The organism is Escherichia sp. E4742 (genome assembly GCF_005843885.1).
Classification (GTDB): Bacteria; Pseudomonadota; Gammaproteobacteria; order Enterobacterales; family Enterobacteriaceae; genus Escherichia.
In genome coordinates, this window is sequence record NZ_CP040443.1 from 1151969 (window position 1) to 1267311 (window position 115343).

Sequence of the window (115343 nt, forward strand, 5' to 3'; positions counted from 1 at the left end):
CAGGTGACACCCTCGCTGTCAATCAGCCCGGTGCCCAGGTGTTTTTCATCTGAAGCCCGCAGAGCAGCATCTTTCTGCACACGGAATTCACCGCTGAAATTACTGTTATCCCCGGAAAGCGTCAGATCAGTCGTGTTCAGTATGTCCACTGAACCTTCTCCGGAAAGCGATTTACTCAGGTTACTGCTGACTCCGCTACCGTCGGCGATATCAATCGCCAGGCGATCACTAAGGCTTTCAAAGCTGATGGAGCCCTGGCTTCCCAGCCCCTGTGCGCCGTTCATTTCAACCAGCGCCCCCTGGGTAAGGCTGGCATTACCGGTAAACCCGATATTGGTGCCATGTACCGTCAGGTCGCTGCCCGTGACAGCCAGCGTTCCCTCACCGGACAGCACGTTGTTTTCAATGACACCACCATTATCATCGCCCGGCTGACGCTGCGTGCCGCTGACCGTTAGCACACTACCGCTATCAAGCTGAATGTGCGATCCCGTTTCTGTCTGCAGTGCACCGACAGTCTGGCTGTATCCGTTTGTTCTGAAGACGGCATTGCTGGCGACGTTCAGATTACCTGTTGCGCCAAGAACATTGTCATTTGCCATCTGTAATGTGCCGCTGCGCACCAGCGTATCCCCGGTATAGTTATTACCGCCGTTAGACAGTGTGACAACCTGCCCCGCAGCTTCGATGGCCAGATCCCCTGCCCCCGTTAACTGTGCGCCAAGATCTGTCTGCAGTCCCTGGGCATTCGCTCTCGGTGTCAGCACCAGCGCTTTATCACCGGTTCCCTGTAAATCCAGCGACTTCAGCCCATAGCCTATGTACAGTCCGTCACCTTTAATACCGTCGGAGCTTCCCAGCAGCTTATAGTCATAATTTCCCTGAGCTACAACTTCACCGCCCTGAGTGACATCAAACGTCTGACTGTGAGAAATAGCCTGCCCGTTTTCATCCACCAGTTGCAGTTGCCCGCCAGTACCGGTGACGGTACCCGCTGCATTCACCAGTGTGACCAGGGTCTGCGCATCATCCTGCTCCAGCAAATTCTTACGGGTATCAACAGCCGGAATATCATTAATCACTTCATCTGGCATGGTGACCTGAATTGTGCCTTTCCCCCGGATATCCAGCGTACCTGCAGCAGAGGTTTCAATACTGTTGCTGGCAATGGTATCGCCCGGCATAACGGAACCAAAAATCAGCGTTCCGCCATTGAACCCAAGACCGCCAATCTGCTGAACACCGGAGCCAACCGTTGTGATATTCCCGGTTTCAGACATCAGCATTGCATGGGTTAACCCGCTCGTATTCAGCCCTTCCAGAGCAAAGCTACTGGTACCCAGCTTCAGAGTTCCGGCAAATTGATCCCCGACGTTATGGCTGAATTCAAAAGCAGATGTGTCGGCATCAAGACGGGCAGACAGTGTTCCTTTGCCTGTTAACAGTGGATCAAAGGTAAAGTTGCCTGCAACTGCGGGAATAATGGCCAGTTCGCTGCCCGATTCAATATCGACGGAACCCGGACCGGTCCCCCCATCGGTCAGCACAAGAGCTTCCTTCAGAGTGACAAGTGAACTGTTCTTCAGCCCGACATGTTCAAAATTCTGTAGTTTTACAGCAGAATCCAGCGTATGAATGGCGTTATCAAAAATCAGGGAATCAGAATCTCCCTGCCCGCCATCCAGCAGGTTCCAGGTTGCCCCTTCGCCTTTAATGGTGAAGGTGTTCTTCCCGGTACCAGCAGTAACCTTATCAACATGAGCCTTACCATTGAGCATTACATTGTTATTGCCATTTCCTGCAGTCACTTCTCCTGTCAGTATGCTGCCGTCATCAAATAAAAATGTATTGTTACCCTCTTTTGCACTGACGATTCCGGTAATACTGCCTTTATTGGTGAATGTGTTATCACCGCCGTTCAGAGCCACCCCCCCCTGAATTTCAGCACCGCTGTCATTCAGTACGGTGGTATTCACGGCGTCATCAAACGCCATTGCAGTCCCGGTGGCGGACGCAGCTTTAATCTGACCTTTATTGGTAAAGGACTGTGCTTTTGAAGCATCCACTACGGCATGACTCAGAGAAGCAGAGATGAGATTACCGCTCTGAACCACTTCACTGGCTGCATTGTTAACCACCAGAGCTGAGCCGCCATCGGCCTGTGTAACATTGACACTTGCACCGCTTTTCACGACAGCACCATCTTTAGTGTTGACGAAAATACCCGTGCCGTCCGTACCCTTCAGGTTAATGACCAATCCAGCGGAGTCAGACATATCCAGGTTATTATCGGTTTCACTTCCGTCAGCTTTCTGGAACGCCAGTGCAATTCCACTGCCGTCTACATTAATAGTGCCGCTGTTGGTCTTGGCCAGGGAGGCGGAAGTACGTACACCAATGCCATCAGCCACATTAATTTCAGTCGTATTGGTTAACTGAATGCCTTCAATTTCTGCGCGGTTCTCAATCCCGTGACCAACCGCACCTGCAGCATTAACATTGATTTTCGCACCATCAATAACCAGCCCCACAGCCCCTGTATCCAGCAGGATGCCATGCGCATTTTTCTGACCTTCGATCGTACCCAGGCCACTCCCTGCCAGGTTCAGTGACGCGCCCGCCCCCAGTTTAATGGCAGCCTCACCATCCACAGCGACGATATCCCCTCCTGTGCTGGTAATCTGAGACTGTGCGCCTTCAACAAATAATGCAACGCCATTGACCGCAATACGGCTTCCTGTATTTTCAAAGCGGCCGTTATCAACCCAGACGCCGATATTATCGGTACCGGCAGTGAAATCAATGTTGCCGCTGTTAATCAACAGTCCCTGATTACGCGTAATAAAGCCCTTGGCATTATTCAGCGGCGAAGAGATATCTGCCTCATTGGTAATAACCGAGCCAGTATTCGTTTGCGTAATACTGCCATCCAGAGCGTATTCATTTCCGTCAACTTCCGCGACAACAGCGCCATCCCCTACAAGGTTAACTGATACCCCCTGTTTCAGCGTCGCTGTCGCCCCGCCAGTTACATATAATCCCTGAGCCTGAGCCCCCAGGATCTGGAAATCACTGCCAGCCTCAGCCAGGACATTGCTCCCTTTCCCTGTGGCCCAGATACCACGACTGCCTGTACCGGAGGTTTTCATCAGCAGAGAGCCGGCCTGTTTTGCCCCATCTTCAATACGGAAAAGTACAGAACGTTCCCCACTGGCATCCAGCAGGGTTCCTGGTGCAATATTCGTTTTAATGGTTGCACCATCTCCGATAATACGAAAAGCAATCTGATCGGTAATACCGGAACCGTCAGCTGCAAATTGCGGTATTGCAGATCCAACAAGATTCACCGTTCCCTGCTCGCTGGCCTGAACACCAATCGCTCCCTGTCCCTCCAGGGATATCGTCCCCGCAGTCATATTGACGGTTGTTTTAGCACCAGAAGCTTTAATCCCCGTCGTACGGTTAGCATTATCTCCGCTCTTAAGAACAAGATTGCCCGTGTTATTAATTGTCGTGGTTTCCTGCACCGCACTGGCAATTAATCCCACACCGCCATCCTGTACGGTAATATTTCCGCTGTTGGTCCCAACAGCGCCCTCCTCAACCCGGACGCCCACTGTATTCTTCCCGGTAAAGATGATATTACCGGTATTATCAAGTGTGGCACCATTACGGGCGATATACCCGGTCACTTTATCCTGGGTGGAACTTAACTGAGCCCCCGCCGTTAATAGTGTGGTCTTGTCCTTCGGATTAATGAGGTTGCCGGAAATATCATAGCCATTGCCATCCGCAATACCGGCTATCGCACTGGCATTATCCATATTGATAGTGGCATTACTTTCAATTGTGCCCTGCGCTCCCCCTTCAATTAAAGTCGCTGTAGCCCCCTCCCCCGTCAGGTTGATGGTCATTCCTCCTGACGTTACTGTCGAGGCCACACCGCCATCAGATTTCCCCGTGGCAATAAGTGCATAAGAGTTCTTACCAGACGCCGTAAGTGCAGAAGAAGCTCCCGCAGTTCCCTGGAATGTCGCACCGCTGGCAATACGGAATAATGTTGAGTTTTCAGTGGACACATCCATAACACCGCTTCCGGTATTATGAATGGCAGAGCCCTTTCCATAGACATAAAACCCTACCTGATCGCTGCTGCCAAATAGCACTGCACCATTGCCTGACAGGGTCAGACTGCCGCCATCTTTAGCAAAAACCCCCACAGCCCCCGTACCGGCAAGACTGATTTTTCCGGATACATCAACATTGCTTCCGGCACCTTCCACCCAGGCACCATAGTTACGGAAACCACTGCTGATATCCACGCCGCCAACATTTATCGTACCGTCAGAATTTAGTTGTCCTGCATTGATTGCCTGCAGTCCGGTACTGTTCAGACCGTTAACATTAATAACCCCGGAGTTTTTCATCCCGGAGCTATTATTTGCCAGCATGCCAACATTCAGTGCCGGCGCATCACTGTCATGTCCCTCAATAGTGATAGTACCGCTATTTGTAACATCAACCACGCCGGCGTCCGTAGCTGCAATACCATAGTTACCCTGAGCACCTTGTCCCAGAAGGATCGTTCCCTCATTGACAGCGCGGGTAGCCCCTTTTGCAACTTCAATCGCAACAGAACCAACAGCCGAATGAGCTGCTGTTCCATTTTCCGCAACGCCAACTGTAATTTTACCACCCGCTGCGTTAGTAAAAATCCCTCCGGTACCAACACTTATCCCCCGGGTCTTTCCCTTGCTGTCAATAGTTGAGGGATCTGCGGTAATATTAATTGTACCGTTGTTAACCCCTTCACCACCGCTAGCAACGAGCATAGCCGTGTTTATACTGTATGGATTGACGCCTGCGACTTTAAATGGACGAACATTAATAACACCATTATTTACTGCACGAGAGCCAGCATTAATGGCCATCATACCTTCACCATGCAGCGAATACTTATTATTGTTATCCCAGGCATAGATAGTGCCATTATTCACAATGGAACTGTTATCATAAGCACGCATGGCTGTACCAATTGCATCAATAATACCATCATTGATACCAGTACCACCTGTGCGAGCAACAATGCCAGCCCCATAACCATATGCAGGCAATACGCCAGTCAGTTTACCTGTCGAACTTAACCGCGCTGTACCACTATCCGTTGCAGCCAGGACTGCGAGTAATCCGGTACTGGCCTGATATATATCCGGATTAATCTTCCCCCCTGCGGTACGATCAACATCGTACTGATGCGTTGTGGTAATAATAGCTTTATTAAATTCTGTCTCATATTGAGATGGTGTCAGCTTACCGTCAACTATCGCCTGAGTCAGATAATCATTATATTGTTGTAATTCAGCGAGTGAATTAACCTGATATTGTTGTCCCTGCCAGTCGGTAAAAGTACCGGCATATTTCATTGAATCAATTGTAGTGGTATACGTAAGACCATTTGCCGCTGTTGCAGCTGCCTGAAAATAAAATTCATTTGCAGAGTTCCAGTTGACCGTAGACCCTGCCCCATCAGCAACAGCAAGCTGACTATTCTTAAAATAAGACCCTATGAAACCAGCGCCAACATCAATATTGGCCGTTCCCCCCTTACTTGCAGTCACAAAGCGGGTTTTATAAAAAAAATCAGCAGTTGGTGAAAAGCCTGAAATACGCTCATCAGCAGAAGCCCCTGCTGCACGCTGAGAAAATGCACTATTGTCGTATACCTGAACCGTTCTGAATGCGCCAGTTGCAGCATCCCAGTATTGCAGAGCTTTAGTTCTTCCTCCGATATCAATATAAGATAATCCCGTCAGGTCATCTCCGGACGTAATGTAGCCTTCTGCCTTTGCCTGTGCTACTGACATATAAACGGTTCCTGAACCGTTGGCAGAAACTGAGGTCGGGCCAGTAATATTTTCTGTTATTCCATTAACTGTCACATTCCCGACAAAATTATTGTTCTGTGCTGGTCGCCATGCAGGATCCAGTGAAGCATCAGCAAGTGCGCTGCTGCTGTTAAGCGTCATCGCACCACCAAGAATAATAGCGGATAATGTCAGATTCAGACGTGCAGACTTACATTTTTTCTTACTGCCCGTAAGTTCTGAAACCACGTCCCACTTCTGTGTGCTGTGATTCCATATCACTTTATATATTTTATTCATATATATCTTCCTTCAAAATCACTATATCGGTCACAACTGCGTTTTTACTGAAATAAGAGACAGGGGGATATTCATCAACTGATGTAGCCGCCTGACACCAAGTTTATCCATGACTCTGCGACGATGCGTCCAGACGGTCTTACTGGATATACCTAAAGTATGAGAAATCCATTCCAGGTCTTTCCCTTCTCTGGTATACAGGAATACGGTTTGTTCTCTGGGAGAGAGTTGCAAATCAATAAACGAAACTTTCCTGACAACGCGATAATTAACTCCCGAATTCCAGTTAGTTATATAGTTTGCCAGGCTTGTGCATAACTTCTCATACGTCAATTTCCAGGGAATGCAAGGCACCCCGCTATGAATCAGTCCACCTCCATTTCCCCAAATCACACAGGGAATATTATATTTATAGTTCCGGAGCCGTTTATCCAGCCACTGATTTACAAAACGCAAAGACAACAGACTTGTCGTAAGATCATCATCCGGAAACACAGGTAAAAGTACAACTCGCCTGTTACGCAATAAGTGTGTACCAGCCTCACTCTCCAGAAAAGAAAAGTCATCAACAGAGATAACGCAAACATCGGAAAAAGTAGCAAAGGACACGTTTTCTAATGCTTTGATCAGATAAGTATTTTTTGTCGTTGTTATAAAAATCATATCTTCTGTCATTCAGCTAACATCTGGCAAAAACCACGCAACTAATAACGGTCACTATCTTTATGGGTACAACTTATTGATGCCTGACTTAAATCAGTTTGATAAAAATATTTAACTTCAGATTGCCTCCTCCCAAAAGAAGTAAATGAACGCCTTATATCAAAAGAGAATCGATAGTTAACTAACTATTACCAAAAGCATGCAGTTATCAATTTGGAAGCAGAATACCAAAAAAAAAACATTTGATCGACAAAAACGATCAATAAAGAACTTTCAATAGGCACAGATAATCAATATCCACAAATCGATCGTTTACACCGATCGTTATTCGTTAACAAGAAATCAAAATTACCCACATAAAACCACAAAAAACACAAATCGCTCTCAATAAAAAACATAAAAGAAACAACAAAAAAAACAAAACAACAACATACTTTCGCAATGAGTTATATGGAAAAAAATAATTGCGATGGTTATTAGTGGCATGTAATATTAAATTCCTTAATGCTTTACAGATTTAATAATGACATTTCGCTCAAGACTTACCTGATATATCGTCCCCTATACATATTTTCATAGAAGGAGATCACCCCATCTCCGCTGTATCAGCATAGTTTTTTTAAGAGGATTGTAATGGCAGGGCAACCGATACTAAGTGAGTTCAAAGAGAAAGGACTGATATGACATACTGTTGATCACATCGTCAGATAGCCTGTAAGCTCAAGATAAGCGCCTCAGTTGTATCAAAATGGAGATGTGTAGTGATTTACTGAATTTGGCCACCTGAACAGAGGTGATATGCTCACCTCAGAACAATACAGGTGCACAAATGAAAAGAAGAAATTTTAGTCCTGAATTCAAACTCGAATCCGCTCAACTGGTTGTTGACCAGAACTACACAGTGGCAGATGCCGCCAAAGCTATGGATGTCGGCCTTTCCACGATGACAAGATGGGTCAAACAACTGCGTGATTAGCGTCAGGGAAAAACGCCAAAAGCCCCCCGATAACTCCGGAATAAATCGATACGCAGTCAGGTATTTGAGCTACATGGTATCAGCCACGGTTCTGCAGGAGCAAGAGGCATCGCCACAATGGCAACCCAGAGAGGCTATCAGATGGGGCGCTGGCTTGCTGACAGACTTATGAAAGAGTTGGGGCTGGTCAGTTGCCAGCAGCCGACTCACCAGTACAGGCATGGCGGTCATGAACATATTGCTATCCCTAACTATCTTGAACGGCAGTTCGCCGTGACAGAACCAAATCAAGTGTGGTGTGGAAACGTGAAGTATATCTGGACAGATAAACGATGAGGATACCTCGCAGTCGTATTTGACCTGTTCGCAAGAAAGCCCGTGGGATGGGCAATGTCGTTCTCACCGGACAGCAGACTATGCCGGAGCGGGGCTTCTGGCCCATGTTGTCACTGGGAAGTATGCAGACCATATGCCGTTATACCGCCAGTCAGAGATATACCGTCGTCAGGGTGTGGAACTGAGCCGCACCACACTGGGGCGCTGGACAGGTGCCATTGCTGAACTACTGGAGCCGCTGTATGACGTCCTGCGCCAGTATGTGCGCCCGGTAAAGTCAATGCCGATGATATCCCCGTCCCGGCCCAGGAACCAGGCAGTGGTAAAACCCGAACCGCCCGGCTGTGGGTCTACGTTCGTGATGACCGTAACGTCGGTTCACAGATGCCGCCAGTGGTCCGGTTCGCGTACAGTCCGGACCGGAAAGATATCCATCCACAGAATCATCTGGCCGGTTATAGCGGTGTGCTTCAGGCCGATGCTTACGGTGGTTACCGGATGTTATACGAATCCGGCAGAATAACGGAAGCCGTGTGTATGGCCCATGCCCGGAGGAAAATCCACGATGTGCATGCAAGAGCGCCCACCGATATCACCACGGAATCCCTGCAGCGTATCGGTGAACTGTATGCCATTGAGGCAGAAGTCAGGGGATGTTCAGCAGAACAGCGTCTGGCAGCAAGAAAAGCCAGAGCAGCGCCACTGATGCAGTCAGTGTATGACTGGATACAGCAACAGATGAAAATACTGTCGCGTCACTCGGACACGGCAAAAACGTTCGCATACCTGCTGAAACAGTGGGATGGCCTGAACGTGTACTGCAGTAATGGCTGGGTGGGAATCGACAACAACATCGCAGAGAACGCCTTACGGGGTGTGGCCGTAGGCCGGAAAACTGGCCGTTCGCGGGTTCCGACAGCGGTGGCGAACATGCGGCGGTGTTGTACTCGCTGATCGGCACATGCCGTCTGAACAATGTGGAGCCAGAAAAATGGCTGCGTTACGTCATTGAGCATATCCAGGACTAGTCAGCAAACCGGGTACGCAAACTGTTGCCCTGAAAAGTTGATCTGACTTCTCAGTAAATATCAATACGGTTCTGACGAGCCGCTTACGAAAATATAATAATAAGCAAAACATCAATCATAGCATTCTGACGCACGTCCACTCCCCTCTGCGACACCTTCACCTGTATTATTCACTTGTGGTGGAATTTCTTTTATCTTTCTGTAAACCTCACTAAAGTCATCTTCCACCACCACATGACTTCAATTCCCCTGATATGAATTTCACAAAAAACACCATTCTGAATGAGCGAAACTGATGTCTTTTATATTCACCAGAAGATTTCGCCCCTGTCTGCTGACAAAGTAAACAAATACGTCTGTCTCTCAATGCAAATATGAATAAAAGAATAAAAACAAATAGAAGTTGAAGTAAGAAGAAAAACTGCCGGATTCTGAAAAATGCGATACCAGCACTTCGCTTATCAGAAATAAAATTACTTAAATATGTTTATTTTTATTTTTTAAGAGTAACTTACTGATTACACCTCCGGAGTTGTTCATATTCACAACAAAATGTATCCACATTTTCCGGCCTGCCGAAATCCCCCCCCCTGCAGATAATCCACTCCCAGAGAGCACAAACAGTTCAACTGCACCTGTGTTTCCACACCTTCTGCAACCGAATCAATATCCATTTTTTCTGTCAGCCCGATAATACTTTCTACAATATACTTGGATGTTTTTTCACTCAGGATGTTTTGTGTGAAACTTTTATCTGTTTTTATATAACTAATCGGCAAATTTCACGCCTCCATTACTCAGTCTGAAAAATATCTGTTCAATCAGCCTGTTCATATAAAATGGCTACTGCTCTGCCAATTCCAGAATCAGATGTATATCGTTTTCTTCTGTCAACACCAGGCACATTCGAGTAAATTCGCGTTCAGTGAGCAGTCCCGGTGTCACGTTCACTGCAAACCTGAAACTACGCGGCAGCATGGTTTTAATTTCTGAAAACCTGTCTGCGGATATAAATTCATATTTCACTCTTATCGCCCTCCGGCTCATGAGTTTCTCTGTCTGTTCTTATTATTAGAAAATAAATATCTTACATTTAAAAATTGACGTAAACATCATTTATTTTGCATGATCGCTTCTCTTGTGAAAAAAAGCACGGCCGTACAGGGACCGTGGGATAATGTCCAGGTCTATACCAGTAAGAAATATTTATCTGACTTTATCACGGGAGCACCCTTACTCCTGTTAAGTATTTTTACATGAAATGTTATGCGCGATATTTGATACATTATTCAGACATGATAGTGGTGACTCTTTAACTGTTCCATCTTTATAGGTAAATTTCATTTTTACACGGGAAGATAATGAAAGATCTAGCCAGAATGTGATGTCATTACTGATCCCCAGCTTCTTATAAATCTGATGTTTCTGTAATGAAACTGTTTTAACGCTGCGAAACCTGCTCTCTGATATCCGGGTAACCGAATAGCCTTTCACTAATAATTCAAGCACCTCACATTCAACCTCTGTCAGTGACGGATATACCCATATATGAGCAGTGATATTATGCCCTTCTATATTACTTCTTACATAACAAGGAATATTACTGTTATTCATTTTTAGTCAAAACATTATCAGTAAACTGTAAACCATGGGCCGTGTATCAGGCAGGCGCTGCCGTCCGTGGCCGCGACTGCCTGTCAGATATTTACCGTACTCAGAAAGTGTACTTCACACCCAGCATGGCTGAGGTGTCGCTGTACCCCTTGTCACCAGCCTGAACACCCACATTACCCCACAGATTCAGACGGTCATTTATCTGCCCTTCAACACCAGCTTTCACTTCCCCGATATTGCGGGCACCGTCCTGATGTACCGTCACGCCGTTCATGCGGGTACCAAATTCACGAGTGTTGTGCAGCCAGTTCACCTCTACGAACGGACGGAACTCACGGGATTTACCGTCGTCCATTCTGTTGTGTCCCTTAATCCAGGTTTTCACACCCAGACGGGTACGGACGTTACCATCACCGGTGTTCTCAACACGGGTACCGTTGCTTTCACGGTGTTCATCTGCTTTTACACCCATCCAGACAACCTGTGCCTGAGGCTGAACATACCATTCATTCAGGCTGCCATGGCTGCCGCTGAACTCACCCGCTTTCCAGGTATAACCGGCCTCCAGTGAAGCCGTCAGACCTTTTGATTTCCAAGACTCGCCCAGCAATCCATCGCCTTTCACACGGTTGTCAAACCAGCCGTACTGTGCCCACGTATCCAGATAAGCCCCATTATGTGTTTCATCATTGGCAAACCAGGTGGCATACAGACCTGTGCTGTATCCGTTCACACTGCCTTTTGAGCGGTATCCGGTGCGCACAGAGTCCGTATTGTTATGCTCGTTACCGTAACCGGCCATAACACCAAGGTGCCAGCGGTCAGTTTCTCCCCAGCCCCATTGTGCAATGTCCCCTCCCAGTTGAACAACATAACGGTTACCCTGTGTTTTCAGCTGGCCTGTACCATCACGCCAGCGGTTATGTCCCCCTTCGTGGCGCATCCACATGCTGGTATTTTTCGTCTCACCGGTCATGACATCGGTGTACTGCATCGGCCCCAGACGTTCATGAAGACGGGTCAAGAACATGGTGTTCGCTGCAGCCATATTTGCCGTGTAGGAGCCAGCTTCCGGACGCAGGTCATTATCATAACCACCCGGCGCAGGTTCAGGTTTGGAGTCCGGGTCAGGCGTCGGTGTTGGTTCCGACGTATTTTTACCGCTGGTCAGATACCAGTTACCACTGTTGCTTCCCTGACCACGCCCCAGCGTGTAGTCATAAGCACCGGCAGCTATACGACCAGCCTGAACGAATTCAGCACTGTCGGCGTTACCGTCGACATGAATCAGTTCAATACCATTGAGTGTCTGTGCTCCTGTACCGCCAGCATTAGTAACTGCCACACGGGTCTGACCGGATGCATCACCTTTAATCACCAGTTTATCCGTTGCGGAGGTGTCATCTCCCAGAACTGTGTTCATGAGCAGCGTGCCGTTATTACCGGTGTAGTTGCCGCCAACAGTCAGCACATTGCCCGGAGCATCAGCTCTCAGGTCAAGAGTGCCGCTGTTGGTCATATTCCCGGTGACACCACCAAAGCCAGTAAGAATACCATCCTTTTCAATATTGACCTGGCTGCTGGCGAGCATGACGGGGTCATCCGCCTTACCCAGAATCAGTGTGCCTGCATCAATATCAGTCTGCCCGCTCCAGGCAGCATTATTGCCAACGGTCAGTGAACCAGAGCCGGTTTTACGGACATTACCGATTCCACCGACATCATTTGTAAGTTGCCAGTCTGTTGCGGTATCAATGGTTAAAAGTCCATTATCAGTAATTACTGAGGTACCTAGGTTTTTCTGTTCTGAGACAACAATAACGGCATTATCATCTATTTTGATGGAGCCATTATAATTTATGTTATTCCCAGATAGTCTGGTTGTTCCCGAGATAGCTTGAATAGTTCCAAAATCTCCTGAAGTATTTAGTTTTCCATTACTGGATAAATCAGATACCAGATTGAAATCATTATTAGTGTGATTGAGTGTTAATACCCCCTTATTACGGAATTTTATTTCATTTGCATTAATGATACCTGCTTCGGAGGCAGGTTCTGACACGCCAGAACCAATGATGAGTTCTCCTGAATGATTAGTCGCATCATTACCTAAAACAAAGTATGGTGTTGTAACGGTAGCATTATCATTAACAGTTAATCTACCATTGGCACCGTAAAAACCAAGACGAATCGGATCTGAATCAGAACTTACTGTCAGAGTAGACCCTTTCCCTGATACCAGAACAACTCCCTCTGCCTGATATCCCACTTTCAACGTATTCAGGGTAACGGCAGCACCATCACTGATGGACATATTACCTTTAGCCGTGTTACCTACAACTGTATATGGTACAGTCAAATAGCTTCCTGTTCCTGAAACTATAACGCTGCCCTCAGAACCTACGCCTACCAGCATTCTCGGGTCAGTACCAAATGCATTAAAACCGCCCCCATTGGTAATATTTAGTTTACCAGCAATAAGCATATCTCCCTGTCCTTTGACACCACTATTGTCAAAGGTTAACAGGCTGTTTTTCCCATCAATATTCAGGATTCCACTGCCACTTATAGATAGTTTTGCTGTGCTCACATTTGGTTGAGCTGTGAATTTGATGGTATCACCATCAGTAAGATTATACTCGCTATTAAATGTATACTGTGTTGTATTCATTCCTCCTGCCGCAATGGAACAAAACGGAAAAGACATTCCGGATAGAATCATTACTGAGTATAAAGCTGAAAACTTCATTATTTGTCTATTGTGGTGTTTCATCGAAGCGTCCCATTAATATACATTTACTCTCTGAATATACAGACGAAAAAATACACTAATCATGACATATAAAACTCATTGTTTTATATGGTGGTATTGTAGCAGAAAAATGCCATTGATCGACACTGCCGATCAATTGTTGATGAATGATAGATAAAAACAATCGCAACCGTTGTTATTGATCGCTCCGACCGATCAATTGATGCTATTCTGAAATTATTGAGGAGCACAAAGAAAACTAAAAACATCCCACGTAACAACCGTTTTTTATACAGCAACGGGAGTTTGTTGAGTAAATCGAACTTTTGCTGAGTTGAAGGGGCAAAACACACATCATCCTGCAACATAGGTCGTCCTGTAAGTTCAGAATCCCCAACTGGAACACCCACAACAAAGCGCTCGTCAACTATGATCTCATCATTTTCTGGTTAGACGAGAAAACCACTCAGGCCTGGTATGAATCAGCAACGCCCAACTCTCGGGACAACCTACGCGCTATTCTGGCCTTGCCATCACCACTATTCTGATATTTAAACGTTTATTTCAGCAGGCCTTGCAGACAGCGCTGGGGGTTATTGATTCCACTTTTGATCTGATGAATGCCCCACTGTGCTGTCTGGATTACACAAGTGTCAGCAAGCGGGCAAAGTTGGTTAACGTCAGTTTTAAAACACCAACCCGGCATGAGATCGCGTATCCGATGATTGATTCCACCTAGCTGAAAGTTTTCGGTGAAGGTGAGTGGAAAGTCAAAAACACGGCAAAGAACGGCGTCGTACCTGGCGGAAACTCCATCTGGCAGTTGACAGCAACACACATAAAATCATATTCGCTGAACAACGTGACGTACTCAGAGGCATTCCCCGGGTTAAGCAGGCAAACTCACCGAAAAATCAGGTCAGCCGCTGCGGACGGCGCTTACCCCCCCGGTTATATCATGATGAATTACGTCGTAAGAAAATCAGTGCCCTTATCCCTCCGCGAAAGGGAGCAGGTTACTGGCCCGCTGAATACGCAGACCGCAATCGTGCTGTTGCGAACCAGTGACTGAGCGGGAGCAATGCCCGGTGGAAATGAACAGCTGATTACAACCAGCGCTCAATAGCGGAAACGGCCATGTACAGGATAAAACAGCTGTTCGGTGGTTCACTGACATTGCGTACCTACGATGGTCAGGTTGCAGAGGTACTGGCTATGACGCGCGCCCTGCACAAAATGACGAAGGCTGGCATGTCAGAAAGCGTGCGAATTGCCTGAAAACCCAACCGGCTACAGAAAGGCTCACCCGAAATCTGATTTATTCAACAAAGCCCTAAGCAGTTACCACTTACATCGCTTGCATAGACACTGTCGAGAAAAGTATTGGATAACCCCGTCACTAAAAGTAACGCTTCTGTTATTTGCGCAGAATGTGTCAACGCCAAGATTGTTAGCCGTTACGGCTTATATCACTGGCGCTGACAAATACTCCTTTTCTAATTTTACTGAACCGGTGCAGACACGCAGGCAAACAGGCCAACACCGGTGCAATGCTAGTTACAGACAATAAAAATGGAATGACGAATCGGTCAGGAAATGACGATAGTCCGCTGGCTGACCAGAGGGTGTCAGCAGAAAGATGAGCGGGAGTGTCGCCAGCACCAGGGACAGGGCTGATTTCCACAATACCAGCGCCGGCATTTCGCACATTGCCAGCGTACTGGTATTACAACACGTTTCATGCTGCTGCTCCTCGTGATTCCTCAATTCGCTGCTGCATCCACTGCTCCACTTCGCTTTTGTACCAGCGGCTGCTGCGCCCCAGTTTGATGGGTTTAGGGAAATGACCCTCACTGATCAACTTATAAAACCATTTATCGGTCATGCCGGTGAAACTGGTGATGTAGTTCATGTCGATCAGGGGATCGTCGGCACGCAGCAATACGCTGTCGTGGCTTGTTGTGGTCAACATGGTCAGAATGTCCTTTATGAGATTTATGAAGGTTGTGCAAATGCGGATTAATCTGCTGAACTGTGCTTTCAGAACTGGCCTGCTACGGGATACCAGGGATTACCGACCAAGTAACGGGCTTCCGGTTCGCGCACACCACGACGATCGCGGGCGAAATCACTGAACGCCCATATCAACTCTTTGAGGATGTATTCGCAGTCCGATGAACGACTGTCCAGCACCACATCCCGTGTTATCTGCTTCTGGTACGGTGCCGCTTCACCCGGTGACGCGAAGCCTAGTACGTTGCTCCAGGCATCCAGAATCAACCGATCCAGTTCAGGGCCATCGAAATACTCCTGTCTGACGCACAGCACCACGTGGTATTCCGGTTTTTCAGGATGACGGGTCAGGAGCCAGCAGAGGTCACGTCCGGGTGTTGCATTCATCAGCGCACTGACGGTTTCGATAAAATCCATACCGAACCAGATTTTTCTGTCACTGAAGGCGTTGTCATGTTCCCACGGCAGACGAAGCAGGATCCGCCGTACCCGGGAGCAAGACTGTTCACGCAGCGCACGGTTGAGAACACCGATGATTTTGTTCTGATAAGACGGCCAGAAGGGCGCCAGGCTATAGTCGAAATGAGGGATACCATTCATAAGATATGCTCCATATGGAAACGCACGACGCATCCCCGCCAGCGAAAGACGAGCGTATGGTGAAACTGAAGGCGTCGTGTACTGAGATTGTTGATGTGATAACCGTGGAACCGGGGATGGCAGATGTCGTATGCCAGGACAGTCAGGAGACCAGACAGGTGTAAAATTCCTGAGGTGGGTTTAAGGTGAATGATCTCCGTTGACTTCGGTTCACATCATTAATCAAGGCGGTAAGTTTTTACCGACGGAGTGTTTCCAGGAGCGGAAGCAGATAAAAATACCGTTGCATGACTTCAGAATGAGTGATCAGAATACGAGGTAAGGGCGTTGGCTGACGCCCTTACCGTGGCATAAGCTCAGGCACCAGATGTTGTTTTACAGGGTTCACCTGCCATCCAGTAGACGCCCCGCTCCACGACTGCAACCATAATTACGTTGACCAGAACCGTCATGCTGCTTCGTCTCATACTTCACGAGATAAAGGGCTCTCTCCATGGCTTTCTGCATCGCTTCCACATCACCACGCTTGACCCAGAGCACAGCGGATCCACCAGACTTTTTGTCAGAATCCTTCCGGGTATCAGAACATCCACCAGGCACAGGCGTATCATCGGAAGAAGGGCGAGCATCAGATGATGTCGGTTTACGGAAAGGCGTCCGCCTGGAAAAATGAACCAGTCCATTACCCTGCCAGGGCTCAAGATGCAGAGCGCTACACCATGCCAGCTTGATCAGCGTCGCCAGCGAAGAAGGAACGGTGAAATCCCCTGGCGAGCACCAGGTATCTTTGTTGAGCAGTAATATCACGTGATAATGTTTCCTGCCTTTTTCCTTGCCAAACTCCCGACACCAGAAATAACGCAGAGTGGTTGCACGCACACGCTTGTTGGCACGTCGTTTTTTCCGCTGGTAAGCCTGAATTTTTGCTTTCAGGGATTCGAAAAAACGAGAAATCACCGCTGAATCTAAATCGGTATCCATGATGGTGGCAGGCATATACTCAGGGAAACGTAAATCCACCCGGATTAACGAGACGGCACGGTGTTGCGCCAGGGCACTGTTGAGAATACTTTCAAAACGGGATAACCAGTAAGCATTGTGTATTGGTTGATTCATGATGAGAGATCTCCGTTGATTTGGATTGACTTCACATCATTAATCACCGCGGTAAAACTTTACGGCATCCCGCCATTGAGCAACGCTACAACTCTCTGATTAAGAGTGATTGAAACGGAACAAACCATCCCGTAACGAAAAGAGAATCCAGCTGACACACAGGGTAAAAACACCTCTGCAAAACACGCAACAACAGCATGAATGGATTTAAAAAACGACATGGACGACGAGAAAAGTCAAAAGGGAAACGGATCCACAGAACGTGCAAACAAAACATCAAAACGCAATCACAGAGCCGAATAGCGCGTTTAAAACCTGTTTACAGACAACCCTGCCCCGAGAACAAAAACCACCAACATCAGAATCGATTTTCTTATCCTGAAAACGTTACTTTTCAATACACCATAAAAACGATTAACCATCGATAACATAAATCTCATCTGAATCAAAACACCAAAACCAATCATCACGCTTTTTCTAAAAAGAGCCTTATGATGAAGATAATCACCTTGCACTGAGAAAAAACACCAGGACCAGTTAATCACCTTATCAATCTCATCGTTACAAAATAATCCATAAAACCATTTAACAAAATCGTCGTAAGCACACCGTAAATCACGCCAGGTTATCTCAGTCGGATTTGCGTTTTTACGTAAAGACACTTTTCTCAGGTTAACGACTAAAAACACAAAAACTCAGAAAAGGTTAAACGCAACATCAGTAAAATCGAATAGCAGATTGATTGCTTAAACAGAAAGGTTTTACAGCAGCTTTAAACTGATTTTAGCTAACGTAAAGATTTACTAAACTGGATGTGTTTCAGACAAAGCAATGTGTACAGCAATGCTTAATGAAAACACTTATAGGGCTGTTTATGAAAACACGTGTATGTCTGGTAAAACACTTAGTAGAAAATACGTGTATAACACTTACTGAAATGCTTAGTAAAAATACTTAGTAAAATATGTGTAGAATTATCTATTTAAAAAGATATGTATATAACACTTAATAAAAACATGTGTATATAGTATCATACCGACATTCTCAACATCTTCAGACTTCCATACATACTGGGTGTTGATTTCTCACTTTTACAGCCAGCATGGAGTTTTCTGTTCTAAAAACAGAGCATATTTACTCTGGAATTATTTTCCCTGTCGGGATGTTTTTCACCTGAAAAATTTCTACAACACAACGGCGGTATAACATCATTCTGACATATTCATTCAGGTGAGTCGGACAAGGGATAATCCTGTTCTTTACCGAACGAACAGGCAGCGATAAAAAACTGATTCAGACGGCATTTCTGTCTGACAAACATTCTCATGCAGAAGACCGGGACATTTATTTTTCCCGAAAGGAAGTGATACCTGTTCTTATCATGGTAGCTGCATTACCTGATATCTTTCAGGCGAATCTCCTCCCTGTAAATCTGACCGTCGGATAAAAGAGATGAACATCAGGCAGATTTCCGTCAATAACGATAAGAGATGACCATCGTAAACATATCTTCCAGTAACGAACTGGCGCCTGCATATTACCGTTTATTCTCATACGTCATTGAAATATTGTCAGTTATAAAGGACATACACCTGAAAATTATCACCATGTGACAACGTCACAGATGGTACTGACATATAAAAATAAACAAAATCGCGCCAAAAAACCGCGCCGATATTGCACATCTGTAATCCATCATTTCCTTTTTGAATAACCTTCCGTGGTTACCCGATATCCTGATAATGACGCCCATCGTACACGCTTTTCTTTGCTCAGACATCGCATACTTTTATCCTGCTCAATACCACCTTCCTGCTAATCTTACCACTCGCTGACACACACAGAACAGCAACGTCCTCCGGACATACAGGCAGGGCAGAACATAATCCACCATGTTAAGTATATGTAACAATAATACACCATCAAGACCATTTCCATGGCCTTATATGTTACAACCTTAGAGCATGTATTTAGTCTCCAATAATACAGACTCGTCATTGTTCTTCTGAGACGACATGGGCATGTCACAAAACTAATTGACTGACATATCATGAAAATGTCAGTATTTAATAATTTAATGGAGGTACAAACATGAGCGCAGATGGCATTTCCAATTTAATAAAACCAGAAATATTTCTTGTCATTTTCCCTGGTACAACAACCACAGCAAAACGGGGTGGCGCCGGGTGGTTGAATAATAAAAGAGTCGTGTTCTGGGTATGGCTTTATATCAGTAAAGCCAGTTATAAGAAGATGGGGATTTTTCAGCGCGGTTCTGCGCCCGAATCAATACCCTATCGTGAATACCATTTTCCCTCATACCCTGACACCCATGAAAAAAGGAAAAAGGTATTACGTGACTGGATATCCTTCATGCGCTCCCGTTTTAATATAAATCAGATAGCTCAGTTCTGTTATCGTATGGAAAATGAATGGGCATTCACCTTTGATAATATCCACGTTCCACGACACTTTAAGGAGGGAACTGATGACACAGAATGGTCATGGAATTACATTAAGAAAAAACGATTATTTTCCCTGAGCGGCCTGCAACACATTCAGCCTCAGAATAATGCTGAACGAAAGCTTCTCATTAATGCTTTTTTTGATACCTGTCTTATTGAAAACAACCCTGCCGACGATATTGACATAAAGAACATGTTACTCAGAAAGATGAATGCAGCGTTTTATAAAAGAAAGAGCCGGGCGCGTGCGCGAATTCACTCCCGGAATAACCAACAGATGTCAGTCAGTTCAGGAGCGGATAAACAGGTAAATATTCGTCTTAAGGATTTTCAGTATCAGCAACTTCTTTTTATCGCGCAGAAAGAAAACAAAAGTAAGTCAGAAATCATAAAGGAGCTCATTACCAGGGCATACCGGGCGATACAATAACCACCACGTTCACCATTTCATCCCGGCCATACATCATATGCACGGGATGATACTGACTATTCCCCCCCCCTCAGATTAACCATGTCTGGTATACATAACGCATATTCTTTCGTTACGTCGTTCACATATTCACGTATAATTTCCCTTTTCTTATTATTATCGGACTTACTTTCCATTTCGGAGAAAAAACGGCTAAAAGTGAACGGATACTTTATACCTGAATGCAATAATGTAAAAAATAACACATGGGCCAGTTCTTCACTTAACGACATATCATTTTCTACAGGCTTAAATATAACGTCTCTTACATATTCTTTAGTGTGGAGAAATCTAAACGGCAAAGAAAACTGCCTTATAAAAAGTTCAGATACTCTTGTTTTTACACCGAGAATCCCCTTCAGATACTCGCTGCCTGTTTCACTCCTCCTGAAGTTTTCATCTTCCGTTGAAGGCAAATCCTCCATCAGTTTTTTAACTTCTGACAATGGATGTTTCTCAAGAAGATAAGAATATAAACTACCGGGAAATGAATACACATAACGAAGTTCTGAATCCCCCATCAGAGATGAGACTTTTTTCCTTATATAGGTTGGAACTAGAGTATATGAATGATTTATTCTTATACTTTCAGAAAATTTTATGGTGTTGGGCTCAGAATCAGCAAAAAAAGGAGAGACATTCTGAGAAGAAGGGCAACCAGTACAATTGGCTCTCGCTTCAGGCGGGTTCATTATTTTTGAGGGAATCTTAAAAACATCCACATAAACTCCTTTACGCCTCAATATTGCTGCCGTATGGTGAAGCATATAGACTTCTGCCACTTTTGAAATAAACATCTTTTCACATTGTTCTCCACACCACAAACTAAGTGTATGAATATCCATACCTACAGTTCTTTTTATCGTTTTTTCTGTATTTTTCCAGTATCGGGTGTTAAGAACAGCCTGTATCTTCGGCGGTTTTCTCCGCCCCATCATCATATGAAGTTCTTTTGCCTGCTCAGATAATCCTGTCATTTATTACCTCTGAATATATTCCATTAAAAATGGAAATAATTATACGCCCATATTACCTGAATGATAAACCGGATTAGTGTGATCCGGTTCAGTGAAATCAACAGGACACCGGTATGTCATTCAGCCATTATTCCCTCTCTGCACAAGTGAAATCATATCTGACGTTTCTTCCTGAAGAAATTCGCCAGAAAATCCTTGAACATCTCCACGGTGTTATTCATTACGAGCCAGTGATTGGCATTATGGGTAAATCCGGCACCGGCAAAAGCAGTCTGTGTAATGCCATTTTTCAGTCCCGTATCTGTGCCACGCATCCCCTGAACGGCTGCACCCGTCAGGCTCATCACCTTACCCTTCAGTTCGGTGAGCGCAGAATGACGCTGGTCGATCTGCCCGGCATCGGTGAAACACCGCAGCATGATCAGGAATACCGGACACTTTATCGTCAGCTGCTACCGGAACTGGATCTGATTATCTGGATCCTGCGGGCTGATGAGCGTGCGTATGCTGCTGATATTGCCATGCATCAGTTTTTACTGAATGAAGGTGCAGATCCCTCGCGTTTTCTGTTTGTTCTCAGCCATGCCGATCGCGTGTTTCCTGCTGAAGAATGGAACGACACAGAAAAATGCCCGTCCCGTCAGCAGGAACTCTCACTGGCAACAGTAACAGCCCGGGTGGCAACCCTGTTCCCTTCATCATTTCCGGTACTCTCCGTTGCCGCACCTGTCGGCTGGAACCTTCCGGCGTTTGTGTCGCTGATGATCCACGCACTGCCACCACAGGCAACCAGCACGGTGTATTCACATATCCGGGGGGAAAACCGCTCTGAACAGGCCCAGAAACACGCACAACAGACTTTTGGTGAAACCATCGGGAAAAGTTTTGACGACGCCGTTGCCCGTTTCAGTTTTCCGGCCTGGATGTTACAGCTTCTGCGCAAAACCCGGGACCGCATTATCCACCTGCTGGTCACGCTGTGGGATCACCTGTTCTGAGCGCCCCGGAGTCCCCCGTGGCAACCGTATACCTTTGCACGACAACGGATTACGGTAACCACTGCCGTATACCGTCTGTCATTATCAATAACACGCTCTTTAATTTCAGAGGTCAGTCATGAATACCAGAATTCTTTTTCCCCTGCTGTTCACTGTGGCATCATTCTCCGCCTCCGCCGGCAACTGGGCTGTCAAAAACGGCTGGTGTCAGACCATGACGGAAGATGGTCAGGCGCTGGTAATGCTGAAAAATGGCACGATTGGTATTACCGGCCTGATGCAGGGATGCCCGAATGGCGTACAGACGCTCCTGGGCAACCGTATCAGTATTAACGGTAACCTGATCCCCACATCACAAATGTGTAATCAGCAGACAGGATTCAGGGCTGTTGAGGTGGAAGTCGGACAGGCGCCGGAAATGGTCAAAAAAGCCGTTCACTCCATAGCAGAGCGTGATGTGTCCGTTTTACAGGCATTTGGTGTACGAATGGAATTCACCCGCGGTGATATGCTGAAGGTCTGTCCGAAATTTGTCACATCACTTGCCGGTTTTTCCCCGAAACAGACACCCGCCATTAATAAAGATTCCGTCCTGCAGGCTGCCCGGCAGGCATACGCCTGGGAATATGACGAGGAAACAACAGAAACCGCTGATTTTGGCTCTTACGAAGTAAAAGGCAATAAGGTTGAGTTTGAAGTGTTCAATCCTGAAGACCGTGCGTACGACAAAGTGACCGTCACGGTTGGTGCTGACGGTAATGCCACCGGTGCCAGCGTTGAATTTATCGGAAAATAGCCGGTATGTCGGACTGTCACCCTGTTTTATTGCCCGAAGGCCCTTTCTCACGCGAACAGGCGATGGCTGTCACAACAGCTTACCGCAATGTGCTTATTGAGGATGATCAAGGAACGCATTTCCGGCTGGTTATCCGCAATGCTGAAGGGCAGCTACGCTGGCGGTGCTGGAATTTTGAACCTGATGCCGGAAAACAGCTAAATCCGTATCTCGCCAGTGAGGGAATTCTCAGGCAATAAACGTCTTCATTTCATCCATCAGGCCGCGTCTTCTCCGGGAGACGCGGCCTTTTCATTTATACCGCTAACTCATTCATAAGGAGCAAAGTATGCAATTAGCCAGTCGTTTTGGTCATGTAAACCAGATACGCCGTGACCGTCCGCTGACACATGAAGAACTGATGCACTATGTACCCAGTATTTTTGGGGAAGACCGGCATACCTCCCGCAGTGAACGCTATGCGTACATTCCCACCATCACCGTACTGGAAAGCCTGCAGCGGGAAGGTTTTCAGCCATTCTTCGCCTGCCAGACCCGCGTGCGCGACCTAGGCCGCTGGGGATACACCAGACACATGCAGCGTCTGCGCCGTGACGGGGAGATAAACGGACAACATGTCCCTGAAATCATTCTGCTCAACTCTCATGACGGTACCTCCAGCTACCAGATGCTGCCGGGTTACTTCAGGTTCGTCTGCCAGAACGGCTGCGTCTGTGGTCAGTCTCTGGGGGAAGTGCGTGTTCCACACCGGGGAAATGTGGTGGACAGAGTCATTGAAGGGGCTTACGAGGTGGTGGGCGTGTTTGACCGGATTGAGGAAAAGCGTGATGCCATGCAGTCTCTGGTTCTGCCGCCACCGGCACGTCAGGCGCAGGCACAGGCGGCACTGACTTACCGTTATGGTGATGAACATCAGCCCGTCACCACCGCCGACATCCTGACACCACGACGCCGGGAGGATTACGGTAAGGACCTGTGGAGTGCTTATCAGACCATCCAGGAGAATATGCTGAAAGGCGGGATTTCCGGTCGCAGTGCCAGAGGAAAACGTATCCACACCCGTGCCATTCACAGCATCGACACGGACATTAAGCTCAATCGCGCATTGTGGGTGATGGCAGAAACGCTGCTGGAGAGCATGCGCTGATGCTGTTTCCCTGAAAGTGCAGCCCTGACTCACGTCTGTACCAGTCCCCAGGCATTCTTCCATTCATTTGCTTTTTATAAGGAATAATCTCATGACAACCTCTTCGCATAATTCCACCACACCTTCTGTTTCCGTGACCGCTGCATCAGGGAATAACCCGCCTCAGCTGGTTGCCACCCCTGTCCCTGATAAACAACGTATCAGCTTCTGGCCGCAGCATTTTGGCCTCATTCCACAGTGGGTGACCCTGGAGCCCCGTGTCTTCGGCTGGATGGACCGTCTGTGCGAAGACTACTGCGGTGGTATCTGGAATCTGTACACCCTGAACAACGGCGGGGCATTTATGGCACCCGAACCGGATGACGATGATGACGAAACATGGGTACTGTTCAATGCCATGAACGGTAACCGCGCTGAAATGAGCCCGGAAGCCGCCGGCATTGCTGCCTGTCTGATGACGTACAGTCATCATGCCTGTCGTACGGAGTGTTATGCCATGACGGTCCATTATTACCGGCTGCGGGATTACGCCCTGCAGCATCCGGAATGCAGCGCCATTATGCGCATCATCGACTGAATGGAGAGAGGCACAATGCAGCAGCTTTCCTTTCTGCCCGGAGAGATGACGCCCGGCGAGCGCAGCCTCATTCAGCGGGCCCTGAAAACCCTGGACCGCCATCTTCATGAACCCGGCGTGGCCTTCACCTCCACGCATGCGGCACGGGAGTGGCTGATTCTGAACATGGCGGGACTGGAGCGGGAAGAGTTCCGGGTGCTGTATCTGAACAACCAGAATCAGTTGATTGCCGGTGAAACCCTCTTCACCGGCACCATCAACCGCACGGAAGTTCATCCCCGGGAGGTAATTAAACGTGCCCTGTACCACAATGCCGCTGCCGTGGTGCTGGCACACAATCACCCGTCAGGTGAAGTCACACCCAGTAAGGCTGACCGCCTTATTACGGAACGTCTGGTACAGGCACTGGCCCTGGTGGATATCCGGGTGCCGGACCATCTGATAATCGGTGGCAGCCAAGTTTTCTCCTTTGCTGAACACGGTCTGCTTTAACCCGTCACCATCACAACCACATCACACTTGTTTTCACTTTTATCTTCTGTCTTCAGAGGTATCCCATCATGAAAATTATCACCCGTGGTGAAGCCATGCGTATTCACCAACAGCATCCTGCATCCCGTCTTTTTCCGTTCTGTACCGGTAAGTACCGCTGGCACGGCAGTGCTGAAACGTATACCGGTCGTGAAGTGCAGGATATTCCCGGTGTGCTGGCCGTGTTTGCTGAACGCCGTAAGGACAGTTTTGGCCCGTATGTCCGGTTGATGAGCGTCACTCTGAACTGAGTCAGAAAGGGGATTCTGATGAGCAGCATTATCACCACCCCAGTGTATACGCTGGATGAACTTTCCTGCCCTTCTGCACGGGAAAAAGCCCGCGACTGGTACCGTGTGCACCATTCTGACAGCAACTGGTATGAAAACGTGTACGAGGACTTCAGGGCGGTCTGTGGCATTTTCGGAATTGACCTCCGCCAGCGCGTTTTCCGGCTCAGCAACGGCAGGTTTATGGAAGAACCGTGCATCTGGTTCAGCGGATTCTGCAGCCAGGGGGACGGAGCCTGTTTTGAAGGACGCTGGCACTGGCAGTCAGCAACAGCCAGGAGGCTCCGGGAGTATGCCACACAGGACCATGAACTCCATCGTATCGCGGATGCCCTGCAGGCGGTGCAGAAACGTAACTTCTGGCAACTGCAGGCTGAAATCCACCACCGGGGACGTTACTGCCATCCGTACAGCATGGATATCACTGTTACCCGGAACAGTCCGACTGGTCAGGCTATGACAGCCGATGCGGAAGCCGCTGTCAGCGAAGCCCTGCGCGACCTGGCCTTCTGGTTGTACCGTCAGCTGGAAAACGAGTACGACAGGCTGACCTCTGATGCCGCTGTTGATGAGGCCCTTCTCATCAACGAATACACCTTCACCGAAGCCGGTCTGCGCGCCGGCTGACCTGAGGACTTTATCGTGTCAGACAAACTCCATGAGACAAATTATCCCGACGACCATAACGACCGCCTCTGGTGGGGACTCCCCTGCTCCGTGACGCCCTGTTTCGGGGCACGTCTGGTGCAGGAGGGTAACCGGTTGCATTACCTTGCAGACCGCGCCGGTATCAGAGGGCGGTTCAGCGATGCGGATTCGTACCACCTGGACCAGGCCTTTCCGCTGCTGATGAAACAACTGGAGCTCATGCTCACCAGCGGTGAACTGAATCCCCACCATCAGCATACCGTGACACTGTATGCGAAGGGGCTGACCTGTGAAGCCGACACCCTCGGCTCCTGTGGTTACGTTTATCTGGCTGTTTATCCGACGCCCGAAATGAGAAATTAACTCTCCAGAATAGCCTTCTGCTACGGCCTGGTGTTTTCACCACGCCACTTTCCCATTTTTCATCTCTGCATATCAGGAAAATCTTCAGTATGAACACATTACCCGACACACACGTACGGGAGGCATCGCGCTGCCCGTCTCCCGTCACCATCTGGCAGACACTGCTCACCCGACTGCTGGACCAGCACTACGGCCTCACGCTAAATGACACACCGTTCGCCGATGAACGTGTGATTGAGCAGCATATTGAAGCTGGCATTTCACTGTGTGATGCGGTGAACTTTCTCGTTGAAAAATACGCGCTGGTGCGTACCGACCAGCCGGGATTCAGCGCCTGTACCCGCTCTCAGTTAATAAACAGCATCGATATCCTCCGGGCCCGCCGGGCGACAGGCCTGATGACCCGCGACAATTACAGAACGGTAAATGACATTACCCAGGGGAAGCATCCGGAGGCGAAACAATGAAACTGGCCCTGACGCTGGAGGCAGACAGCGTTAACGTGCAGGCGCTGAACATGGGGCGCATTGTCGTTGACGTCGATGGTATTAAGCTCGCTGAACTGATTAACAAAGTCGCTGAAAACGGTTATTCACTCCGCGTGGTGGATGAACGTGACGCTACCGAAACACCGGCAACTTCTGCCAGCCCTCATCAGTTGCCGGAAGACAATACAGTGATACAGAGCGTGATGCCATTAACCACTGAAACAGCGCTGGATATCCTCATTGCGTGGCTGCAGGACAATATTGACTGCGAATCGGAAATTATCTTTGACAACGATGAGGATAAAACGGATTCGGCAGCACTGTTGCCCTGTATTGAACAGGCCAGGGAGGATATCCGTACCCTGCGCCAACTGCAGCTTCTGCAACAGAACCGGTGAGTCTTACTCACCAGACTTCATTCCACTGACGCCAGCCTGAACAGGGCTGGCGTTTTCATTTATCTGCAAAAAGGAATATCGATTATGTCTGAAATCACAGCCCCCCGTCCGGAAGTGGTCAACGGGCATACGGACGTTATCTGCTCAACCAGTATCCGCCACATTCTGGCTGTACGAAAGAGTACGCTGCTGCAAATCGACACACTTACCCGGCAACTGGCAGAAATCTCAGCAATGACAGAAAGTATTGGCGGTAAAACCGCACTGGACTGGGCGATGAAACAGGATTTTCGCTGCGGTTGCTGGCTGATGGAAAAACCTGAAACGGCAATGAAAGCCATCACCCGCAATCTCGATCGCGAAATCTGGCGTAACCTGATGCAACGTTCCGGGATGCTGTCATTAATGGATGCGCAGGCCCGTGAGACATGGTACCGGTCACTGGAATACGATAATTTTCCGGAAATCAGCGAAGCGAACATTCTGAGCACATTTAAACAACTGCACCAGAACAAAGATGAAGTGTTTGAGCGAGGGGTGATCAACGTCTTCAGGGGACTGAGCTGGAATTACAAAACTAATTGCCCCTGTAAATTTGGCAATAAAATTATCATTAACAACCTGGTAAGGTGGGACCGGTGGGGATTTCATCTTATCACCGGGCAACAGGCTGACCGACTCGCCGATCTGGAAAGAATGTTGCACCTGTTCAGCGGTAAACCGATCCCCGACAACCGGGAAAACATCACCATTCATCTGGATGATCACATCCGGTCTGTTCAGGGTAAAGAGTGCTATGAAGATGAGATGTTCAGCATCAGATACTTTAAGAAAGGCTCCGCGCACATCACGTTCAGGAAACCAGAACTGGTTGACAGGCTGAATGATATTATTGCGAAATACTATCCGGAAACCTTATCGTCCGTTTAACCCAAAGCACAGACTCAGTACATACACAAAAACATTCTGATAAATCTGGCGTCATTCAGAGCAAAAAACCATGTTTTCCAGATTATTTGTAAAAAAACATACTCCAGCTATGGTGGCAGGTGGCCTGGTATTTCTGTTCATTGTTCTGCTGACATTTTTCTGGAAAAAAGCAGAGCTGGTGAATGACAGCCAGACCAGAGTTAATTTCGCACTTGGCTATATAGAAAACATTCTCAATCAGAACAACAGCATCAGCCCGGAAGCAGAACATTTGCTTCTGAATAACTGTAACGCAGATACTCAGCGTGAATTAAGCAATCTGCTGCTGAAGCGCCCCCAACTTCGTGCACTAAGCCTGGCAAGACAAGAGGCTGTATTTTGCAGCACCCACCCCGGTTTGCCTGTCGGTCCAGTTGCTGAAAAGGAACGGTGGCGGCACGATATGCTGATTCGTTTTCCTGAAGATACAGGTACTCTGCCCTGGATCCTGTTAAAAACACCTTACAAAAACGGTACGGTCATTACCGCCACGGATTATTATTTTATTCAGGACATCATCTCTGTGGTTCATGCGGTTCCTGCAATACAATTCCGTTTGGGAAACACGGTCCTGTCAGCCAGCGGAAAAAATGTCACTCTGCTCCCGGACGACAGCGGCATACAAAAAGAAAGTCATTCAAAAAAATATCCGTTCTCCCTGATTTATACCATCCCGGTGAAAATGCAACTTATCTACGCCTGGAGACAGGCCTGGTATATGTTCCCTGTTGCCATCTTCGGTGGAATACTCACAGCCTTTCTGCTGTCCCGCCGTCGTCCATCCACCCCGCTCGATATGCTGAAAAATGCACTTGCTCACGGAGAGTTCAGACCTTATTTTCAACCCATCATTTCAGCTAAAAATCACCAGCTGACCGGCTGCGAAGTACTGATTCGCTGGCATCACCCCGTTAGCGGGATTATCCCACCAGATCAGTTTATCCCGCTGGCAGAGTCCACCGGATTAATTGCCCCGATAACGCAACAGTTGATGTCTCAGGTCGAACATAGCCTTAATCCTGTTGCACATTTTTTACCAGATCAATTTCATATTGGGATCAATATTTCACCAGCGCATTTTCTGTCCCCGGGGCTGGAAGATAGCTGTATAAAGTTTCTATCCACCTTCCCGAAAGGGAAAGTGAAACTGGTTCTGGAACTGACAGAACGAAACCAGCTATCCGTCACAGCAGAATCAAAAGCGTTATTTGCGAAATTACATCAACAGGGAGTATTGTTTGCTCTGGATGATTTTGGTACTGGCTATGCAACCCACAGCTACCTGCAGTCGTTTCCTGTCGATTACATCAAACTCGACAAAGGGTTTGTACAAATGGTCGGCGTGGATGAAATCTCCGGGCATATAGTAGAAAATGTTATTGAGCTGGCTCGTCGGTTAGGTATTGATATCATTGCCGAAGGCATTGAAACCGAATCACAGGAGTTGTTCATGACAGAGAAAGGAAGCAGCTATCTGCAGGGATACCGCTATGCACCTCCACTACCCGCGGAACAGTTTATTGCTGAGTGGGTATACAACAGCAGAAACGGCAAAAACCAGAGATAACACATACTGAAATGGACCAGGATATGCGTCCCCCTTTTCACCTCATCTCCCAATTCCCGGGTTTGATTCCTTTTTCGCAGCAAAAGGGACTGAGGGTACAAAAGAGGGTACATTTTTCACCAAACCAAACAAATCAGATTTATATCAACATGATAGAAGCAATCTTCGATTCCGAGTCCGGCACCAAATTCATAAGGCCTCGCTGCAAAGCGGGGCTTTTTCTTTTTCTGGCTACGGTAAATTTCAGATCGTTGCTACAGGTCATTCGTAATCGTTAACGCCTTTTAATTTCAAAGCATTCTGTCTAATGTCGGCATATCTGGCGATGAGCTGTTTCAGATGCATCTCTGCCTCAGCCCCTGCGGCAGGTGGAAGTGGTTGTCCTGCCGACGACTGTTCCAGTATCCGCAGTTGCTCTTCAGCCGGTATGGATTGATTAAAAGACTGTATCGTTGAAAACACCACTGACTTCAGCTCACTGACCGTCATGTATTTCCCCTTATGCTCATCCAGTCCGTTCAGTCGTTCACTCAGTTTCTGTAGCGTAACCATTCCCTGATGCCAGCCATTCAAATTTTCTGTCGGCAACGCAGCGACATTAAATTGTTGCTGCCACTGCTGTATCAGGGGCTTTGCGCGCTCCGGCCATATCACCTGGGCCTGTTCGACAAGCTGCCTTTCCCGGGTTATGAGCCAGTCCGGCGGTAGCTTGTCCAGAAGCGTAAGCTGCTGTTGTGTTTGCGTAATTAAAGTTTGTGGCAACGGAGATTGCTGACGCAATAAATTCAATTGTTCAGGCGTGAGTACTGCGGGTAACGGTGCCAGAGAGGCAGTAAACTGGGTTTGTAACGGGTCCGTCCGATGCAAAAACTGCCACGTCCATAGCGTTGCTGCACCTATCACCAGCATGGTACACATCCCACCGACAAAAGATTTCCATTTTTTTACTGGCTCAGGTATTGCCGGCAGTACCTCCACGTTTGGCTGTGTAACGTACACCCATTGCACTGCACTGTCTGGCGCCCGGATATCTTCAAACGAACGACCAGTATGGGAACCTGTTGTTATACCCACGTCATTCATGACCGGATCATGCGAAACGATACCCGACTGAATTGTCGCCCCTGTACAGATTGTGTCATCGCTGTTCTCCAGCCTGACAGCGTTGTTATGCATCAGGGTACGCAATGTATCCAGCTGACTCAGATGTCTGAGCTCCAGGCGCTGTAAAACCGTCCCCAAACGGGTAAGCAGCTGCTCTGCCCGATACAGTTGGCTAAGGTCGCTGTATTTCAGCGGGAGTGAGCGCATCCGTTGTTGCAAACGCAGGCTCAGATTACTGAGGATCTCAATCCGAACATGGACAGGCTGTGGCCAAAGCACGCCCCACTGATGGCTTATCAGAGCCTCCAGTATTGCCAACCCTTCATTCAGACCAAACAACCCGGCCAGCTGCGTACGGGCCAGCGTATACCAGGCCGCGGTCTGCAGCTCAACACCATTTTGCTCAAACAGTGAGAGACAAAGTTTTTCGGCATAACGCCAGTTCACATCAGGACGTGCCGGATGCGTTAGCTTATTTAGTTCATCACACAAAGCGGCATAATCCGGTAGCCTTCGCGGGTCACCGCCGGTTTTGATTCTACGTGGGGTAATGTCATTCATGACCAGTTATCCATCTGACGTACTTGCGGTTATAGAAGATGATTGTTTATGCAGCTTCGGGTTCTGCATATTCAGGGCGTAGCAGATACTGACGGGGTTAGGGAGAAACGCTAAAACCAGGCCTTAAATACGAGCTGCCGTGTCGAGATACTGCTGTTTCAGGTGTCTCAACAGGACTCGCCCTTCAGGCATAAATTCAGTGCCATAACGCACCAGACCAACATCTTTGAGTTCAGCGTCAATGGCATAGCACAGCTCGCCAGGAACGACCTGTTCCAGCAGAACAACGGTTATTTTTTTCAGGCGCGGCTCATATTTGAGCAGTACGGTTGATAACGTCCCCATCATTTCATGCGCCGTCCCCGGCATTCCCTGGAGAATTTTGGTCATATCCGGTAGACCATAGTCCGGCAGATGCGCCAGCGTGCCGGCACGACTGTTAAGAATGCGCTGCATATTGTCCAGTACTGAGAGGATTATCTGGTTCTGCTCGCTAACCTGATTCAGATCCAGACCTCCGGTAAAATTCCCAAACAGGGTTTCATATAGCGACGGACGCGGAGTGTCATTCATCTTTCAACGCCTTCAGAGTCAACCGTTCACTCCCAGCTTCAATGATTCTGGCTGAATCCGGGGCAAGGTCGTCACGACTCAACACGATCCGCCAGGTGTTATTCACCTGATCCGGAGTACCGGCCTTATCCAGGTCTAACATCGCTGCCCGGTCCGGATGACTTTGTACAAACTCTTTCGCGGCTTCACGCAGGTAGCGCATTTCTGCGTCGTAATAACACAGGGTTAAATCTTCCATAAAATAGTTACTCAAAATATAGGAAACAATGTTTTCTTCCCCAAAAGTGGAAGTTATCTCACCACTTCGCGAATAGTCAGAGACATAGGTTTTATCTCCTCTTTTAAAATCTCAAATTCAGTAGTTATTTTTCTTAATGACTGACCAGATGAAAAAATGTGAGAAAGTACCTTGCTATAAATTATGAGCCACACTTATTCATCTTCCTTTTATCCAGCTAATAACTTTCTCTAACCACATAACACCGCGGCCCGCGCCGGATCGAGCTGAATCAGCCCGCCTAGCAATTTTTCCATAGCAGGCCCGAGGCGAATCTTGTCAGCCTCACTGCGACTGGCTTTCAGTCTGAGGAGTTTCAGATGACGGGCCTGTACCTCAAACAGCAGCTCAGGTTCCCACTCGCTAAGGGCCACTTCTCTGGCTCGCTCACCCAGTTCTGCAAACAGATGCACCGCGAGCTCATTTTTTCCGTACTGTTCTGCAATACGCCCCATTAGCAGGCGCAGCAGCCACTGCTGACGCGCAGTGGCGATGCCTGGTCGATGCTGTAACCAGCTCAGTGCCGCATCCGGGCTTTCGCTGTCCGCCAGCGCCACGGCCTCCGGCTCCAGTGCCAGAATGTCGTCGTTCACTTCGGCCATACGGGCGGAAGGCGTTTCTTGGCCCCACCCAGCGGTGGTATCCAGTACGCTCTGCTGGATCCAGTTCAGTGTCACTTCATCAGCAAACGGCGTACCGTCACTGAATGCCAGCGTCTCCAGCCCGGATAATCGGGTCAGTAGCCCCTTCAGATCAGCGGCAATAATGTCAGCCACTATCTCTTTACCGGACTTCGTCAGCGCCTGATGGATATACCACTGCAGATCCAGCCACAGGTGGTTGGCACCGCGGGAAAAGGTACTGTCTGCCGTTTCCAGAATCTCAGCCCAGTTTTGTTGCAGGTACAGGCGTTTGAGCAGCGCACGCTGGTCTGCTCTTGGGGGTTCGATGCGAGTTCGCCCCTGTGCATCTGGAGCCGGAATAGCCTGCAGGGTATCGTGGCGCAGACTTTTCATCAGATGGTGCGCCGACAACCAACCGTCGGGCTGTTCGCGCAGGTATTCGCTAAGAGTGCGCGCCTGCGCCAGCAAATCCTGACCGGAAGTGATTCTCCCGATAGCAGGGGCATCGCTGTGGCTCGCCGTGGAAAGTGTCTCAGTAGTACTGGCGTTCTGCGGTACAACGGCATCCACTCCGCCCGCTTTCTGCAGGCGGTTTTCCAGCGCACCATACAGCGCGTTAAGTCCTGGGCGGGTTTCATCCGGCTCATTTTCAGTGAGCTGCGCTATCTGCAGCAGTGCGCCGATGGTACGCAGCGCATCTTCCCTGACCACTTCCGGATACAGTGAAAGAGAATCCGTCATGCGTGAACCTGCCAGCCACTCCAGTGCTGCCTTACGGCTGCGGTTGCGCTGTGGATGCAGTTGCACACCGAAGCGGTCTATCAGACCCGCCAGCAGTTCGAGCCCCTCTGCCAGCCCCTGCTCGCCTTCACGATGCAACCTGGCCCAGCAGTAATACGTCGCCACACGAATGTCTTTAGCAGTGGTGGTGAGCACTTTCTCCGCCAACTCGCAGATAAGCTCAGTATCCGCCCCGGAAAGTTTGTTGACCTCCTCGCGCATTTGCTGGAAGCCATCGTCATAACCTGGGTCATCTCCCACTGATGACTCTCCGGGTAACGGCTGCAGCCAATTGTTCCACTGCGCCACTCGCTCACGGGTAGCGTCAAGGAGTGTCATCGGCTCTGTCTGACAGGCGCTAACCAGGGCATTTAACGTGCTCATCAATTGACCTCCGCTGCATCACTGTTTGTGCTGGCGACCGGGTCTGTCACTGCCACTTTCGCCGTGCTGAAGATGGTATCTGGCAGACGGTAGCGGTTCAGCCCGCCTTCAGTTAATGCAGACAGCGCGTTCTTCAGCGTATCTGTCAGACTCATAATATTGGCTCCATAGGATAACCTGTTATCCATGACGCTATTACCGACGGGCAAATGGCGGGATTAATTAAGGGGAACTCAGGGGGTACGAAAAAGAGTAATTACGACTCCAGTCCCAACGACACAAATGAAGGATTTTATTAACAACAATGTTATTTCAAAATTATCCATCTCGTACTCGCCATCGTTGCTCACTTAGCTCCTTCAGTTATATTTAAACTCCAGCACAACCCCTTCTTCATCATTCCACCCCAGCGTCAACGACGCTGGCTTTTGTTTCGCGGCCATATGAACCAGCAATTGCTGACTCAGCACCGGCAGAATTTGTTGGTTGAGTAAGCTGTCGACATTGCGCGCCCCGGTGTCCGGTAACAGGCAGGCAGCGGTCAGCGCGTCGTACAGGCTTTCGTCAATCAGCGTGGTCAGGCCGTAGTGGCGCTGTAAGCGCTGGCTGACATGGGAGAGTTTCATCTCCACAATCGTGTGCATGGCTGCTTCTGCCAGCGGACGGTAAATCACAGTCTGGAAACGGGCGAGCAGCGCGGGCTGGAAGTGGTCGCGCAGTATCGGGCGCAGCAGTTCGTGCAGGTCTGCCTCGGTGGCTTCCGGTTGTTCGTCCAGCAACTGCATCAGGTGGTCGCTACCGAGGTTGGAGGTCATCAAAATAACGGTATTGCGGAAGTCGATTTCTCGCCCTTCGCCGTCGCGCATAAAACCACGATCGAATACCTGATAGAACAGATTCATCACGTCACGGTGCGCTTTTTCGACTTCATCGAGCAGCACCACACTGTACGGACGCTTACGTACGGCTTCAGTAAGAATGCCGCCCTGGCCGTAGCCGACGTAACCAGGTGGAGAACCTTTCAACTGGGAAACTGTGTGTGGCTCCTGGTATTCCGACAGGTTAATGGTAATCAGTGATTTTTCGCCACCGTACAGCGCATCCGCCAGTGCCAGCGCGGTTTCAGTTTTTCCTACACCACTTGGGCCAACCAGCAGGAATACACCCTGTGGACCGTTCTCAGAGGTGAGGCCGGTTTTAGCGGCGCGCAGGCGCCGGGCGATGGCTTCAAGCGCAATATTCTGACCGACTACACGTTTGCCGATTTCATTTTCCAGGGTAAGCAGTTCGGTCTGTTCGTCTTTCATCAGCGAAGAAAGCGGCACGCCGGTCCAGTCGGCAATCACTGTTGCAACAGTGCGCACATCCACATCCACCGACAACAACGGATTGCCCTGCTGTAAACCGTTCAGCTCCTGTTGCAGGGCATGCGTTTCGCTCTGACGGGAAATGTCCTGCCGGCATTTCCGTAGTTGTTCAGTAAGTCTCAGTTCCTGGCCGTACTGGGTTTCAAGTTCGTGGAGTTCAACGATGACGTTTTTCTCTTCCTGTTCGATTGCCGTCAAGCGTTCACCGTGGTTTTGATTACCGACGGTAATGTCTTCCTGTAGCGCTTGTCTCTCCATTTCAAGAGAGGTAATCCGGGAACGGATACGGGTCAACTGTTCGGGTACGGTGTCGAGACTCATACGCACACGAGCGCTTGCAGTGTCGAGCAGGTCAACGGCTTTGTCCGGGAGTTGACGGCCTGTCAGATAACGTCGGGATAACGTAACGGCAGCGCACACCGCATCATCAGTGATGTGCACATTATGATGTTCGGCATAACGGGATTTCAGGCCACGCAACATCAGACAAGCCGTGTCGTCGTCCGGTTCGTCAACTTTCACCATCTGGAAGCGGCGTTCGAGTGCGGCATCGCGCTCAAAGTATTGTTTATACTCAGACCAGGTCGTCGCGGCGATGGTACGTAACTCACCGCGCGCCAGGGCAGGTTTCAGTAGATTGGCAGCATCAGCACCACCAGCCTGGTTACCTGCGCCGATGATGGTATGGGCCTCATCGATAAACAGCAAAATGGGGACAGGAGACTGCTGTACAGCATTAATCACGTTTTTCAGGCGCTGCTCAAATTCCCCCTTCACTCCCGCCCCCGCCTGTAGCAGCCCGAGGTCAAGAGTGCGTAGCACCACCGGTTTGAGGGATTCAGGGACATTACCTTCAGAGATTCTGAGCGCCAGACCTTCTACCAGTGCGGTTTTCCCGACACCGGGCTCACCGACCAGGATTGGGTTATTTTTTCGGCGACGAGAAAGAATGTCCACCATCTGGCGGATTTCACTATCGCGGCCAAATACCGGATCAATTTTGCCTTCACGCGCCTGGGCGGTGACGTCATGGGTGAATTTATCCAGCGCATTCTGCAGCGCCGGACTCAGTTCCCCTTCTTTCATCTCACTCCCTACTGGACGCCCGATAAACTCCACGTCCCCACCATGGCTCCCCGTGAGTTCGGCTTCCTGCTGTACCTGCGCACGCTCGTCTGACTGGGCATCCAGTAGCGGGCGCAGGCACTCCAACTGGCTCTGGCCCAGAGTCAGCAATGGCCACAGACCATCGCAGCGCACCAGCTTCTGGTTAGCCACCAGCGCCATCAGCAGGTGGTGACTTCGAATCTGTTCTTCTCCCGCCAGTGAGGCAATCAGCCAGGCTTGTTGCATCAATACCTGGATATTTTCTGAAAGCTGCGGGCGATGGCGCACTGAGCGAGGTTGTTTGTCGAGCCAGGCAAGCAAATCTTGCCAGAGAGTGTCCATGTCCCACTCGTAGCGGCGTGCCAGCACCGTGAGATCCCCCTCGCCCTGCTCAAGAAGTTTCAGCAGCCAGTGCTCTGGCAAAATTTCCGCATGCGCGCGGATCTGACAGAGTGAAGCTGCGGCTTCCATCGCACGGGCGCAATAAGGGTTCAGACGTCGCAGCAAAATGGCTGGATTTTCCATGAATATCTCTCTTTGTCGGTTTCTGAACACGCTACCGCCCCTCGCTGTTTTCCGTGAGGAAGACCAAAGCGCATACGGTCGTGCTGGCAGATTGTGGAGTCTTTGCTGAAAGCCCGTTGGCTTCAGACGTTCAGCAAAAAAAAAACGGACAGAGAAACTCTGCCCGCTCGTGGCTTAGGCGGTGGCGCGTTCGTTCCAGGAATCGGAATGAATGATGTTGCCGTCTTTGTAGGTCCAGGTGATTTTTTCGTAACGCAGTTCAATGCGCTCAAGGTGGTTGTGCTTCTCTTTAGAAGGATCCTTGATGTCATACATTTCAGGATTCACCTTCACCACTTTCACGTTCTCAAGTTTGGTGTTGAAGTACTCCACTTCCTGGCCTGCGTCGTTGATTTTGTACCACTTGAATTCGGCAGACTTGAGGGTCTGACCGGTGGTCACTGCCTTGTACAAATACGGGCTGGAGGAGTCGATTTCCTTGGTGAACAGGAACGGGGTATGGATACGGGTGCCGGTCAGTTTGCCTGTGTTGTTATCAGTCGGGATGTACAGGTTGTGTTCCTGAGCCACGACTTCGATGCTGCCTTCACGATCCTGAACGTCCACAGACCCTTTGATGTCCGCGCCGCCATCGTCCTTCAGCCAAAGATAAACAGGTATTGCCATGGAATTACTCTCCATTATGTTGTGATGCGCCATCATCCTGCGATGACGCCAGGGTGTGTCCAGGTATCTGACAGGCATTAGCCTGCGGTACCAGACGGATTTCGACACGGCGGTTGAGCGCACGGCCCTCCGGGGTGTCATTGGTTGCGACCGGACGGCTTTCGCCATAGCCCTGTACCGCAAAACAGCTTTCCGGTACGTCACCGGTTTCATGCATCACGACGCATCGCCATCAGACGCCGACGTCGTGCTTGCAGGCGGACCAACAGATCGCTCAGTTCAGCCACCAGCGAAGGGCTCGCCGCAACCGAGAGCATTGGCGGGATAAAAGACGGATCACGATTCCACTGCCCCTGCGCATTCCAGCGGGGCTGCTGCTGGAACTGTTGCGGGGCCAGCGCAGCCCCGTCCTCCCAAAGTGGGCGAAAAATTTTCATCCTTGATTTCCCCTCGCCTTACGATTTGGCTTTTGGCATCTGGGAAACTAGTGATAGGTTGATGTCCATCCCTTCCACCTGGAAGTGGGGGATAGCAAAGAGTTTCACGCGGAAGAAGCCTGGGTTATCCCCGATATCTTCCACCAGCACTTTCGCGTCACGCAGCGGGTGAGAAGCCTGCAAGTCATCGCCCGGATCGGTCATTTCTGTCACAAGACCACGAACCCAGGTATTAAGCTCCAGTTCCAGCAGACGACGATCCTTGGTTGTACCAATGTTTTCCCGTTGAATCAGCTTCAGATAATGAGCGATTCGCGACAGCAGGAAGATGTACGGCAAACGCGCATTGATGCGGCTATTTGCAGTGGCATCAGCAGTGTCGTAGAGCGCAGGTTTTTGCGTGGAGTTCGCCGAGAAGAAACAGGCATAATCGCGGTTTTTGTAGTACGACAGGGGAATAAATCCAAGATTTGCGAACTCAAATTCGCGGGTTTCCGGGATCATCACCTCTGACGGAATTTTTACCTGATTACCCGTACCGAGATCATACAGATGAATGGGCAAGTCCTGTACTGCACCACCGGCCTGTGGACCACGGATTTGCACGCACCAGCCGTTGTTGATGAAGCTTTTCACCATGTTGGCCGCAAAAGCGAAGGAGGCATTGGTCCACAGGTATTTATCGTGATCCGGGCCTTTCACTTCTTCAACATAGTTAAAACTACGTACCGGTACTGTGTCCGGGCCATACGGCAAACGGCCCAGCACGCGAGGCATGACCAGCCCCATGTATCGAGAGTCGTCCGTATCCCTGAAACTTTTCCATTTAATGTACTCGGCGCGGTCAAAGTAGTTACCAATATCTTTGATGGCCGCGACCTCTTCCATTGACTCTTTCAGGAAAAATTTCGGCCCCGCAGAACCGATAAAGGGCATATGTGCCGCAGCAGACACTTTTGACAAATTACGCATCAGCGCCACGTCCTGCGCAGAAGCATCAAACTCGTAAGAGGAAATCAGCGCGGCAATCGGCTCGCCGCCCGGAGTGTCATACTCATCGATGTATGTGTGTTTGTACAAACCACTCTGGATAATTTCCGGACTATCTTCAAAATCCTGGCGCAGGTCTTCCTTAGAGATATCCAGCAGTTCAACTTTCACGTTCTGGCGGAAATCAGTTTTATCAACCAACGATTTCACGCCCCGCCACAGGCTTTCTACCGCCTGAAAGGCCTCGTGATGCATAACTGCATCAAGTTGACGACTTATCTGGTAATCCAGTTCAGCGATATGGTGGTCAATCAAATTTTTGTCGAGCTTTTCAACTTTAGATCCGGATTTAGTCAGACATTCCAGGAACACTTGCATCCCGGCAGTTAAACGTTCATCCGCAGTCGCATCCGACATCGCCTGTGCATCCTGCCAGATATCCAGAGCACTCAACTCTGAGACTGGGCTCAGATTAATTTTTTCAAACAGGGACGCATAAACTCCACTTGCCACAGGACGTTCAAGGACCACACTCTCGCCAGCAGTGGCATTCTCATTATTTACAGACATCAACATATTCCTTATTAATCCGTTAAATCGTCATGATCGTTATGGCTGTTTTGGGGCCAGGGCTGAGAGTTCGGCTCTGAGTTCTGCGCTTAATGCCGGGTCCAGCAGAATATTTTCCAGTTCTTTGCGGAAAGCCTGGTTATCCAGAAGATTTGCTTTTAAATCACGAAGTAAATTACGCATGGAAAGCATGGCCTTCAGCTGCGGTATTTGCCGGGAGACTTGTTCCGGGGAAAAATCCTTTATACTGCGGAATGTCAGTTTGATGCTGTCTTCGCTATCGTCATCAGCAAGCGTATTTTTAACGGTAAGATTTACTTTTGGGGAATAATCAAAAAGGACTGCATCAAAGTTATTTTTGTTAAGATTAACTTTTTTTCGTTCTGATAATGGCGCGGATTCCTGACCATTACTAAAATCACCCGCAATAAGTAACTTAAGGGGTAATTCCATTTTTTTGCTTGCGCCACCTGTATGCAGTTCTAATTTTAGATTAATACGGGCCTTCGGGATCTCCCGCTGGAAGCTGTCACTCATAGTTCCCTCACGTAATTCAGTTAAAGTCAAATTAACAACAATATTTCCTTAACCGGATACTAGGGCAATATCAATTTCAAAAAAACAATATAGATCAATAAATTGAATATAAAAAACAATAAGAAAACTGCCAAAAAACAAGAATAATTTTATACATATCAAGCAATTAAAAACGACTTTATACATGTTCTGAATTATATTTTCATTACGTAACTACATTATTTTTATACCCTAAACCAGATTGTACAAAGTGCGAAATGCTGACCTATTATATAACAACATTCTTCATAATCCTCAGGCGGCAGCCCTGAGTGTTTTTGCGATGTAATATCGAAGTAATTCGTTTGTATATAAAACCTATCACTAAAGTAAACCGTGAATATTCACCGTGCACTGGCATTTCCTCTTTGCACGCCCCAGCTTAAAGTCAAACCAGTTTCTATTAGGTTAAATACCGTAGAAAGAAGGTTTACTTATTAATATTTTTATTTCAGGTAATCGGAATTTTGCATTTTTGCATCCATAAGCCTCTTCAGGAATACTCTGATTAAGCATAAACATTGATGCAGCGCAGCAAATTATTTATTTTCACCACTTATATTCACATAGACATTGTAATTGCACAGTAAAAGTAGGTACTTATGCGTAATGGAGTATTTCGGATTAGTAAGTATTTGGTTGTTATTACTGCGATATCCTGTATGTATACCGGATTTGCATTTGCAACGAACGTCACATTGAACTCTGTCCAGGTAAAACATCTGAATAGCGTTATCAATCGTGAGGTAAAAGGGAAGAATGACCGTAATTTTGTCAATAACAACTGGACTGAAGCTCAGCGCGTAGCCGAATTTATTTGTCGACCGCTCGCACTAAAAGAGCTGCAGAAGCAGTACCCCGACGTAGATAAGGTTATTTTCGATCAGGGAAAACATAATATGCAGCGACTGCTCTCACCTGCACTACTGACAGGCAATGGTCAGTACCGTAGGGGAATTAGCTGGACGCCGTTTCACTTCGAATGTCAACTGTCAGTAAAAACCGGGGAAGCAACAGGATTCAGGCTGACGAGAAACAGAGCCCTGACCATGGCTCCAGGGCCAGTTATTCTTTCTGAAGGAGCCAACCAGTGAAAAATATACTTACGGCATTTCTTATCATTACGTTGCCTGTTTTCTCTGTCACGGCAGCCAGTTTTGACTGTCGACAGGCCCGCAGTGCGGATGAAAAAGCGATTTGTGCATCGCGTACCCTCAATGACATGGATGTGGAGATGAGCGTTAAATACAAATTTCTCCATGGGCTTTACGCAATGGGTGCCGCCGGGGAACTAAAAGAATCACAGGCACAGTGGCTGACAGAACGACGGCGTTGTGGCAGTGACAAACCCTGCCTGAGAGAAATATACAGAAAGCGCTTAACAACGTTGAACCATCTTTATGACGCGATTAACAAACCACTCTGAATCCAGAGTGGGCTCGTTGGTTGTTGGAAGTGCCTTCATGCGAGGCACTTCCTTATCAGTGTGCACAGTTATTGGTTAGCGAATGATAATCCCCATCATTATTTTTTAATTTAATAATAGTTTCCACGGAAAATATATACGGTGATAAATGCGCCCCTGTTTGATTTAAAAACATATTTATCGCCATAAATAATCAAGCGTAAAACTATCATACTGGTCAATATTCACCGCAAAAAATTTGTCATTCTCTTCTGCTTTACAAGGGGATTGTCAATCTGTTTATTATATTCAACTTAAATAGTTAATCACAAAATATCATCGCCATTACTGACGTGTTTTATTTATTGATAACAGTGACATACGTTCTTTTTTTATAAGCAAACAATCAATCGCTAAATTGTTTTTCAACTTAATAGTTAATCGCGAAACATTTTGATGATTGATAAAAATCCTAAATTCCTTGTTCATAATGTAGGGGTGTGTTAAATAGGTGGGCAAAATTTGGTTCCCCCTTCTCGCCTGTAATATTGCAGCATCTTCGCACTTCCACGAGACATTGCGACTTAATAAGAAGGTGATAAGCCCTACATAAGCACATGGGCTGACCATGGTTTTATATTCATTAAAACACTTTGTTATAACCAATTGATTTAATATCAATAATTTATTGTGGGTTCGGGTTTGTTGTGACTATGGCATTATTTCCGAGCAAAGGAGTTGATATGTCTGAAAGACATTTACCTGATGACCAGAGCAGTACTATCGATCCATATTTAATTACCTCGGTTTGCCAGACTCTGGCAGAACAAGGTGCTGCATTACAAAATTTGTCCAAACAGCTGGATTCCACTCAGTACCAGCGTGCTCTTGAATTGATAATTAATTGTAAAGGACACGTTATTCTTTCGGGAATGGGTAAATCAGGGCATGTTGGTCGAAAAATGTCTGCCACTCTGGCCTCTACTGGTACGCCGAGTTTCTTTATTCATCCCGCAGAAGCTTTCCATGGCGATCTGGGGATGATTACGCCTTATGATCTTCTGATCCTTATTTCTGCCAGCGGCGAAACAGATGAAATCCTCAAGCTCGTCCCGTCACTGAAGAATTTCGGCAACCGAATTATCGCCATTACCAATAATGGGAATTCTACCCTGGCGAAAAATGCTGATGCCGTGCTGGAACTTCACATGGCGAATGAAACCTGCCCGAATAATCTTGCACCAACAACGTCCACCACGCTGACCATGGCGATCGGCGATGCATTGGCGATTGCCATGATCCACCAACGCAAATTTATGCCGAATGATTTTGCGCGCTATCACCCGGGCGGTTCATTAGGTCGTCGCCTGCTGACCCGCGTTGCGGATGTCATGCAACATGATGTCCCTTCGGTTCATCTGGATGCGCCATTTAAAACGGTGATTCAACGTATCACCAGCGGTTGCCAGGGAATGGTGATGGTAGAAGACGCAGAAGGCGAGCTGGCGGGCATTATCACCGACGGTGACCTGCGTCGCTTTATGGAAAAAGAAGATTCTCTGACATCCGCCACGGCGGCTCAGATGATGACGCGTGAACCGCTGACGTTGCCAGAAGACACCATGATCATTGAAGCGGAAGAAAAAATGCAAAAGCACCGCGTCTCAACGTTATTGGTGACCAACAAGGCAAATAAAGTCACTGGCCTTGTGCGCATTTTCGACTAATTAAGCAACGGGGTGCGAGAGGTTAGTCTCTCATTGAGTTTGCGCCCCACTGAAACTTTGATAATCGTTACATGTTGATAAAAGTGAAGTCTGCCGTATCCTGGATGCGTGCTCGTTTGTCTGCCATCTCCCTGGCAGATATCCAAAAACACCTGGCGAAAATCATCATTCTGGCACCGATGGCAGTGCTGCTGATCTATCTGGCTATCTTCAGCCAGCCTCGCTATATGAGCGAGTCGAAAGTCGCCATTAAACGCTCAGATGATTTAAACAGCGGCAGCCTGAATTTTGGTCTGCTTCTGGGTGCCTCTAATCCGAGTTCCGCAGAAGATGCGTTGTATCTGAAAGAGTACATCAACTCTCCAGATATGCTGGCAGCGTTAGATAAGCAACTGAATTTTCGCGAAGCGTTTAGCCACAGCGGGCTCGATTTTCTTAATCATCTTAGCAAGGATGAAACCGCAGAAGGCTTCCTGAAGTACTACAAGGACCGTATCAACGTTTCGTATGACGATAAAACCGGATTGCTGAATATTCAGACGCAGGGCTTTAGCCCGGAGTTTGCGCTTAAGTTTAACCAGACCGTGCTGAAAGAGTCAGAGCGCTTTATCAATGAGATGTCACATCGCATTGCGCGTGACCAGCTTGCCTTTGCAGAAAGCGAGATGGAAAAGGCACGCCAGCGTCTGGACGCCAGCAAAGCGGAACTGCTCTCTTATCAGGACAACAACAACGTTCTGGATCCACAGGCACAGGCACAGGCAGCGAGCACGTTAGTCAATACGCTGATGGGCCAGAAGATCCAGATGGAAGCGGACCTGCGGAACTTGCTGACGTATCTGCGCGAGGACGCCCCGCAAGTTGTAAGTGCGCGTAATGCGATTCAGTCATTGCAGGCACAAATCGATGAAGAAAAAAGCAAAATCACAGCGCCACAGGGTGACAAGCTAAACCGTATGGCGGTGGATTTTGAGGAAATAAAATCAAAAGTAGAGTTCAACACCGAGCTCTACAAACTGACGCTGACCTCCATTGAAAAGACCCGTGTAGAAGCGGCTCGTAAGCTCAAGGTACTGTCTGTGATCAGTTCGCCACAGTTGCCGCAGGAATCATCTTTTCCAAACATCCCTTATTTGATCGCCTGTTGGTTACTGGTGTGCTGCCTGCTGTTCGGCACCCTGAAACTGTTGCTGGCTGTTATTGAAGATCACCGAGATTAACGCTGTCGCTGAATGAGTTTGTGATGAAATTATTTAAATCAATTTTACTGATTGCCGCCTGTCACGCGGCGCAGGCCAGCGCGGCCATTGATATTAACGCTGACCCAAACCTGACAGGAGCCGCACCACTGCCCGGTATTCTGAGCGGACAGAAGTCGGATACGCAAAACATGAGCGGCTTCGACAATACCCCGCCGCCCGCACCGCCGATGGTAATGAGCCGTATGTTTGGTGCTCAACTTTTCAACGGCACCAGCGCGGATAGCGGTGCGACGGTAGGATTCAACCCTGACTATATTCTGAATCCGGGCGATAGCATTCAGGTTCGTTTATGGGGTGCGTTCACCTTTGATGGTGCGTTACAGGTTGATCCCAAAGGCAATATTTTTCTGCCAAACGTTGGTCCAGTGAAAGTTGCCGGGGTTAGCAATAGTCAGTTGAACACTCTGGTTACATCCAAAGTGAAGGAAGTGTACCAGTCCAACGTCAACGTCTACGCCTCCTTATTACAGGCGCAGCCAGTAAAAGTGTACGTGACCGGATTTGTGCGTAATCCTGGTCTGTACGGCGGCGTGACGTCCGATTCGTTACTCAATTATCTGATCAAGGCTGGCGGCGTTGATCCAGAGCGCGGAAGTTACGTTGATATTGTGGTCAAGCGCGGTAACCGCGTGCGCTCCAACGTCAACCTGTACGACTTCCTGCTAAACGGCAAACTGGGGCTTTCGCAGTTCGCCGATGGTGACACCATCATCGTTGGGCCTCGTCAGCATACGTTCAGCGTCCAGGGCGATGTCTTTAACAGCTACGACTTTGAGTTCCGCGAAAGCAGCATTCCTGTAACAGAAGCGTTGAGCTGGGCGCGCCCTAAGCCTGGTGCGACGCACATTACGATTATGCGCAAACAGGGGCTGCAAAAACGTAGCGAATACTATCCGATCAGTTCTGCGCCAGGCCGCATGTTGCAGAACGGCGATACCTTAATAGTGAGCACTGACCGCTATGCCGGCACCATTCAGGTGCGGGTTGAAGGCGCGCACTCCGGTGAACATGCCATGGTGCTGCCTTATGGCTCCACCATGCGTGCGGTTCTGGAAAAAGTCCGTCCGAACAGCATGTCGCAGATGAACGCGGTTCAGCTTTATCGCCCATCAGTGGCCCAGCGGCAGAAAGAGATGCTGAATCTCTCGCTGCAAAAGCTGGAGGAAGCGTCACTTTCTGCCCAGTCCTCCACCAAAGAAGAAGCCAGCCTGCGAATGCAGGAAGCGCAACTGATCAGCCGCTTTGTGGCGAAAGCGCGCACCGTGGTTCCGAAAGGTGAAGTGATCCTCAACGAGTCCAATATTGATTCTGTTCTGCTGGAAGATGGCGACGTCATCAATATTCCGGAGAAAACATCGCTGGTTATGGTTCATGGCGAGGTGCTGTTCCCGAACGCGGTGAGCTGGCAGAAGGGAATGACCACCGAGGATTACATCGAGAAATGTGGTGGCCTGACGCAGAAATCGGGTAACGCCAGAATTATCGTCATTCGTCAGAACGGTGCAGCGGTCAACGCGGAAGATGTGGATTCACTCAAGCCGGGTGATGAGATTATGGTTCTGCCGAAATATGAATCAAAAAACATTGAAGTTACCCGTGGTATTTCCACCATCCTCTATCAGCTGGCGGTGGGTGCAAAAGTGATTCTGTCGTTGTAAGGAGTTGAAATGAGCAAAGCAGTTATTGTCATTCCGGCTCGTTATGGCTCCTCGCGCCTGCCGGGTAAGCCGTTACTCGATATTGTTGGCAAACCGATGATCCAGCATGTTTACGAGCGTGCGTTACAGGTGGCGGGCGTCGCAGAAGTTTGGGTGGCAACTGACGACCCGCGCGTTGAACAGGCCGTGCAGGCTTTTGGCGGGAAAGCCATCATGACGCGCAACGATCATGAATCCGGCACCGATCGGCTGGTCGAGGTGATGCATACGGTGGAAGCAGACATCTACATTAACCTGCAGGGCGATGAACCAATGATTCGCCCGCGGGATGTAGAAACGTTGCTACAAGGAATGCGTGATGATCCCGCGTTGCCGGTGGCAACGCTATGCCACGCGATTTCTGCCGAAGAAGCGACAGAGCCAAGCACGGTAAAAGTGGTGGTAAATACCCGCCAGGATGCACTTTATTTCAGCCGTTCGCCGATTCCCTATCCGCGCAATGCTGAAAAAGCGCGCTACCTGAAACACGTTGGTATTTACGCTTATCGTCGCGATGTGCTGCAAAACTACAGTCAATTGCCAGAGTCCATGCCGGAGCAGGCGGAGTCACTGGAGCAGCTACGGTTGATGAACGCGGGGATCAACATTCGCACATTTGAGGTTGCCGCAACCGGGCCGGGCGTTGACACCCCGGCATGCCTTGAAAAGGTGCGCGCCCTGATGGCACAGGAACTGGCTGAAAACGCATGATTGGCATTTACTCGCCTGGCATCTGGCGTATTCCGCATCTGGAGAAATTTCTGGCGCAGCCGTGCCAGAAACTTTCTCTGCTGCGTCCTGTTCCGCAAAACGTCGATGCTATCGCCGTGTGGGGGCATCGCCCCAGCGCGGCGAAACCGATGGCAATCGCCAAAGCAGCGGGAAAACCCATCATCCGTCTGGAAGATGGATTTGTGCGCTCGCTGGATCTTGGCGTCAATGGAGCACCGCCGCTTTCTTTGGTGGTGGACGACTCCGGCATTTACTACGATGCCAGCAAGCCTTCGGCGCTGGAGAAACTGGTACAGGATAAAGCCGGAAATGCAGCGCTGATAAGCCAGGCCAGAGAAGCGATGCACACCATCGTGACCGGGGATTTGTCGAAATATAACCTGGCGCCTGCGTTTGTGGCTGATGAGCCGGAACGTGCAGACATCGTTCTGGTTGTCGATCAGACATTTAATGATATGTCAGTGAAGTATGGTAATGCGGGTCAGAATGAGTTTGCCGCCATGCTGGAAGCCGCGATTACGGAAAATCCTCAAGCCGAAATTTGGGTGAAGGTGCATCCGGATGTCCTGGAAGGAAAGAAAACAGGTTATTTCGCTGATCTGCGCGCCACACAACGAGTACGTTTGATTGCCGAGAATGTCAGCCCGCAGTCGCTGTTGCGACACATTTCCAGGGTTTACGTCGTGACCTCCCAGTACGGCTTTGAAGCCTTGCTGGCAGGAAAACCGGTGACATGTTTCGGTCAGCCCTGGTATGCAGGCTGGGGCTTAACCGACGACCGCCATCCGCAGTCCGCTGTGTTATCTGCCCGACGCGGTTCTGCCACGCTGGAAGAACTTTTTGCCGCTGCATACCTGCGTTACTGTCGCTATATCGATCCGCAAACGGGAGCAGTAAGCGATCTGTTTACCGTGCTGCAATGGCTGCAATTACAGCGCAACCATCAGCAACAGCGTAATGGCTATTTATGGGCGCCAGGCTTAACGCTGTGGAAATCGGCGATCCTGAAACCTTTCTTACGAACGGCGACAAACCGACTGAGTTTTACACGTCGCTGTACTGCGGCCACCGCTTGCGTGGTATGGGGTGTAAAGGGAGAACAGCAATGGCGAGCCGAAGCACAGCGAAACTCACTGCCGTTATGGCGAATGGAAGATGGTTTTCTGCGTTCATCCGGACTTGGCTCTGACCTGCTGCCGCCGCTATCGCTGGTGCTGGATAAACGCGGGATTTACTATGACGCCACGCGCCCCAGCGACCTGGAAGTGCTGCTGAATTATAGCCAGTTAACGCTGACACAGCAGATGCGAGCTGAAAAATTACGCCAGCGACTGGTTGAAAGCAAACTGAGCAAGTACAACCTGGGAGCCGATTTCTCTCTACCAGCCGAAGCCAAAGGTAAAAAAGTTATCCTGGTACCGGGTCAGGTAGAGGACGATGCCTCTATTAAAACTGGCACTGTCTCGATTAAGAGCAACCTTGAGTTATTACGCACCGTACGTGAACGTAACCCGCACGCCTACATCATTTATAAACCGCACCCGGATGTATTAGTGGGGAATCGCAAGGGTAATATTCCGGCTAAATTGATCGCTGAACTTGCCGATTATCAGGCACTGGACGCAGATATTATTCAATGCATTCAGCGCGCAGATGAAGTGCATACCATGACATCATTGTCCGGGTTTGAAGCGATATTACATGGCAAGCAAGTTCATTGTTACGGCCTGCCCTTCTATGCCGGTTGGGGTTTAACCGTTGATGAACATCACTGCCCGCGCCGCGAGCGCAGATTAACGCTAGCAGACTTGATCTATCAGGCGTTGATTGTTTATCCAACCTATATCCACCCAACACGGCTACAACCTATTACGGTTGAAGAAGCTGCGGAATATTTAATCCAGACGCCGCGCAAGCCGATGGTAATTAGAAAAAATAATATTGACAGAGTTATTAATATTTACCGTAAGTTAATCATGTTCTGCAGAGTCAGACTGGATTAACCAATTTCATTATTGACTATTGCACAGATTATTTATGCAAGATAATGCACTAAGCATTTTGTTATCCGGTAAAAAGTACCTGCTATTGCAGGGACCGATGGGACCTTTTTTCAATGACATCGCCGAGTGGTTAGAGTCATTAGGCCGTAACGCTGTGAATGTTGTATTCAACGGCGGGGATCTTTTTTACTGCCGTAATCGACAATATCTGGCTTATTACCAAACGCCGAAAGAGTTTCCCGGTTGGTTGCGAGATCTCCACCGACAATATGACTTTGATACCATCCTCTGCTTTGGCGACTGCCGCCCATTACACAAAGAAGCAAAACGGTGGGCGAATACGAAAGAGATCCGCTTTCTGGCATTTGAAGAAGGATATTTACGCCCGCAGTTTATTACTGTTGAAGAAGGCGGAGTGAACGCATATTCATCGCTACCGCGCGATCCGGATTTTTATCGTAAGTTACCAGATATGGCTGCGCCGCACATTGAGAACTTAAAACCTTCAACGATGAAACGCATTGGCCATGCGATGTGGTATTACCTGATGGGCTGGCATTACCGTCATGAGTTCCCTCGCTACCGCCACCACAAATCGTTTTCCCCCTGGTATGAAGCACGTTGCTGGGTTCGTGCGTACTGGCGCAAGCAACTTTACAAAGTAACACAGCGTAAGGTATTGCCGAGGTTAATGAATGAGCTGGATCAGCGTTATTATCTTGCCGTTTTGCAGGTGTACAACGATAGCCAGATTCGTAACCACAGCAATTATAACGATGTGCGTGACTATATTAATGAAGTCATGTACTCATTTTCACGTAAAGCGCCGAAAGAAAGTTATTTGGTGATCAAACATCATCCGATGGATCGTGGTCACAGACTCTATCGACCATTAATTAAGCGGTTGAGTACGGAATATGGCTTAGGTGAGCGCGTCATTTATGTGCACGATCTCCCGATGCCGGAATTATTACGCCATGCAAAAGCGGTGGTAACAATAAACAGTACGGCAGGGATCTCTGCGCTGATTCATAACAAACCGCTCAAAGTGATGGGCAATGCCCTGTACGACATCAAAGGATTGACGTATCAAGGGCATTTGCACCAGTTCTGGCAGGCTAACTTTAAACCGGATATGAAACTGTTTAAGAAGTTTCGTGAGTATTTATTAATGAAGACGCAGATTAATGCAGTTTATTATAGACGACTGAGTTATGAAAAAGGCACATATTTAGTAAATAGAGTTCCATTCAATAACAAGTCATTACAGTAATAAGATAGTTACCATTTATATTTAGCAGAGTGTGATATCACATATTTTTTGTATCATATGTATGGTTAATGAAATCAACATCATATTAAAATACAATAATTATGGAAATATAACTTATGTTATTTATTTAATATATCAACTATTCAAAAAATAGTTAATAACACTATATGATAAGCCGTAAAATAAAAACACAAGAAATAATTATCAGGCCATGGGGTAATTAGTTACGATTTTAGACATCGTCATTTAATGACGCCGTACAGTGTTCTACGAACATTACAAACCTATCAACATCTATTGTCAGCTCTTTATCCTCATTTTTTTCTATCCAATAGCATCCATATTTACAATTCATTAGCTGAGTAGTACGATAATAACTAACTCTATTCCAATCTGTAGGCATTATCTCAATAAGAATTTTTAAATTTTTTGAAAAAACAGCATTTGCAATGCCCATCCCATGCGATCCAACAATTATTTCCGCGTGAGAAAACAGAGCAATTTGTTCACTTGGAGTATAATCACCCGGATCACAGATGTAATATCCCTGTTCTTCAAAGTACTTATATAAATCTATTTCGTTATGGATTTTTCGCTGTGTTGCATTCCGCCGAGAAATAAAAATTTTATGTTTCTGAGTAATATTTGATAATTTCGAGAATGACTCTGAAAGATTATTACAGCTTTTGATATAATAATCGCTTGGAGTATGTAAATGACCGAAACTTGGAAATGATGTGATTATCACATTATCAAATTCAATCCAAGTGTTTCCAACTTGTATTATTTTATTTCTTTTAACACCTAAACCTTCAAGCAAAATAACAAGTTCTTCTGATATATGTGGCGTAACAATATTAAAACCATCTAATGAACCATATACCTGTTTTATCAAATAAAGTGCAGGCAACGACTCTCGATATAAATGATCTAAATTGAGAACATATAAAGCCAGATAGACTTACCATGAATTTTTATTGAGTCATGAAAATCATCAACAAATAACTGCCTCTCATTATAATTAAGTATTCCTTGTTCTTTTAAAGCTTGCTTCCCAGACACATTTATAAAATTCCAAAGATATTTATCTTTATATAAAATAGGCCAATACCTTGGCATTCCTTCTGGGCGAGGGCCAATTTTACATGATTCAACCTCAATAATGATCACCTCATGAGTTTGATATTGTGTTGTAAAAATAGCGGAAAGCTCAGATATATCCATATTTTCGTTGTCTACCTGAAAAAAAGGATTAGACATCGATTTTATTTGCATTTTATCTTGAGCGATATATCTATTAATTTTATTTAAAAATATATCCTTTGAGTTTCTTATATCAATTGGTTTAAATGCATTATGAACCAACATATTATCACTTGCCTATTAAAATAAAATTTTTGCTAAAAAATTAAGTGATTTATACCGGGAGTCAATAAAAAATCTTTTAGGATTTTGCTTGAATTTTTTTATTTTCTTTATATATTTCCTTTCATTTTCACATGATGGGGTAAGTATCGATAATTCTGTTTTTTTCAAAAATACTTTTTTTTATTTCATCATTTTCTTTTTTCTCAATAACAGTTTTAACATTCCCTTCAGAAGATTTATTAGAAACTTTATTGTGATTTATTTTATTTTTTTCTCCAACAATTGGTTTAACTAAAGATATATAAGATGGAAGTTTCAACTTTTTCTCTAAACTTAGAATCCCTGATTTATGAATGGAAACAAGGCTTTTTTCAAGAAACTTTATCAAAAAAAGTTCAAGATTACTGTACTCTTCAATAGTAAGATATTTATTTAGTTTATTTTCTTTTAAGGCAGTAAAAAACTCATCAATACTATCAAAATCATATGTAAATCCTTTTTTCCCATAAAATGCATTACCAAGTTGTATTGGCTTAACACCTAAAAATGCAGCCTCGATTGCTGATTGAGAACACAAAGTTACTATATGATCAGATTGTTTTATTAGGCTCTCTAAATTGAAATCCTCTATAATAAATACTCTTGATGATTTATCATCAGGAAGTTCTTTAATATACTCATGGATCTTTTCAAAGGTCAAAGCAGACCGTATATTGTTTTTGTGTCTTTCCCAAGGATGGGATTTAAATATAACAAAAACATCATCATCGCATAACAGTCTATCAATCAATTCAATATAAAAATCTATAGTTGAAAGATATTTCTTTGCAGTACAAATGACAGAGAAATCATTTACAACTTGACCTATAATAGTAACTGTCTTGCTACCTTTTTTTTCAATTAAGAATGTTTCTGAAGGTTGGGTAACATTCTTGTTTTTAGCCAAGAGAACCTTATTAATCGCTTTAATCCTTGTCCTTTCTAACTCAAAACCGTTTTCTTCTATATTAACTGAGTTATAGACATTACTTATCTTTAAATTTGTATTATTAGGAATAGGGTCATACTTCTCTTCAATATAGTATTCATTCCCTGTGAAAAAATGTTCCAAGACAAGAGGTGTTGTTGGGTGAGTTTTAAGAATCTCTAATAAAACTCTGTTATATATTTGAGCTCCAGAAAAAATACAAGCATATGTATGTTTTTTTATATTACTCAGTTTATCTTTCCAAAAATCAATCCAAGACCAGGCAGCAGCTAAGTTTAGCAGTAATGCCCTAGAGTCCGTTTGCATCATGAACAAAAATAAATCACTATCATCAGGCACACCGCTTAATAAAAGTCTAAAGCTGTCAATTGGCAAATAATATGATAATGCTTCATCTCTGCATACTTTAAAAAGATTAATTCCATTTACTGTAAAGTAATATAATTCCTCTCTATCTTGTTCCAGCAATTCATTATATTTTGGTTGCAATTCATCAAAAAAACACTCATAATTCCCGTAAGCGCTTACCCATTTATTCCTTTCGCGTACAAAAGTATGATATATCTTATGCCTTTCAATAAAATCAAATAAACTTTTAAAATTCCTTACATGAAAATGTACGCTATCGGAAAATAAAATGCTTATATTTTTCATTATAATCACCTTACCATATTTTTATAGATTAATGAGGTTTTTTCCATTACATCTTGCCATGTCATTATATTTTTTGAACTTGCGAACGCATTTTTTTCTAATTCTTGGTAATTAATGTCTTGAGAAAAATGGTTAATATTATCAATATCTTTTTCAATATCACCAGTTAAAATAATACCATTCACACCATTTTTAACATAGTCATTCACCATTCCAACAGGTGTCGATATTATTGGTGTGCCTGATGCAATTGCCTCAGGGATATTTGCAGGGCCACCTTCATACAAGCTAGTTACTAAAAGGAAATTGAGTTGTTTATATAAATCTCCATAACAAAAATATGGTAGTCTTTCATAGCACTTTACTTCAAAACCATATTGTGCAGCTTTATATGCTGTTATTGTTCTATCAACGCCGACAAAAATAAATTTGTATTTTTGTGAATCCAGTCTTTTGAAAATCTCATAAAGATAAGCTTCCCCTTAACTTTGCGACCATATCTTTTTGAAATAAAACCGATATTAATCTTATCAGTTTTTTTCTTTGACATTAGTGTATTACAAAATACATCTGAATTATAACCATGTGGGATAACTTCAGTATTTGTTAACCCCTTATTATGTATGAATGCTTGTTGCATTGAATTAAGACATAATATTTTCTTTGCCTCCATATATCTAGGATGAAATTTTTCATAATTTAACCAAGGATCTGTATCATTTAAGTCATGGTGAATAGTTACAACAGAGTTTGCTTTTAGCTCGCTTTCCAAATGAGGGCGGTGATAGTGATAGAGGTCTGCGTTATCAATTGGTCTGCAACTTTCAACTATCGATATCTCTTTGTCACAATATTTTTTATAATAAGAAAGAAGATCCGTAAAGATTCCACTTGTAATATTAGATGACATTACATGATTAACTATTATAGACATAACAATGTACTTTGATAATTTGGCAGGAATAATAAATAAAGTTATTTTACATTTTTTATATCAAAAGAATATTCATCAAGAGCATCTATTACAGAGTCATAATACTTAATCTCATCATATGCTTTAAGATATATAGCTATATCACAAAATTCTTTTAATGCGTTTAGACTATGAGATACCATTATAATATTAGATTTTTCATAACGTTCTTTAAAAATCCTCGAGCATTTTTCTTTAAATCGAGCATCGCCAACAGCTGTGACTTCATCAACTAAATAATAATCAAAATCAAATGCCATACTTAAGCCAAAACCAAGGCGTGATTTCATCCCAGATGAATAAGTTTTGATAGGCATATCAAAATAATGCCCAAGCTCAGAAAAATCTTCAACAAACTTTATTTTTGATTGTAATTCATTTTTTTTAGAATATAATCTAGCGACAAATTTAACATTTTCCCGACCAGTAAGACTGCCTTGGAATCCTCCGGAAAGGCCTACTGGCCATGATATTTTTTTATTACAAATAATATTTCCATTATCCGGCCTGTCAATTCCACCAATTATCCTTAATAAAGTTGATTTGCCAGCACCGTTACGTCCTATTAAAGCAACATTTTTGTTACTTGGGATTTTTAAATTTATATTTTTAAAAACAAAGTGTATCCCTTTCGATGTTCTATAACTTTTTGTTAAATTATCAATATGAATCATGATGTTAACATCTCTTTTTCTTTAACTTTGTATGATGCTAATGAAAAAAACAGTATTATTAGTGCACATAGTGATAAATAAGATAGACTTGCACCATCAGATTTGTAGTTGTTTAACATGGCTATTCTTGAAAGCTCCACGATATGCACTAATGGGTTCCACAATAAATATGACCAATATTCTCTAGGTATTGAATGCAATGGAAACATTATACAGGACACAAAATATAATGGTTTTAATAAAATAGGGAGCAATTTTTCAGTTTCAGGAAAAGTATTGCCAATGATCATAAATATGGTCCCTATTCCTATAGATACTAAAAAAAGTAGGAACCATGTAACTATTAATAATAACAATCGTTCGAATGAAAATTGTTCTTTAAATGTAAATAATATAATAAGCAAAATAATATATACTAATAAATAAATTAATAATTCTAAAATAGCTCGTGCAATAATAGTATCAATAGGTTTTACGGGTCTATAGTTAAATAGCCCTTGGTTTGCCTCAATTGCGTTTATAGATCTGCTTGATATATTCGAGAATATAAAGAATGGAATAATACCATTTAGCAGAAAGACCGGGAATGATATGCCAGGCATGGTTCTATGCATGATGAAACCAAATATGAAAAATAAAATCAACATATGAGAGGCAGGTTCTAGTATCGCCCATAAATATCCAAGGCGATATTTACCAAAGCGTGTTTTTAACTCTCGTAAAAAGAGAGCATGAACAGCGGCTTTCTGAACTTCAAATCCACTTCTTGCCATTTGATGATGTGATCCTAATATCTTCAGGTATGCTACCGCCCTTGGCTTAACAGCTACCAATACACTGGAGGTAATACTTATTTGTAACTGGATAAATTTCGTTCAGACGGTTCGGCCTTTTTAATAGCCGCAAACAATTTCTGCAGAAATTATTTCCGCAGAAATAATCTGTTCTATTTCCGTCTCTTTTCTTCTAATCCATTCTTCAGGCATGAATGTATTCGGTCTTCTGGTAATTTCAGAAAACTGGCCGTTTTAGAATGTAGAGTTAATTTCTCAGGAAATTATTTTTACCTCTTTTTGCTTAACCAATATGGCTTGAAAAAGACGTAAAGCACCATGCGTTCTGGATTACTCCGTAACACACTTATTCAAAATGGATGTTAGTTTCGCGAGAAATTATTTTTACCATTACTGTTAACTGCTTGATTATAACACCTCTATGTATTTTATGCGTAACAATACCTACAACCTGTATCAAACCAGAACGCACGCAATTGATTACCAATAAATTGTTTAGCGAGAAACTATTTCCCTATTTAAAATTCACTCATGTACTTCTTATTTATATCTACAGCACCCTCTTCACAGCCATATTTGTGATTTATATCACATTTAAATGGTGTTATTTAAGTCACATCAATAATCCCGGAAGTAATTATTTTCGTCGATTAAAATATATACCTTGATTATTTTGCGTATTTATTTTAACCAGTGTTATAACCAGCATCATCCCTCAGTAGATATACCTGAGCAGACTTTTCTAAAAATCGACGAATAGTTTCCATGGAAATTATTATACTTACTTGAAATTCCCTTTCTGATTATCTCCAGGAATTTTACTAATTTCCAGGCTACACAAAATACATATCACACAAGAATTATCCTATATGTTTTGACCTATCAATTGCCACCTAATGATTCATTGCATCTATTAATAATCATGATGTATTGCCACACGTAAGCATATTTATAGGACGCAGGGCTGTTTCAGGAGAGAACTCGTATCTGTCGTTTTGCAGAACATTCAGTGATGGCGGGAGTGGGATATTTCTTATTGCAAAAATATTTAACTCGGTGAGTGGATAAGAAGATTATACACTCACCTTTCGGACTGAATTTCACAGGTAAGGAATTTACTGGAACACTTATCCTCTTATCAACTCCAGTCGCTGCACATTCACCATCCCCGGCTTCTCACCTGCGCTGACATCAATTTGTGTCACCCGCAGCGCATACTTTTCATCCAGCGCGTTTAACCAGTTCAGCAGATCATTAAACACCACTGGTTCTATCCAGACCTGGATATTCTCCCCGCGCTCGGCTATCCGCTTGATGACCACTGAGTGCGCAGAAGCACTGTCACTGATGACCCTCGATACCTGCGCAGGCGTTGTTGTAGCAGATTTCCGCGCTGCGATAATATCCGGCGCGGCGCTCTTCAGTCGCGCGTTCATCGCCACCAGCTGTTGCAACATCGTCTCCTGTTGCTCAATCCGTTCGCTCAAAGGCTGCCAGATGAGGACGTAATATCCTGCGCTAAATAGAAACACCGCCGCTGCCAGTAACATGCCCTTTTCACGCGGCGAACGCCCCGCCAGGTGCTGTGCCAGCCAGTATTCGCCACGGCTTAACTGACGCTCACGCCATTGCTGAAAATAGTGAATAAATTTATCGCGTAACATGTTATTTCCTCCGCAACGTTACGCCGCCGGAAACCGCATCACCCTCTTTCTGTAACGCGTCCTGTTGCACAACATAATCTGCCGCCAGTGCGCTACGCAGTTTGTCGAAACTGGCAAAGTTCGCGGCCCGCAGCTGGAGGTGAAACGTCTGGCGTTTTTGATCAAAGGTGAAACCACGCATCTCGATGTCGGAAAGTGACGCCGTTTTCAGGGTGCTGGCGATCGCTGACAATTCTGCGAGCAGCCGGGTATCGTCGGCCTGCGGGCGATATTTTTTCAGCGCCATCGTCACCTGAGAGCGCAAATTCACAATCCGCTTCTGCTCCGGGAACAACGTTAAGAACTGTTTCTCTGCCTGAGCACGACTTTGCGCCACCTGTTCGCTGACGCTCCATAATGTCACGCCCCTTTCCACGACTAACGCCGCCAGGATAATCAATACCGGCAGAATCATCACCCGCCAGCGCGCCCACTGTTTTCGGTAGCTGACCCGAGGCTGCCACGGTCCAGTTAGCAGGTTTCCTTCCGGTTCGCCATAAGTGGTAATGGCGGGCAGAGCCGTCACTGTCAGGCGTTCAGCGTCTGCGCCAGCCCATGCAGATAGCTCTTCCTGCGCGATCCCGACCACGGTTAGCGAAAGCGGTAAATCCTGCTCATTGAGCTGGGCGCGGAACATCACCGGAGCCAGCGCCCGCCCGGCGCTCCATCCCCGGCATTCATCGATGCGGCAGATAACCCGTTGCGCATCGCCAGCCATATAGCCACAAGGAATGGACATCCAATCCGGCGCAACGGTAGCGCGGGTGATGCCGTTTGCCTGCAACCACTGCGCAATGTTGCGCATATGCTGCTGGTGAATCACTGCCACGGTTGCCAGTTGCTGGTCGATTTTCAACGGCGCAAAATGCAGTTCGTCGATATCCTGGTTCAGCTCTTCTTCCAGTAAGGCGGGCAGAATAGTGGGTATCTGCTTGCGAGGGACATCAGGCAGTTCAACCTGCCAGACGCTGATCCATTCGCCGGGAATGTAGAGTCGAATCGCATCAGTTTGCAGCCATTGCTGGAGCTGTTCGTTGTCAACGTCAGACCAGATGCCGTGCTCCACGTCGGTGGTACGGTGCTGCCAACGGATGGGATCGGAGGCGCAAAGCGGGATAAAAATCTCAAGCATGGAACTCACTCACTTTCTCCTGTCTGATGCCAGAGAACCGAAAAGTGTTGTGGCCCCATGCGGACAATTAACGAGTTCATCGTCAGTTCAATCTCATTCACGGTGATATCCGAACGCAGCCAGAAGTAATTGCTGTCCACGCTCAGGACGGTTTTTAGCTGTTTTTTAGTACGCTCATCTACGTCAGCAAGTAGCGGCTGCGCAAGAAACTGATCGACATCTTCCCAGCCCTTCGCCGGACGTTGTTGCAATAACGCCCGCGCCTGAACAGGGCTTAACCACGGGTCAAACAGCGCCTCAAGAATCACACTTTGTGTGACGTCTAAGGTGTTGATGTTGATTTGCTGGCGGGTCATCGGCAGCGCACAAACCAGCGGTTTCAGTTTTTGATAGAGTCCGGCGTCCATTCCCTGCACCACGCGCATCTCGCTGATATCAGCCAACGGTTGATTGGCGGCGTAGAACGGTACCGAGCGGGCGAGATACTCGCTGTCTTCACGCCCCAGACGCGTCTGCACGCTGCGGTCCTCGTCAATAAACTCCCACAGGCTTTCGGCTATAAGTTCGGCCCGATAAGCAGGTACGTCGAGGCGCGAGATCAGGGCTATCAGTTGTTGTACCGCGAGCGGACGCGACGCCGTTGTCGGTTGAGCAAGGGCATTCAGGTTGAAGCAGGCCTGTGCGTCGCGCAGGGTAACGGCAATTTGCCCCTGCGGCAGAGGGAAGAAACGAGGGCCGGATGCCCACGGCTGTGCCAGATGCACACGTTGTTCATTTTTCAGGCTCAGACTGAGCGCGCTCAGCGCCAGGCTTTCAGCACTGGCGCTGTACCACAGCGCCTGCTGGTACTCCTGCTGGCTGCGCGTTCGCCCAAGTTGTTGCTGCATCCGCCCGGAAAGTGTGATGGTTACCAGCATTATGACCGCCAGCAATACCAGCACCACGACCAGTGCCATTCCGCGTTTTGGTGGTGAGGTGATCATGATAATTGCGGCCCGCGTAACAACCAGATACGTTCAATCTCGCCCCATTGCGGCGAATGCAGAGTCATGCGCACTGCCACGGGGATCGCCTGCACTGACGACCAGCTCTCCTGCCAGCGCGTGCCGTCGTAGAACTGCAAACGGAGCGAATCCGCCGGGATTAATTTTTGCGTTGTTGGCTTCACGCTGCCTGCTGCATCGGTCAGCGGCCAGGCTAACCGTTCGAGATAACCGTCATGAATGCGGTAACCGACGGTGAGCAGATTACTGCGCGGCAGGCGCATCAACGGATTAACCACGCCGCCACGTACAAAGCGCATCCCTTCACTCTCAGACGCCAGCACGCCAGCGCCCGCCAGTAACGCCGGTTCCCGCTGCCCCTGATCGCCTCTTACCGGGCGCGGCATCATTTGTGTCAGATCGTGGGTCAGAAAACTCATCGTTTGCTGCATGAGGTTTAGTTTTTGATCGTGTTCGGCGACGGCGCTATTCACACGCGTAACGCCGTTTGTCACCTGCTGCGCCATCAGCGCCAGTGAGGCAAAAATGGCGATTGCCACCAGCATTTCCAGTAACGTGAAACCAGCGCGAGTCCTTCTCACTGTTGGCCTCCCACGGCGCTAAACCAGGCGCGTCGTGACTGAATCACCGACGAAAAGTCTTCGTGACGGCTGACTTCAATATCCACCGCCTGGAGCAGCGCGTTACCGGTATTCAGCGGTGTGGTTCGCCAGTACCAGCGGTTTCCGGCCATATCGCTCTCGCCCTGGTGCCTGACCGCCCGTTGTTCGCGGGTCATCAGGTAGAGTAGAGCGGTCTGGTTTTCAGCTACCCAGCCCGCTACCGTTTTCTCCTCAAGAACTTGCTGATTACTCAGCGCGCCGCTGGCGATCTGTAATACCGCCGTGGCAGCCAGCGCAAAAATCGCCAGTGCGAGCATCACTTCCAGCAAGGTAAATCCGCGCTTCATGGCATCCTCTCATCACATTGATTGAGGGATAACGCGCCATCGTGCGCCAGCTTTACCGCCCAACATGCGTTTTGCGCCGCCGAGTAGAAGCGCAGCGTAAACGGCGTAGCAGGTTCAAAAGGCGAAAAACGGATCTGCGGCGTCTTCTTTTTCGCCTCTTTTTGCAGCTCCAGTTCAATATCGTGCAGCGTCAGGCGGCGACGTTGCAGCTCCAGCGCATACTCCTTCTGCCAGATATCACTTCCGGGTTGTAACAGCATCTGCACCTGTTTCGGCACCGTAACCTGTGCCGATAACCGGGTCGCAGAAACGGGCAACCACTGCCCCTGACGACGCTGCATAAACTGGTAGCCAGGCGGGTCAATTAGCACACCGAGTGTTTGTCCTTCGATCACTGCCCTGTCCTTAAACTGCGTAAAGCGAGTCAGAAAATCCTGTGCCGCTTTTTTCGCGGGCAGTTCAGAACGGCTCGCAAAAGTCTGCACCACGCCAGCACTGGCAAGGCCGATAAGGAAAATCACCAGCATGATTTCCAGAAGAGTGAATCCGCGTCTGGGCACTGATTACTGAAACTCCTGCAAATTCCAGTTACCGATATCAGCGCCTGCGCCTTCCCCGTTTTCCTGACCATCCGCCCCTAAGGTGTAAACATCAAACATCCCTTTTTCACCGGGGCTGAGATACTGATAATCATTGCCCCACGGATCTTTTGGCAGTCGTTTAATGTATCCACCAGGACGGTAGTTGCGGGAATCCGCCATATTGGCAGGTTGCTGGATCAGCGCCTCCAGCCCCTGCTCGGTAGTCGGATAACGCCCGTTATCCAGTCGGTACATATCCAGCGCGTTCTCCAGCGCCACGATATCGCTGATGGCTTTTTGCCGATCCGCTTTCTCTTTGTTGCCCAACAGGTTAGGCACCACCAGACTTGCCAGAACGCCAAGAATAACAATCACTACCATCACTTCCAGCAGGGTAAAACCTGCCCGTGGTTTTTGTGTGCGGGATAACGAATTCATGTGATAACTCCGTAAATTACATTCCAACCATATTGTTCAGTTGCAGCATTGGTTCGAGGATGGCGATGACGATAAACAGCACCACGCCCGCCATCATCACCACCAGCGCAGGCTCAAACAGCCCTAATGCCAGCCCAACCTGGGTATCAAACTCCCGTTCCTGGTTGACTGCGGCCTGTTCAAGCATGGTTTCCAGCTCGCCGCTCTGTTCGCCGGAGGCGATCATGTACAACATCATCGGCGGGAACAGGCGCAACTCCGCCAGCGCGGCGCGCAGACTGCTCCCTTCGCGGACGCGATCTGCCGCCAGCAGCAGTTGTTGCTCGACATAGCGATTTGCCGACACGGCGGCAGCGGTCTGAATACCTTCCAGCAGCGGAACACTGCTGGCAGTGAGGATGCTTAAAGTGCGGGAAAAACGCGCCGTATTCAGTCCGCGCGCAACACGCCCCGTCACGGGCAGGCGCAGCAAAGTTTTATCCCAGCGCAGGCGCATAGCAGGATTTTTGAGTAGCCGTTGCCCCAGCACCAGAAGTCCCAGCAATCCCGCCAGCCAGTAAACACCACTGGCCTGTAACGCGTCGCTCATGGCAATAAGCGCGCGGGTGGAAGCGGGCAGCGCGTGTCCGAGATGATCAAACTGTTCGATGATTTTCGGCACTACCGCCGTCAGCAAAATAGTGACCACGCCCGTTGCCACCACCAGCAATACCAGCGGATAGAGCATGGCCTGCAACAGTCGTGATTTCAGGCGCTGGCGCTGTTCGGTGTAATCCGCAAGGCGATTGAGCACCACGTCGAGATGCCCGGATTTTTCTCCGGCAGCCACCATCGAACAAAACAGGGAATCAAAGACGCGGGGATGTTCGCGCAGGCTGTCCGACAGGGTATAACCTTCCTGAATCCGGCTGCGCAGCGCCATTCCGAGGCTTTTTACATGCAGTTTTTCGCTTTGCTCACTGACCGCCTGTAAGCAGGTTTCCAGCGGCATTGCTGCCTGTACCAGCGTTGCCAGTTGACGAGTGAACAGCGCCAGATCTGCCGCCGCCACGCGACGATGTGCGTGCCGCCGACGCTGCAACATTCCCCCTGCCGATGCATTCATCCGGGCTTCAATGTGCACGGGAATGAGGTCTTTACCGCGCAACAACTGGCGGGCATGACGCGCGGAATCCGCCTCAATCATGCCTTTGGTTTTGCGACCATTACGCTCCAGCGCCTGATAGTAAAACAGTGCCATTACGCCTCCATGGTTACCCGCAGAACTTCATCGAGAGAGGTTTCTCCGGCGAGCACTTTCTCAATGCCGTTGCTGCGGATACCCGTAGAGTGTTGCCGGACATAACGTTCCAGCTCCAGTTCCCCGGCCTGACGGTGGATCAAATCACGCAGCGTGGCGTCCACCACGATCAGCTCATGGATGGCAGTACGTCCGCGAAAACCTTTGTGATTACAGGCGGGGCAGCCCTGCGGATGGTACAGCGTGACGGTACGCGCATCGGTAATCCCCAGCAGGCGTTTTTCTTCGTCAGTGGCAGGCGCGGACTGGCGGCAGTCGGTACACAGCGTGCGAACCAGTCGCTGCGCCATCACGCCCGTCAGGCTGGAAGAGAGCAGGAAAGGCTCTACGCCCATATCCTGCAAACGCGTGATCGCCCCCACCGCCGTGTTGGTATGCAGGGTGGAAAGTACCAGGTGTCCGGTCAATGACGCCTGGACGGCGATTTCTGCGGTTTCGGTATCGCGGATTTCACCGACCATCACCACATCCGGGTCCTGACGCAAAATCGCACGCAGGCCACGGGCGAAGGTCATCCCGACGCGGGTGTTGACCTGCGTCTGACCGATCCCTTCAATCATGTATTCGATAGGGTCTTCAACCGTGAGAATGTTGCGCGAGTGGTTGTTCAGCTCCTGCAATCCGGCGTACAGCGTGGTGCTTTTGCCAGAACCCGTCGGCCCCGTCACCAGAAAAATGCCGTGCGGTTTGTGCAATAACTGGCGCAACTGCGCGGTCAGTTCGTGACTTAACCCCAGACGTTCCAGCGTCAGACGGGCCTGGTTTTTGTCCAGCAGTCGCAGCACCACGCGCTCGCCCCAGGCGGATGGCATGGTGGAGACACGCACGTCAATCGCCCGACCGCCCAGCAGCAGCGCAATACGGCCATCCTGCGGCACGCGCTTTTCGGCGATATCCAACCGCGCCATTACCTTGATACGCGATACCAGCAGCGAAGCCAGTTTGCGCCCCGGGCGCAGCATTTCATGCAATGTGCCGTCAACGCGAAAACGGATCACCAGACTCTTTTCAAACGTCTCGATGTGGATATCCGAAGCGCCTTCTTTAATCGCCTCTGCCAGCATGGCGTTGATCAGTTTGATGATTGGCGCATCGTCGTCACTTTCCAGCAAATCTTCCGTTTCCGGCAGTTCTTCTGCGAGGGTAAAAAAGTCCTCGGCAGAACCGAGATCTTCCATCAACTGGCGAGCCTCGGAAGAGTCCCGCTGCCAGACCGCATTCAGTCGCTGTTCAAATTCGGCCTCGTCGATTTGCCGCAGCGTAAAGGGCGCGTTCAGCCCCCGCTGCAACTCCTGCAAGACAGAGAGCGACAACGGGTGGACGTGGAGGATCTCCAGCGACGCTTCGCACCATGCCACCAGGCTAAACCGACGGCTGAAACTGTAGGGCAGACGCACGGTGTTAGCGGTGGTTTCCTGTGCTACAGGCACCATTAACGCGTTCTCCCGGCATTGAGGAACGCGCGTACTTCCGGCGGTAAGGCCTGGTTTTGCGCTGGCAGTACCGGCTGCGCGGTATGCGGCATCAGGCTTAAGCCTTGCTCATCGCGATAGATCTGTTCGGCGCGCATATAGTTATATTTGCGCTGCGACACGCCGTCTGCCGCCATACCGTCACGCAGAATGGTCGGGCGGATAAACACCATCAGGTTACGTTTTTCTTTTTTATCTGCCGTGGATTTAAACAGGTTACCAATCAACGGGATATCGCCCAGCAGCGGCACTTTCGCCACGCTCTCTCCCGCCTGGTCGTCCATCAGACCGCCAAGCACGATCAGCTCACCATCGTTAGCCAGCACGGTGGTTTTCAGTTTGCGCTCGCCAAACACCACGTCGAGGCTGGTCTGTCCTTCCACTTTGGAGACTTCCTGCTCAATCACCATCTGTACCGCGTTACCTTCGTTAATCTGCGGCGTGACTTTCAGCATGATGCCGACTTTTTTCCTCTCTACCGTGTTGAAAGGATTGCTGTTATTAGAGCCAACGGTAGATCCGGTTAATACCGGAACGTCCTGGCCCACCATGAAGAAGGCTTCCTGGTTGTCCAGCGTGGTGATGCTCGGCGTGGAGAGAACGTTCGAGCTGGAGTCGTTTTTAACCGCCTGTACCAGCGCCATCCAGTCGCCTTTCACCACGCCAACCGCCGTACCGCTAAAGCCGGAAAGTAGCTGGGCGAGCGTGGAGAGATCGCCGTTGGTGTCCGGGTTAATGGTGGTAGCGCCGTTTTCGCTGATCACCGTGGAGCCTTTCTGCGGTTTCGCCTGAGAAATGGCTGCCCCCAGCGTGCCGATAGGAATTTGCGTACCATTGGCAAACTGCATTAATCCGGCATCTTTCGATGCCCACTGTACGCCGAAGTTGATATTGCTGCCTTCGGCAACTTCCACGATCAACGCCTCGACATGCACCTGAGCACGGCGGATATCCAGTTGTTCAATCACGCTTTGCAGCGACTGCATGATGTCCTGCGGCGCGGTAACAATCAGGGCATTACTGTGTTTGCTGGCGGCGATGGAGACAACCTCACGCCCGCTACCGACCGTGCCTTCCGCCTCTTCTTTAGCCGCCGTGAGCGTGCCGCTGACCTGTTTCAGAACATCGACCAGATCTTCGGCTTTGCTGTATTTGAGATAGAACACCTGGCTGTTGCCGCTGCGCTCCATTTCTGAGTCCAGCCGACGGATCAGGCGGCGCATTTTGTCTCGCGTGGCGGGGTCACCGCTGACAATTACGCTGTTAGTGCGTTCATCAGCGACAATTTGTGATTTCAGCGTTGCTGGCTGGTTCTCGCCGCTGTTTTTGGTCAGGCTTTCCAGCACGCGGGCGATTTCCGAAGCCGAGGCATTATCCAGCGGGATCACCTCTTCGGTGCGGTTTCCTGCGTGATCCACGCGCTGGATCACTTCTGTCAGCCGTTCCACGACCGAGGCACGTCCGGTAAGCATAATTACGTTAGAGGGATCGTAATTAACAACGTTGCCTGAGCCCGCGCTGTCGATCATCTGGCGCAGAATTGGCGCCAGTTCGCGTACCGACACATTGCGTACCGGCACCACTTTGGTGACCATTTCATCGCCCGCATAATTGTCGCTGCCTTCACCAACCAGCGGCAGCGGCTCAACTTTTGCGGCGCTGGATTTCACCACCTTCAGCACGTCGTTTTCCATCGGCACGACGGCATACCCCTGCGCTTCCAGCAGGTTAAGGAATAGCTGGTAATACTGGCGTTCATTGAGCGGGGTCATCGTGCGAATACTCACTTTCCCCTGTACGCCCGGCCCCATAATGATGGTTTTATTAAGGTTAGCACCGACGGTTTCTATGAACGACTTCAGGTCGGTATCTTTAAAATTGGCGGTGAAAGTGGCTTCTTCCGCCCAGACCGGTGAACTACATAATGCCGCTGCCAGCACCAGCGGCAGTAAACGCTTTTTTGTTTTGAGGCCAGTTGTCTTCTTACGCCAGACCGACAACGTAATATCACGCCAAAACACGATGAATGATTCTCCTGGATTAAATGCGGTTAGCGCAGCGCGATGGAAATGTCGTAGCGCGCACCCTTGCGTAAAACCGTAAGTTGAATGGAATCCATTGAAGGTAACTGCCGCATCAGAGCAATCATTGCTCGTGGATCAGTAAAATCCTGCTGATTTAACGCAATGGCGATATCGCCTTCCTTGAAACCGCTGGCATCGAACAGAGAACGATCTGCCCCCGGTTTCACTGCATAACCGACAATCCCCTCCTTACGCACGGGCGTAAGCTGGATATAGTTAAAAATTTTCTGCGGATCTTTCGCCAGCGCCTGACGCACGGCTGCCGGGATCTCAACTGGCGCACTGGCAGCAGGCTCAGCAACAGCTTGCTTTGCTTCGTCACTGACGGCTTTTTTGTTGGTCACGGCTACGGTGGAACGCTCCTCTTCTGCCAGACTGAGGCGCTCCATTTTTCCCTGATAGCGCAGCATCACATGGTCGCGATTGATTTCCTCAATCACTGCGTTGTGAGAGCCAAGCCGTTCACCCTGCAAATAGACCTGCTGTTTGCCGCCTTCTTCAATAACCGCGCCGGGTCTGGCACCAAAGGCGATCCCGCGCAGCACCACGTTAAGACGCGTTTCTGCCACAGGCACAGGTTCGGGTTGTTTTACCGGCGCGGCAACGGGCTGATATTTGCCAAACCAGTTTTGCTGGCTGATTAATTGCACGTCTTTTTTATCGAGCGTTTTTGCATCCGCACGTGTCGGTTTATTCGCCGATGAAGAAGCCGATGTGTATTCCGCAGAAAAGGAGATATAGCGCCAGAGTGAATACGCCATTTTTGCAGAAATAATAAGCAGCATCAGCCAGAACATCGCGCGTACAATTTTTCGCAGATGCTCTTTGTCTGTATTAAGAGATTGTCTCTGGCTAAGAGTGTGACGAATTTTAGTCAGCCACTGAATGAGATAAATTCGTGCGTCACGAAAAACAACCCGCGCCAATTTATATACCCGACGTTATGCTTTGACTATTCCACAGGTGGTACGATCCAGTTTCCGCTGATACTGGTTACCTGTACGTGTATCATTAATCGTTATGCTGTAATTAATTCCCTCAGTGATCATTAATTTCACCGTCGGGTCAGCGCACATTTGTCGTTGATAGCTGGTTAAAAAGGCGTCAGGCGTCTGCGTGGTTTGTGTACCCGCTTCGCTGATAATGGTCATTTTTACCGTCGTGCCGCTACTTTGCGCCAGCACTAAGGTATATCCCGCAGATTTAATTGGCAGGTTTTGACTGATATTTTGCGCCTGTTTTTTCGCCAGTAAACTGGCGTTTTCATTATGGCTGGCGCAGCCACTTAATAATCCTGTAACGCTCAACAATAGCGATATTAATACCCTCCCTGGCATCTTTTTTATCGACATGGTTAATAATCTCTAAGGTTATTAATAAGAGTAAAAATGTCACTTCGATAATGACGTTGTTATCATTAAAGCAATGCCTGTAGATAAAGTGTTGCTATACCGCCCAGACTTAAACACGGTCCAAAAGGCAGCGTGGTTGATCCTTTCTTTGTAATAACGGCATATATCAGGCCGCAGCATGAGGCGATTAAAGCAACATTGGGCAGCGACAACGCCCCCACCCAGCCACCTAAAGCGGCGAAGAGTAATACATCGCCCATGCCTAATGCTTCTTTACGCAGAACTATTCCGGCTATCCAGCGCAGCGAGTAAAAAGAGATAAACCCTACCAGTACGCCAGTAACTGCGTCTTGTAGCGTGAGCGGACTCTGCTGCGCCCATGCCGCAATCAGCCCCGTCCACAATACGCCCTGAGTAAAGACATCGGGGAGCCATTGGTTATCGAGGTCGATGACACTCGCGGCAATCAGCCAGGCGGATAATATCATCACCGCCAGCCCCCATCCACTTTCCGACCAGACCAGACTCGCCAGCAAAAAAGCGAGTGCCGTCAATAACTCCACCAGCGGATAACGCTTGCTGATTTTCGCCTGACAGTCACGGCAGCGCCCTTTGAGCATCAGCCAGGAGAGCAGCGGAATGTTGTCACGAACGCGGATGGTCTGCTGACAATGTGGGCAGTGCGAACGCGGCAACGCAAGGCTTATTTTTGACTGCGCACTCGGCGTTTCACCGTGAAACTCCGCCATTTGTTGGCGCAGCATGATGGGGTAACGCCAAATCACCACATTCAAAAAACTGCCGATAATCAATCCTCCGACGGTAGCCAGTATGGGCATCGCCGCGGGGTATTGCTGAAAAACATCAAAATGCATAGTTAAAGATTATTTGTTGTAATTTGCCGGATGCGGCGTAAAACGCTTTATCCGGCCTACAGGAGTCTGCCAACGCAAGTAATCGCGGCTTTCCCCGTAGCTCCGATAAGTTGGCGCATCGGGCAAATGTGTTAACCCGATGCGCCTTATATCATGCCGGATGCGGCGTGAACGCCTTATCCGGCATACAGGCTTACTCGGCAGACATCTTATGCTCGGTAACCGTATTAATGGTTTCCGGTCCTTGCTGCGGTTTCGGCAGACCAAGCGCCGCCAGCGTCTCGTAAGCCGACTGGCTCACACCGCCCTCGAAGTTCATCTCGCTCACCCCCGGCAGCTGGTAAGCATTCGCGCCCGGATTCCATTTCTTAAAGAATGCGGAAAGGTCCGTCTGAGCGACCCAGGATGCACACAGCATCAGCTTGTCGGCAGCGTTACCGTTGGATTCGGCACAGTAATTTCTGTTGCCAAATTTGTCATTGCCAACATCATCGCCGCGTGCTTTACGATGCATCAACTGGAACAGGTTCCAGCCTTTCATCCCTTCACGATCGCTGTAGAACTTAGGCAGAGTGCCTTCTGGATACCAGTTCTTGATATCAAAGTTTTTCTCTGCCCACTCCTTCAGCTGTGCGTACATCAGCAGACGGTCACCCGCACCGCCGCGCGCCCATGCCTGACCATTGCTCTCGTTCAGATATTCCGGCGCAACGGTAATATCGTCAGCGACACGGTTCATCTTGCCGAGATAGCGATCCTGCATGTACAGCGCCAGCACGTTGTTCGCTACTTCAGTTGCGCCCGGTACAGTCAGCGGCGTTTCTGCAGCATTGTGCCCTACTTCGTGCCAGATCAGCCAGTCGTTCAGCGGCGTCGTCGGCAGCGTGGTGCTGTTCGTCGAGAAGCTGCTGTTCATTACCGGATAACCAGAGTGCGCATCACCAATGGAGATCTGCACATCGTTGGCGAAACGGTGTTTGTGACCCGGCAAGTTTTTAAAGGTAAACATCCGGTGCTTACCGTCTTCATCATTGCGACCGTAGAAGTCATTCATCGAGCTGGCAAAGGTATCCAGATCTTTAGCGAATTGCTCCAGTCCGCCAGTGTAATTGCTGGCATTCAGGTTGTTCTTCGGTGTGGTATAGACGAACGACGCAGACTCCAGTTCGCCCAGCGGGGCAGGGGAGTTCAGATCGTGTTGCCACTTACCATCTTTATAGAACGGCGCTTTTACTACACCGGTAAAGGTGAAGTCAGCTGATTGCACCTCTTTGCTGTCGCCCTTGATGTAAATCAGACCGCCGTAAGGAACCGTAAACTTCACTTCACCATTGGCTTTCAGATCATAGGTTTTAGTCACTCTTGGCGGACGGTTCAGAGCAACTTCATGCTTCTCACGTCCGGTCAGGTCGTCGGCCAGTGCCACGGTGACAGTCACAGGAACGTTCGCATTGGACTTAATGGTGACCTCTTTCTGAGCCGGAGCCCACAGACCAGTAGACTGCATGTTACCCGCAAACCATTTGGTCGGATCCGAGTACAGGCTGATGGTTTCAGTAACCTCCTGCCCCTCTTCCGATACCGCCCCCGGATACTTCTCGACATCAACTTTGATGTTCAGATCCCACCAGGAACGCCCCAGCATCAGACGCGTCAGCGGTTTTTCCATATAGTTGAGCGGATAGCTCGGGTTCATCATGCCCGCTTTGCCGCTACTTTCACCGTAGATCATCTTGCTATCGACCAGCGATTTTTTCAGCTCATCAGAACACTGCGTGCCGCCAGCATAGGCATTGTTGGCGTAGCAGTTCAGGAACTCGGTGAACGTTTTAAAGCCCAGCTCGTCTTCCTTGTTGTCTTCATAGCGGTATTCAATATCGTTCCACAGCCAGACCGACATGTTCTGGTACAGACGTTCCAGATCGACGCTGCTCAGACGCTCACCTTTGCTACCATTGGTACGGAAGTAAAGCTCGTGCTGATACAGGCGCTGAATGTTGGTGCCTAAATCCGCAGCCTGCACCATCGCTTTCGCAGTGTCGGCGCTGAGATTCAGTTGCGTATAGCGCGGAACATACATGCCCCCGGTTACAGGAACGTCAGTGCCAGGACGGTATTCCAGACAGTTGACCTCGTAGTGGTAGTCAGGATCCTTACACTCTTCCAGCCCCGGGAACGCTGCAAAGATCTTATCTTTTGCGGCTTTCAGAGACTCATCAGTTGGATGTTTAGCAACATCAATAAACGCGTATTGAGTTACTTGTTCACCATCAACCTCTTCTTGCCAGCTGGCAACTTCCAGTTTCGGTTTCTTATCTGGTTTGTTATCAATCTGATATTTCCAGATAACTTCTTTCGTTTTTTCATCAATGGTGTACGGCAGTTCACCTTCTACCAGCGGATAACGTTCATAGACCCACATCCCTTTTTCATTCAACTGGCGCACACGGTCTGGATAACCCTGCGGATCGGTATTCACCACCGATTTGTTCAGTGCCATCGACAGGCCTGCGGCATCCAACAGGCGCACAAAGCCAGACGCGCTCTCTTCCTTAAGATTGCTCATCACGTTTTCCATGATCAGCACCGAACCGCCTTTGTTCATATAGGCGATCAAATCGGTCACATCCTGCTGAGTCAGCTTCGGTTTGCTGGTATCTGCACGTAGAGGCACTGCATAGGGATCACCAGACCACTGAGTCACATATTCAAAGCCGTTGAGGATCAGCAACGGAACTTCTTCCGGATTCAGATCGCCATAGCTGGTCAAATGTTTAACAGAAATACCTGCGAAATCCGGATGGAAGCCAAATGGAGCACTGCTCCCAGTGACCTGACCATGACGTTTGAAATAAACGTTTTCCAGGTTCGTCCCTACGGTCATTGTGCTCTTGGTATTCGGCTGCCAGATGTCGTTTGACAGGTAGCGCAGTACGTTCTGCATGAAGTGCTTCATGTCATCTGAATCACCGCTGAGTGTGCACTCACCTTTATCATTAACACCACCGGCCCAGCTGTAACCGTTCGGGCAACGCAAAATGCTGTTGTAGTGCGGGTTACCGATAACCATCAGCTTGCCATCGCCGACTTGCCCCAGCGAAATAAACGGCAGGTTGAAGGTCGCGGTATCGCGCGTAACGTTTTCCGGCTTAACAATGGAAGGCGCTTCCGTAATGTACGCCAACTCATTTTTATCCCAGGCGCGTTTTTCGCCGAAGGCCAGCCAGTAGTTTTTATCATTACGCGCCATCAGAATCGGGAAGGCCGCGTTGGAGATATTCACCACCGCCTGACCGCGGGCATTACCGGTACTGCCATAGAAGTTGGTGGAGTCATGGAATACATGGAACTTGCTGACAGACTGGTAGTTCGTATCCACGCCCCACAGCTTGTTGATAACGCCCTGAATCTGGCCGTCATTAACATTGCGTGCCGTCAGCGAGAACCAACGTTGAGAGTTGCAGCCCCCGAGGGATTTACAAATTGCTGTATCAATCTCTTTAGCCTGCCCGGATTTAAGCTGCTCAAGAAATTCGTTTTTCCGCTCAAAGGTTTGATCGCCTTCGCTCAACGCCTCACCATTGGATAACGAGAGATTGATAATCTCGTTGATCACGTTGGGATATTCAGCAAAGACCTTGCGCACTACGTCCGGCACTTCACGCTCATCATTTTTTCCGGCCTGGGAGTAACGATGAATAAGTTGATCGATATTCGCGCCGCGAACTTCATCGCCCAGTTCCGTCAGTGCAATAGTCGACTTGTTACCGCGCACTGAGCCAAGTTCAAAGGTGTCGATGCCAAAGGAGATGGTTTCCCCCCAGCTAAAGGAAAACTCGCCGTTTTCTCCGGTTACACCACGGCCAGAATTGGTGTAGTAGTTGACGCCAACCACGCCATTCCCCTGGCTATCTACCAGACGACCTTCGGAGAGAATGATTTCCGTAGGTTGATACTGATAAAACTGTTCCGCGTTAGCCGACACGAAGGAAGCGTTCAGATCCGGTTTTGTTCCCGGCGTGGTGACTGGCACGACCGGTGAAGTATGAGTGGATGGCGCCTTATCGGTCGCAGCATTGTTTTCCACCTCTTCATTGACCAGCTTTTTGAACTCTTCCGGTGCCAGATCGATTTGCTTATACAGCGAGTCAAAGCGTTTACTCTCGATCACCGAGGAGAACGTCAGGCAAACCTGTTCTGTATCCGCCGGACAACTGTTCATGGAGGTTACCAGCGAGAGCGCATTGCTTTTCTTGTCGTCGGAGCCCGCCAGTTCTTGTGCATCCTCAAGGCTAAATGACACTTTTTCAACCGCACGCAGGCCAGGCGCTGCTTCTGACTGAGTGTCGAAGGTAGCAATTGTCGTGTTGTTCCCTGCCACACAGGTGACTTTGTCGCCTGGCGTAAAGGTAAAGCCGTCGCTGGATTCACCATTACAGGTAGCACCAGTTACCCGCTGGCTTCCGCCCAGGGTCAGGTAACCTGTTTTCGTAGGAACAGGTTCTGGCTCCGGTTCTGGTGTTGGCTCTGGATCAGGTGTCGGGTCCGGAGTAGGTTCAGGCTCCGGCGTCGGCTCCGGGGTTGGCGTTGGATCGGGTTTCACTTCCGGCAAAGACCCAGTTCCAGAATCTACAGGCGGAGTATCGGAGGACGATCCTGAACCACCGCCATCACAACCGGCTAACAGGGTTGCGCTTAAAATAGCCGCTAAAAGCGATTTTTTATATTTAAATTTCTTATTCATTAATAACGCAAGTGACAAAAAGTAGTTAAAAAATTCGTAACTGGGGAAATAGTTTTATGTTTTAGCTTCTCTAGTAACTTCCTCCATTCTTAAAAAAACTGCATTATTGATAACGAAACAGGTGAAATTTATAAGAATATCCCCTATTCGATGTCAGACGGGGTATTTATAAAAAGATTCAACAAACAAAAAAGTAACAATTATTCACAATGTAACTATCCCAAGTTGTTGATAGTTTTAACGATTGCGATTGCAAAAGCAACAGATAGCACGGTGTTTGCTCATCAAGCGAACACAATTAATACAGACTTGTTTTGCGTGACAAAAAAATAGATGTTCTCACCCCCTTAATTATTTAGCGAGTTATCTGAACATAAAATATTATTCATGCATGGATAATAAACCACGAAATGATTTTGCAATTATTTAGCCAGAATAATGAAACGAGAATAGAAAGAAGCCGGATGATATTGACGATCATCCGGCATTATTGACTTACGAAATCAACATACCGGTAAACACATACGCCTGCAGCAGGGTGATAATGCCGATAACGCTGGCAAAAATCAGACTGTGCTTCACGGTGTAGCGGAACAGTTCAGATTCTCGGCCCACCATGCCCGTCGCGGCGCAGGCCACGGCGATAGATTGTGGGGAGATCATCTTGCCTGTTACGCCGCCGCTGGTATTTGCTGCCACCAGCAGGGTATCAGAGACGTTGATTTGCTGTGCCGTGGTCGATTGCAGTGAACCAAACAGAGCGTTCGAGGAGGTGTCCGAGCCAGTAAGGAATACCCCCAGCCAGCCGAGGAATGGTGAGAAGAACGGGAACATCACACCAGTACCTGCCAGTACCAGCGCCAGCGTGGTAGACATACCGGAATAGTTAGTCACGAAGGCAAATGCCAGCACCATGCCAATCGACAGTATCGGCCACTTCAGGCTAATTAGCGTTTCTGCAAAGACGCCAATACCTTTCTTGATCCCCACGCCGAGGATGAAGATAGAGATAATCGCCGCAATAAAAATAGCGGTGCCGCCAGCAGAAAGGGGGTCGAATTTAAACACCGCATCCATTGGCGTCGGCTGGGCGACAATGGGCGCCGCTTTCAGTACCTGCTGATGCAAATGAGGGATCTGGAAATTAATCACCAGCGAATAAAACGCGCCGCCCGGAGCAAATAACGCTTTAAACGGTTTCATGGTCCAGATGGTGACCAGCACCGTTAAGATTAAAAATGGTGACCAGGCGCGTATGATTTGCCCAAGACTATATTCTGAGGGTACCGGGCCGCCAGAAGACGGTTTATTCACCACCATCGCACCTGCGGATTGCCCCATGCTGATTGCCGTTTCAGTATTTTTTGGCCGCCAGACTTTAAGGAATAAAGACAGTGAGACGATACTTACCAGCGCCGAAGTAATATCCGGCAGTTCCGGACCAATGTAGTTTGAGGTAAAGAACTGAGTGACGGCAAAGCTACCACCCGCAACCAGCGCCGCTGGCCACGTCTCTTTCACCCCTTTCCAGCCGTCCATCATTGCCACCAGCCAGAACGGCACCAGTACCGACAGGAACGGCAACTGCCGTCCCGCCATTGCGCCAATGTCGAACGGGTCAATGCCAGTCACCTGCCCGGCAACCAGAATCGGCACGCCCAACGCACCAAACGCCACCGGCGCGGTGTTGGCTATCAGACACAATCCCGCCGCGTATAACGGTTTGAAGCCCAGCCCCACCAGCAGTGCGCCAGTAATCGCCACTGGAGCACCAAAGCCAGCCGCCCCTTCCAGCAACGCGCCAAAGGAGAAACCAATCAGCAGCACCTGCAAACGCTGATCGTCGGTGATGGAGATAACCGAGCTGCGGATAATATCAAACTGCCCGCTGGCAACGGTTAATTTATACAGGAATACCGCCGCGACAATAATCCACGCAATCGGCCATAAGCCATAAATAAAGCCATAGCCTGCAGCAGCAAATGCCATATCAATCGGCATTTTAAAGGCGAATATCGCAATCAGGATAGATAATATAAGGGTTATTGCTCCGGCGACATGTCCTTTCAGACGTAATACCGCTAGTGCAACGAAGAAGAATATTATTGGGATCAGGGCAACCAGAGCGGATAGCCCCAGTCCTCCCATCGGCATATACATTTGGGTCCAGGTAACCATATTGTTCAGTCTCTTATTATCTTTATATGCTTGATATGATTAAGGTTGTAATAAGCAAAAGAGGACTGAACTGTAAAATATAGGCGTTATACTTTACAGCAACAGTACGCTGCTAACGCAATTGCTACCTCTGGCATAACAAGTATATCGGGTAAGGGTTTCTGTTCCGCACACGCAGGCGCAGAGTATCGTTAAGATGTCCATATTGTTGTTTTAGGCCCGCTAGTAATGCGCTACGGGTATTTAATTTTGTTAAACCCTGATAATCGCTCCGGTTATTTCCGGGATAAATGTACTACCGCAGTTACTATAATAGCCCCGACAATAAAACTTGCCGGGGCTTTTTTTGACGCTATTAATGACTTTCTTTTTCGCGTAAACGCCAGGCGTGTAATAACGGCTCGGTATAACCGTTTGGCTGTTTCACACCGAGGAAGATCAAATCGCTGGCGGCTTTAAAGGCACACGAGTTAGCGAAATTCCCCACCATCGGACGATACGCCGGATCGCCGGCGTTTTGCTGATCCACCACTTTCGCCATGTTCTCCAGCGACGCCTGCACCTGCTCTTTGGTCAGGATGCCGTGACGTAACCAGTTGGCGATATGCTGGCTGGAGATGCGCAGCGTTGCGCGGTCTTCCATCAGCGCCACGTTGTGAATATCCGGCACTTTTGAACAACCAATCCCCTGCTCTACCCAGCGCACCACGTAGCCCAGAATTCCCTGCACGTTGTTATCCAGCTCTTGTTGGATGTCTTGCGCCGACCAGTTAGCATTTTCAGCAACCGGAATGGTCAGCAGATCGTCCAGCAGCGGTTCAAATTCAGCATTGAACTCGGTCTGGGCAATGTTGGCTTGCACGCTCTGTACGTTGGTTTGGTGGTAGTGCAGCGCATGGAGTGTAGCGGCGGTTGGCGACGGAACCCAGGCCGTGTTTGCCCCGGCACGCAGCTGGTCGCCCTTCTGGCTGTACATGTCTGCCATCAGATCCGGCATTGCCCACATCCCTTTGCCGATTTGCGCTTTGCCACGCAGCCCACAGAACAGACCGGAAAGCACGTTATTGCGCTCGTAGGCTTTGATCCACGGCGTCGATTTCATCTGGTTTTTACGCAGCATCGGGCCCGCTTCCATCACCGAATGCATTTCATCGCCTGTACGGTCGAGGAAACCGGTATTGATGAACGCCACGCGGTTGCGCGCCTGAGCGATACAGCTACGCAAGTTCAGCGAGGTCCGGCGTTCTTCATCCATAATGCCCATTTTCAGGGTATTCGGTGCCATACCGAGCATTGCCTCAACGCGGGTAAACAGTTTGTTGGCGAACGCCACTTCCTGCGGACCGTGCATTTTCGGTTTCACAATATAGACGCTGCCAGTGCGCGAGTTTTTCTGCACTTTTAAATCATAGAGGGCAATCGCGCCAGTCATGACGCCATCAAGAATGCCTTCCGGGATTTCATTGCCTTCGCTGTCCCAAATCACAGGAATGGTCATCAAATGACCCACGTTGCGGATAAACAGCAACGAGCGCCCGTGCAGAGAAATTTCAGAGCCGTCGGCAGAAGTGTACTGACGATCGTCATTCAGTTTACGCACGATTTGCCGACCGTTTTTCTCCATTTTCTCTTGCAGAGTGCCCTGCATCAGGCCCAGCAAGTTGCGGTACAGCAGGATTTTATCTTCCGCATCAACCGCAGCGACCGAATCTTCACAGTCGAGAATGGTACTGATGGCGGCTTCAACGATAACGTCGTTGATGTGCGCCGGATCGTCTTTACCAATCCGCCCGTTGGCATCGATTTGCAGCTCAATATGCAGGCCGTTATTTTTCAGCAAAATGCTGGTTGGCGCAGCGGCATTACCACGGTAACCGACAAACTGTGCCGGAGTACGTAACGTGGTTTCTTTATCATTTTTCAACTGGATGCGTAATTGTTTATCGACCACGCTAAACGCCACCACATCCTGATAGCTGCCGTTTTCCAGCGGTAGTGATTCATCGAGGAAACGCCGAACCCAGGCGATAACCTGCTCACCGCGCTGCGGATCGTAGCCGCTGACCATCGCCCCTTCCTGCGGGATGATGTCGCTGCCGTACAGCGCGTCGTACAGTGAACCCCAGCGGGCATTCGCCGCGTTCAGCGCGTAGCGGGCGTTCATTGCCGGAACCACCAACTGTGGCCCCGCCTGACCGGTGATTTCACTGTCGATGCCCGTGGTTTCCACCGTAACGTGGTCAGGCTGCGGCACGAGATAACCCAGTTCCCGCAGGAAAGATTTATAAGCCGCTTTGTCTTTTATCGGCCCCGGATTGCTGCGATGCCACTCGTCGAGCGCCGCCTGAATGCGATCGCGTTCTGCCAGCAACTGACGATTTTCTGGCGCCAGATCGTGAACGATCTCATCAAAATTGCGCCAGAACGCCGCAGCGTCCAGCCCTGTTCCCGGTAAAACTTCTTCATCCACAAAACGTTTAAAATTGGCGTCAATGCGTAAACGGCCCTGGGTTATGGTTTGACTCATTGTTTATCTCCTCGTTTTCGCTTATTTCGCCAACACCGCTGCTGCCGCTTTCGCGACCTGCGCATCCTGTGCTCCGGTTAAACCAGAAACGCCCACGGCACCAATAATTTGCCCATCAACAACAACCGGTACGCCGCCTTCCAGCGACGTCAGTAACGGCGCAGTCACGAACGCGGTACGTCCGTTGTTCACCATCTCTTCATAGCCCTTAGTTTCACGACGCCCCAGCGCGGCGGTACGCGCTTTCTCCTGGGAGATGTAAGCCGCAATCGGCGCGCAATCATCCATGCGGCTTAGTGCCAGCAGATGACCGCCGTCATCGGCAACAGCAATGGAAACAGACCAGTTATTTTTCTGCGCCTCTTCCTGACCTGCGGCAATAATTGCACTCGCCATTTGCTGGCTAAGAATGACTTTAGTTTTCATTTTGTTATTCCTTTTCAAGGGCTTGTTCTACAATTTCAATCCAGTGACGCACAGAGGTTCGACCGGCGCTCGCCAGATGCGTCTGACAACCAATGTTGGCGGTGACGATCATTTCCGGTTTGCCGCTTTCCAGCGCATTCATTTTGTTATCCCGCAGCTGGCGCGCCAGATCGGGATGCGTTAACGCATATGTTCCCGCCGACCCGCAGCACAGATGGCTGTCGGGAACGTCGGTTAAGGTAAATCCCAGGCGCAGTAACACTTTTTCCACTTCGCCATTTAACTTTTGCGCATGTTGCAGGGTACACGGGCAGTGGAAGGCCAGTTTTTTATCGCCGCGAATTGCCAGTTTTTCCAGCGGTTCCTCGCGCAGAAGTTCGACTAAATCGACCGCCAGCTCACTGACCTGACGCGCTTTATCGGCATACAGCGCATCGTTTTTCAACATCTGCCCATACTCTTTGACGAACGCGCCGCAGCCGCTGGCAGTCTGCAAAATTGCCTCGGTACCTGCTTCAATCGCGGGCCACCATGCATCAATGTTATTTCGCGCCCGCGCTAGCCCTTTCTCTTGCGCATTAAGATGATAGTCCACCGCGCCACAACAGCCTGCTTCGTTAGCTGGCATGACGCTGATCCCCAGACGATCCAGCACCCGCGCGGTTGCCGCGTTGGTGTTGGGCGAAAGCGTAGGCTGGGCGCAACCTTCCAGCATTAAAACCCGGCGCTTATGTCGCAGCGGTGGACGCGGTTTGGCCTTCACGGTTTCGGCGGGCAGTTTTGCTCTGAGCTGCTCTGGCAAAAACGGTCGCAGCACCAGACCTACCTGCGTCAATGCGCGGAAGACCGCCGGACGCGGCACCACCTGGCGCAGCCCTTCGCGTAGCATTCGATCCGGCAGTGGACGTTTCACCTTCTGCTCGACAATATCACGCCCGATATCCAGCAGAGTGTGATAGCGCACACCAGAAGGACAGGTGGTTTCACAATTGCGGCAAGTGAGACAGCGATCGAGATGTTCCTGTGTTTTAAGGGTGACTTCGTTGCCTTCCAGCACTTGTTTAATCAGATAGATGCGCCCGCGCGGCCCATCCAGTTCATCCCCAAGAAGCTGATAGGTTGGGCAGGTTGCGGTACAAAATCCGCAGTGAACACAGGCGCGCAGGATGCTGTCGGCTTCCAGCGCGCGCGCGTTCTGGCGCATCTCTTCGGTTAACCGGGTTTGCATAGTCTGCTCCTTAAAGTTCCGCGTACATGCGACCGGGGTTAAACACGCCGCAAGGATCGAGCTGCTGTTTAAGCTGCTGGTGATAGCGGAATAAAGGAGCGGGTAGCAGGGCAAAGCCGCCATCTCCGGCACTAAAGCGGGTCGCATGACCGCCAGCGTTGCGGGCGATGCGATGGATTTGATTGTCATCGGCTGTCGATTTCAGCCAGCGTAACGCCCCGCCCCAGTCGATCAGTTGTTCGCCGGGTAAATCCATCATCGGCGCATCGGTGGGTAAGGAAATGCGCCATAAAGTGCCCGGTAATGAGAAGAACGGCAATTGTTGTTCACGCAATTGCTGCCAGAACTGACCCGCAACCTCTTCGCCCCCCAGCAGTTCACGCGCCGCTTTCACCGATCCTTCACCGCCTTCAAGACGGATCCACAACGCGTTGTCGAAGTAACATAAGCCACTAATGGGTAGCGGCTGAAGTTGCCACTGGGCGATTTCACTCATGGCTTCTTGCAGGCTGATTTCCCGCCGCATACTCAAGGTGGCGCGCGGTCGCGGTAACACTTTCATTGAGATTTCAGTTAGCACGCCAAGACAACCGTAGCTTCCGGCCATTAATCGCGAGAGATCGTATCCGGCAACGTTTTTCATCACTTCGCCGCCAAAACGCAGATGTTTTCCTGTGCCGGTAATGATGCGCGTGCCGAGGACAAAATCGCGTACTGAACCGCTCCACGGGCGACGCGGCCCCGCCAGTCCGCAGGCAACCATTCCGCCCCAGGTGGCTTCTTCACCATAATGCGGCGGCTCGCAGGGGAGCATTTGCCCCGCACTTTCCAGCGCCGCTTCAATCGCCACCAGCGGCGTTCCAGCACGCGCGGTGATCACCAGCTCGGTCGGGTCGTAATTAACAATGCCGCGATGACAACGCACATCCAGCGTTTGCCCGGTGACAGGGTGACCTAAAAAGGCTTTGCTATTGCTTCCCTGAATCACCAGCGGCGTTTTATTACTAATCGCCTGATTCACCTGTTCCAGCAGCGCCTGGCTGTAATCACACTCGCGTAGCATCAGAAACGCTCCAGTTCAGGGAAAGGTAAATGACCGTGATGTACGTGCATGGCACCAAATTCAGCACAGCGGTGTAGCGTGGGGATGTTTTTTCCTGGGTTCAGCAAACCATCGGGATCAAACGCCGCCTTGACTGCATGGAAGGTCGTGATTTCATCGCTGTTGAACTGGGCGCACATTTGATTGATTTTTTCGCGCCCGATGCCATGTTCCCCACTGATGCTGCCGCCAACTTCAACGCAGAGTTCGAGGATCTTCCCGCCCAGCTCTTCCGCGCGGGCAAATTCACCGGGTTCGTTGGCATCGAAAAGGATTAACGGGTGCATGTTGCCGTCTCCGGCATGAAAGACGTTGGCGACGCGTAAATCATATTGCTGCGATAAACGGGCAATGCCTTCCAGTACGCCAGGCAGCGCGCGGCGTGGGATGGTGCCGTCCATGCAGTAGTAATCCGGGGAGATGCGCCCCACCGCCGGAAAGGCGTTCTTGCGGCCAGCCCAGAAACGTACGCGCTCCGCTTCATCCTGCGCCAGGCGGACGTCAGTCGCGCCCGCTTTCAGTAAGATGTCGTTAACTCGCTCGCAGTCTTCCTGTACATCAGACTCCACACCGTCCAGCTCGCATAACAAAATCGCTTCGGCGTCGACGGGATAACCAGCATGAATAAAATCTTCCGCCGCGCGGATCGACAGGTTATCCATCATCTCCAGCCCGCCAGGGATAATGCCATTGGCGATGATGTCACCAACCGCAAGTCCGGCTTTTTCTACCGAGTCAAAGCTGGCTAACAACACGCGCGCCACGGGCGGCTTCGGCAACAGCTTCACCGTTACTTCGGTGGTCACGCCGAGCATACCTTCTGATCCAGTAAACAGCGCCAGCAGGTCAAAACCAGGCGAATCCAGCGCATCCGATCCCAGCGTCAGCGCCTCGCCGTCCAGCGTTTGCACTTCAATTTTCAGCAGGTTATGTACGGTCAGACCATATTTCAGGCAGTGGACGCCTCCGGCGTTTTCCGCCACATTGCCGCCAATAGAACAGGCAATTTGTGAGGAAGGGTCCGGCGCGTAATAGAGATTATGCGCCGCTACGGCCTGGGAGATCGCCAGGTTACGCACGCCCGGCTGCACGCGCGCACGGCGCCCGACGGGGTTAATGTCGAGGATCTCTTTAAAGCGCGCCATCACCAACAAAACGCCCTTTTCTAGCGGCAGCGCGCCGCCAGAAAGCCCGGTGCCTGCGCCACGGGTCACTACCGGTACACGCAGACGGTGGCAGACAGCCAGAATCGCTGTCACCTGTTCCATCTGCTTAGGCAGAACAACCAGTAATGGACGCGTGCGATACGCGCTCAACCCGTCACACTCGTAAGGAGTGATCTCCTCATCGGTATGCAGGATCTCCAGTCCAGGGACATGCTCACGCAGTGCCATCAGTACCGATGTGCGGTCGACATCGGGTAAAGCGCCATCAAGACGCTCTTCGTACAAGATGCTCATGAGTAGGCTTCGCTTTGTTGTGTTGTGTGGCAGCTGATTTTTGCGCGCTGCTTCTGTGAACAGTTATTAAGCGGGCTTTTCGTTTTCGTCTATCTCTTTAGCTACCGGTCAGACCATTTTTTTTCCATCTCTGTGACTTCGCATTGGTTAACTTAATGTTAAATTGATGTAACATAATCACTTACGTGATGTGCGTGTTTTGCGAATTAAGAACAGAAAAATTGGTCCTACCTGTGCACGAGGTCCGGGAATGAAAGATGAACGTCGCCCTATTTGCGAAGTAGTTGCTGAGAGTATCGAACGGTTAATTATCGACGGCGTGCTGAAGGTCGGGCAGCCGCTTCCTTCGGAGCGTCGACTGTGTGAAAAGCTCGGTTTCTCACGCTCCGCACTGCGTGAAGGGCTGACCGTGCTGCGCGGGCGCGGGATTATTGAAACAGCGCAGGGTCGCGATTCTCGTGTCGCACGGCTTAATCGGGTGCAGGACACCAGCCCGCTAATTCATCTGTTCAGCACGCAGCCGCGAACGCTGTACGATCTGCTTGATGTTCGCGAATTGCTGGAGGGCGAATCGGCAAGGTTGGCGGCTACGCTGGGAACCCAGGCAGATTTTGTTTTGATAACCCGCTGCTATGAAAAAATGCTCGCTGCCAGTGAGCACAACAAAGAGCTTTCGCTGATCGAACATGCACAGCTGGATCACGCTTTCCATCTCGCCATTTGTCAGGCTTCCCACAATCAGGTGCTGGTGTTTACGCTGCAATCATTGACCGATCTGATGTTTAATTCGGTGTTTGCCAGCGTGAATAATCTCTACCATCGACCACAGCAAAAAAAGCAGATCGATCGCCAGCATGCGCGGATCTATAACGCGGTGTTGCAGCGACTCCCACATGTCGCCCAGCGCGCCGCCCGCGATCATGTGCGAACCGTGAAAAAGAATCTCCACGATATTGAGCTGGAAGGCCACCATTTGATTCGTTCGGCGGTGCCGCAGGAGATGAACAAAGGAGGGATGTGAGCAGCGTTTTCCCCCTATCCCCGAGGCGAGGGGACTGTCTGTGCGCTTAATGGGATCTGGAGTTAAATCTGCTTTTCATACAAGCGGTAACGCTTGTACGGCTCCGCCCCAATGCGTTCCAGCATGTTATTCATGCCTGTATTGGTTTCGAGGATCCATGACATTTCCAGCGCATCGATCTTCCGGCGGGCAAACGGATCATGTAAGGCTTCAATCAATAACAGAGCAATCACCGGGCCGATGCGGCTGAACTGATACTCGTCACGTACCCCCATCAGCGGCACTCGCGCGGTCCGCACACCGCTGACTTTCAAGCGCCACAGCAATTTTGCCCAGCCGGAGGGAAAGAGCGATCCGTTCAGATCGGCAATCGCCTCGTTGATATTCGGTAAGCCGACAATAAACGCGCAGGGTGCAGAATCAATCTCGGCGATGTAGATCATATCGTCCGGCACCAGATACTTAAGTTGATCTCCCATGGTCGCGAATTCATGTTCGGTAAACGGCACAAATCCCCAGTTGTGCTGCCAGCCGGAGTTGAAAATCTCACGCAGGATCTGCATCTCTTCGGCAAACCGCTGACGATTGATGCAGCGAATGGTCACCTTTTTGCGCACCTGATCCATCAGTTTTTTTAGCGCCGGAGAGAAAGTGAGATCGGTTCGCTGCATCCACCACGCCAGTAAATCAATACCTTTGTGATAACCCAGTTGTTCAATATGCGCGGCATACCACGGTTTACCGTGCGGCATCATCGCACATGGCGGTGTATCGAAACCTTCAATCAGTAATCCGCTTTCCTGATTGATATTCAGACTGAAAGGTCCGCTGATGTTACGCGCGCCTTGTGACTTCAGCCACGCTTCTGCTGCGCCAAATAAAGCGGCAAAAACCTGCGGATCATCAATGGCGTCAATCATGCCGAAATGACCGGTATCTTCGCCGTAACGCTCGCGGTGCAAGGTATCGATTTGCGCGGTAATGCGCCCTACTACCTGCCCTTCTTTTTTCGCCACCCATGCCTGCCAGATGATATGGTCCGTCCCTGGATTCTTCGCTGACAGATGCTCGCTGCGTTCAATGAATAGAGGAGGGATCCAGTTCGGATCATCGGGATAAAGTGACGACGGAAAAGCGATAAATGCTTTTAAGTCGTTTTTATTTATTACTTTTTCAATTTTAATCATCAGCAGATCGCATTCCATATCTTAGTGGATAACAAATAATTAATGCTGAAAATAAACAGCAACGGACTGCACCTTAAAAATCCATTCGGTGAATACAAGAAAAAATAAAATAATATTTATGAATAATTATGATAACCCAGAGCTACCGTTAGCCGATCAACATGACTATTGTGGACTTAATGCGACCCGCCAGGGCATTATCTTAATATATTCACAAATTAAATATTATTCACAATAAACAGAGTTAATATTTAAAGCATTATTTAAATCAATGTACCATATCGCACCGATGAAAATACTATCTCATTTATCTTTTATGCCTATATAATCCACCGCATTATTGTCATTTTATTTTTGATATCCAATTTTTTCGTGGTGTATATGTCTAATAAAATCTTTACGCATTCCCTACCTATGCGCTATGCCGATTTTCCAACGCTGGTTGATGCTTTGGACTACGCCGCTCTGAGTAGCGCCGGAATGAATTTTTATGACAGACGTTGCCAACTTGAAGATCAACTGGAATATCAGACGTTAAAAACGCGTGCCGAAGCTGGTGCGAAGCGGCTGCTATCGCTGAACCTGAAAAAAGGCGATCGCGTGGCGCTGATTGCCGAAACGAGTAGCGGGTTTGTCGAGGCATTTTTTGCCTGCCAGTATGCTGGATTAGTTGCCGTACCATTGGCGATTCCAATGGGCGTCGGTCAGCGTGATTCCTGGAGCACCAAACTGCAAGGTTTACTGGCTAGCTGCCAACCAGCCGCGATAATCACTGGCGATGAATGGTTGCCGCTGGTCAATGCCGCGACGCATGACAACCCCAAATTACATGTTTTAAGCCACGCCTGGTTTAACACCCTGCCGGAAGCCGATGTTGTGCTTCAGCGTCCAGTTCCGGACGATATCGCCTACCTCCAGTACACCTCCGGCAGCACCCGTTTTCCCCGTGGCGTTATCATCACTCACCGCGAAGTGATGGCTAATCTACGCGCCATAAGCCACGATGGTATTAAATTACGACCTGGCGACCGCTGCGTCTCCTGGCTGCCTTTCTACCATGATATGGGGCTGGTCGGTTTTCTCCTGACACCTGTCGCCACGCAGCTTTCGGTGGATTATTTACGTACCCAGGATTTCGCCATGCGCCCGCTGCAATGGCTTAAATTGATCAGTAAAAATCATGGCACCGTTTCCGTTGCGCCGCCGTTTGGCTATGAATTGTGCCAGCGCCGCGTGAATGAAAAAGATCTCGCTGAACTGGGATCTTTCCTGCTGGCGCGTCGCTGGTATTGGCGCTGAGCCCATCTCCGCAGAACAGCTCCATCAGTTCGCTGAATGTTTCCGCCAGGTTAACTTTGACGATAAAACCTTTATGCCCTGCTACGGACTGGCAGAGAACGCGCTGGCCGTCAGCTTCTCCGATGAAGCCTCCGGGGTTGTGGTTAACGAAGTGGATCGCGACATCCTTGAATATCAGGGTAAAGCCGTCGCACCGGGTGCTGAGACACGCGCCGTATCGACTTTCGTCAACTGCGGTAAAACGTTGCCGGAACATGGCATTGAAATTCGTAATGAAGCGGGTCTGCCAGTAGCCGAACGCGTAGTGGGCCATATTTGTATTTCTGGTCCTAGCCTGATGAGCGGCTATTTTGGCGACCAGACTTCGCAGGACGATATCGCGGCGACGGGCTGGTTAGATACTGGCGACCTCGGTTATCTGCTGGACGGTTACCTTTATGTCACTGGGCGTATTAAAGATCTGATTATTATTCGTGGCCGCAATATCTGGCCGCAAGATATTGAATACATTGCGGAACAGGAACCAGAAATTCATTCTGGCGATGCCATTGCTTTTGTTACTGCCCAGGAAAAAATCATTTTGCAGATCCAGTGCCGGATCAGCGACGAAAATCGTCGCGCCCAGCTAATCCACTCTCTGGCGGCGCGGATACAAAGCGAATTTGGCGTTTCGGCGGCTATCGACTTGTTACCACCACACAGTATTCCGCGCACATCTTCCGGTAAACCTGCCCGCGCAGAAGCGAAAAAACGTTATCAGAAAGCCTATGCCGCCAATCTTCATGTGCAGGAATCCCTCGCAGGTTTTGCGCAATGAATCAAACGGTCGCGGTGACGGGCGCTACCGGGTTTATCGGTAAATATATTATCGATAATCTACTCGCCCGCGGCTTTCACGTCCGCGCATTGACGCGGACTTCCCGTGCTCACCATAACGATAACGTTACCTGGGTGCGCGGTTCGCTGGAAGATACGCATTCACTTAGCGAGTTGGTTGCTGGTGCCGGTGCTGTGGTCCATTGCGCCGGGCAAGTACGCGGACACAAAGAGGATGTCTTTACTCGCTGTAACGTTGACGGCAGCCTGCGCCTGATGCAGGCGGCAAAAGAGAGCGGCTTTTGCCAACGTTTTCTGTTTATCTCTTCGCTGGCAGCGCGCCATCCTGAACTCTCCTGGTACGCGAAATCCAAACACGTCGCCGAACAACGACTAGCAGCAATGGCGGACGAAATTACGCTGGGCATTTTTCGCCCAACAGCAGTCTATGGTCCCGGCGATAAAGAGTTAAAACCACTATTTGACTGGATGCTGCGTGGCCTGCTGCCACGGCTGGGCGCACCAGATACACAGCTCTCTTTCCTGCACGTCACCGATTTCGCGCAAGCCGTGGGTCAGTGGTTAAGCGCCGATTTCGTACAGACGCAAACGTATGAATTATGTGATGGTGTCGCCGGTGGCTATGACTGGCAGCGCGTGCAACAACTGGCCGCCGCCGCCCGTCAAGGAGCTGTACGGATGGTCGGCATTCCTCTGCCGTTGCTCACCTGCCTTGCAGATGTCAGCACCGCGTTGAGTCGCCTGGCAGGCAAAGAGCCCATGCTGACCCGCTCGAAATTGGGTGAATTAACCCATGTTGACTGGTCGGCAAGTAATAACCGTATTTCTGAAGATATTAATTGGTTTCCCGGGATTAGCCTGGAACACGCATTACGCAACGGGCTATTTTGATTGTCTTGTTTAAAGGTGTGTTAACGTTTCTATGGTAAATCGTGAAATAGTAATGGATTACATCCTTTCCTGTTTACAGGATTTGGTCGAAAACGGTGTGGAAATTAAGCCTGACAGCGATCTCGTCAACGATCTCGGCCTGGAGTCGATTAAAGTGATGGATCTCTTAATGATGCTTGAAGACAGATTTGATATTTCCATTCCTATTAATATTCTGCTGGATGTCAAAACCCCTGTGCAATTAATGGAAACACTACTTCCATGGCTGGAGAATAAATAATGGGGCTATACGATAAATATGCGCGTCTTGCGGGTGAGCGACTGCAATTTAGCGATAACGGGTTAACGCCGTTTGGCACCTGTATTGATGAAGTGTATTCCGCCACCGAAGGGCGTATCGGCAATAAAAAAGTGATTCTGGCCGGGACCAATAATTATCTCGGTTTAACCTTCAATCATGATGCCATCGCCGATGGTCAGACAGCGTTAGCGACGCAAGGCACCGGCACCACCGGTTCACGTATGGCGAATGGCAGTTATGCGCCGCATCTGGCGTTAGAGAAAGAGATTGCCGAGTTTTTCAATCGTCCTACCGCTATCGTTTTTTCAACCGGTTATACCGCTAATTTGGGCGTCATCAGCGCACTCGCCGACCATAACGCCGTGGTGTTGTTGGATGCCGACAGCCACGCCAGTATTTATGACGCCTGTTCTCTCGGCGGCGCGGAAATTATTCGTTTTCGCCATAACGACGCCAACGATCTGGAACGTCGCATGATTCGCCTCGGTGAACGGGCAAAAGAGGCGATTATCATCGTTGAAGGCATCTACAGTATGCTCGGTGACGTTGCGCCGCTGGCGGAAATTGTTGATATCAAACGTCGTCTCGGCGGATATTTAATTGTCGATGAAGCTCACTCGTTCGGCGTGTTAGGCGCAACGGGGCGCGGACTGGTTGAAGCCGTTGGCGTTGAAGATGATGTGGATATTATCGTTGGCACCTTCAGTAAAAGCCTGGCTTCTATTGGTGGTTTTGCCGTGGGTTCGGAAGCGATGGAAGTGCTGCGCTACGGCAGCCGTCCGTATATTTTTACCGCCTCCCCTTCTCCGTCCTGCATTGCGACCGTGCGCTCGTCATTAAGAACCATTGCCACTCAACCAGAGCTGCGGCAAAAACTGATGGATAATGCCAACCATCTGTATGACGGGCTGCAAAAACTGGGTTACGAGTTAAGCTCACATATTAGTCCGGTAGTGCCGGTAATAATCGGTTCGAAAGAGGAAGGTTTACGCATCTGGCGTGAGCTTATTTCGCTGGGCGTGTATGTGAATCTTATCCTGCCACCTGCCGCCCCGGCGGGCATGACGCTGCTGCGCTGTAGCGTTAATGCTGCCCACAGTCGCGAGCAAATTGATGCCATCATTCAGGCGTTCGCTACTCTGAAGCAGTAACGTGAGCCCGCCGTGGTGTTGCGCCACGGTGGGTTTAATGTTGACTGTCATACCAATACACCAGGCTCAACGCCACCAGCACAAACGCTACCGGTAAACCGAGCGCGGTAACGGGTGCGCTCAACGCAAATAGCAATCCCAAATTGACCATGATTTGATAGCTGATCCAGGTGAGTAAGCCAACGATGACGCCTACAGCGAGACGGCTACCCATCCCTGGCGAGCGCGGGGCGCTAAAGGTAAACGGTACAGCCAGCAAAATCATCGCCAGGGTTAAGATCGGTTGCCCCAGTTTTTCCCACAGTGCAAGGCGGTATTCGCTGCTGGGTTGCCCGGTTTCCTGCAAATAATGGATGTAATGATTAAGCTGACGGACAGAAAAAGTATTCCCCGGCATCGATAACTCTTCAAGATTCATACTGGTGAAGGCCGATTGCCAGGCAAGGTTATCTGATGTTTCCAGCGTTTCTTTGCCATTCAGCCATTTTTTATGATTCACACCATGCAGGATCCACGTTTTGTCGTCTTCAATGGTGGCACTGCGTGCATAAATGTAGGATTCGAGCGAGAGATCGTCGCGGTAATGAAATATCTCCACGCCCACCGGCTGGCCCTGTTCGTTTAGCGATTTCACCGTTACAAATTCATTACCGCGCCTGGCCCACAGCATATTGCCGGTAATGTCATCGTCCTCACCCAACGCGGTGGCGGTCGATTTGATTTGCAGCGCCTGTTGCTGCAATGGCGACGCCACCCACTCATCAATCGCGCCTAACGAAACAGTCCACAGTATCCCTGCAACCAGCGCCACCAGTGCAATACGGAAGATAGAAAATCCCGTACTGCGAATGGCGGTAAGCTCACTGTTTTTCGATAACTGCCCAAGACCAACAATCCCACCCAATAACGCGATAAACGGCGAAAGTTCGACCAGTGTGCGCGGTAAGGTCATTAGCACCACCAGCACCGCCTGAGTCCAGCGATAACCGCCCGGACTGACATCATCCAGTTCGTTAATCAGGTTGAAGGTGGTAAAAAGCGGCAGCAATAGCCCTGCGGCGGCGGCAAAACCGAGAAAGAGGTGACGGATTAAATAGCGACTGAAAACATTCATCGGGAAAATTTCTGCAGCAAAGAGAAGTCGCGTGCGACCAGCATCAACAGCCCCATTAGCATGAGTCCGGGCACTAACCACAAACCAGGAATGAGGGGAATCGCGCCGTTAGCCACCAGCGTACGGCAGACGTCGCCGCCATAAAAAATGGCAACAAACAGCAACGTCAGTGGCAGTAACGTTGAAAATCGCCCTTGCCGCGGTTTTACCCGACTTAAAGAGATGGCCAGCAGAGCCATTAACAACGCTGTCAGGCCACGGCTTTGTCGCCATTGCAGTTCGGCATGATCGGCAGGAAATACAGAGCGCGCCAGTTCCGCGACCGATTTTGCTTTACGTTTGACGTTGGCGCTTTGATCCAGTGGATTAAGATGTAATTGCAGATTACGGTAGATCTGTTCGTTGTCGTCACTGCCCTGATGATCGAGTATATAAGCCGTGCCGGTATGCAACATAACGGTTGGCTTCTCAGGAGAGGGGTCAACAACATCAAGCGAACGGGCGCGGAAAATGCGGGTTCGATTGGCGGTAGAGGTGTAAATCAGCGCGTCAGTCAGGCGATTATTGTCTTGATCAACCGTCTGCGAAAGGATCATTCGTCCGTTATCGTTAGTATTAAATTTCTTTGCCCGCAACTGGCGAACATCCAGCTCCGACTGCGACTGTTGTTCCAGTTGATAAATCTGCGCATAAGCCCAGGGCCGACCATACATCGACAACAGCGTGACAAAAATGCTTAATGGAATTGCCAGATACAGAACGGCTTTATACAAACGTGTGGGACTGGCGCCCGCCGCAGAGATAGCGGTAATTTCCGAGTCGGTATACATCTGCCCAAGTGTCACACCAACCGACACATACAGGCCCACTGGAAGTAACATTTCAAGCGCTATCAGCACTTTGTAGAAAACAACATTAAGTACTACATCAAGCGCTAAAGTCCCATTGGCTGCTTCGGTCAGATAACGCTGTGCAGAGTAACTGGCGAAGATAAAGATCAAAAAACCAACGATAATCAGCACCAGACGGCGTGTACCACGCATGATGTAGTATTCAACCAGCTTCATCTCACTAACACCCTCAATCCTTTGAGTTTTTTATTCATTGATCAGCTTCTGCGCCAACGCAATGACCTGATCAACTTCTTCTGGCGTCAGACAGCCGTCCTTCGCCCACTGAATTTGCCCGTATTTATTCAGCACCAGAATGGTTGAACTCTGTTCCGGCAGTTGCCAGGCAACGCGCCCCAGACCGCTGCCGTCGATTACGAATTGCGCCCACGGATAACGACGTTTATTTTTTTCAATTTTACCTGTCACAAAATAGCCGGTGCCAAAGATGGCATCATCGGTGTTCACAATGGTGGTGGGCTGAAAACGATCCTGAGGAAAGTTTGCTGTTTCTACTGCTTTGATTAACAGAGAGTTCTTCTTCTTCGCTGACTTTCGCCCGGCGATATACTGAATAATGCGGACTTTTCCTTTCAGTTGCGTGCTGTTCCACTTTTGATAGTAAATTTCGTCATTTTTGAGCAGTAATTCGCCACCGTCCTGAATATAAACAGGTGTGACCGTTTTTCCGATGACGAAATTGTGCGCAGTAGCGCAGAACGAGAAGAGTGAAAATATCAGCGCAGTAATCAGACGAGAGGGCATCATTACTCCGGTTATAGCGGAAAACGCGAAATCAGCAGTTCTAAGCGCTGACGAATATCGCTGTCGAGTGCCACTGGCGCATCATACGATTGGCGATTTTCCAAATCATCCGCCACCATGTCGTCGTGCTTATCCCCCATCAGGCCATTAATGGCCGCCAGGAAGCGGGAAATCTGCAACGCCTCTGTATTTTCGGGATCAATCGATCTTAGCGTGTCGTAATACGAAACCTGCTGACTGATGATTTTTCGCACATCGTGAAATTCCCTGCCGGTTAGCTGCGGCCTGGCAATAATTTCTTTCAGGATGTGCATTTGCTTCTGGCGATAGGCGATAAAACCATTAACGCTTTCTAGCTGGCTATGGCGTAATGAATAGTTCACCAGCCACCAGACAGGAGAACTTAAATAAATACGTAACAGGTTGCCGTAATACGACACAATATTTTTCTTACCGTTACGAAAACCATCCTGAAAACGCCCCAGAAAAACGGTCGTTTTGCCAAATAAAAAACCAGCCTGATGCTTCTTTAAATACAGCCGTTGCGCAAAACGCAGATGCTTGTAGCGCGCTCGCATGTATTTATACTGTTTGCGTTCTTCGTCGGTAAGAGAGTTACCTTTAGCCTGCTTCAGGGTCAGGTGGAGTAACGCCTTGCGATTGACTCCGTCCAACCAGAATCTCAGGCATAATGCATAATTATCATGAATAATTTCCGATGAACAACGCAGTGCGATCGTTGGTGGTAAGCTAACTTGAGCGTCAACAACATCATCTTCTTCGACCGCGATAAATAAACGCTCACTGACCTCAAGTGGAAAATATTTTTTCATCATTGGGATTTTTCTCCCACTGCGTTATAGGCCAATAAACGGCGTTGAAAGAACGCCTTTAATGTCGGAATTAACGAGAGCACCACATCAAGACATTGCCCACCGAAGTAAGCAAATGCTGCCCCCAGCACGCCAAACAGATGGCAGAACATGAACAGCAACACGATATAGCCGATAGAGGCGATGGTTTGCGCCACGAGAAAAGCACGCTGTTTCCCTGCCATTAGCAATAATGACTCCTGTGGGAAGCCCAGCATCGAAATAACAATGGCTCCGAGCATCACCTGGATCAGGTCATACGCTTCGAGATACTTAACACCAAACACCAGTGAAATAAGTGGCTTGCCAACGATTAACACGGCCAGCGCCACCAGAATGCCAATCCCACCTGCCAGCAATCCAGACTTCACGCCCAGGAGCCACGGTCTGGTAGTTCGTGGATCTAAGCGCATGACTTCAGGGTAAAAACTCTTACCCAACAAACTGGCGGGCGTCCCGGCGGCATCGAAGAATGTCATGGCGATTTTAAATAACCCGGCGGCAGCTGGCCCTAATACGATCCCCACCAGTACCGTGCTACATGAATTACGCGCCGACCAAATGGAATGGGCAATGTTGGTTGACCAGACAAAACTCCATGCGCCTTTGATGTGTCGGGCAGACTCAAACAGATTCAATTTGAACGCGTTATGGATATTTCTGCGGCGTAATTCGCGCGCGGCAAACCACCAGTACATCGTGCCGCCAACCAGATTCGATGCGTACCAGGCGATAACAAATCCGGCAAAGCCAAAGTTAAAATACCAGGCTATTACGCTGCCCGCCGCACGCAGAAAAGGTTTCGTCGCCTGCTGTACAGCAATTAAGTCGAAGCGATCAACCGCACGCAAAATGCCAGTCGGCGTGGAGGAAGCCATTGAAGGAATAAGTGTGCAATAGAGCGCCGCCAGCCAAAAGCTTTGGTCATCCAGACCTAATGAATGGGAAAGGAATGGCAGTAAGGTAATGCCGCCGACAATCGCCACCGCACCACTGACGATATCCAGCGAGAAGGAAAATGAGACGACATTGCGGAATTGCTGGGGATTATTGTTGGTTATTGCTGGCGTTCCGTACTGCACCACCAACTGCCATGTCTGAAACTTAATAAAATCACTAATCGACTTGGCATAAGACTGTATGACGACAAGTACGCCAAACATCGCTGGAGTCATTCCTTTACCGGCGCACGAAAGCGCCAGTAAGCCCAGTAAGGCGCTCACGACATTACTGGAACCTAACCAGGCGCTGTTACGAATAATGGTGCGAAAGGCTCCATCTGCAAACCAATGTTTGATGTTAAAACCTGCCAATTCAGCCTGACCTTATCGTTGAAAAATGAAAAATATCCTGCCTGCCTTAAGTCAAACTTCGGCGGTCAGAAACGATGGCAACCAGAGAAACCGCTTTCAGTGCCTGTTCCAGCACTTCGCTGTAGGGCGCTCTGGAATCAATCTCTAAAATTTTTGTGCCGTTATAGCCAATCTTCGACATGACTCCGATTTTGTCCTGCAATTCGGCATAGTCATGGTCAGGCTTGCGGGAGATGGCAGTATCAATATCAATCCCCAAACGAATGATTAATTCAGGACGGTACTGCGCCATTTGTTTGTATAACTGTCGCTCGCGCTGCGCCAGAAGTTGGTTGATTTTCCCGGTCGCGCGCTCGACGCCAATCCCCGGCCCGTCATAATAAAAACCGGAAATTTCCGCCTGCGGAAAGCGATCGCTGACCACCAGAACGCCGCTTTGCGCCAGTCGCTGGACCTTACGCAGATTCGCCATTCTTCGCAGCGAGAAGCAGTACATAATCACCGCCGCCCAGAGCGCCGGAGAGCGAGTTTTCATGCTTTGGGTTTTCGAGGATTTTGCCGCCAGTCGCCGCTCCAGCCAGACACCAACCAACGGTAATCGTTTGATTTTGTCGCCGTCTTCGCCCGAGAGCAGCCCCAGATAGCGCCGCTCGGTTTGCCAGTGCTGTTGCAATGATTTCACCAGATCGGTGGTCAGCGTAGATTTACCGGTGCCATCGCACCCGACCACCGCAATTAGCCCCGGAATGTAGCTGGGCTGCGGCGCGGTAGTGCTGTTAACAGCTTGCGTTTGTAGTGCATCCATTCTTTAAATCATCCCCTATCCATTTTGGTGATCAGGAAAGTGCGGCGTGAATTGCACGTAGTGACGCTTGCAGGATTTCATCGGCTGGTTGCCGACCATCCAGTTCAAGGATCCTGGCGCCGTTGAACGTCAGCTGCGGCGTAACGGCGATTTTTTCCTGTAACGCCGCCAGTTGATGGTCAGGTTTACGCGAAAACGCGGTTTGTTCATCAATGCCAAGACGAATCAACAATACGGGCAAATAAGACGCCATCCATTGGTACAGCTTCAACTCGCGTTGCCTTAACATTTTTACCCAGCCATTACCGCCTTTAGTTTTAGCCAGTTGCGGGCCATCAAAACGAAAGCCAGGGACTTCAACCTGCGGGTAACGGTCGGTAATCAACAAAAAGCCATGCTGGCTTTTTCTCAACATTTTGCGAAACTTGTATGCCCGCCAGCAGGAAAGCAAATAGATAACCAGCGCGGTAATATTGCCGGGCGGTGTTGAGGGCTTTTCATGTACGTTGGCCGCTTTCCCCCTCAAATAACGCCCAAAAGGTGCGCCAATAATTGGGAGCTGTGCAATCCACTCGCCAATTCGCCCGGATGATTGCCCGAGATAAATTTGCTCTGTGGGCATTTGTGCTGCCAGTTCATTCACCAGGCTTACCGTGAGGGTCGATTTACCTGAACCATCACACCCCACAATGGCAATAACACGTACTGGCGTGGAATTAATTATTGACATATTACGTTGATTCACGAAAAACCCGGCAGCAAATAATGTATTGAATATTACGTGGTCCGTGCTCAGAATATCCGTTCAACCTTATTGTGACAATGGTTAATTGTGGCATTGACCTGAATTACGCTTTCATTAAAACATATTAATCAAATAAATATTTTGGATGGGTATTTAAATTTAAGGATATATTCATGCAGTCAATAATTCCTCCATTAATTGCCGTTATTGGTAGCGATGGTTCAGGCAAGTCAACGGTATGTGAACATCTCATTACCGTTGTCGAAAAATATGGTGCCGCCGAAAGAGTTCATCTTGGAAAACAAGCCGGAAATGTCGGTCGTGCAGTGGTAAAAATGCCCTTAATGGGAAAGTCGCTTAATAAATCTATTGAACGCAATAAAGTGAAAACAGCGAAAAAATTGCCTGGGCCAGTTCCGGCGCTGGTAATTACAGCGTTTGTCGCCCGCCGCTTACTGCGCTTTCGTCATATGCTTGCCTGTCGTCGTCGCGGGTTAATTGTTTTAACCGACCGTTATCCGCAGGACCAGATTCCTGGCGCTTATGATGGTACGGTGTTCCCGCCTAACGTTGAAGGCGGCCGGTTTGTGTCATGGCTGGCAAGTCAGGAACGTAAAGCATTTCACTGGATGGCGAGCTATAAACCTGATTTGGTTATCAAACTCAATGTTGATCTGGACGTTGCCTGCGCGCGTAAACCCGACCATAAACGGGAATCGCTGGCGAGGAAAATTGCGGTCACCCCGCAGTTAACTTTTGGCGGAGCACAACTGGTTGATGTTGATGCCAATCAGCCGCTGGAACAGGTACTGATTGACGCAGAAAAAGCGATAACGGATTTTATGACCGCGCGGGGATATCACTAATCAGAGATGAAAATGCCCGATCGCCAGAATCGGGCATTTTCAGGAAGGTTAGATAAGCTGCAATGCAATCCAGTACAGACTACCAGACAGAAAAATTGCCGCCGGTAAGGTAAACACCCACGCCATCAGGATACTGGTTACCGTTTTACGCTGTAACCCACCGCCATCTACCACCATCGTCCCCGCCACCGCAGAAGAGAGTACGTGAGTTGTGGAAACAGGCATCCCAATATAGCTGGCAAGACCGATTGATACTGCCGCCGTCATCTGCGCCGCCATCCCTTGCGCATACGTCATGCCACGCTTACCAATTTTCTCACCGATGGTCATCGCTACACGGCGCCAGCCAATCATGGTGCCAATACCGAGTGCTAAAGCCACCGCCATGATTATCCACACCGGAGCGTACTCAATGGTGCTTAACATATCGCTGCGCAGTTTTTTCAGCAGGCTCTGGTCTTCTTTGCTAACGCCTGGCAGTTTCGCCAGCTTCGCAGAGGTATCAGAGATACAAAGCATAATACGGCGTAGCTGACTGCGTTGACTTACGTTTAACGGCTCGTAGCTTTCCATATTACCCGGCAGCATCGTTTTGACGCGCGCAATCGCATCAAAGGTATTTGCCGGATGACAGTGAAACTCCGTCGCTTGCGTGCCATCAGTCGATGCCGCAGGCAATGGAGGTTCCATCGCAATCAACTTCTGCGGCAGTTCAGGGTGCTGTTGCAGATAGTGTTCGAAGTTGATGACGGCATCGCGGGTACGGGTAATTTCATAGCCGGACGCATTCATATTGACGACGAAACCAGCAGGGGCAATCCCCACCAGTACCAGCATCACCAGACCGATCCCTTTCTGCCCGTCATTCGCGCCGTGCGAAAATGCCACGCCCGCAGCGGAAACAATGAGGGCAATACGCGTCCAGAATGGCGGCTTACGTTTGCCTTTTTTCTTTTTGCGATCTTCAGGAATGCGGTGAATACGGTCACGCTTTTTCGTCCCACTCCAGAAACGGCGCAGCAGGAAAATCAGTCCTCCCGCAATCACCAGCCCCACAATTGGGGAGACAATCAGCGAGGAGAAAATCTTGGTCACTTCACGCAGATTTAACGCGTCCATCACCGATGAACCGGTTAACATCGCATTAGTTAGACCGATGCCGATAATCGCGCCGATCAATGTGTGCGAACTTGAGGCCGGTAAACCAAAGAACCACGTTCCCAGGTTCCAGATAATCGCCGCTAGCAGCATGGAAAAGACCATCGCCAGACCGTGGGTTGACCCCATATTCAGCAGCAAATCGGTTGGCAACATATGGACGATGGCATAAGCGACACTAAGTCCGCCCAATAACACGCCAAAAAAGTTAAAAAATGCCGCCATTACCACGGCAAGCTGTGGCTGCATGGCACGAGTATAAATAACGGTTGCCACCGCATTCGCCGTGTCATGAAAACCATTGATTGCTTCGTAGAACAACACAAATGCCAGAGCAAGTAATAACAAAAGCCCTGTGTATATATCAAGGCCAACAAATAAATTTAGCATATATTAGATTACGCCATTTTGAATTTACGAACGGACGCATTATCAGTGACTTTAACGGCGTGGGCAAAGTGAAATATCATTTTTGACGATAAAAAGAGTGTTATTTCTTTAGTATCAGATAATAAGTTGCTATTTAAAATTTTAAGAAATAATTAATGGCGAATCATTTCAATCATTAATACATTCATATTGTGAATTTATTAACTTAATGTATTTCAATATTCAATATTTTGAGCATTCCATGAACGATTTTCCGTGCTGATTATTTTTGATAATCAGCACGGGTTTGCGAAAAAGTCTATTACTCTTTCAGCACAATTAACGGTTCAATATCACTCTCTTTTTTGATGACCAGAGATTCATCGCCGCGCAAACACGTCCCGCCGTAGTTGCCGCCCACGGTGAAGGTACATACCTGAATGTATTTACCGTCCACTTTTGGCAGGCACCACAGTTGCTGGTAGATATTTTTCTGCTCGGCAAATTTACCGCTGGTTTGGTCGAGCACCTCTTCATGATGGCTAACCAGGTCGATATTGCTACCACAGCGACCAGCAATCGGTTTCACGGCGTAACCGGTTTTCACCAGTTCATCATTAACCGTGAAATCGGTATCCAGCAGATAACGATGATGCGGGAACAGCGACCAGAGAATTGGTAGAATCGCTTTGTTGCCAGGGATCACCGTCCACAGCGGTTCAAAGACCAGCACTTCCGGGCGCAGCAGAACGTCGATCAGTCGTACTTCATTTTGCGGATGACCGGTACGAATCGGCACTGCGGCAAATTCACGATCACTGACTTCGCGAATCTGATCAAACGCGGTTTCCCACGCCCAGGTCTTCCAGACGCAGTTAACCAGTCGCCCTTCCCCATCAATCAATTGCCCGGCAGCATCCCAGCCCAGTTCATCTAGCCCGCGCAAGATACGCGTTTCAAAGCCCGCCTGTCGCAGCGCCTGCTCCATAAATTGAGCGTGATAGTTCTCTTCAATATCTTTGTCCTGCATGATATGGACAAACGGACGCGCGCGACTGTGTTTCCACGCGCCAGCCAGTTCGTTAATCAGCCCTTCCGCCGGATTGAAGCCATTGCCTTTATAGCCCTGCTCCGCCCAGCGTTCGAGGATCAAGCCCGCTTCAGTATGACAAGAGGCTGAATCGGCGTTGTATTCATAGACCTTCAGGCCACGTTCATCCATACAGAAATCCATACGACCGGTGATCATATGGTGGCGACGACGCTGCCAGGAGAGGCGCAAACGCGGCCAGAGGATTTTCGGAATGTCGAACAGCGCCAGCAGGTTGTCATCTTTCAGCACTTTATCGGTAGCGTGAAGATACATCAGGTGCAGCTCGTTGGTGGCTTTAACCAGTTCCTGTTCGGCGCTCTCCGTAATGGTGTAGTAATGATACGGATCCTGATTGATCACCTGACCGTTCGCCTGCACGTAGGCGTTTTGCAGCGGATCTTTTTCATCCAGCCATTTACCGTCAAACTGGCCTTTGTTTTCCAGTCGAGCTCCGCTGAGCTTCAACAAATCGCCTGCAATTTCCGGCTGTGGCAAGCTGTATTCGGTATCTTCCGTCTGAATCATCCAGCCCAGAATAGTGGTGTCATCAAAGGTGTCTTTGAGGGTATAGCAGCCGTTTTCGACCACCATCTCCAGCTCGCGCGTCCACTGTTGCCCTTGCGGCAACGGGGAATGAATCACGTTCTGTTCGGCAATACGGACTTTGTTGCCATGTAATTGCGTAATGATGGCAACATGGCCGGTGTCTTTAAATTCACCGCCTTTATCCCAGATGAGAAGCGCGCCCGCGACCGGCGCACGCGGCGAACCGTTAGGAAATGCCTGCAATGGCAGAATGTTGTCATTAACCACTTCACGCAAGAAGCGCAGCGAGAAAATCTCCCACGCCATGCCCACGTCAGTGAAGACCACACCGTAGTTCAGAAAGAGAAAACGGCGAGCAAACTCAACGCATTGCCATTTGTGGCCCATATATTCGTCGTCGATATAGCTACGGAATACGGCGTCATCTTCGTATTCCTGCGGATCGAGAGAACTGTAATCTGAAGAGTAGATTGCTACACCACCGGGGGCGTAGCCCAATAACGTCCCGAACGGGGCATCCTGGCTGGTCGTTCCTTTGCTCATCACTTTACCTTTAACAATACAACCTAAGCAGTTGGCGTAATTGTTGTGCTCTGATTACCTGCTCAGCGACATTAACCGGACAGAGGTTAGACTTATCATACACCTCAACGCAGCGGCTGGCGCAAAGGGTTAAAAAATTCACATTCTGTACAGCAAGTGACCTGCTACACTGCTTCAACACTACCACTCAGAAGGCAACTCACTATGGCAGACAATACTTATCAGCCCGCGAAAATCTGGACGTGGGATAAATCCGCTGGCGGCGCGTTCGCCAATATCAATCGCCCGGTTTCTGGTCCGACGCATGAAAAAACGCTGCCTGTTGGCAAGCACCCATTGCAACTCTATTCGCTGGGAACGCCGAACGGTCAGAAAGTAACGATTATGCTTGAGGAGCTGCTGGCGCTGGGCGTCACCGGCGCAGAGTACGACGCGTGGCTGATTCGCATTGGCGATGGCGATCAATTCTCCAGCGGTTTTGTCGAAGTGAACCCGAACTCGAAAATTCCCGCTCTGCGCGATCATACGCATAACCCGCCGATCCGCGTGTTTGAGTCAGGATCGATTCTGCTTTATCTGGCCGAGAAATTTGGCTACTTCCTGCCGCAGGATCTGGCGAAGCGTACCGAAACGCTGAACTGGCTGTTCTGGTTACAGGGGGCTGCGCCGTTCCTCGGCGGTGGTTTTGGCCACTTTTACCATTACGCGCCGGTGAAAATTGAGTACGCCATCAACCGCTTTACCATGGAAGCCAAGCGCCTGCTCGACGTGCTGGATAAGCAACTGGCGCAGTATAAGTTTGTTGCGGGAGACGAGTACACCATTGCGGATATGGCGATTTGGCCGTGGTTTGGCAACGTGGTGTTAGGTGGTGTGTATGATGCCGCAGAGTTTCTTGATGCGGGCAGTTATAAGCATGTGCAACGCTGGGCGAAAGAAGTGGGCGAACGTCCGGCAGTGAAACGTGGGCGTATTGTTAACCGCACCAACGGGCCGCTGAACGAGCAGTTGCATGAGCGCCATGACGCCAGTGATTTCGAGACAAATACGGAAGATAAGCGTCAGGGGTAATGGTTAGCGTTCGTCGCAGCAAGCCATCCAGACCGATGTAGGCCGGATAAGGCGTTCACGCCGCATCCGGCAATCAGGCACAATGCCTGATGCGACGCTGCCGCGTCTTATCATGCCTGGGAATGCCATGACACCGCATCCGACTTTAATCATCACGCGCTGGTAATGTCGTAATCCATTTGGCGCAGCGCGTCTAATGTGGCTTTGGCTTCGTCTTCGTCGATGATGCTCATGGCAAATCCGACGTGCACCAGCACCCACTGACCCAGCAGATCGGCAGGGTTACCTTCACAAATCAGGGCAATATTCACGTCGCGCTTGATACCACATACTTCAACCTGCGCAAGCTGGTGAATATCTTCACCGACAGCCAGCACCTGGCCAGGAACGCCAATACACATTGTTAACTCCGGTTATTCAACTTCAATACTTTTGACGATCAGCGAATCGCCGGTATCGACGCGCAACCGCTCGCCATGACAGAGCGGACACTGCGCATCGTGCTGATGAATCTCCACCACCTGGCTGCAATCCCAACACCAGGCCTGGGCGGGTTTATAGACGATATGTAAATCGCACCCTTGCGCCACCGTTCCCTGGCAGACAATTTCAAAACTAAAACGGACGGCGCTCTCCTCAACGCAGGAGAGCGCGCCAATTTCCAGCCACACGGCGGTGACGCGCTTAACATCGTGCTGCTCCGCCTGCCGTTGGATAATTTCAACGGCGCTCTGGCAAAGCGACAACTCATGCATTTTCGCCACTCCTGCGACCAAACAGCAGGGCGCGACGCCCTGCATGTGGTACATCCGGATTAGTGACTGGCAGCGAAAGGATCATTCGCGCGCAGTCATCCGTCAGGCGTTGGCCCTCTTCAATCGACATGCTGTGCAAAAGCGGCGACATCAGCGAACAGGAGAGGTATTGCGACACACCGTCCAGTTCGCCAACGGTAAAGGTCATAGTGCCATACGGCAGTTGCAGACCGATTTTTTCACTCACTTTGCGCAGCGGCCAGAGTTGATCCGGGCCGGGGAAGATAACTGCACTCAGCATCCACGGGGTGATCACACACCCCGTCCACTGACCTTCGAACAGCGTAAAGTCGGAAACATACACCGGCATTGAAGGATGCAGAAAAGAGAGATCGTGCATCGAACGCCGGGCAATTTCTTCAAACGCTGCCTGTACTTGCGCCTTCGGGGAGGTCTGGAAACCTGCTATCTCTTCAGTCATGAGCAGCCTCCCGTGGGATAGCTTCCACGCCTGATTCGCGCAACGCAGCCAGAACCTGCTCAAGCGCAGGTTCAATCATCGCTTCTACCGTCGGCGTTAAGCCGATGTGCGGCTCCAGTGATTCCGGGATCACGCCGACCAGCGTCAGCTTTTTCGGAAACTCGCCGGTGAAGCGCAGGGCCGACAATACGTCGGCCAGGCCAAGCTGATGCGGAGAGATTTTGTTAGTAAACAACGCCGGAACTTCTTCATCCCTCAGGATCATCATCGTTCCCGGCGCGTTCTTTTTCGAGACAATGGCATCCGCAATAATCAGATGATCGCGATTTGCCATGTCGCCAAGCAGCTCCATTCCCGCCGTGCCGCCATCGAGGATCTCAACATAATCCGGCAGAATGTATCGTTGCTCTAACGCTTCAACAATCCGCACACCGATGGCTTCATCGGTCAGCAAAATATTGCCGACCCCTAAGACTAAAATACGCATTACAGAACCTTCACTGAAACCACTTCGTTGCCGTCAGCATCCACTACGTGTACCGCACAGGCCATGCACGGGTCGAAGGAGTGAATGGTGCGCACCACTTCCAGCGGTTTATTCGGATCGGCAACCGGTGTACCCACCAGCGACTGCTCGTAAGGACCGACGTCATCATTGAAGTTACGCGGACCAGAGTTCCAGGTTGATGGAACAACCGCCTGGTAGTTGCTGATGATACCGTCTTTGATCACCATCCAGTGAGAGAGCATACCGCGCGGCGCTTCGAGGAAGCCAACGCCTTTGAACTCGCCCGTTGCCGGAATGTTCGGCTTCACAAAGGTGGTGTGATCGCCTTTGCCGATATTGGTGATCAGTGCACTGTATTGATTTTGCAGGATATCCTGCAATTCGCAGCAGTGAACGGTACGACCAATAATACGGCCCAGCGTGGAGTGCAGCTGCGCCACTTCCAGCGTGTTGCCAGTCAGTTTCTGATAAATCGCAACGATTTCATTCAGTTTGTTCTGGGTAGATTCGCGACCTGCCGCCAGTTTCACCAGCATGTTAGCCAGCGGACCCACTTCTACCGTTTTGCCGTAGAAAGTCGGTGATTTCACCCAGGAATATTTCCCGTCGTCAGACCAACCATCATAAGCCGGAATGGTGGTACCTTCCCACGGTGCCTGCGGCGCTTCGTCTTTATACCAGGAGTGCTTCGCGCTTTCCTGAATGCCTTTGATCAGGTATTCATCGGAATGAGAAGTGATCGGACGATACGAGGACAGATCCGCATTCTCAATGTAGCCGCCCGGGAACAGGAAGCTGCCGTTTTTACTGTCGGTCGGGAATTCCGGCACGCTCAGGTAGTTCACCGCACCTTTACCGCGCGTCAGCCATTCCGGGTAGAACGCGGCAATAACTGCGGTATCAACCTTATAAACCTGTTCAACAAAGTCGCTCAGCTTGTCAATGAAGGACTTGATGTACATCAGGCGCTCAAGGTTCAGCACACCCAGACCGTCGAGGTTGATCGGGTTCGCGACACCACCTACCGCCAGGTTCTGAATGTGCGGCGTTTTACCGCCCAGCAGCGCCACAACGCGGTTAGCGTCACGCTGGCACTCCAACGCCTGCAGGTAGTGCGCTACCGCAATCAGGTTCACTTCCGGCGGCAGTTTCATCGCCGGGTGACCCCAGTAGCCATTGGCGAAAATACCCAACTGACCGCTGGCAACCAGATCTTTGATCTTGTTCTGAACTTTAGTGAACTCTTCCGGGCTGTTCAGATGCCAGGTCGAAACGCCTTTCAGCATTTCGGAGGCTTTGGTTGGATCAGCTTGCAGTGCAGAAGTGATGTCCACCCAGTCCAGCGCCGAAAGCTGATAGAAATGAACGATATGGTCATGCGTGGTGTGCGCAGCCAGAATGATGTTACGGATGTATTGCGCGTTAACCGGAACGTCGATATTCAGCGCACTTTCTGCCGCACGGACGGAAGACAGCGCGTGAGTAGTAGTACATACGCCACAGATACGTTGCACAATCATCCATGCATCGCGCGGATCGCGGTTTTTCACGATCTCTTCCATGCCGCGCCACATGGTACCGGAAGCCCATGCTTTCGAAACGACGCCATTTTCGATTTCGCAATCGATGCGTAAATGCCCTTCAATTCGGGTTACCGGATCAATAGTAATTCTCTGGCTCATGCTTTGCTCGCCTCATGACGATTATGATCGTTTTGTTTTAAAGGAGGAAGTATCGGCAGTAGACGAATGAGTACGATGTAAGCGCAAATCTCAATAGCCACAAAACCAATAGAAATCAACAGTTCTTCCCAGGTCGGGAAGTAGGCGTAACCGCCGCCCGGGTTGAATGCCACCAGCGAATAGGTCAGACGCCAGGTTGCACAACCTAACAGCGCGCTCAGTGCCGACAGGAACAACATGCGGGAATCATTACGCAGCTTCGCCACACGTAGAACGACCAGCGGGAAGAGCATCAGCAGGACTTCAATCCAGAACATCACGGAGTAGAAGTCACCGGCAAACGCTAACGACAGCTTGTCGCGATAGATAAGCTCGCCAAAGCGCAGCACGATGAAAATCGCCAGCAACACACTGATGGTGTTGGTCAGCTTGACGAACAGGCTCTTTTCATCTGGACCGTTGCCACGCAGACCCGCCTGCACCAGCGAACCTTCAAAGATGACAATCGAGAAGCCCATGATGAACGCCGTCAGCAGCGAGAACAGCGGCAACATTTCATAGCTCTGCCACAGCGGATGCACTTTGTAGCCCGCCGAGATCATCAGCGACCCCATTGAAGACTGGTGCATAGTCGGCAGCAGCGCGCCAAGTGCAATGATGAAGAACATCACCTTGTTCAGACGCTTGAGAGAAACCTTCCAGCCCAGACGTTCAAACAATGCCGGAGCAAACTCCAGTGCCATCACGCCGATGTAGATGGTCATACAGACCGCCGTCTCGAACAGTACCGAGTTCACGTTGAAGTGACCCGGAATGTAGAAGTACGGCAGGTTCCAGTAGCGACCCACGTCGATAGTGATCGACAGGCCACCCAGTGAGTAACCGAACAGACTCGCCAACAGCGCCGGACGCACCAGCGGATGGTATTGTCCACGGTTAAAGACGTATACCGCCCACGCCAGCGCCCAGCCGCCACAGGCGAAGCCGGTGCCGATCAGCAGGTCAAACGCGATCCACACGCCCCACGGGAAGCCGCCGTTCAGGTCAGAGACAGAGCCCAGACCGAACACCAGACGCTTCACAATCAGGAGCATACAGATGACGATTAACGGTCCAAAAATCATGACCGGTTTACTGATGATTTTGCCGCCCAGCGGTTGTGGATCATGACTCATGATCGTCTCCTCCGTCGTGATGGTCGTTTTTGGTGTTGCGACGAACCAGCACGGTTAAGCCCGCCAGCACGGCCAGTGGTAGCATCATGCCTTTATACAGGGTGTGTTGAATATTTTCAGAACGCGCACCGGTAGAAAGATCGTCCAGTTTCGGCAGGTCGAGATTTTCATAAGGCACACCCGTCAGTACCAGAACCTGAGTACCGCCGCCCTCTTTCTCGCCGTACAGATGCGGATAATATTTCGGCACCGTGTGCAGGTAAGTGTCGCCAGATTTCAGCGTCTGACGCGGATAGTGGTATTCGCTACCAGGCTTCAGCGCCAGACGTTTTTTCGCCTCCGCCATCAGCTCTTCACGCGTACCAAAAATCACCGCGCCCGCCGGGCATACTTCTACACAGCCAGGCAGACCGCCTTTATCGAGACGTTCCACACCTTTCTGGTTGCACAGCTCGCACTTATGCAGCGCACCAAACGGGTTGTTGTAGTCGTACTTCGGCACGTTGTACGGACAGGCAACCATGCAGTAACGGCAGCCGGTGCACACGTCTTTGTCGTAATGGACAATGCCGGTTTTCGGATCTTTTTTCAGTGCAGAGACCGGGCACACAGAGACACAGTTCGGATCGACGCAGTGCATACACTGTTTCTTAATGTACGCGTAGCCGTTCTCTTCCTGGTCTTTGTTGACGCCCGTGCCGCTGGTCCACACTTGAATAATGTTATTGGTGTACGGCGACAGTTTGTCGTTGTTCGACCAGGTCTGTTCCCCTTGCGGGTTACGTTCAGGGAAGTTGATATCCTGACACTTGGTGACGCAAGCCTGACAGCCTACGCACAAGGTCGAGTCGTACAACATCCCCAGCGATCCCGGAATTGGCGGGCGGTTTTCAGCAGCCGCATGACTGACAGACGGCAGTGCGCCCGTCAGCAATGCCCCGCAGGAGGCTGCTTTAATAAAATTACGTCTGTTCACGGTTATTCTCCCCGTGAGTCAGCGTTATCTTTCTTTTGCTGACGCCCCAGTTCACGCACCGCCATCACGCTGACACCGGCAACCAGCCCAACCACACCGCCGAGCAAACCGATAGCGCCCGCAGAGACGTTGCCGCCTTCTTTAGCGTTGACGTCCGGTTTTTGTGAACGCGGCGTCTGGTTTTCGACGTTGGCAAGCTGATGGATGCCTTTATGGAAGCCGATACCTTCTTCGTTACAGCCATAGCACGGGTGACCAATCGCCACCGGCCACACGCCGCCAACGTCGCAGAATTGCAGCGTTGAGCAGTTGCCGTAAGTTTCTGGCCCTTTACAGCCGAGGTGGTACAGGCACCAGCCTTCGCGGTGGCCATCATCACCGAACTCTTTGGCAAAACGACCAGCATCAAAGTGCGGACGACGTTCACAGTGTTCGTGAATCAGACGACCATAGGCGAAGGTCGGACGGTTTTTGTCATCCAGTTTCGGCGGTTTGCCGTAAGTGATGATGTGCGCAACGGTCGCGAGGAAGTTGTGCGGGTTTGGCGGGCAGCCAGGAATGTTGATTACAGTTTTGCCTGGCAGAACTTCTTGCAGGCTGACCGCGCCGGTTGGGTTAACTCCAGCTGCGGCAACACCGCCCCACGCGGAGCAGGAACCGATAGCGATAATTGCTGCTGCGCCTTCTGCCGCTTTGCGGATGTGGTCCACAATCGGCTCACCGGCAACCATACAATAAATACCGTTATCTTTTAATGGGATGGAACCATCCACCACTAACACATACTGCCCTTTGTACTTCTCAAGTGCGTTGTGTTTGTTCTCTTCAACCTGATGGCCGAAGGCGGCAGAAAGCACTTCGTGATACTCCAGAGAGATAGTCTCCAGCACGAGGTTTTCTACCGTTGGATGCGTCGCACGAAGCAGAGATTCCGTACAACCGGTGCATTCCTGCGCGCCAATCCAGATAACCGGCGGGCGCTGCGGGTTAGTGACCGATTCGGCCATCTCTGCGGCGGCTTTGCTACTTAACCCCATGGTGGCGGCTAATGCTGCACAAAGCTTCATGAAATCACGACGATTAATGCCGTGAGAATGGATGAGGGTGTTATCTCCAGTCATTTATTGTTATTCCGTTGCGAAGACCTGGCATATATTTTGCCTCAACCGCAAAATCAATAATGCGATCGATGCGCCATTTACCACACATTTATTATGGTTATCATTACAATGATACTGCGGCGGGGCGCTAAAACGAAGGGAATAAGCATTAGTGTAATTAATTAAAGCAAGATAATACGTATGTTTGATCAATTTTCGAGGCGATAACCAGCCATAAAAAAGCGCAACGTAGAACAGGAATTATTCTCACGAAAGAAATCCATTACCATCTCTTTATCCAGCCCATAACGGCGCGTCAGAATACCCGCTTCCCAGGCGCTGAGCTGTCGATCACCGGTCTTTTCATACATCCGGTGCGAGTAGCCTAATACAAAACCACGTTTATAATCGGCGCAAAATTTAGTCACATTAACTGCACTGTCGGCATGCGTTGCTTTTAATCCTGCCATTAAGCCTTTACCGAAATGGTTATTCATCGTTTACCTCAAACGTTATATATCAGTATATATAGCGATATTTTAGGCAAACTCCGACTTTTACGCACGCTATTTTTTCCTGCACATGTAGGACGTTATCCTTTAAGGGATAAACACATCAGGAAAGATATTTATCGAACCATGTCAGCGTCCTTTGCCAGGCAAGATCGGCGGCTGATTTGTCATAACGTGGCGTGGAATCATTATGGAATCCATGGTTAACCCCCGGATAAATATACGCTTCATAGACTTTGTTATTGGCCTTCAACGCCGCCTCGTAAGCGGGCCAACCCTCGTTGATTCGGGTATCCAGTTCCGCGTAGTGGAGCAGTAAAGGCGCTTCGATCTTCGCCACATCGGCAGTGGGTGCCTGACGACCATAAAACGGCACCGCGCAGGCCAGTTCCGGATACGCCACGGCAGCCGCGTTCGAGACACCACCGCCATAGCAAAATCCGGTTATGCCAACTTTGCCCGAGGCTTGGGGATAGCGTTGCATAAACTCAATTGCGGCAAAGAAATCATTCATCAGTTTGGTTGGATCAATCTGCTGTTGCAGTTCGCGGCCTTTATCATCATTTCCCGGGTAACCACCCACGGAGCTTAAACCGTCTGGCGCCAGAGCGATGTATCCCGCCTTCGCCACTCGCCGCGCCACGTCTTCGATATACGGATTCAGCCCACGATTCTCATGCACCACCACCACAGCGGGTGTTTTGTCGCTCATCTTCGCGGGCTTCACCAGGTAACCCCGTACTTCGCCGTGACCATTTGGCGAAGGATACGTGATGTACTCAGCGACAATCTCCGGGTCAGTAAACTCCACCTGGGTCGCCCAAGTGTAATTTGGCTTGAGCAAATCAAACAACGCTAACGCCGTCATCCCTCCCACCGCGTACTTCGCTGCCAGGTTGAGAAACTCACGTTTTGATATTTTCCCATGAGCGTAATAGTCGTAGTAATCCAGCAACTCTTGCGGAAAATCTTTGGCGGTCAAACGCGGCATCGTTTTATTCCTCAGCTGTTGTTTTTTTAAGCAAAGCATAAGCGCGTGTTTTTGCCCAGTTTTTCGTCACTCTGTGAGCGATGCTACGGGATACGCCCTGGTAAATCGCTAGACTAGAAACATTGTTTCGAAATTGAATGGTGGAAAGGAGATGTCATGGTCTGGTTAGCGAATCCCGAACGTTACGGGCAAATGCAGTACCGCTATTGCGGAAAAAGCGGTTTACGCCTGCCCGCGTTATCGCTCGGTTTATGGCACAATTTCGGTCACGTTAACGCGCTGGAATCACAGCGTGCGATTCTGCGCAAAGCTTTTGATTCAGGCATTACGCACTTTGATTTAGCCAACAACTACGGCCCGCCTCCCGGCAGTGCGGAAGAGAACTTTGGTCGCCTGCTACGAGAGGATTTTGCTGCTTATCGCGATGAGCTGATTATCTCTACCAAAGCCGGATACGATATGTGGCCCGGCCCATACGGCTCTGGCGGTTCACGTAAATACCTGCTCGCCAGCCTCGACCAAAGCCTGAAGCGCATGGGGCTGGAATATGTCGATATCTTTTACTCGCACCGTGTCGATGAAAATACGCCGATGGAAGAAACCGCCTCTGCGCTGGCTCATGCGGTGCAAAGTGGTAAGGCGCTGTATGTTGGGATCTCCTCTTACTCGCCAGAGCGGACGCAAAAAATGGTCGAGTTACTGCGCGAGTGGAAAATTCCGCTGTTAATTCATCAGCCTTCATACAATCTGCTCAACCGCTGGGTAGATAAAAGCGGCCTGCTGGATACCCTGGAAAATAACGGCATAGGCTGCATTGCCTTCACCCCATTGGCCCAGGGATTGCTGACCGGAAAATATCTCAACGGCATTCCTGAAGATTCACGGATGCATCGCGAAGGTCATAAAGTACGCGGCCTGACACCGAAAATGCTCACCGACGCTAACCTCAACAGCCTGCGGTTATTGAATGAAATGGCACAGCAGCGCGGTCAGTCTATGGCGCAAATGGCGTTAAGCTGGTTGCTGAAAGATGAGCGAGTGACGTCGGTATTGATTGGTGCCAGCCGTGCGGAGCAACTGGAGGAGAACGTGCAGGCATTGAATAATCTGGCGTTTAGTGCCGAAGAACTGGCGCAGATTGACCAGCATATTGCCGATGGCGAGCTAAACCTGTGGCAAGCATCTTCCGATAAATAACAAGTTCATACCGGGCGCGAGAACCGCGCCCGCATAAGATCAGTGATTATGACGAGTTAGTCGGTCAAGATAGCCCATCACAAATGCAGAAAGCACAAACGTCAGATGGATAATGACGTACCACATCAGTTTGTTATCCGGGACATTTTTCGCATCCATAAAGACGCGCAGTAAGTGAATGGAAGAGATTGCCACGATCGACGCTGCCACTTTGTTTTTTAGCGACGTTGCGTCCATTTTCCCCAGCCAGTTCAGCTTCTCTTTGTTCTCGGAGATATCGAGCTGCGAGACGAAATTCTCATAACCGGAAAACATCACCATCACAAGCAAACCGCCAACCAGCGTCATATCCACCAGCGACAGCAACACGAGGATCAAATCTGATTCTGCCATTGAGAAGATATTTGGCAGGACGTGAATAATCTCCTGAAAGAACTTCAGCGCCAGGGCAACCAACGCCAGCGAAAGGCCAAAGTACACGGGGGCAAGCAGCCAGCGAGAAGCATACATTGCATTTTCAAGAAAACGTTCCATACATTCCTGTCGTGTAGTTAAAACGGGCAACAGTATATCGCAATTGAGTAAACAGCGCGCAACAGCAAATCAACATATATGTTAAACCGTTGTCGCATAAATCCGAGGTTTAGGGATCTTCCTGGTTCCCTGATTAACGCATTGAGAGCGTCTACCCTTATAGGACGTTGAACCTGAAGGGAGAAAAGCGATGTCTCATTTAAAAGACCCGACCACGCAGTATTACACTGGTGAATATCCCAAACAGAAACAACCAGCGCCCGGCATTCAGGCGAAGATGACGCCCGTGCCAGATTGCGGCGAGAAAACCTATGTCGGTAGCGGTCGCCTGAAAGGTCGTAAAGCACTGGTGACAGGGAGCGATTCCGGAATCGGTCGCGCTGCCGCCATCGCTTACGCGCGTGAAGGAGCTGACGTGGCGATCAGTTATCTTCCCGTGGAAGAAGAAGATGCTAAGGATGTGAAAAAGATCATTGAAGAATGCGGACGCAAAGCCATTCTGCTGCCGGGCGATTTAAGCGATGAGAAATTTGCCCGTTCACTGGTTCACGACGCGCATAAGGCATTAGGCGGGCTGGATATTATGGCGCTGGTCGCCGGGAAACAGGTTGCCATTCCTGATATTGCAGACCTCACCAGCGAACAGTTTCAAAAGACCTTTGCCATTAACGTTTTCGCGCTGTTCTGGCTAACCCAGGAAGCAATTCCCCTGCTACCGAAAGGTGCCAGTATCATCACCACTTCGTCAATCCAGGCCTACCAGCCAAGCCCGCATTTGCTGGACTATGCGGCAACGAAGGCGGCGATTCTGAACTACAGCCGTGGTCTGGCAAAACAGGTCGCGGAAAAAGGTATTCGGGTGAATATTGTCGCGCCAGGCCCTATCTGGACAGCTCTGCAAATTTCCGGCGGACAGACGCAGGATAAGATCCCGCAGTTTGGTCAGAAAACGCCGATGAAGCGTGCGGGGCAACCGGCGGAGCTGGCCCCTGTATATGTTTATCTGGCAAGTCAGGAGTCGAGCTATGTCACCGCAGAAGTACACGGCGTGTGCGGCGGCGAGCATTTAGGCTAAAAAATGCCCGGTTGTGAAAAGCAACCGGGCATCATCGTACTTTTAACGCTCGCCGGATGCGGCGTGAACGCCTTATCTGGTCTACCAGCTAGTGCAAATTCAACACGTTGCGATAGATTTGTAGGTCTGATAAGACGCGCCAGCGTCGCATCAGGCATTGTGCACCGAATGCCGGATGCGGCGTGAACGCCTTATCCAGCCTACATGCTCCTGCAAATTCAACATGTTGCGATAGATTTGTAGGTCTGATAAGACGCGCCAACGTCGCATCAGGCATTGTGCACCGAATGCTGGATGCGGCGTGAACGCCTTATCCAGCCTACATGCTCCTGCAAATTCAACATGTTGCGATAGATTTTGTAGGCCTGATAAGCGTAGAGCATCAGGCAATTCTCTTTACTTCGCTTTGGCAGTTTCTTCGCCGACCAGACCAATCTTCAGGTAACCTGCCTGATGCAGCTTATCCATTACCTTCATCAACATCTCGTAGTCGACGGTTTTATCTGCACGGAAGAAGATGGTGGTGTCTTTCTTACCTTCGGTTAACGCATTCAGCGCCGTAACCATCGTTTCATCGGTGACCGGATCGTTACCGATAAACATTGAGTTGTCCGCCTTCACCGACAGATAAACCGGTTTTTCCGGGCGCGGCTGCGGCGTACTGGTAGAAGCAGGCAAGTTCACCTTCACATCTACCGTCGCTAACGGCGCCGCCACCATAAAGATAATCAGCAGAACCAACATCACGTCGATAAACGGCGTCACGTTGATATCATGCATTTCGCCGTTATCGTCGAGGTTTTCGTTAAGATGCATTGCCATCGGACATTATCCTGCGCGTAATTTTTGTGCAACACGAACCGGATGCGCAGCGGCGCAGGCTTCCAGATCCAGGTCACGGCTTTGCAGCAACAATACCTGCGCTGCGACATCGCCAAGCATCGCTTTAAAGCCGCCAATCTGGCGTGCAAATACGTTATAGATAACGACCGCCGGAATCGCTGCCACCAGACCGATTGCCGTTGCCAGCAACGCTTCTGCAATACCCGGTGCAACCACTGCCAGATTGGTAGTTTGCGTTTGCGCGATACCAATAAAGCTGTTCATGATGCCCCAGACCGTACCAAACAGACCAACGAACGGCGAAATTGCGCCGATGGTAGCAAGATAACCGTTCCCGCGGCCCATTTGACGACCTACTGCGGCGACCCGACGCTCAAGGCGGAAACTGGTACGCTCTTTAATACCTTCGTTATCGTCGCTGCCTTCCGACAGTTCCAGCTCATTTTGCGCTTCATTGAGCAAATGCAGGCTTAAGCTTTTGCTACCAAAATCAGCGGCGATATCGCTGGCCTGGTTTAAAGAGCGTGCTTCAGCCAGCAGTTGCTGCTCGCGCTTCAGGCGACGCTTCTGGTTGAAGAACTCTACGCTCTTACTGAAGAAGATTGCCCAGGTGACTACGGAGGCCAAAATAAGCCCAATCATCACGCACTTAACGACAATATCGGCGTGCTGATACATACCCCAGACGGAAAGGTCCGTCTGCATTAAATTATTACCCACTGTGTATCTCCAGGACGCAAGTCACAAAATCTGCGCACAATAATATCAAAACGACGTCGAATTGATAGTCGTTCTCATTACTATTTGCATACTGCCGTACCTTTGCTTTCTTTTCTTTGCGTTTACGCAGTAAAAAAGTCACCAATACACCTTTTGCGAAATTTTTCTGCTTTATGCCAATTCTTCAGGATGCGCATGACCTCATTCGTGCTAGTTTAGACATCCAGACGTATAAAAACAGGAATCCCAACATGGCAGACAAACAACTTGATACTCAACTGGTCAATGCAGGACGCAGCAAAAAATACACTCTCGGCGCGGTAAATAGCGTGATTCAACGCGCCTCTTCGCTGGTCTTTGACAGTGTGGAAGCCAAAAAACATGCGACGCGCAATCGCGCCAATGGCGAGTTGTTCTATGGACGGCGCGGAACGTTAACCCATTTCTCCTTACAAGAAGCGATGTGCGAACTGGAAGGTGGCGCAGGTTGCGCGCTGTTTCCTTGCGGGGCGGCAGCGGTTGCAAATTCCATTCTTGCTTTTGTTGAACAGGGCGATCATGTGTTGATGACCAATACCGCCTACGAGCCGAGTCAGGATTTCTGTAGCAAAATCCTCAGCAAGTTGGGCGTAACGACATCATGGTTTGATCCGATGATTGGTGCCGATATCGTTAAACATCTGCAGCCAAACACTAAAATCGTGTTTCTGGAATCACCGGGCTCCATCACTATGGAAGTGCATGATGTTCCAGCAATTGTTGCCGCCGTACGCAGTGTCGTTCCGGACGCCATCATTATGATCGATAACACCTGGGCTGCCGGAGTGCTGTTCAAAGCTCTTGATTTTGGTATTGATGTTTCTATTCAGGCCGCCACCAAATATCTGGTAGGGCATTCGGATGCGATGATTGGCACTGCCGTGTGCAATGCCCGTTGCTGGGAGCAACTGCGGGAAAATGCCTATCTGATGGGGCAGATGGTCGACGCCGATACCGCCTATATGACCAGTCGTGGCCTGCGTACACTGGGCGTGCGTCTGCGCCAACATCATGAAAGCAGCTTGAAAGTGGCAGAATGGCTGGCCGCACATCCGCAGGTTGAGCGAGTTAACCACCCTGCTCTGCCAGGCAGTAAAGGCCATGAATTCTGGAAACGAGACTTTACAGGTAGCAGCGGACTATTTTCCTTTGTCCTGAAGAAAAAACTTAATGATGAAGAACTGGCGAACTATCTGGATAACTTCAGTTTATTCAGCATGGCCTTCTCATGGGGCGGGTATGAATCCTTGATCCTCGCGAACCAGCCAGAACATCTCGCCGCCATCCGCCCGCAAGGTAAGATCGATTTTAGCGGCACCTTGATTCGC

Annotated in this window: 99 protein-coding genes and 9 pseudogenes (2 of these 108 running past the window's edge); 37 read left to right on the forward strand and 71 right to left on the reverse strand. The window is 49.4% G+C overall.

All coding sequences use genetic code 11. From position 1 onward, the window contains the following. Both FEM44_RS05550 and FEM44_RS05555 read right to left on the reverse strand, forming a co-directional pair. A protein-coding gene (locus FEM44_RS05550; RefSeq protein WP_138158933.1) for an autotransporter outer membrane beta-barrel domain-containing protein crosses the window boundary here: on the reverse strand, positions 1 to 6164 show its 5' portion. 1762 nt of this gene lie to the left of the window's left edge; only the first 6164 of its 7926 coding nucleotides appear in the window; its start codon is at positions 6162 to 6164; its stop codon lies off the left edge, out of view. A 30-nt stretch (positions 6165 to 6194) separates the two neighbouring features. Then, positions 6195 to 6839 carry a helix-turn-helix transcriptional regulator gene (locus FEM44_RS05555; protein WP_240726888.1) on the reverse strand — a complete coding sequence of 215 codons (645 nt, stop codon included), beginning with the start codon at positions 6837 to 6839 and terminating at the stop codon, positions 6195 to 6197. 817 nt (positions 6840 to 7656) lie between these two features. Here FEM44_RS05555 and FEM44_RS05560 point away from each other — a divergent pair. Continuing rightward, a pseudogene (locus FEM44_RS05560) lies at positions 7657 to 8220 on the forward strand (transposase); the annotation flags it as partial. Next, positions 8219 to 9167: pseudogene (gene tnpC / locus FEM44_RS05565) on the forward strand (IS66 family transposase); the annotation flags it as partial. The pseudogenes FEM44_RS05560 and tnpC, both read left to right, overlap by 2 nt. 511 nt (positions 9168 to 9678) lie before the next feature. On the opposite strand, the pseudogene FEM44_RS25830 reads toward tnpC, so the two are convergent. The 3 genes and pseudogenes from FEM44_RS25830 to FEM44_RS25110 form a co-directional block, all read right to left on the reverse strand. Beyond that, positions 9679 to 10160: pseudogene (locus FEM44_RS25830) on the reverse strand (EAL domain-containing protein); the annotation flags it as partial. Between the two features lie 249 nt (positions 10161 to 10409). Then, positions 10410 to 10781: a helix-turn-helix domain-containing protein gene (locus FEM44_RS05585; protein ID WP_135523312.1), complete on the reverse strand. Its 372-nt coding sequence runs from the start codon at positions 10779 to 10781 to the stop codon at positions 10410 to 10412. 100 nt (positions 10782 to 10881) lie between these two features. After that, positions 10882 to 13554: an autotransporter outer membrane beta-barrel domain-containing protein gene (locus FEM44_RS25110; RefSeq protein WP_167850677.1), complete on the reverse strand. Its 2673-nt coding sequence runs from the start codon at positions 13552 to 13554 to the stop codon at positions 10882 to 10884. Positions 13555 to 13867: 313 nt separating this feature from the next. Here FEM44_RS25110 and FEM44_RS05595 point away from each other — a divergent pair. Next, positions 13868 to 14811 (forward strand): annotated as a pseudogene (locus FEM44_RS05595) (IS5 family transposase). 279 nt (positions 14812 to 15090) lie between these two features. On the opposite strand, the gene FEM44_RS05600 reads toward FEM44_RS05595, so the two are convergent. The 3 genes from FEM44_RS05600 to FEM44_RS05610 all read right to left on the reverse strand — a co-directional run bounded on the left by FEM44_RS05600 (position 15091) and on the right by FEM44_RS05610 (position 16146). Then, positions 15091 to 15300: a hypothetical protein gene (locus FEM44_RS05600; RefSeq protein ID WP_135523313.1), complete on the reverse strand. Its 210-nt coding sequence runs from the start codon at positions 15298 to 15300 to the stop codon at positions 15091 to 15093. After that, positions 15272 to 15505, reverse strand: a complete 234-nt coding sequence (locus FEM44_RS05605) for a helix-turn-helix transcriptional regulator (RefSeq protein WP_000958492.1) — start codon at positions 15503 to 15505, stop codon at positions 15272 to 15274. Before FEM44_RS05605 ends, FEM44_RS05600 begins: the two co-directional genes overlap by 29 nt. A 68-nt stretch (positions 15506 to 15573) precedes the next feature. Continuing rightward, complete coding sequence (locus FEM44_RS05610; RefSeq protein WP_135523314.1) at positions 15574 to 16146, reverse strand: hypothetical protein; 573 nt, start codon at positions 16144 to 16146, stop codon at positions 15574 to 15576. Between the two features lie 14 nt (positions 16147 to 16160). Here FEM44_RS05610 and FEM44_RS25115 point away from each other — a divergent pair, with 14 nt between their 5' ends. After that, positions 16161 to 16310 (forward strand): hypothetical protein, encoded by a 150-nt coding sequence (locus tag FEM44_RS25115; protein ID WP_001421645.1) that lies wholly within the window; start codon positions 16161 to 16163, stop codon positions 16308 to 16310. 220 nt (positions 16311 to 16530) lie between these two features. Here the strand turns inward: FEM44_RS25115 and FEM44_RS05615 are convergent, their stop codons facing one another. Then, positions 16531 to 17262, reverse strand: coding sequence for an inovirus Gp2 family protein (locus FEM44_RS05615; RefSeq protein WP_135523315.1), 732 nt, complete (start codon positions 17260 to 17262; stop codon positions 16531 to 16533). A 2091-nt stretch (positions 17263 to 19353) separates the two neighbouring features. Between FEM44_RS05615 and FEM44_RS05625 the strand changes: the two genes are divergently transcribed. Further along, on the forward strand, positions 19354 to 20157 hold the full coding sequence (locus FEM44_RS05625) for a hypothetical protein (protein ID WP_135523316.1): 804 nt from the start codon (positions 19354 to 19356) through the stop codon (positions 20155 to 20157). Positions 20158 to 20213: 56 nt separating this feature from the next. Here FEM44_RS05625 and FEM44_RS05630 read toward each other — a convergent pair whose 3' ends face one another. Next, the gene (locus FEM44_RS05630; RefSeq protein WP_001601178.1) at positions 20214 to 21173 is read right to left on the reverse strand and encodes a hypothetical protein; all 960 of its coding nucleotides are present in this window, start codon (positions 21171 to 21173) and stop codon (positions 20214 to 20216) included. Between the two features lie 113 nt (positions 21174 to 21286). Here FEM44_RS05630 and FEM44_RS05635 point away from each other — a divergent pair, with 113 nt between their 5' ends. The 14 genes and pseudogenes from FEM44_RS05635 (at position 21287) to FEM44_RS05700 (ending at position 29945) form a co-directional block, all read left to right on the forward strand. Further along, on the forward strand, positions 21287 to 22171 hold the full coding sequence (locus FEM44_RS05635; RefSeq protein WP_135523317.1) for a GTPase family protein: 885 nt from the start codon (positions 21287 to 21289) through the stop codon (positions 22169 to 22171). 118 nt (positions 22172 to 22289) lie between these two features. After that, positions 22290 to 22967 (forward strand): hypothetical protein, encoded by a 678-nt coding sequence (locus FEM44_RS05640; RefSeq protein WP_135523318.1) that lies wholly within the window; start codon positions 22290 to 22292, stop codon positions 22965 to 22967. A gap of 5 nt (positions 22968 to 22972) precedes the next feature. Next, the gene (locus FEM44_RS05645; RefSeq protein WP_001278282.1) at positions 22973 to 23206 is read left to right on the forward strand and encodes a DUF905 family protein; all 234 of its coding nucleotides are present in this window, start codon (positions 22973 to 22975) and stop codon (positions 23204 to 23206) included. An 89-nt stretch (positions 23207 to 23295) separates the two neighbouring features. After that, positions 23296 to 24114, forward strand: coding sequence for a DUF932 domain-containing protein (locus FEM44_RS05650; protein WP_135523319.1), 819 nt, complete (start codon positions 23296 to 23298; stop codon positions 24112 to 24114). Positions 24115 to 24205: 91 nt separating this feature from the next. Beyond that, positions 24206 to 24691 (forward strand): antirestriction protein, encoded by a 486-nt coding sequence (locus FEM44_RS05655; RefSeq protein WP_135523320.1) that lies wholly within the window; start codon positions 24206 to 24208, stop codon positions 24689 to 24691. Between the two features lie 15 nt (positions 24692 to 24706). After that, positions 24707 to 25183 carry a JAB domain-containing protein gene (locus FEM44_RS05660; RefSeq protein WP_001186745.1) on the forward strand — a complete coding sequence of 159 codons (477 nt, stop codon included), beginning with the start codon at positions 24707 to 24709 and terminating at the stop codon, positions 25181 to 25183. A 68-nt stretch (positions 25184 to 25251) separates the two neighbouring features. Continuing rightward, entirely contained in the window at positions 25252 to 25473 is a 222-nt protein-coding gene (locus FEM44_RS05665) for a DUF987 domain-containing protein (RefSeq protein WP_000692303.1), read from the forward strand. 18 nt (positions 25474 to 25491) lie between these two features. Then, positions 25492 to 26139: an antitoxin of toxin-antitoxin stability system gene (locus tag FEM44_RS05670; RefSeq protein WP_135524060.1), complete on the forward strand. Its 648-nt coding sequence runs from the start codon at positions 25492 to 25494 to the stop codon at positions 26137 to 26139. 15 nt (positions 26140 to 26154) lie between these two features. Next, complete coding sequence (locus tag FEM44_RS05675; protein WP_135524059.1) at positions 26155 to 26523, forward strand: type IV toxin-antitoxin system YeeU family antitoxin; 369 nt, start codon at positions 26155 to 26157, stop codon at positions 26521 to 26523. A gap of 89 nt (positions 26524 to 26612) precedes the next feature. Next, positions 26613 to 26990 carry a TA system toxin CbtA family protein gene (locus tag FEM44_RS05680; RefSeq protein ID WP_001094446.1) on the forward strand — a complete coding sequence of 126 codons (378 nt, stop codon included), beginning with the start codon at positions 26613 to 26615 and terminating at the stop codon, positions 26988 to 26990. After that, positions 26987 to 27163: pseudogene (locus FEM44_RS05685) on the forward strand (DUF5983 family protein); the annotation flags it as partial. The gene FEM44_RS05680 and the pseudogene FEM44_RS05685, both read left to right, overlap by 4 nt. Positions 27164 to 27211: 48 nt before the next feature. Next, positions 27212 to 27409: a DUF957 domain-containing protein gene (locus FEM44_RS05690; RefSeq protein WP_087891818.1), complete on the forward strand. Its 198-nt coding sequence runs from the start codon at positions 27212 to 27214 to the stop codon at positions 27407 to 27409. Between the two features lie 84 nt (positions 27410 to 27493). Then, complete coding sequence (locus tag FEM44_RS05695; RefSeq protein WP_135524058.1) at positions 27494 to 28339, forward strand: DUF4942 domain-containing protein; 846 nt, start codon at positions 27494 to 27496, stop codon at positions 28337 to 28339. 70 nt (positions 28340 to 28409) lie between these two features. Further along, positions 28410 to 29945 carry an EAL domain-containing protein gene (locus FEM44_RS05700; RefSeq protein WP_000492893.1) on the forward strand — a complete coding sequence of 512 codons (1536 nt, stop codon included), beginning with the start codon at positions 28410 to 28412 and terminating at the stop codon, positions 29943 to 29945. A gap of 261 nt (positions 29946 to 30206) precedes the next feature. Here FEM44_RS05700 and FEM44_RS05705 read toward each other — a convergent pair whose 3' ends face one another. The 11 genes and pseudogenes from FEM44_RS05705 to tssB form a co-directional block, all read right to left on the reverse strand. Continuing rightward, entirely contained in the window at positions 30207 to 31610 is a 1404-nt protein-coding gene (locus FEM44_RS05705) for a VasL domain-containing protein (protein WP_135524057.1), read from the reverse strand. Positions 31611 to 31733: 123 nt separating this feature from the next. Beyond that, positions 31734 to 32183 (reverse strand): type VI secretion system baseplate subunit TssE, encoded by a 450-nt coding sequence (tssE, locus tag FEM44_RS05710; protein ID WP_135524056.1) that lies wholly within the window; start codon positions 32181 to 32183, stop codon positions 31734 to 31736. A 109-nt stretch (positions 32184 to 32292) separates the two neighbouring features. Further along, a pseudogene (locus FEM44_RS25125) lies at positions 32293 to 32421 on the reverse strand (type VI secretion system baseplate subunit TssF); the annotation flags it as partial. Between the two features lie 230 nt (positions 32422 to 32651). Further along, positions 32652 to 34247 carry a type VI secretion system protein TssA gene (gene tssA, locus FEM44_RS05720; RefSeq protein ID WP_135524054.1) on the reverse strand — a complete coding sequence of 532 codons (1596 nt, stop codon included), beginning with the start codon at positions 34245 to 34247 and terminating at the stop codon, positions 32652 to 32654. Beyond that, positions 34247 to 34402, reverse strand: a complete 156-nt coding sequence (locus FEM44_RS25130; RefSeq protein WP_167850692.1) for a hypothetical protein — start codon at positions 34400 to 34402, stop codon at positions 34247 to 34249. Before FEM44_RS25130 ends, tssA begins: the two co-directional genes overlap by 1 nt. A gap of 204 nt (positions 34403 to 34606) precedes the next feature. Next, positions 34607 to 37246, reverse strand: coding sequence for a type VI secretion system ATPase TssH (gene tssH / locus FEM44_RS05725; protein ID WP_135524053.1), 2640 nt, complete (start codon positions 37244 to 37246; stop codon positions 34607 to 34609). Between the two features lie 174 nt (positions 37247 to 37420). Further along, positions 37421 to 37912, reverse strand: coding sequence for a type VI secretion system effector Hcp (gene hcp, locus FEM44_RS05730; RefSeq protein WP_024558534.1), 492 nt, complete (start codon positions 37910 to 37912; stop codon positions 37421 to 37423). 4 nt (positions 37913 to 37916) lie between these two features. Further along, positions 37917 to 38129, reverse strand: a pseudogene (locus FEM44_RS05735) (OmpA/MotB family protein); the annotation flags it as partial. Continuing rightward, positions 38125 to 38349 (reverse strand): annotated as a pseudogene (gene tssK / locus FEM44_RS05740) (type VI secretion system baseplate subunit TssK); the annotation flags it as partial. The pseudogenes tssK and FEM44_RS05735, both read right to left, overlap by 5 nt. 18 nt (positions 38350 to 38367) lie before the next feature. Next, entirely contained in the window at positions 38368 to 39915 is a 1548-nt protein-coding gene (gene tssC / locus FEM44_RS05745) for a type VI secretion system contractile sheath large subunit (RefSeq protein WP_130207939.1), read from the reverse strand. Positions 39916 to 39948: 33 nt separating this feature from the next. After that, positions 39949 to 40446 (reverse strand): type VI secretion system contractile sheath small subunit, encoded by a 498-nt coding sequence (gene tssB / locus FEM44_RS05750; RefSeq protein ID WP_138158935.1) that lies wholly within the window; start codon positions 40444 to 40446, stop codon positions 39949 to 39951. Between the two features lie 641 nt (positions 40447 to 41087). Here tssB and FEM44_RS05755 point away from each other — a divergent pair. From FEM44_RS05755 to FEM44_RS05790, 8 genes are all read left to right on the forward strand, one after another. Continuing rightward, positions 41088 to 41579, forward strand: coding sequence for a hypothetical protein (locus tag FEM44_RS05755; protein WP_135524051.1), 492 nt, complete (start codon positions 41088 to 41090; stop codon positions 41577 to 41579). Continuing rightward, on the forward strand, positions 41576 to 41911 hold the full coding sequence (locus tag FEM44_RS05760) for a lysozyme inhibitor LprI family protein (protein WP_135524050.1): 336 nt from the start codon (positions 41576 to 41578) through the stop codon (positions 41909 to 41911). The genes FEM44_RS05755 and FEM44_RS05760 overlap by 4 nt, the downstream gene beginning before the upstream one ends. 722 nt (positions 41912 to 42633) lie before the next feature. Continuing rightward, positions 42634 to 43617 carry a KpsF/GutQ family sugar-phosphate isomerase gene (locus tag FEM44_RS05765; protein ID WP_135524049.1) on the forward strand — a complete coding sequence of 328 codons (984 nt, stop codon included), beginning with the start codon at positions 42634 to 42636 and terminating at the stop codon, positions 43615 to 43617. Positions 43618 to 43688: 71 nt separating this feature from the next. Next, positions 43689 to 44837 (forward strand): capsule biosynthesis protein, encoded by a 1149-nt coding sequence (locus FEM44_RS05770; RefSeq protein WP_135524048.1) that lies wholly within the window; start codon positions 43689 to 43691, stop codon positions 44835 to 44837. Between the two features lie 23 nt (positions 44838 to 44860). Further along, complete coding sequence (locus FEM44_RS05775) at positions 44861 to 46537, forward strand: polysaccharide biosynthesis/export family protein (RefSeq protein WP_135488781.1); 1677 nt, start codon at positions 44861 to 44863, stop codon at positions 46535 to 46537. 9 nt (positions 46538 to 46546) lie between these two features. After that, a complete protein-coding gene (gene kdsB, locus FEM44_RS05780) occupies positions 46547 to 47287 on the forward strand; it encodes a 3-deoxy-manno-octulosonate cytidylyltransferase (protein WP_135519817.1) in 741 nt (246 codons plus the stop codon). Further along, entirely contained in the window at positions 47284 to 49311 is a 2028-nt protein-coding gene (locus FEM44_RS05785) for a capsular polysaccharide biosynthesis protein (RefSeq protein ID WP_135524047.1), read from the forward strand. Before kdsB ends, FEM44_RS05785 begins: the two co-directional genes overlap by 4 nt. Before the next feature lie 34 nt (positions 49312 to 49345). Further along, a complete protein-coding gene (locus tag FEM44_RS05790; RefSeq protein ID WP_016249192.1) occupies positions 49346 to 50584 on the forward strand; it encodes a capsule biosynthesis protein in 1239 nt (412 codons plus the stop codon). Between the two features lie 232 nt (positions 50585 to 50816). On the opposite strand, the gene FEM44_RS25440 is transcribed toward FEM44_RS05790, so the two are convergent. The 27 genes from FEM44_RS25440 to glcD all read right to left on the reverse strand — a co-directional run bounded on the left by FEM44_RS25440 (position 50817) and on the right by glcD (position 82590). Next, a complete protein-coding gene (locus FEM44_RS25440) occupies positions 50817 to 51494 on the reverse strand; it encodes a glycosyltransferase family 61 protein (protein ID WP_240731774.1) in 678 nt (225 codons plus the stop codon). A gap of 20 nt (positions 51495 to 51514) precedes the next feature. Then, positions 51515 to 51952, reverse strand: coding sequence for a hypothetical protein (locus FEM44_RS25445; protein ID WP_240731776.1), 438 nt, complete (start codon positions 51950 to 51952; stop codon positions 51515 to 51517). Between the two features lie 127 nt (positions 51953 to 52079). Further along, complete coding sequence (locus tag FEM44_RS05800) at positions 52080 to 53594, reverse strand: capsular polysaccharide export protein, LipB/KpsS family (RefSeq protein WP_346763571.1); 1515 nt, start codon at positions 53592 to 53594, stop codon at positions 52080 to 52082. 5 nt (positions 53595 to 53599) lie between these two features. Next, positions 53600 to 54055 (reverse strand): glycosyltransferase, encoded by a 456-nt coding sequence (locus FEM44_RS25450; RefSeq protein ID WP_346763572.1) that lies wholly within the window; start codon positions 54053 to 54055, stop codon positions 53600 to 53602. Then, positions 53992 to 54528 carry a hypothetical protein gene (locus tag FEM44_RS25455; protein WP_240731778.1) on the reverse strand — a complete coding sequence of 179 codons (537 nt, stop codon included), beginning with the start codon at positions 54526 to 54528 and terminating at the stop codon, positions 53992 to 53994. Before FEM44_RS25455 ends, FEM44_RS25450 begins: the two co-directional genes overlap by 64 nt. A 41-nt stretch (positions 54529 to 54569) precedes the next feature. Continuing rightward, positions 54570 to 55241 (reverse strand): ABC transporter ATP-binding protein, encoded by a 672-nt coding sequence (locus FEM44_RS05810; protein WP_016249196.1) that lies wholly within the window; start codon positions 55239 to 55241, stop codon positions 54570 to 54572. Beyond that, positions 55238 to 56014: an ABC transporter permease gene (locus tag FEM44_RS05815; RefSeq protein ID WP_016249197.1), complete on the reverse strand. Its 777-nt coding sequence runs from the start codon at positions 56012 to 56014 to the stop codon at positions 55238 to 55240. Before FEM44_RS05815 ends, FEM44_RS05810 begins: the two co-directional genes overlap by 4 nt. Before the next feature lie 1148 nt (positions 56015 to 57162). Next, positions 57163 to 57699, reverse strand: a complete 537-nt coding sequence (gene yghD / locus FEM44_RS05820) for a GspM family type II secretion system protein YghD (protein ID WP_135524046.1) — start codon at positions 57697 to 57699, stop codon at positions 57163 to 57165. Between the two features lies 1 nt (position 57700). Next, complete coding sequence (gene gspL, locus FEM44_RS05825; protein ID WP_135524045.1) at positions 57701 to 58879, reverse strand: type II secretion system protein GspL; 1179 nt, start codon at positions 58877 to 58879, stop codon at positions 57701 to 57703. After that, positions 58876 to 59853 carry a type II secretion system minor pseudopilin GspK gene (gene gspK / locus FEM44_RS05830; protein ID WP_135524044.1) on the reverse strand — a complete coding sequence of 326 codons (978 nt, stop codon included), beginning with the start codon at positions 59851 to 59853 and terminating at the stop codon, positions 58876 to 58878. Before gspK ends, gspL begins: the two co-directional genes overlap by 4 nt. Further along, entirely contained in the window at positions 59850 to 60455 is a 606-nt protein-coding gene (gene gspJ / locus FEM44_RS05835) for a type II secretion system minor pseudopilin GspJ (protein ID WP_135524043.1), read from the reverse strand. The genes gspK and gspJ overlap by 4 nt, the downstream gene beginning before the upstream one ends. Continuing rightward, positions 60452 to 60823: a type II secretion system minor pseudopilin GspI gene (gene gspI, locus FEM44_RS05840; RefSeq protein WP_135524042.1), complete on the reverse strand. Its 372-nt coding sequence runs from the start codon at positions 60821 to 60823 to the stop codon at positions 60452 to 60454. Before gspI ends, gspJ begins: the two co-directional genes overlap by 4 nt. Then, positions 60820 to 61383, reverse strand: a complete 564-nt coding sequence (gspH, locus tag FEM44_RS05845; protein ID WP_135524041.1) for a type II secretion system minor pseudopilin GspH — start codon at positions 61381 to 61383, stop codon at positions 60820 to 60822. The genes gspI and gspH overlap by 4 nt, the downstream gene beginning before the upstream one ends. Positions 61384 to 61386: 3 nt before the next feature. After that, the gene (gene gspG, locus FEM44_RS05850) at positions 61387 to 61842 is read right to left on the reverse strand and encodes a type II secretion system major pseudopilin GspG (RefSeq protein ID WP_001087292.1); all 456 of its coding nucleotides are present in this window, start codon (positions 61840 to 61842) and stop codon (positions 61387 to 61389) included. 16 nt (positions 61843 to 61858) lie between these two features. Next, positions 61859 to 63082, reverse strand: coding sequence for a type II secretion system inner membrane protein GspF (gene gspF / locus FEM44_RS05855; protein WP_135524040.1), 1224 nt, complete (start codon positions 63080 to 63082; stop codon positions 61859 to 61861). Further along, positions 63082 to 64575 carry a type II secretion system ATPase GspE gene (gene gspE, locus FEM44_RS05860; protein ID WP_135524039.1) on the reverse strand — a complete coding sequence of 498 codons (1494 nt, stop codon included), beginning with the start codon at positions 64573 to 64575 and terminating at the stop codon, positions 63082 to 63084. The genes gspF and gspE overlap by 1 nt, the downstream gene beginning before the upstream one ends. After that, positions 64575 to 66635, reverse strand: a complete 2061-nt coding sequence (gene gspD / locus FEM44_RS05865; RefSeq protein ID WP_000498829.1) for a type II secretion system secretin GspD — start codon at positions 66633 to 66635, stop codon at positions 64575 to 64577. Before gspD ends, gspE begins: the two co-directional genes overlap by 1 nt. A 29-nt stretch (positions 66636 to 66664) precedes the next feature. Beyond that, positions 66665 to 67624 (reverse strand): type II secretion system protein GspC, encoded by a 960-nt coding sequence (gspC, locus tag FEM44_RS05870; RefSeq protein ID WP_138158937.1) that lies wholly within the window; start codon positions 67622 to 67624, stop codon positions 66665 to 66667. Between the two features lie 15 nt (positions 67625 to 67639). Continuing rightward, on the reverse strand, positions 67640 to 68050 hold the full coding sequence (gspS2, locus tag FEM44_RS05875) for a type II secretion system pilot lipoprotein GspS-beta (RefSeq protein ID WP_001504708.1): 411 nt from the start codon (positions 68048 to 68050) through the stop codon (positions 67640 to 67642). A 65-nt stretch (positions 68051 to 68115) separates the two neighbouring features. Further along, on the reverse strand, positions 68116 to 68925 hold the full coding sequence (gene pppA, locus FEM44_RS05880) for a prepilin peptidase PppA (RefSeq protein ID WP_135524038.1): 810 nt from the start codon (positions 68923 to 68925) through the stop codon (positions 68116 to 68118). Positions 68926 to 69118: 193 nt separating this feature from the next. Then, complete coding sequence (gene sslE / locus FEM44_RS05890; RefSeq protein WP_135524036.1) at positions 69119 to 73669, reverse strand: lipoprotein metalloprotease SslE; 4551 nt, start codon at positions 73667 to 73669, stop codon at positions 69119 to 69121. A 495-nt stretch (positions 73670 to 74164) separates the two neighbouring features. Further along, entirely contained in the window at positions 74165 to 75847 is a 1683-nt protein-coding gene (glcA, locus tag FEM44_RS05895; protein WP_089630444.1) for a glycolate permease GlcA, read from the reverse strand. Positions 75848 to 76202: 355 nt separating this feature from the next. Then, the gene (gene glcB / locus FEM44_RS05900; RefSeq protein ID WP_135524035.1) at positions 76203 to 78374 is read right to left on the reverse strand and encodes a malate synthase G; all 2172 of its coding nucleotides are present in this window, start codon (positions 78372 to 78374) and stop codon (positions 76203 to 76205) included. A 21-nt stretch (positions 78375 to 78395) separates the two neighbouring features. Further along, a complete protein-coding gene (locus tag FEM44_RS05905) occupies positions 78396 to 78800 on the reverse strand; it encodes a GlcG family protein (RefSeq protein WP_000853256.1) in 405 nt (134 codons plus the stop codon). A gap of 4 nt (positions 78801 to 78804) precedes the next feature. Continuing rightward, entirely contained in the window at positions 78805 to 80028 is a 1224-nt protein-coding gene (glcF, locus tag FEM44_RS05910) for a glycolate oxidase subunit GlcF (RefSeq protein ID WP_135524034.1), read from the reverse strand. Between the two features lie 10 nt (positions 80029 to 80038). Further along, positions 80039 to 81091, reverse strand: a complete 1053-nt coding sequence (glcE, locus tag FEM44_RS05915; protein WP_135524033.1) for a glycolate oxidase subunit GlcE — start codon at positions 81089 to 81091, stop codon at positions 80039 to 80041. Then, a complete protein-coding gene (gene glcD / locus FEM44_RS05920) occupies positions 81091 to 82590 on the reverse strand; it encodes a glycolate oxidase subunit GlcD (protein WP_135488762.1) in 1500 nt (499 codons plus the stop codon). The genes glcE and glcD overlap by 1 nt, the downstream gene beginning before the upstream one ends. Before the next feature lie 250 nt (positions 82591 to 82840). Here glcD and glcC point away from each other — a divergent pair, with 250 nt between their 5' ends. Further along, a complete protein-coding gene (glcC, locus tag FEM44_RS05925; RefSeq protein WP_135524032.1) occupies positions 82841 to 83611 on the forward strand; it encodes a transcriptional regulator GlcC in 771 nt (256 codons plus the stop codon). A 62-nt stretch (positions 83612 to 83673) separates the two neighbouring features. On the opposite strand, the gene yghO is transcribed toward glcC, so the two are convergent. After that, a complete protein-coding gene (gene yghO / locus FEM44_RS05930; RefSeq protein WP_171022600.1) occupies positions 83674 to 84816 on the reverse strand; it encodes a protein YghO in 1143 nt (380 codons plus the stop codon). Positions 84817 to 85212: 396 nt separating this feature from the next. Here yghO and FEM44_RS05935 point away from each other — a divergent pair. From FEM44_RS05935 to spt, 4 genes and pseudogenes are all read left to right on the forward strand, one after another. Then, positions 85213 to 86914 (forward strand): annotated as a pseudogene (locus FEM44_RS05935) (fatty acyl-AMP ligase). Then, positions 86911 to 87825 carry an NAD-dependent epimerase/dehydratase family protein gene (locus tag FEM44_RS05940; protein WP_135524030.1) on the forward strand — a complete coding sequence of 305 codons (915 nt, stop codon included), beginning with the start codon at positions 86911 to 86913 and terminating at the stop codon, positions 87823 to 87825. The pseudogene FEM44_RS05935 and the gene FEM44_RS05940 overlap by 4 nt, the downstream one beginning before the upstream one ends. Before the next feature lie 31 nt (positions 87826 to 87856). Further along, entirely contained in the window at positions 87857 to 88105 is a 249-nt protein-coding gene (locus FEM44_RS05945; RefSeq protein WP_001697422.1) for an acyl carrier protein, read from the forward strand. Continuing rightward, on the forward strand, positions 88105 to 89277 hold the full coding sequence (gene spt, locus FEM44_RS05950) for a serine palmitoyltransferase (protein WP_135524029.1): 1173 nt from the start codon (positions 88105 to 88107) through the stop codon (positions 89275 to 89277). Before FEM44_RS05945 ends, spt begins: the two co-directional genes overlap by 1 nt. Before the next feature lie 34 nt (positions 89278 to 89311). Here the strand turns inward: spt and lptG are convergent, their stop codons facing one another. The 7 genes from lptG to FEM44_RS05985 are packed head-to-tail and all read right to left on the reverse strand — an operon-like array spanning position 89312 to position 95781. Further along, the gene (lptG, locus tag FEM44_RS05955) at positions 89312 to 90391 is read right to left on the reverse strand and encodes an LPS export ABC transporter permease LptG (protein ID WP_135524028.1); all 1080 of its coding nucleotides are present in this window, start codon (positions 90389 to 90391) and stop codon (positions 89312 to 89314) included. Then, positions 90388 to 91458, reverse strand: coding sequence for an LPS export ABC transporter permease LptF (gene lptF, locus FEM44_RS05960; protein WP_135524027.1), 1071 nt, complete (start codon positions 91456 to 91458; stop codon positions 90388 to 90390). Before lptF ends, lptG begins: the two co-directional genes overlap by 4 nt. A 30-nt stretch (positions 91459 to 91488) precedes the next feature. Next, positions 91489 to 92046: a YtfJ family protein gene (locus FEM44_RS05965; RefSeq protein WP_135524091.1), complete on the reverse strand. Its 558-nt coding sequence runs from the start codon at positions 92044 to 92046 to the stop codon at positions 91489 to 91491. An 11-nt stretch (positions 92047 to 92057) separates the two neighbouring features. Next, positions 92058 to 92882 (reverse strand): hypothetical protein, encoded by an 825-nt coding sequence (locus FEM44_RS05970; protein WP_135524026.1) that lies wholly within the window; start codon positions 92880 to 92882, stop codon positions 92058 to 92060. Then, the gene (locus FEM44_RS05975; protein ID WP_135524025.1) at positions 92879 to 94231 is read right to left on the reverse strand and encodes a lipopolysaccharide biosynthesis protein; all 1353 of its coding nucleotides are present in this window, start codon (positions 94229 to 94231) and stop codon (positions 92879 to 92881) included. The genes FEM44_RS05970 and FEM44_RS05975 overlap by 4 nt, the downstream gene beginning before the upstream one ends. A 46-nt stretch (positions 94232 to 94277) precedes the next feature. Continuing rightward, positions 94278 to 95036, reverse strand: coding sequence for a hypothetical protein (locus tag FEM44_RS05980; protein WP_135524024.1), 759 nt, complete (start codon positions 95034 to 95036; stop codon positions 94278 to 94280). Between the two features lie 31 nt (positions 95037 to 95067). Continuing rightward, complete coding sequence (locus tag FEM44_RS05985; RefSeq protein WP_135524023.1) at positions 95068 to 95781, reverse strand: dTMP kinase; 714 nt, start codon at positions 95779 to 95781, stop codon at positions 95068 to 95070. A 173-nt stretch (positions 95782 to 95954) separates the two neighbouring features. On the opposite strand from FEM44_RS05985, the gene FEM44_RS05990 reads away from it, so the two are divergent. Beyond that, positions 95955 to 96647 carry a dTMP kinase gene (locus FEM44_RS05990; protein ID WP_135524022.1) on the forward strand — a complete coding sequence of 231 codons (693 nt, stop codon included), beginning with the start codon at positions 95955 to 95957 and terminating at the stop codon, positions 96645 to 96647. 48 nt (positions 96648 to 96695) lie between these two features. On the opposite strand, the gene pitB is transcribed toward FEM44_RS05990, so the two are convergent. Both pitB and gss read right to left on the reverse strand, forming a co-directional pair. After that, positions 96696 to 98195, reverse strand: a complete 1500-nt coding sequence (pitB, locus tag FEM44_RS05995; RefSeq protein ID WP_135524021.1) for an inorganic phosphate transporter PitB — start codon at positions 98193 to 98195, stop codon at positions 96696 to 96698. Between the two features lie 301 nt (positions 98196 to 98496). Beyond that, a complete protein-coding gene (gene gss / locus FEM44_RS06000; protein WP_135524020.1) occupies positions 98497 to 100356 on the reverse strand; it encodes a bifunctional glutathionylspermidine amidase/synthase in 1860 nt (619 codons plus the stop codon). 204 nt (positions 100357 to 100560) lie between these two features. Here gss and yghU point away from each other — a divergent pair, with 204 nt between their 5' ends. Further along, a complete protein-coding gene (gene yghU / locus FEM44_RS06005; protein ID WP_135524019.1) occupies positions 100561 to 101427 on the forward strand; it encodes a glutathione-dependent disulfide-bond oxidoreductase in 867 nt (288 codons plus the stop codon). Positions 101428 to 101579: 152 nt separating this feature from the next. Here yghU and hybG read toward each other — a convergent pair whose 3' ends face one another. The 10 genes from hybG to yghX all read right to left on the reverse strand — a co-directional run bounded on the left by hybG (position 101580) and on the right by yghX (position 109607). After that, the gene (gene hybG / locus FEM44_RS06010) at positions 101580 to 101828 is read right to left on the reverse strand and encodes a hydrogenase maturation factor HybG (RefSeq protein WP_000334896.1); all 249 of its coding nucleotides are present in this window, start codon (positions 101826 to 101828) and stop codon (positions 101580 to 101582) included. A 12-nt stretch (positions 101829 to 101840) separates the two neighbouring features. Next, complete coding sequence (gene hypA / locus FEM44_RS06015; protein ID WP_000544957.1) at positions 101841 to 102182, reverse strand: hydrogenase maturation nickel metallochaperone HypA; 342 nt, start codon at positions 102180 to 102182, stop codon at positions 101841 to 101843. Next, the gene (hybE, locus tag FEM44_RS06020; RefSeq protein ID WP_000134008.1) at positions 102175 to 102663 is read right to left on the reverse strand and encodes a hydrogenase-2 assembly chaperone; all 489 of its coding nucleotides are present in this window, start codon (positions 102661 to 102663) and stop codon (positions 102175 to 102177) included. Before hybE ends, hypA begins: the two co-directional genes overlap by 8 nt. Continuing rightward, positions 102656 to 103150: a HyaD/HybD family hydrogenase maturation endopeptidase gene (locus FEM44_RS06025; RefSeq protein WP_001221938.1), complete on the reverse strand. Its 495-nt coding sequence runs from the start codon at positions 103148 to 103150 to the stop codon at positions 102656 to 102658. Before FEM44_RS06025 ends, hybE begins: the two co-directional genes overlap by 8 nt. Then, positions 103150 to 104853: a hydrogenase 2 large subunit gene (gene hybC, locus FEM44_RS06030; protein ID WP_000083065.1), complete on the reverse strand. Its 1704-nt coding sequence runs from the start codon at positions 104851 to 104853 to the stop codon at positions 103150 to 103152. Before hybC ends, FEM44_RS06025 begins: the two co-directional genes overlap by 1 nt. Beyond that, positions 104850 to 106028 carry a Ni/Fe-hydrogenase cytochrome b subunit gene (gene hybB, locus FEM44_RS06035; RefSeq protein WP_000017694.1) on the reverse strand — a complete coding sequence of 393 codons (1179 nt, stop codon included), beginning with the start codon at positions 106026 to 106028 and terminating at the stop codon, positions 104850 to 104852. The genes hybC and hybB overlap by 4 nt, the downstream gene beginning before the upstream one ends. Then, on the reverse strand, positions 106018 to 107004 hold the full coding sequence (gene hybA / locus FEM44_RS06040; RefSeq protein WP_001081870.1) for a hydrogenase 2 operon protein HybA: 987 nt from the start codon (positions 107002 to 107004) through the stop codon (positions 106018 to 106020). The genes hybB and hybA overlap by 11 nt, the downstream gene beginning before the upstream one ends. A gap of 2 nt (positions 107005 to 107006) precedes the next feature. Next, positions 107007 to 108125: a hydrogenase 2 small subunit gene (hybO, locus tag FEM44_RS06045; RefSeq protein WP_135524018.1), complete on the reverse strand. Its 1119-nt coding sequence runs from the start codon at positions 108123 to 108125 to the stop codon at positions 107007 to 107009. A gap of 188 nt (positions 108126 to 108313) precedes the next feature. After that, positions 108314 to 108601: a DUF2623 family protein YghW gene (gene yghW / locus FEM44_RS06050; RefSeq protein ID WP_001059136.1), complete on the reverse strand. Its 288-nt coding sequence runs from the start codon at positions 108599 to 108601 to the stop codon at positions 108314 to 108316. Between the two features lie 118 nt (positions 108602 to 108719). Next, positions 108720 to 109607 carry a YghX family hydrolase gene (gene yghX, locus FEM44_RS06055; RefSeq protein ID WP_135524017.1) on the reverse strand — a complete coding sequence of 296 codons (888 nt, stop codon included), beginning with the start codon at positions 109605 to 109607 and terminating at the stop codon, positions 108720 to 108722. A 156-nt stretch (positions 109608 to 109763) separates the two neighbouring features. Here yghX and gpr point away from each other — a divergent pair, with 156 nt between their 5' ends. Continuing rightward, positions 109764 to 110804 (forward strand): L-glyceraldehyde 3-phosphate reductase, encoded by a 1041-nt coding sequence (gpr, locus tag FEM44_RS06060; RefSeq protein WP_135524016.1) that lies wholly within the window; start codon positions 109764 to 109766, stop codon positions 110802 to 110804. A 39-nt stretch (positions 110805 to 110843) separates the two neighbouring features. Here the strand turns inward: gpr and FEM44_RS06065 are convergent, their stop codons facing one another. Continuing rightward, entirely contained in the window at positions 110844 to 111338 is a 495-nt protein-coding gene (locus tag FEM44_RS06065) for a TIGR00645 family protein (protein ID WP_000439331.1), read from the reverse strand. Between the two features lie 190 nt (positions 111339 to 111528). Between FEM44_RS06065 and yghA the strand changes: the two genes are divergently transcribed. Next, entirely contained in the window at positions 111529 to 112413 is an 885-nt protein-coding gene (yghA, locus tag FEM44_RS06070; protein WP_135524015.1) for an NADP(+)-dependent aldehyde reductase, read from the forward strand. A gap of 396 nt (positions 112414 to 112809) precedes the next feature. Here the strand turns inward: yghA and exbD are convergent, their stop codons facing one another. Together exbD and exbB are read right to left on the reverse strand one after the other, a co-directional pair. Further along, on the reverse strand, positions 112810 to 113235 hold the full coding sequence (gene exbD / locus FEM44_RS06075) for a TonB system transport protein ExbD (RefSeq protein ID WP_130208035.1): 426 nt from the start codon (positions 113233 to 113235) through the stop codon (positions 112810 to 112812). Between the two features lie 6 nt (positions 113236 to 113241). Continuing rightward, on the reverse strand, positions 113242 to 113976 hold the full coding sequence (gene exbB, locus FEM44_RS06080; protein WP_135524014.1) for a tol-pal system-associated acyl-CoA thioesterase: 735 nt from the start codon (positions 113974 to 113976) through the stop codon (positions 113242 to 113244). Positions 113977 to 114227: 251 nt separating this feature from the next. Here exbB and metC point away from each other — a divergent pair, with 251 nt between their 5' ends. Next, positions 114228 to 115343, forward strand: partial view of a cystathionine beta-lyase gene (gene metC / locus FEM44_RS06085; protein WP_135524013.1) — the 5' portion only. 72 nt of this gene lie beyond the right edge of the window; 1116 of the gene's 1188 nt are visible here — the first part of the coding sequence; it begins with the start codon at positions 114228 to 114230; its stop codon lies beyond the right edge, outside the window.

Coding starts and splice junctions, on each gene's coding strand:
- FEM44_RS05635 (WP_135523317.1), top strand. CDS start 21,287: ATGTCATTCAGCCATTATTCCCTCTCTGCACAAGTGAAATCATATCTG.
- lptG (WP_135524028.1), bottom strand. CDS start 90,391: ATGAATGTTTTCAGTCGCTATTTAATCCGTCACCTCTTTCTCGGTTTT.
- FEM44_RS05655 (WP_135523320.1), top strand. CDS start 24,206: ATGACAACCTCTTCGCATAATTCCACCACACCTTCTGTTTCCGTGACC.
- FEM44_RS25445 (WP_240731776.1), bottom strand. CDS start 51,952: ATGTTGGTTCATAATGCATTTAAACCAATTGATATAAGAAACTCAAAG.
- FEM44_RS05625 (WP_135523316.1), top strand. CDS start 19,354: ATGAGCGCAGATGGCATTTCCAATTTAATAAAACCAGAAATATTTCTT.
- FEM44_RS05775 (WP_135488781.1), top strand. CDS start 44,861: ATGAAATTATTTAAATCAATTTTACTGATTGCCGCCTGTCACGCGGCG.
- tssE (WP_135524056.1), bottom strand. CDS start 32,183: ATGAATGACACTCCGCGTCCGTCGCTATATGAAACCCTGTTTGGGAAT.
- glcB (WP_135524035.1), bottom strand. CDS start 78,374: ATGAGTCAAACCATAACCCAGGGCCGTTTACGCATTGACGCCAATTTT.
- yghX (WP_135524017.1), bottom strand. CDS start 109,607: ATGCCGCGTTTGACCGCCAAAGATTTTCCGCAAGAGTTGCTGGATTAC.
- gspE (WP_135524039.1), bottom strand. CDS start 64,575: ATGGTGCCTGTAGCACAGGAAACCACCGCTAACACCGTGCGTCTGCCC.
- kdsB (WP_135519817.1), top strand. CDS start 46,547: ATGAGCAAAGCAGTTATTGTCATTCCGGCTCGTTATGGCTCCTCGCGC.
- gspG (WP_001087292.1), bottom strand. CDS start 61,842: ATGAATTCGTTATCCCGCACACAAAAACCACGGGCAGGTTTTACCCTG.
- FEM44_RS05755 (WP_135524051.1), top strand. CDS start 41,088: ATGCGTAATGGAGTATTTCGGATTAGTAAGTATTTGGTTGTTATTACT.
- pitB (WP_135524021.1), bottom strand. CDS start 98,195: ATGCTAAATTTATTTGTTGGCCTTGATATATACACAGGGCTTTTGTTA.
- glcF (WP_135524034.1), bottom strand. CDS start 80,028: ATGCAAACCCGGTTAACCGAAGAGATGCGCCAGAACGCGCGCGCGCTG.
- gspS2 (WP_001504708.1), bottom strand. CDS start 68,050: ATGTCGATAAAAAAGATGCCAGGGAGGGTATTAATATCGCTATTGTTG.
- FEM44_RS05945 (WP_001697422.1), top strand. CDS start 87,857: ATGGTAAATCGTGAAATAGTAATGGATTACATCCTTTCCTGTTTACAG.
- FEM44_RS06025 (WP_001221938.1), bottom strand. CDS start 103,150: ATGCGTATTTTAGTCTTAGGGGTCGGCAATATTTTGCTGACCGATGAA.
- lptF (WP_135524027.1), bottom strand. CDS start 91,458: ATGAAGCTGGTTGAATACTACATCATGCGTGGTACACGCCGTCTGGTG.
- tssA (WP_135524054.1), bottom strand. CDS start 34,247: ATGAGCACGTTAAATGCCCTGGTTAGCGCCTGTCAGACAGAGCCGATG.
- FEM44_RS05645 (WP_001278282.1), top strand. CDS start 22,973: ATGTCGGACTGTCACCCTGTTTTATTGCCCGAAGGCCCTTTCTCACGC.
- hypA (WP_000544957.1), bottom strand. CDS start 102,182: ATGCATGAGTTGTCGCTTTGCCAGAGCGCCGTTGAAATTATCCAACGG.
- pppA (WP_135524038.1), bottom strand. CDS start 68,925: ATGCATTTTGATGTTTTTCAGCAATACCCCGCGGCGATGCCCATACTG.
- yghA (WP_135524015.1), top strand. CDS start 111,529: ATGTCTCATTTAAAAGACCCGACCACGCAGTATTACACTGGTGAATAT.
- hybC (WP_000083065.1), bottom strand. CDS start 104,853: ATGAGCCAGAGAATTACTATTGATCCGGTAACCCGAATTGAAGGGCAT.
- FEM44_RS05965 (WP_135524091.1), bottom strand. CDS start 92,046: ATGCCCTCTCGTCTGATTACTGCGCTGATATTTTCACTCTTCTCGTTC.
- glcA (WP_089630444.1), bottom strand. CDS start 75,847: ATGGTTACCTGGACCCAAATGTATATGCCGATGGGAGGACTGGGGCTA.
- FEM44_RS05785 (WP_135524047.1), top strand. CDS start 47,284: ATGATTGGCATTTACTCGCCTGGCATCTGGCGTATTCCGCATCTGGAG.
- FEM44_RS05800 (WP_346763571.1), bottom strand. CDS start 53,594: ATGAAAAATATAAGCATTTTATTTTCCGATAGCGTACATTTTCATGTA.
- FEM44_RS25130 (WP_167850692.1), bottom strand. CDS start 34,402: ATGAGTCTGACAGATACGCTGAAGAACGCGCTGTCTGCATTAACTGAA.
- FEM44_RS05610 (WP_135523314.1), bottom strand. CDS start 16,146: ATGAATGGTATCCCTCATTTCGACTATAGCCTGGCGCCCTTCTGGCCG.
- FEM44_RS05605 (WP_000958492.1), bottom strand. CDS start 15,505: ATGTTGACCACAACAAGCCACGACAGCGTATTGCTGCGTGCCGACGAT.
- glcD (WP_135488762.1), bottom strand. CDS start 82,590: ATGAGCATCTTGTACGAAGAGCGTCTTGATGGCGCTTTACCCGATGTC.
- FEM44_RS05700 (WP_000492893.1), top strand. CDS start 28,410: ATGTTTTCCAGATTATTTGTAAAAAAACATACTCCAGCTATGGTGGCA.
- hybE (WP_000134008.1), bottom strand. CDS start 102,663: ATGACTGAAGAGATAGCAGGTTTCCAGACCTCCCCGAAGGCGCAAGTA.
- gspI (WP_135524042.1), bottom strand. CDS start 60,823: ATGAAGCGCGGATTTACCTTGCTGGAAGTGATGCTCGCACTGGCGATT.
- tssB (WP_138158935.1), bottom strand. CDS start 40,446: ATGAGTGACAGCTTCCAGCGGGAGATCCCGAAGGCCCGTATTAATCTA.
- FEM44_RS05705 (WP_135524057.1), bottom strand. CDS start 31,610: ATGAATGACATTACCCCACGTAGAATCAAAACCGGCGGTGACCCGCGA.
- yghD (WP_135524046.1), bottom strand. CDS start 57,699: ATGTTACGCGATAAATTTATTCACTATTTTCAGCAATGGCGTGAGCGT.
- FEM44_RS25455 (WP_240731778.1), bottom strand. CDS start 54,528: ATGTCTATAATAGTTAATCATGTAATGTCATCTAATATTACAAGTGGA.
- hybG (WP_000334896.1), bottom strand. CDS start 101,828: ATGTGTATTGGCGTTCCTGGCCAGGTGCTGGCTGTCGGTGAAGATATT.
- gss (WP_135524020.1), bottom strand. CDS start 100,356: ATGAGCAAAGGAACGACCAGCCAGGATGCCCCGTTCGGGACGTTATTG.
- FEM44_RS05905 (WP_000853256.1), bottom strand. CDS start 78,800: ATGAAAACTAAAGTCATTCTTAGCCAGCAAATGGCGAGTGCAATTATT.
- gspK (WP_135524044.1), bottom strand. CDS start 59,853: ATGATCACCTCACCACCAAAACGCGGAATGGCACTGGTCGTGGTGCTG.
- FEM44_RS05770 (WP_135524048.1), top strand. CDS start 43,689: ATGTTGATAAAAGTGAAGTCTGCCGTATCCTGGATGCGTGCTCGTTTG.
- FEM44_RS05660 (WP_001186745.1), top strand. CDS start 24,707: ATGCAGCAGCTTTCCTTTCTGCCCGGAGAGATGACGCCCGGCGAGCGC.
- exbD (WP_130208035.1), bottom strand. CDS start 113,235: ATGGCAATGCATCTTAACGAAAACCTCGACGATAACGGCGAAATGCAT.
- FEM44_RS05990 (WP_135524022.1), top strand. CDS start 95,955: ATGCAGTCAATAATTCCTCCATTAATTGCCGTTATTGGTAGCGATGGT.
- FEM44_RS05665 (WP_000692303.1), top strand. CDS start 25,252: ATGAAAATTATCACCCGTGGTGAAGCCATGCGTATTCACCAACAGCAT.
- FEM44_RS05815 (WP_016249197.1), bottom strand. CDS start 56,014: ATGGCAAGAAGTGGATTTGAAGTTCAGAAAGCCGCTGTTCATGCTCTC.
- FEM44_RS05615 (WP_135523315.1), bottom strand. CDS start 17,262: ATGAATCAACCAATACACAATGCTTACTGGTTATCCCGTTTTGAAAGT.
- tssH (WP_135524053.1), bottom strand. CDS start 37,246: ATGGAAAATCCAGCCATTTTGCTGCGACGTCTGAACCCTTATTGCGCC.
- FEM44_RS05790 (WP_016249192.1), top strand. CDS start 49,346: ATGCAAGATAATGCACTAAGCATTTTGTTATCCGGTAAAAAGTACCTG.
- FEM44_RS05585 (WP_135523312.1), bottom strand. CDS start 10,781: ATGAATAACAGTAATATTCCTTGTTATGTAAGAAGTAATATAGAAGGG.
- glcC (WP_135524032.1), top strand. CDS start 82,841: ATGAAAGATGAACGTCGCCCTATTTGCGAAGTAGTTGCTGAGAGTATC.
- FEM44_RS05810 (WP_016249196.1), bottom strand. CDS start 55,241: ATGATTCATATTGATAATTTAACAAAAAGTTATAGAACATCGAAAGGG.
- FEM44_RS05970 (WP_135524026.1), bottom strand. CDS start 92,882: ATGATGAAAAAATATTTTCCACTTGAGGTCAGTGAGCGTTTATTTATC.
- sslE (WP_135524036.1), bottom strand. CDS start 73,669: ATGAATAAGAAATTTAAATATAAAAAATCGCTTTTAGCGGCTATTTTA.
- gpr (WP_135524016.1), top strand. CDS start 109,764: ATGGTCTGGTTAGCGAATCCCGAACGTTACGGGCAAATGCAGTACCGC.
- FEM44_RS05695 (WP_135524058.1), top strand. CDS start 27,494: ATGTCTGAAATCACAGCCCCCCGTCCGGAAGTGGTCAACGGGCATACG.
- yghU (WP_135524019.1), top strand. CDS start 100,561: ATGGCAGACAATACTTATCAGCCCGCGAAAATCTGGACGTGGGATAAA.
- FEM44_RS05555 (WP_240726888.1), bottom strand. CDS start 6,839: ATGACAGAAGATATGATTTTTATAACAACGACAAAAAATACTTATCTG.
- FEM44_RS05980 (WP_135524024.1), bottom strand. CDS start 95,036: ATGGATGCACTACAAACGCAAGCTGTTAACAGCACTACCGCGCCGCAG.
- FEM44_RS05640 (WP_135523318.1), top strand. CDS start 22,290: ATGAATACCAGAATTCTTTTTCCCCTGCTGTTCACTGTGGCATCATTC.
- FEM44_RS05680 (WP_001094446.1), top strand. CDS start 26,613: ATGAACACATTACCCGACACACACGTACGGGAGGCATCGCGCTGCCCG.
- glcE (WP_135524033.1), bottom strand. CDS start 81,091: ATGCTACGCGAGTGTGATTACAGCCAGGCGCTGCTGGAACAGGTGAAT.
- yghO (WP_171022600.1), bottom strand. CDS start 84,816: ATGGAATGCGATCTGCTGATGATTAAAATTGAAAAAGTAATAAATAAA.
- FEM44_RS05650 (WP_135523319.1), top strand. CDS start 23,296: ATGCAATTAGCCAGTCGTTTTGGTCATGTAAACCAGATACGCCGTGAC.
- yghW (WP_001059136.1), bottom strand. CDS start 108,601: ATGAATAACCATTTCGGTAAAGGCTTAATGGCAGGATTAAAAGCAACG.
- FEM44_RS25110 (WP_167850677.1), bottom strand. CDS start 13,554: ATGAAACACCACAATAGACAAATAATGAAGTTTTCAGCTTTATACTCA.
- hcp (WP_024558534.1), bottom strand. CDS start 37,912: ATGGCAATACCTGTTTATCTTTGGCTGAAGGACGATGGCGGCGCGGAC.
- FEM44_RS05630 (WP_001601178.1), bottom strand. CDS start 21,173: ATGACAGGATTATCTGAGCAGGCAAAAGAACTTCATATGATGATGGGG.
- hybB (WP_000017694.1), bottom strand. CDS start 106,028: ATGAGTCATGATCCACAACCGCTGGGCGGCAAAATCATCAGTAAACCG.
- hybO (WP_135524018.1), bottom strand. CDS start 108,125: ATGACTGGAGATAACACCCTCATCCATTCTCACGGCATTAATCGTCGT.
- FEM44_RS05940 (WP_135524030.1), top strand. CDS start 86,911: ATGAATCAAACGGTCGCGGTGACGGGCGCTACCGGGTTTATCGGTAAA.
- FEM44_RS05765 (WP_135524049.1), top strand. CDS start 42,634: ATGTCTGAAAGACATTTACCTGATGACCAGAGCAGTACTATCGATCCA.
- FEM44_RS05670 (WP_135524060.1), top strand. CDS start 25,492: ATGAGCAGCATTATCACCACCCCAGTGTATACGCTGGATGAACTTTCC.
- FEM44_RS06065 (WP_000439331.1), bottom strand. CDS start 111,338: ATGGAACGTTTTCTTGAAAATGCAATGTATGCTTCTCGCTGGCTGCTT.
- tssC (WP_130207939.1), bottom strand. CDS start 39,915: ATGTTGATGTCTGTAAATAATGAGAATGCCACTGCTGGCGAGAGTGTG.
- gspF (WP_135524040.1), bottom strand. CDS start 63,082: ATGGCACTGTTTTACTATCAGGCGCTGGAGCGTAATGGTCGCAAAACC.
- FEM44_RS25115 (WP_001421645.1), top strand. CDS start 16,161: ATGGAAACGCACGACGCATCCCCGCCAGCGAAAGACGAGCGTATGGTG.
- spt (WP_135524029.1), top strand. CDS start 88,105: ATGGGGCTATACGATAAATATGCGCGTCTTGCGGGTGAGCGACTGCAA.